The organism is Bacteroides sp. OF03-11BH, assembly GCF_003604005.1.
GTDB classification, from domain to species: domain Bacteria; phylum Bacteroidota; class Bacteroidia; order Bacteroidales; family Bacteroidaceae; genus Bacteroides; species Bacteroides ovatus.
In genome coordinates this window covers 1-115,343 of record NZ_QTMW01000001.1, presented here as the reverse complement: position 1 = coordinate 115,343, position 115,343 = coordinate 1, and the positions used below count along the sequence as shown (strand labels likewise).

The 115,343-nt window shown below is 42.2% G+C and carries 92 protein-coding genes and 6 tRNA genes (1 of these 98 running past the window's edge); 36 read left to right on the top strand and 62 right to left on the bottom strand.

Translation table 11 applies throughout. The annotated features are described in order from the left end of the window. The 8 genes from DXA54_RS00495 to DXA54_RS00460 all read right to left on the bottom strand — a co-directional run. A protein-coding gene (locus tag DXA54_RS00495; RefSeq protein ID WP_004295805.1) for a glycosyltransferase family 4 protein crosses the window boundary here: on the bottom strand, positions 1-141 show its 5' portion. Its footprint begins 1,077 nt before the window's first position; only the first 141 of its 1,218 coding nucleotides appear in the window; the start codon lies at positions 139-141; its stop codon lies off the left edge, out of view. After that, positions 116-682, bottom strand: coding sequence for a hypothetical protein (locus tag DXA54_RS28430; protein WP_229095204.1), 567 nt, complete (start codon positions 680-682; stop codon positions 116-118). Before DXA54_RS28430 ends, DXA54_RS00495 begins: the two co-directional genes overlap by 26 nt. Positions 683-1,311: 629 nt before the next feature. Further along, positions 1,312-2,394 (bottom strand): polysaccharide pyruvyl transferase family protein, encoded by a 1,083-nt coding sequence (locus DXA54_RS00485; protein WP_008647999.1) that lies wholly within the window; start codon positions 2,392-2,394, stop codon positions 1,312-1,314. Between the two features lies 1 nt (position 2,395). Then, the gene (locus DXA54_RS00480) at positions 2,396-3,544 is read right to left on the bottom strand and encodes a Coenzyme F420 hydrogenase/dehydrogenase, beta subunit C-terminal domain (RefSeq protein ID WP_008648000.1); all 1,149 of its coding nucleotides are present in this window, start codon (positions 3,542-3,544) and stop codon (positions 2,396-2,398) included. Continuing rightward, on the bottom strand, positions 3,541-4,515 hold the full coding sequence (locus DXA54_RS00475) for an acyltransferase family protein (RefSeq protein ID WP_004308884.1): 975 nt from the start codon (positions 4,513-4,515) through the stop codon (positions 3,541-3,543). Before DXA54_RS00475 ends, DXA54_RS00480 begins: the two co-directional genes overlap by 4 nt. Then, entirely contained in the window at positions 4,512-6,047 is a 1,536-nt protein-coding gene (locus DXA54_RS00470; RefSeq protein WP_004295800.1) for an oligosaccharide flippase family protein, read from the bottom strand. The genes DXA54_RS00475 and DXA54_RS00470 overlap by 4 nt, the downstream gene beginning before the upstream one ends. Positions 6,048-6,127: 80 nt before the next feature. Continuing rightward, positions 6,128-6,703, bottom strand: coding sequence for a UpxY family transcription antiterminator (locus DXA54_RS00465; RefSeq protein WP_004295799.1), 576 nt, complete (start codon positions 6,701-6,703; stop codon positions 6,128-6,130). A 354-nt stretch (positions 6,704-7,057) separates the two neighbouring features. Further along, a complete protein-coding gene (locus DXA54_RS00460; RefSeq protein WP_004295797.1) occupies positions 7,058-8,011 on the bottom strand; it encodes a tyrosine-type DNA invertase cluster 3b in 954 nt (317 codons plus the stop codon). Positions 8,012-8,142: 131 nt separating this feature from the next. On the opposite strand from DXA54_RS00460, the gene DXA54_RS00455 reads away from it, so the two are divergent. From DXA54_RS00455 to glyA, 8 genes are all read left to right on the top strand, one after another. Then, a complete protein-coding gene (locus DXA54_RS00455; RefSeq protein ID WP_004295796.1) occupies positions 8,143-8,553 on the top strand; it encodes a DUF4119 family protein in 411 nt (136 codons plus the stop codon). A 228-nt stretch (positions 8,554-8,781) separates the two neighbouring features. Then, positions 8,782-9,126 carry an SH3 beta-barrel fold-containing protein gene (locus tag DXA54_RS00450; protein ID WP_008648001.1) on the top strand — a complete coding sequence of 115 codons (345 nt, stop codon included), beginning with the start codon at positions 8,782-8,784 and terminating at the stop codon, positions 9,124-9,126. Positions 9,127-9,149: 23 nt separating this feature from the next. Beyond that, entirely contained in the window at positions 9,150-9,929 is a 780-nt protein-coding gene (locus DXA54_RS00445; RefSeq protein ID WP_008648002.1) for a DUF4373 domain-containing protein, read from the top strand. Between the two features lie 112 nt (positions 9,930-10,041). Beyond that, positions 10,042-10,983 carry an aspartate carbamoyltransferase gene (gene pyrB, locus DXA54_RS00440; RefSeq protein WP_004315282.1) on the top strand — a complete coding sequence of 314 codons (942 nt, stop codon included), beginning with the start codon at positions 10,042-10,044 and terminating at the stop codon, positions 10,981-10,983. After that, positions 10,980-11,441, top strand: a complete 462-nt coding sequence (gene pyrI / locus DXA54_RS00435; RefSeq protein ID WP_004295791.1) for an aspartate carbamoyltransferase regulatory subunit — start codon at positions 10,980-10,982, stop codon at positions 11,439-11,441. Before pyrB ends, pyrI begins: the two co-directional genes overlap by 4 nt. A 16-nt stretch (positions 11,442-11,457) precedes the next feature. Next, the gene (locus DXA54_RS00430; protein ID WP_004325806.1) at positions 11,458-12,027 is read left to right on the top strand and encodes a flavin reductase family protein; all 570 of its coding nucleotides are present in this window, start codon (positions 11,458-11,460) and stop codon (positions 12,025-12,027) included. A gap of 16 nt (positions 12,028-12,043) precedes the next feature. After that, positions 12,044-12,781: a porin family protein gene (locus DXA54_RS00425; protein ID WP_118023928.1), complete on the top strand. Its 738-nt coding sequence runs from the start codon at positions 12,044-12,046 to the stop codon at positions 12,779-12,781. Positions 12,782-12,915: 134 nt separating this feature from the next. Further along, positions 12,916-14,196 (top strand): serine hydroxymethyltransferase, encoded by a 1,281-nt coding sequence (gene glyA, locus DXA54_RS00420; RefSeq protein ID WP_004308877.1) that lies wholly within the window; start codon positions 12,916-12,918, stop codon positions 14,194-14,196. Positions 14,197-14,534: 338 nt separating this feature from the next. On the opposite strand, the gene DXA54_RS00415 is transcribed toward glyA, so the two are convergent. After that, positions 14,535-16,202, bottom strand: coding sequence for a formate--tetrahydrofolate ligase (locus DXA54_RS00415; RefSeq protein ID WP_118023929.1), 1,668 nt, complete (start codon positions 16,200-16,202; stop codon positions 14,535-14,537). Positions 16,203-16,369: 167 nt separating this feature from the next. Here DXA54_RS00415 and aspT point away from each other — a divergent pair, with 167 nt between their 5' ends. Then, a complete protein-coding gene (aspT, locus tag DXA54_RS00410) occupies positions 16,370-18,064 on the top strand; it encodes an aspartate-alanine antiporter (protein ID WP_004295784.1) in 1,695 nt (564 codons plus the stop codon). A 22-nt stretch (positions 18,065-18,086) separates the two neighbouring features. After that, complete coding sequence (gene aspD, locus DXA54_RS00405; protein ID WP_004295783.1) at positions 18,087-19,730, top strand: aspartate 4-decarboxylase; 1,644 nt, start codon at positions 18,087-18,089, stop codon at positions 19,728-19,730. Positions 19,731-19,905: 175 nt separating this feature from the next. Here aspD and DXA54_RS00400 read toward each other — a convergent pair whose 3' ends face one another. Next, positions 19,906-22,014, bottom strand: a complete 2,109-nt coding sequence (locus DXA54_RS00400; protein WP_004295782.1) for an outer membrane beta-barrel family protein — start codon at positions 22,012-22,014, stop codon at positions 19,906-19,908. Positions 22,015-22,146: 132 nt separating this feature from the next. Between DXA54_RS00400 and DXA54_RS00395 the strand changes: the two genes are divergently transcribed. The 4 genes from DXA54_RS00395 (at position 22,147) to DXA54_RS00380 (ending at position 25,799) form a co-directional block, all read left to right on the top strand. Then, positions 22,147-23,664 carry a sensor histidine kinase gene (locus DXA54_RS00395; RefSeq protein ID WP_004295781.1) on the top strand — a complete coding sequence of 506 codons (1,518 nt, stop codon included), beginning with the start codon at positions 22,147-22,149 and terminating at the stop codon, positions 23,662-23,664. A gap of 12 nt (positions 23,665-23,676) precedes the next feature. Beyond that, positions 23,677-24,372 carry a response regulator transcription factor gene (locus DXA54_RS00390; protein WP_004295780.1) on the top strand — a complete coding sequence of 232 codons (696 nt, stop codon included), beginning with the start codon at positions 23,677-23,679 and terminating at the stop codon, positions 24,370-24,372. Between the two features lie 23 nt (positions 24,373-24,395). Continuing rightward, positions 24,396-25,169 (top strand): hypothetical protein, encoded by a 774-nt coding sequence (locus tag DXA54_RS00385; RefSeq protein WP_004295779.1) that lies wholly within the window; start codon positions 24,396-24,398, stop codon positions 25,167-25,169. A gap of 81 nt (positions 25,170-25,250) precedes the next feature. Beyond that, positions 25,251-25,799 carry a hypothetical protein gene (locus DXA54_RS00380; RefSeq protein WP_004295778.1) on the top strand — a complete coding sequence of 183 codons (549 nt, stop codon included), beginning with the start codon at positions 25,251-25,253 and terminating at the stop codon, positions 25,797-25,799. Positions 25,800-25,938: 139 nt separating this feature from the next. Here the strand turns inward: DXA54_RS00380 and DXA54_RS00375 are convergent, their stop codons facing one another. Next, positions 25,939-26,946 carry an SDR family oxidoreductase gene (locus tag DXA54_RS00375; RefSeq protein WP_004295777.1) on the bottom strand — a complete coding sequence of 336 codons (1,008 nt, stop codon included), beginning with the start codon at positions 26,944-26,946 and terminating at the stop codon, positions 25,939-25,941. A 203-nt stretch (positions 26,947-27,149) separates the two neighbouring features. Between DXA54_RS00375 and DXA54_RS00370 the strand changes: the two genes are divergently transcribed. The 3 genes from DXA54_RS00370 to DXA54_RS00355 all read left to right on the top strand — a co-directional run bounded on the left by DXA54_RS00370 (position 27,150) and on the right by DXA54_RS00355 (position 30,651). Beyond that, positions 27,150-28,052 (top strand): helix-turn-helix domain-containing protein, encoded by a 903-nt coding sequence (locus tag DXA54_RS00370; protein WP_004295775.1) that lies wholly within the window; start codon positions 27,150-27,152, stop codon positions 28,050-28,052. Between the two features lie 30 nt (positions 28,053-28,082). Then, entirely contained in the window at positions 28,083-28,982 is a 900-nt protein-coding gene (locus DXA54_RS00365; protein ID WP_004295774.1) for a helix-turn-helix domain-containing protein, read from the top strand. A 385-nt stretch (positions 28,983-29,367) separates the two neighbouring features. After that, positions 29,368-30,651 carry a clostripain-related cysteine peptidase gene (locus DXA54_RS00355; protein ID WP_008648011.1) on the top strand — a complete coding sequence of 428 codons (1,284 nt, stop codon included), beginning with the start codon at positions 29,368-29,370 and terminating at the stop codon, positions 30,649-30,651. Positions 30,652-30,923: 272 nt separating this feature from the next. Here the strand turns inward: DXA54_RS00355 and DXA54_RS00350 are convergent, their stop codons facing one another. Continuing rightward, entirely contained in the window at positions 30,924-32,093 is a 1,170-nt protein-coding gene (locus DXA54_RS00350; RefSeq protein ID WP_120078812.1) for an RtcB family protein, read from the bottom strand. A 139-nt stretch (positions 32,094-32,232) separates the two neighbouring features. Between DXA54_RS00350 and DXA54_RS00345 the strand changes: the two genes are divergently transcribed. The 3 genes from DXA54_RS00345 to DXA54_RS00335 all read left to right on the top strand — a co-directional run bounded on the left by DXA54_RS00345 (position 32,233) and on the right by DXA54_RS00335 (position 34,442). Then, entirely contained in the window at positions 32,233-33,144 is a 912-nt protein-coding gene (locus DXA54_RS00345; RefSeq protein WP_120078811.1) for an SDR family oxidoreductase, read from the top strand. Between the two features lie 402 nt (positions 33,145-33,546). Then, positions 33,547-33,825 (top strand): LysO family transporter, encoded by a 279-nt coding sequence (locus tag DXA54_RS00340; protein WP_004303461.1) that lies wholly within the window; start codon positions 33,547-33,549, stop codon positions 33,823-33,825. Further along, the gene (locus DXA54_RS00335) at positions 33,822-34,442 is read left to right on the top strand and encodes a lysine exporter LysO family protein (protein ID WP_120078810.1); all 621 of its coding nucleotides are present in this window, start codon (positions 33,822-33,824) and stop codon (positions 34,440-34,442) included. The genes DXA54_RS00340 and DXA54_RS00335 overlap by 4 nt, the downstream gene beginning before the upstream one ends. Positions 34,443-34,470: 28 nt before the next feature. On the opposite strand, the gene DXA54_RS00330 is transcribed toward DXA54_RS00335, so the two are convergent. The 10 genes from DXA54_RS00330 to atpD form a co-directional block, all read right to left on the bottom strand. Further along, positions 34,471-37,068 carry a helix-turn-helix domain-containing protein gene (locus tag DXA54_RS00330; RefSeq protein ID WP_120078855.1) on the bottom strand — a complete coding sequence of 866 codons (2,598 nt, stop codon included), beginning with the start codon at positions 37,066-37,068 and terminating at the stop codon, positions 34,471-34,473. 697 nt (positions 37,069-37,765) lie between these two features. Next, positions 37,766-38,662, bottom strand: coding sequence for a F0F1 ATP synthase subunit gamma (locus DXA54_RS00325; RefSeq protein WP_120078809.1), 897 nt, complete (start codon positions 38,660-38,662; stop codon positions 37,766-37,768). A gap of 81 nt (positions 38,663-38,743) precedes the next feature. Further along, positions 38,744-40,327: a F0F1 ATP synthase subunit alpha gene (gene atpA / locus DXA54_RS00320; protein WP_004295761.1), complete on the bottom strand. Its 1,584-nt coding sequence runs from the start codon at positions 40,325-40,327 to the stop codon at positions 38,744-38,746. Further along, on the bottom strand, positions 40,327-40,887 hold the full coding sequence (locus DXA54_RS00315) for a F0F1 ATP synthase subunit delta (RefSeq protein ID WP_004295760.1): 561 nt from the start codon (positions 40,885-40,887) through the stop codon (positions 40,327-40,329). The genes atpA and DXA54_RS00315 overlap by 1 nt, the downstream gene beginning before the upstream one ends. 5 nt (positions 40,888-40,892) lie before the next feature. After that, positions 40,893-41,396 (bottom strand): F0F1 ATP synthase subunit B, encoded by a 504-nt coding sequence (atpF, locus tag DXA54_RS00310; protein ID WP_004295759.1) that lies wholly within the window; start codon positions 41,394-41,396, stop codon positions 40,893-40,895. 56 nt (positions 41,397-41,452) lie between these two features. After that, entirely contained in the window at positions 41,453-41,710 is a 258-nt protein-coding gene (gene atpE / locus DXA54_RS00305) for an ATP synthase F0 subunit C (protein WP_004308863.1), read from the bottom strand. A 108-nt stretch (positions 41,711-41,818) separates the two neighbouring features. Next, entirely contained in the window at positions 41,819-42,961 is a 1,143-nt protein-coding gene (gene atpB / locus DXA54_RS00300; RefSeq protein ID WP_004303465.1) for a F0F1 ATP synthase subunit A, read from the bottom strand. Continuing rightward, positions 42,945-43,379 carry a hypothetical protein gene (locus DXA54_RS00295; protein WP_004303466.1) on the bottom strand — a complete coding sequence of 145 codons (435 nt, stop codon included), beginning with the start codon at positions 43,377-43,379 and terminating at the stop codon, positions 42,945-42,947. The genes atpB and DXA54_RS00295 overlap by 17 nt, the downstream gene beginning before the upstream one ends. Before the next feature lie 83 nt (positions 43,380-43,462). Continuing rightward, on the bottom strand, positions 43,463-43,708 hold the full coding sequence (gene atpC / locus DXA54_RS00290; RefSeq protein ID WP_004303467.1) for an ATP synthase F1 subunit epsilon: 246 nt from the start codon (positions 43,706-43,708) through the stop codon (positions 43,463-43,465). Between the two features lie 12 nt (positions 43,709-43,720). Continuing rightward, positions 43,721-45,241, bottom strand: coding sequence for a F0F1 ATP synthase subunit beta (atpD, locus tag DXA54_RS00285; protein ID WP_004295754.1), 1,521 nt, complete (start codon positions 45,239-45,241; stop codon positions 43,721-43,723). Between the two features lie 678 nt (positions 45,242-45,919). Between atpD and purT the strand changes: the two genes are divergently transcribed. Then, positions 45,920-47,086, top strand: a complete 1,167-nt coding sequence (gene purT, locus DXA54_RS00280; RefSeq protein ID WP_004303468.1) for a formate-dependent phosphoribosylglycinamide formyltransferase — start codon at positions 45,920-45,922, stop codon at positions 47,084-47,086. A gap of 21 nt (positions 47,087-47,107) precedes the next feature. After that, on the top strand, positions 47,108-47,578 hold the full coding sequence (locus DXA54_RS00275) for a GNAT family N-acetyltransferase (protein WP_004308860.1): 471 nt from the start codon (positions 47,108-47,110) through the stop codon (positions 47,576-47,578). Positions 47,579-47,730: 152 nt separating this feature from the next. Here DXA54_RS00275 and DXA54_RS00270 read toward each other — a convergent pair whose 3' ends face one another. The 5 genes from DXA54_RS00270 to DXA54_RS00250 form a co-directional block, all read right to left on the bottom strand. Next, positions 47,731-48,882 (bottom strand): acyltransferase family protein, encoded by a 1,152-nt coding sequence (locus DXA54_RS00270; RefSeq protein ID WP_004308859.1) that lies wholly within the window; start codon positions 48,880-48,882, stop codon positions 47,731-47,733. Positions 48,883-48,979: 97 nt separating this feature from the next. Further along, on the bottom strand, positions 48,980-49,543 hold the full coding sequence (locus DXA54_RS00265; protein WP_004308858.1) for a Crp/Fnr family transcriptional regulator: 564 nt from the start codon (positions 49,541-49,543) through the stop codon (positions 48,980-48,982). Between the two features lie 24 nt (positions 49,544-49,567). Beyond that, the gene (locus tag DXA54_RS00260; protein WP_120078808.1) at positions 49,568-50,962 is read right to left on the bottom strand and encodes an acyloxyacyl hydrolase; all 1,395 of its coding nucleotides are present in this window, start codon (positions 50,960-50,962) and stop codon (positions 49,568-49,570) included. 33 nt (positions 50,963-50,995) lie between these two features. Then, complete coding sequence (locus DXA54_RS00255; RefSeq protein WP_004303471.1) at positions 50,996-51,619, bottom strand: chloramphenicol acetyltransferase; 624 nt, start codon at positions 51,617-51,619, stop codon at positions 50,996-50,998. Positions 51,620-51,706: 87 nt separating this feature from the next. Then, on the bottom strand, positions 51,707-53,224 hold the full coding sequence (locus tag DXA54_RS00250) for a DUF4301 family protein (RefSeq protein ID WP_120078807.1): 1,518 nt from the start codon (positions 53,222-53,224) through the stop codon (positions 51,707-51,709). Between the two features lie 106 nt (positions 53,225-53,330). Here DXA54_RS00250 and DXA54_RS00245 point away from each other — a divergent pair, with 106 nt between their 5' ends. Further along, positions 53,331-55,550 (top strand): RelA/SpoT family protein, encoded by a 2,220-nt coding sequence (locus DXA54_RS00245; protein ID WP_004308819.1) that lies wholly within the window; start codon positions 53,331-53,333, stop codon positions 55,548-55,550. A 14-nt stretch (positions 55,551-55,564) separates the two neighbouring features. Here DXA54_RS00245 and DXA54_RS00240 read toward each other — a convergent pair whose 3' ends face one another. The 3 genes from DXA54_RS00240 to DXA54_RS00230 all read right to left on the bottom strand — a co-directional run bounded on the left by DXA54_RS00240 (position 55,565) and on the right by DXA54_RS00230 (position 58,446). Beyond that, a complete protein-coding gene (locus DXA54_RS00240) occupies positions 55,565-56,722 on the bottom strand; it encodes an MFS transporter (protein ID WP_008648068.1) in 1,158 nt (385 codons plus the stop codon). A 9-nt stretch (positions 56,723-56,731) separates the two neighbouring features. Then, entirely contained in the window at positions 56,732-57,553 is an 822-nt protein-coding gene (gene panB / locus DXA54_RS00235) for a 3-methyl-2-oxobutanoate hydroxymethyltransferase (RefSeq protein WP_004295743.1), read from the bottom strand. 245 nt (positions 57,554-57,798) lie between these two features. Then, complete coding sequence (locus tag DXA54_RS00230; protein WP_004325784.1) at positions 57,799-58,446, bottom strand: HAD family hydrolase; 648 nt, start codon at positions 58,444-58,446, stop codon at positions 57,799-57,801. Between the two features lie 150 nt (positions 58,447-58,596). Between DXA54_RS00230 and DXA54_RS00225 the strand changes: the two genes are divergently transcribed. Then, complete coding sequence (locus tag DXA54_RS00225; protein ID WP_004295740.1) at positions 58,597-59,961, top strand: MATE family efflux transporter; 1,365 nt, start codon at positions 58,597-58,599, stop codon at positions 59,959-59,961. Positions 59,962-60,000: 39 nt separating this feature from the next. On the opposite strand, the gene DXA54_RS00220 is transcribed toward DXA54_RS00225, so the two are convergent. The 3 genes from DXA54_RS00220 to DXA54_RS00210 are packed head-to-tail and all read right to left on the bottom strand — an operon-like array spanning position 60,001 to position 65,345. After that, positions 60,001-62,319, bottom strand: coding sequence for an ABC transporter permease (locus tag DXA54_RS00220; protein WP_004295739.1), 2,319 nt, complete (start codon positions 62,317-62,319; stop codon positions 60,001-60,003). An 18-nt stretch (positions 62,320-62,337) separates the two neighbouring features. Further along, positions 62,338-63,012, bottom strand: a complete 675-nt coding sequence (locus DXA54_RS00215; RefSeq protein WP_004295738.1) for an ABC transporter ATP-binding protein — start codon at positions 63,010-63,012, stop codon at positions 62,338-62,340. A 23-nt stretch (positions 63,013-63,035) separates the two neighbouring features. Next, positions 63,036-65,345, bottom strand: a complete 2,310-nt coding sequence (locus DXA54_RS00210) for an ABC transporter permease (RefSeq protein ID WP_022199593.1) — start codon at positions 65,343-65,345, stop codon at positions 63,036-63,038. Positions 65,346-65,613: 268 nt separating this feature from the next. On the opposite strand from DXA54_RS00210, the gene DXA54_RS00205 reads away from it, so the two are divergent. The 6 genes from DXA54_RS00205 to hcp all read left to right on the top strand — a co-directional run bounded on the left by DXA54_RS00205 (position 65,614) and on the right by hcp (position 72,413). Continuing rightward, positions 65,614-66,417 (top strand): metallophosphoesterase family protein, encoded by an 804-nt coding sequence (locus tag DXA54_RS00205; RefSeq protein WP_032848902.1) that lies wholly within the window; start codon positions 65,614-65,616, stop codon positions 66,415-66,417. Then, complete coding sequence (locus tag DXA54_RS00200) at positions 66,398-67,201, top strand: hypothetical protein (protein ID WP_120078806.1); 804 nt, start codon at positions 66,398-66,400, stop codon at positions 67,199-67,201. The genes DXA54_RS00205 and DXA54_RS00200 overlap by 20 nt, the downstream gene beginning before the upstream one ends. 97 nt (positions 67,202-67,298) lie before the next feature. Beyond that, on the top strand, positions 67,299-68,639 hold the full coding sequence (locus tag DXA54_RS00195) for a sigma-54-dependent transcriptional regulator (RefSeq protein ID WP_120078805.1): 1,341 nt from the start codon (positions 67,299-67,301) through the stop codon (positions 68,637-68,639). Then, entirely contained in the window at positions 68,636-69,949 is a 1,314-nt protein-coding gene (locus tag DXA54_RS00190; protein ID WP_004308812.1) for a sensor histidine kinase, read from the top strand. Before DXA54_RS00195 ends, DXA54_RS00190 begins: the two co-directional genes overlap by 4 nt. A gap of 10 nt (positions 69,950-69,959) precedes the next feature. Continuing rightward, positions 69,960-70,628 carry a Crp/Fnr family transcriptional regulator gene (locus tag DXA54_RS00185; RefSeq protein WP_004308811.1) on the top strand — a complete coding sequence of 223 codons (669 nt, stop codon included), beginning with the start codon at positions 69,960-69,962 and terminating at the stop codon, positions 70,626-70,628. A 153-nt stretch (positions 70,629-70,781) separates the two neighbouring features. Continuing rightward, the gene (hcp, locus tag DXA54_RS00180; protein WP_004308810.1) at positions 70,782-72,413 is read left to right on the top strand and encodes a hydroxylamine reductase; all 1,632 of its coding nucleotides are present in this window, start codon (positions 70,782-70,784) and stop codon (positions 72,411-72,413) included. Between the two features lie 213 nt (positions 72,414-72,626). Here the strand turns inward: hcp and DXA54_RS00175 are convergent, their stop codons facing one another. Then, positions 72,627-73,811 (bottom strand): uracil-xanthine permease family protein, encoded by a 1,185-nt coding sequence (locus DXA54_RS00175; protein WP_008777334.1) that lies wholly within the window; start codon positions 73,809-73,811, stop codon positions 72,627-72,629. 166 nt (positions 73,812-73,977) lie between these two features. Here DXA54_RS00175 and DXA54_RS00170 point away from each other — a divergent pair, with 166 nt between their 5' ends. Together DXA54_RS00170 and DXA54_RS00165 are read left to right on the top strand one after the other, a co-directional pair. Beyond that, positions 73,978-75,444: a potassium/proton antiporter gene (locus DXA54_RS00170; RefSeq protein ID WP_004295729.1), complete on the top strand. Its 1,467-nt coding sequence runs from the start codon at positions 73,978-73,980 to the stop codon at positions 75,442-75,444. A gap of 281 nt (positions 75,445-75,725) precedes the next feature. Then, on the top strand, positions 75,726-77,390 hold the full coding sequence (locus tag DXA54_RS00165; protein WP_004295728.1) for a long-chain fatty acid--CoA ligase: 1,665 nt from the start codon (positions 75,726-75,728) through the stop codon (positions 77,388-77,390). A gap of 240 nt (positions 77,391-77,630) precedes the next feature. Here DXA54_RS00165 and DXA54_RS00160 read toward each other — a convergent pair whose 3' ends face one another. Beyond that, positions 77,631-79,640: a glycoside hydrolase family 97 protein gene (locus tag DXA54_RS00160; RefSeq protein ID WP_004308808.1), complete on the bottom strand. Its 2,010-nt coding sequence runs from the start codon at positions 79,638-79,640 to the stop codon at positions 77,631-77,633. 118 nt (positions 79,641-79,758) lie between these two features. Here DXA54_RS00160 and DXA54_RS00155 point away from each other — a divergent pair, with 118 nt between their 5' ends. Then, the gene (locus DXA54_RS00155; protein ID WP_004303523.1) at positions 79,759-80,433 is read left to right on the top strand and encodes a response regulator transcription factor; all 675 of its coding nucleotides are present in this window, start codon (positions 79,759-79,761) and stop codon (positions 80,431-80,433) included. 23 nt (positions 80,434-80,456) lie between these two features. Beyond that, positions 80,457-81,788, top strand: a complete 1,332-nt coding sequence (locus tag DXA54_RS00150; protein ID WP_008777336.1) for a sensor histidine kinase — start codon at positions 80,457-80,459, stop codon at positions 81,786-81,788. Between the two features lie 89 nt (positions 81,789-81,877). On the opposite strand, the gene DXA54_RS00145 is transcribed toward DXA54_RS00150, so the two are convergent. Genes DXA54_RS00145 through DXA54_RS00135 form a run of 3 tightly spaced genes read right to left on the bottom strand, consistent with a single transcriptional unit; the run spans position 81,878 to position 87,400 of the window. Beyond that, a complete protein-coding gene (locus DXA54_RS00145; protein WP_004310040.1) occupies positions 81,878-85,003 on the bottom strand; it encodes an efflux RND transporter permease subunit in 3,126 nt (1,041 codons plus the stop codon). Between the two features lie 14 nt (positions 85,004-85,017). Then, positions 85,018-86,112 (bottom strand): efflux RND transporter periplasmic adaptor subunit, encoded by a 1,095-nt coding sequence (locus tag DXA54_RS00140; RefSeq protein ID WP_004310041.1) that lies wholly within the window; start codon positions 86,110-86,112, stop codon positions 85,018-85,020. Between the two features lie 22 nt (positions 86,113-86,134). Continuing rightward, positions 86,135-87,400: a TolC family protein gene (locus tag DXA54_RS00135; RefSeq protein ID WP_120078804.1), complete on the bottom strand. Its 1,266-nt coding sequence runs from the start codon at positions 87,398-87,400 to the stop codon at positions 86,135-86,137. A 236-nt stretch (positions 87,401-87,636) separates the two neighbouring features. Between DXA54_RS00135 and DXA54_RS00130 the strand changes: the two genes are divergently transcribed. After that, positions 87,637-87,999: a thioredoxin family protein gene (locus DXA54_RS00130; protein WP_120078803.1), complete on the top strand. Its 363-nt coding sequence runs from the start codon at positions 87,637-87,639 to the stop codon at positions 87,997-87,999. Between the two features lie 241 nt (positions 88,000-88,240). Here DXA54_RS00130 and nagA (DXA54_RS00125) read toward each other — a convergent pair whose 3' ends face one another. From nagA (DXA54_RS00125) to nspC, 9 genes are all read right to left on the bottom strand, one after another. Continuing rightward, a complete protein-coding gene (gene nagA, locus DXA54_RS00125; protein ID WP_004303528.1) occupies positions 88,241-89,416 on the bottom strand; it encodes an N-acetylglucosamine-6-phosphate deacetylase in 1,176 nt (391 codons plus the stop codon). Positions 89,417-89,437: 21 nt separating this feature from the next. After that, positions 89,438-90,604 carry an N-acetylglucosamine-6-phosphate deacetylase gene (gene nagA, locus DXA54_RS00120; protein ID WP_004295719.1) on the bottom strand — a complete coding sequence of 389 codons (1,167 nt, stop codon included), beginning with the start codon at positions 90,602-90,604 and terminating at the stop codon, positions 89,438-89,440. Positions 90,605-90,794: 190 nt separating this feature from the next. Continuing rightward, positions 90,795-90,870 (bottom strand) — tRNA-Gly (locus tag DXA54_RS00115). A gap of 34 nt (positions 90,871-90,904) precedes the next feature. Continuing rightward, a tRNA-OTHER gene (locus DXA54_RS00110) sits at positions 90,905-90,989 on the bottom strand. Between the two features lie 32 nt (positions 90,990-91,021). Beyond that, positions 91,022-91,094: transfer RNA gene (locus DXA54_RS00105), tRNA-Gly, on the bottom strand. Positions 91,095-91,113: 19 nt separating this feature from the next. Beyond that, positions 91,114-91,197, bottom strand: a tRNA-Leu gene (locus DXA54_RS00100). A 23-nt stretch (positions 91,198-91,220) separates the two neighbouring features. Continuing rightward, positions 91,221-91,302 (bottom strand) — tRNA-Leu (locus tag DXA54_RS00095). A 34-nt stretch (positions 91,303-91,336) separates the two neighbouring features. After that, a tRNA-Gly gene (locus DXA54_RS00090) sits at positions 91,337-91,409 on the bottom strand. A 118-nt stretch (positions 91,410-91,527) separates the two neighbouring features. Further along, positions 91,528-92,667 (bottom strand): carboxynorspermidine decarboxylase, encoded by a 1,140-nt coding sequence (nspC, locus tag DXA54_RS00085; RefSeq protein WP_004295718.1) that lies wholly within the window; start codon positions 92,665-92,667, stop codon positions 91,528-91,530. Between the two features lie 177 nt (positions 92,668-92,844). On the opposite strand from nspC, the gene DXA54_RS00080 reads away from it, so the two are divergent. Further along, positions 92,845-93,402, top strand: coding sequence for an NAD(P)H-dependent oxidoreductase (locus DXA54_RS00080; protein ID WP_004312279.1), 558 nt, complete (start codon positions 92,845-92,847; stop codon positions 93,400-93,402). Between the two features lie 49 nt (positions 93,403-93,451). Here DXA54_RS00080 and DXA54_RS00075 read toward each other — a convergent pair whose 3' ends face one another. The 15 genes from DXA54_RS00075 to DXA54_RS00005 form a co-directional block, all read right to left on the bottom strand. Beyond that, positions 93,452-96,697, bottom strand: coding sequence for an efflux RND transporter permease subunit (locus DXA54_RS00075; protein WP_120078854.1), 3,246 nt, complete (start codon positions 96,695-96,697; stop codon positions 93,452-93,454). Between the two features lie 5 nt (positions 96,698-96,702). Continuing rightward, complete coding sequence (locus DXA54_RS00070) at positions 96,703-98,211, bottom strand: TolC family protein (RefSeq protein ID WP_004312281.1); 1,509 nt, start codon at positions 98,209-98,211, stop codon at positions 96,703-96,705. A 16-nt stretch (positions 98,212-98,227) separates the two neighbouring features. After that, on the bottom strand, positions 98,228-101,314 hold the full coding sequence (locus DXA54_RS00065; protein ID WP_120078802.1) for an efflux RND transporter permease subunit: 3,087 nt from the start codon (positions 101,312-101,314) through the stop codon (positions 98,228-98,230). Between the two features lie 48 nt (positions 101,315-101,362). Further along, positions 101,363-102,457, bottom strand: coding sequence for an efflux RND transporter periplasmic adaptor subunit (locus DXA54_RS00060; protein ID WP_004312283.1), 1,095 nt, complete (start codon positions 102,455-102,457; stop codon positions 101,363-101,365). Between the two features lie 34 nt (positions 102,458-102,491). Further along, positions 102,492-103,640, bottom strand: coding sequence for a hypothetical protein (locus tag DXA54_RS00055; RefSeq protein ID WP_004312284.1), 1,149 nt, complete (start codon positions 103,638-103,640; stop codon positions 102,492-102,494). 140 nt (positions 103,641-103,780) lie between these two features. Continuing rightward, a complete protein-coding gene (locus DXA54_RS00050; protein WP_004312285.1) occupies positions 103,781-105,436 on the bottom strand; it encodes an O-antigen ligase family protein in 1,656 nt (551 codons plus the stop codon). Positions 105,437-105,445: 9 nt separating this feature from the next. Next, positions 105,446-106,603, bottom strand: coding sequence for a 6-bladed beta-propeller (locus DXA54_RS00045; protein ID WP_008648100.1), 1,158 nt, complete (start codon positions 106,601-106,603; stop codon positions 105,446-105,448). A gap of 7 nt (positions 106,604-106,610) precedes the next feature. Then, positions 106,611-106,895 (bottom strand): NVEALA domain-containing protein, encoded by a 285-nt coding sequence (locus DXA54_RS00040; protein WP_008648102.1) that lies wholly within the window; start codon positions 106,893-106,895, stop codon positions 106,611-106,613. Positions 106,896-106,936: 41 nt separating this feature from the next. Next, complete coding sequence (gene lepB, locus DXA54_RS00035) at positions 106,937-107,812, bottom strand: signal peptidase I (RefSeq protein WP_004312287.1); 876 nt, start codon at positions 107,810-107,812, stop codon at positions 106,937-106,939. Beyond that, positions 107,809-109,689: a DUF5127 domain-containing protein gene (locus DXA54_RS00030; RefSeq protein WP_049702656.1), complete on the bottom strand. Its 1,881-nt coding sequence runs from the start codon at positions 109,687-109,689 to the stop codon at positions 107,809-107,811. Before DXA54_RS00030 ends, lepB begins: the two co-directional genes overlap by 4 nt. Beyond that, a complete protein-coding gene (locus DXA54_RS00025) occupies positions 109,680-111,590 on the bottom strand; it encodes a transglutaminase domain-containing protein (RefSeq protein ID WP_243647622.1) in 1,911 nt (636 codons plus the stop codon). Before DXA54_RS00025 ends, DXA54_RS00030 begins: the two co-directional genes overlap by 10 nt. 198 nt (positions 111,591-111,788) lie before the next feature. Beyond that, the gene (locus DXA54_RS00020) at positions 111,789-112,913 is read right to left on the bottom strand and encodes a 6-bladed beta-propeller (RefSeq protein WP_004312290.1); all 1,125 of its coding nucleotides are present in this window, start codon (positions 112,911-112,913) and stop codon (positions 111,789-111,791) included. A gap of 128 nt (positions 112,914-113,041) precedes the next feature. Further along, positions 113,042-113,362, bottom strand: coding sequence for a hypothetical protein (locus tag DXA54_RS00015; RefSeq protein WP_008648115.1), 321 nt, complete (start codon positions 113,360-113,362; stop codon positions 113,042-113,044). A 96-nt stretch (positions 113,363-113,458) separates the two neighbouring features. Continuing rightward, the gene (locus DXA54_RS00010; RefSeq protein ID WP_004312291.1) at positions 113,459-114,361 is read right to left on the bottom strand and encodes a DUF1573 domain-containing protein; all 903 of its coding nucleotides are present in this window, start codon (positions 114,359-114,361) and stop codon (positions 113,459-113,461) included. A gap of 69 nt (positions 114,362-114,430) precedes the next feature. Beyond that, on the bottom strand, positions 114,431-115,343 hold a 913-nt coding region (locus tag DXA54_RS00005; protein ID WP_120078800.1), incomplete at its 5' end, for a BF3164 family lipoprotein.

Genomic DNA, 115,343 nt, shown 5'->3' with positions numbered 1-115,343 from the left:
ATCAATAGAAAGAATTTCAAGCTGCATTTGCTTTTCTTTTTCATTGGTATCAACCAGAAGCTGAACCAATGTTTCTACTGCACCTCCCAAAACTGACGGTATGGGTAATGTCCCATTATTCATTATAGCGATTCTTTTCATACAAGGATATTTTATAAATGAGATATAAACATATTGCTTGTATCAGAAAACATCCTTGACGGACAAATTCAGCAGACGTAAATGCACAAGTCAGAATGTATCCGAACCATACAGAAAGATATAAATATTTCTTGGGAAGTTTTGCAAATGCCGCTTTTAGTGACCACCATAACATTCCAATCAGGCTAAGTACTCCGGTCATCCAACTAATTCCCAACAATCCCCAATCGTAATAATGCAAGCCGTATGATTCATTTCTCACAATTTCTAAAGAATAAGATGTTCTCAATGCCCGGTTACATAATCCAGAACCCAAAAACATCTCTACCGCACTCTTATAATGATTACCATAATAATGGAACAAAGTTGCATATCTAATATAATCTTTATTACCAAAAGTCTGGTCGGATTCTTGCCTCTCCATCATTCTTTCAAAAACCGTTTGGAAGATGGGAGTAAGATAAAGCAGATAAGCACCTAATCCCCCTAATGCACACCAGAAGACAAGTTTCTTTGAAAAGCCGTTAAATCTTATAATCATTATTATAGAAAATACAGCAGAAAAGAACAGTAAAGTTCTAAATCCAAATAACAACATACACACCAATGAAAGCAACATGGGAAGTGTATAGTTCATTTTCTTCTCCAAGATTTTATTCAAACTATAAAAATATCCCAATGAATTAATGGACATTCCCACCATTCGAATTCGTCGGTTCAACACATCTATAGTTTCATTGTACTGATTGTTTTTATCTAGAAATACAAGTTTGGGATAGACTGAAACTTGATATAAGTAACAAAAGCAGAATATGATAAAAGCCCAGAACAATACCTTTTCAAGAACTTCAATACTTACATTGTATTTGCACAAGACAAAATAAAATACAATCATAAGATATATATTATATTCGCCCATAATACTGACAGGACTTTCATTCCTAAAATACATACACGACAAGATGCTTAGAAAGCAGCTAACTACAAAGATGGAAATGGGCTTACTGTAAGATGTTCCTTTTTTATAATAAAAGAAGAAAACACCCACCAACACGATAAATAAGTATCTAGGTATTGGAAGAAGACCGTAACCTTGTTCCAATATCAGACAAACTATTAATAATATCGGAAAGGAGTTTGCCAATGGATATCTTTTGACTATTGCATTATTCATCGTTGTATGGCCTGCTTTATAAATGTTTCCGAAGTCCGGACTATAATATCTAAATTAGGGGTGTTAAGAGACATTTCCTGAATATCCCCGCTATCTACATTAACTGTCGAATTTTCTATGCCGAAAGTATTCATTACATCCAGAGCCCGTCCATCGCCGGGCGCATTGAACAATACGGTTTTAAAAGGCTTGTTGAATATTATAGAAAATGCGGTTCCATGAAATGATGTTGTAACGACACATGAGGCATTGGCAAACAATCCCACAAATTCAAAAGGAGATGCTGTCAATATTCGATTCTTCATTTTTTTATATTCAGCCTCTGCTGTTACTTCAACAACACTCATGTGGTGTAATGCAGCATATTTATTTGCCATATCCAGTACCCTATCGTCTCTCTTTACCTGATATACAAGAAGGTATGGTTTGTCGGTAAAAGTTGGTTTGATAGCTACCTTTTGCCATTCATTGGCAGATAATAAAAACACAGGGTCTATAACTTTCGTTATTTCTTTATTTATGAGTGGTTGCAAAATATTTTTAAGCTCTGACTCTCTAACTGAAATATTCTCAAAATTGGAGAGTACTTCTTTATATTTTTTATAGTCATCGGAGATGATTCGTTTGGCTTCAGTACTAGCTGCATAGGATATAAATTTGCCTTTATGACTGACACTTCCACAAAAGAATTTATCAAAGCCATTGGTAATGCTAGGATTCCAAACTTGGTCACTGCCACAAATTATTATATCATAGCCTGTGACTTCACTGTCTGTTTCCGTATATTTCCGAGTTGAAAGAGGTAAGCTATCTATAAATGATTGAAATTTGTCAGAACGTTCTTTTCTTACCGTTAAGAACGGTAATATTCTAAGAACAAAGATAACTTTTCGTATTATATTAAGTCGGGAAATTCTACGCCAAGGCATAATACCATGGGACATAGTTAACGATTTGGGTCTATAATCTATTATCTCCGCATCATAGTTATTCTTCCGCAAATACGTTACTAAAGCATAGGTCTGCAACACGGCCCCATAATTGTGAGCACAATGAAATGTCAATATTCCTATCTTCATATTAAATGGATAATTTCCGCTTAATTTTGTCCATAAACATTCTTAGTTGGTAACGATAACCTACATTTCCATATTTCCTGGCAACATACAAAAATCCTCTTTTTTGATAATCCTTTGCAAATTGATGCCAACGAGGATCTACAGACGAAGGATGTTGCAGATTGGGTTGCAATGAATTCATCAAGTCTACATGCTTTGTATGCAGCATATAAGAACATTCCCTAAAAAAACTACACCCCTTATCCGTGTTACAAATAACGAGCGAGATTCCTTTATTGTCTGTATTCATTTTCGGTACGACTTTTTCATATCCCCAAAAGTCTCCGATAGTCAAATCAGAAGGTCTGGAAAGATTGCAATATTTACAATGCTCACAAGAGGGCCGGGAAATTAATCCTGAATAAAAAAGATACCTTAACAGAAAGTCTTTATGAATAGAGTTATCTGTAAAAGTAAAACTTTCCATGGGTGGTTGGTTCCACCCAATGGATTTTTCTCGAAATTCTAATTTGATAACGTTTGATTTGAATTTTGATTCTGTATAGCCAAGATAATCTTTCCATATAGAAGGACTGGGCACTGCATGACAAATAATGTCTATAAGAATGAGATTTTTTCTTTGAGCTTTTCCTATATAACTATTCAAACCTGCTGTTTGACATGGAGTACCAGAGAATAAAACAACCAAACCTGCCTTCAAATCTTGCTTCACTTGGCGGAACACCGTATTCATATCGCTCTGTACATACTTACTTCCCTTGAATTCGCTACATTCTTCTTTTGTAGTTGCTCGTTTATGGACGACTCTAAAATGGTCAGCATATCCTGCACCATACACAACGCCACCATGTTCCAGAATATAATCAGACATAGCAACAAATACGGCTCCAGAACGGCTATATCTTAATTCTTCCTCATTTTTATGCCTTGCCGCATAAGCTAAAGGGTTATCTATATTTAAGCTTTTATCGTAATCGTCATTAAAAGCACACACCTTCTCACACAGACCGCAATCAACACACTTGCTTCGATCCACTTCCGGATAGAGAAATCCAAGCGCATCTGGTTTCATCGTGATAGCATCATGAGCGCAAATACTGGCACATGCAGTACATCCGCAACAATCTGCCTGATTATTGATATTTATCATTGTATCAACCGGATTTTTCTTATTACTATTATAAAGACCATCGTCGATAAGAACACTACAAATGGCGCAGTAAATGAGTATATATTTACTATAGAATTTGATGCTATCTTACCAACTATCATACCGATGATTGATATAAAGAGAGGATGAAAGATGTATATGTAAAGCGAATCTTTATTTCCAATAGTCGAATATATAGTTGGTTCTTTCTTCTTGAATGATAATACTAACAAGAATAGACATAGCGCAAGCAACGTGCTACTAAAATAATGTTCACGTCCGGGATTCTTGTCTAAATATAGCAATACCCATTTTTCCATTAGAGACGTCAATGAGAATAAAATGCCCCCAATAAGCCAATAATAGTATTTAATTTTACTAATCTTGTCACTATACTTCTTCAGACATGCCCCCAATGCAAAATATGGTAGACCGACAAACAAAAAGTTCCGTACATAGATAACTGGAAACTCTCTATCGAGAAAAAGTAAACTATACTTACCCAATATTAAGTCTGTCAGCAATAATATAGGAATGGCATAGAACATATATTTCCAAATCTTATACTTGCTTATAATCATTGCTATCAATAGTACATATAAATATGCCCCCAAATACCAAAGATGACCGCCAAAAGGATTTTCATTAAGAACTATAAAATTAAATAATTCACGAAGTGATGGTATGTAAACACTCCCTTGATGTATTGCCACAGCTTCTTTATAACAAGCAAACAACAACGTAGACCATACGATGATGTGCAAAATATTCCTAGTACTGCGTTTTAATCTCGATATTTCTATATCGCCATCGTTGAATAACAAATAACCACTAATCATAAAAAAGCAAGGCACTGCGCAACGTGTGAGTGGCAAGATGTAATCATGATATACACAATCAGTGTGAAGGAATACCACAAGGATTGCACATATAAACTTAAGAATATCTATTGAATAATTACGTTCTATCATCTTCTGATTTTTGCACATAAAGCACTGACCTTTGCCCAGACAAAAACTCTTTCTTCTTTACTACATCCTATATAAAATATCGAAATTGATGTGGTAAGTATTGACACTACAGATATAACTAAAAAGGATAAAAAGGTTTCATTTATGTTCTTTAATAATAATATTGGTAGAATCGCTGATGTTGACATTACCATCAAGACTTTTAAATACACATGTTTCAAATACTTGACAGAAGACAATCCAATCATTCCTCTGAGCATATAAAGACGTGCAACTAAACAGCATTGAGATATAAATATTGCAACAAACAATACAGACTCCGGTACACACCCCAAACGAAGAAAGATATATGATATAGGGAGATTCAGCATCTGCAGACCACCTACCATAATCTGATAGTTCCGAATTCTACCCGTGGCAAGCATGGCCGTAATCAATGGATTTGAAATAGATTCACTCATGGCAAAAAGCAACGTTAGCCGCACAAACAGAACTGCATGTTCCGGCACCAATTTCAGCCATAGCCCAAGAATATAGTGAGTATTGATAATCACCGGCAATGAGAGCAACAACAACATATAAAATGAGAACTTCGCTCCTTGAAAGATAAGTGCCATCATATAGTCTTGATTGCCAGAAGCATAAGATTTTGTAATTTGCGGATTTAATGCTGTCATAAAATTACTAACAAATCCTGAAATTGCTGAATTTACTTGCATAGCAATACCTTTAGCTGCATTTACAGACGGACCGAAAAACAAATTAATGACAACATTTCCACCTTGATCTCTTAACACGGATGAAGCAGCTCCAATGAAATTCCATCCTGCAAACCCAAACATATTCTTTAGAAGTTTTTTATCCCAACAAAAATGATAAGTACACTCTTTGAAATGCCTTTTACAATAATAGCCATAAGTAAAACGAATAATTATTGCTACAGAACACATCAAAATTGAATAAAACACCAATTTATCCATAGGAGCTATAACGATCAAATATGCAATAATAAGTTTGCCTATAGCTTCCAATATACTGATATAAGCAAAGGCCGACATTTTTTCATGTGCTATTATAGATGCGTTATATGGAACACTTATAAGATTTATGACAAAAGTGACAACAGAAAATTGGAGTACCCAATTAGCTGCCAGTATTCTATCTGCTGGAATAATCATCTTAGAATTAAGAAACCATACACCAACAATCTCTATTAATATGACTACGATTAAAGACAACAATATTTGGATAGTAACCGATGCTGAAAATATCTTATTCAGCTTACTTTGATCACCTTTCCCCAATTCAAAGGTAATAAATCTACTGATAGAAGCAGATAATGACCCCGATATTACCGAAAACATAGCTACAACGCCACCTACGACATTATATATACCAAAATCTTCAACTCCTAGAGCATCTAGTATGACACGTGAAGTATATAAACTCACGATCATCATAAAAAGCATACGAATATAGAGAAGTAAGGTATTCTTCGCTATTCGTTTATTGTTGTCTGTCGCTTGAGACATGTAAATATTTACTATATGCCTATAATACCTTTAAAGGTTATTCGGCACCTCCTATGTCATACTTTTGATTAATAATTTGATTATTGCCTCTCACCTATCGGCTCTACATACCCGACCGGCATATCCGCACAAGCACACCCCAGCATATTCAACCGGACAGCAATCTTACTTCTACCATCTACTGTAACAAGCTCTCCTACAAGCCCCGTCAAAGGACCTTTAATAACACGTACTTTCTCACCACGTGCCAAAGGAGCACTATTCATACAGATTGCCTCTTCGGAATAGTCGAGCATAAAACGGAAACGGGCCATTTGTTCATCAGGAATGATAGTCGGACTGCTCTCACCGCGCATTACCATATACCGACTAACTGTAGAAAAAGAAAGAACCTCTTTACGTTCTTTAGGATCAGCATGTACAAAGACCATCATGGGAAGCAGCACGGATTCAACCACTTTACGGCGGTCGCTCCATTGATGTACTTCTTGCTGGACCGGTACAAAATTTTCAATCCCCATTTTGTCTAAACGTTCGGCTACCTTCTTCTCATGATGCATACGAACCAGAGCGACATACCAGCGTTTAGAGTGTGCTACGCCTTCCCCTGTCCCAATTTTAGGCCCAGCACTTAAAGTTTCTTTCGTTAGAATCATACTTTTTTACCCCTTATGTGTCCGTTACTTCTTAGGTAACGGATAAGGTATTTATTCACAGGAAAACAGATGAAAACAGAAAAACATGGACAAGAACCGCCTACAGCAATGTTTTTCTAACCTACGCGAAGGGAAAAGCATCTTTGAAAACAGAATATAGGAATATCGGGCATGATCAAACAGAATCATCATGTCCTGATATATTTTTGTTGCATATTTCAACAAATCAGAAAAAAAAGAAGATTTTACTTGTTTACTATTTGTATTTTTGCATATCTTTGCACCGAATAATTATCCGTTACCTAAGAAGTAACAGAAACATTTCGCCCTTGATTTCTAACACTTTACCGTTAATTACCTACCTAAACGATAGTTCCTAATGTAAGATAAATTCCCTTTATTTACCTCTGTACGTTCTCTTAGCTCAAAACCCTTTAAATAGATTTGTGTGGTTTTTATTGATTTGTGTCCCAATGATTCACTGATCATTTCAATTGGCACTCCACGATACTTGGCTGTCGTTGCCCAGGAATGACGAAGTGTGTAAGAAGAAACGGGAGAATTCAAACGTAGAGCTCTCGCCAAATCCTTCAAACAATTATTGAATCTCCGAAGAGCAGACTGATATTCACGGTATGCCCTTTCATCCTTCCGTTTTTTATTACCGCAAAGTATGTCGAACAGATAGTCCGGACAATCAGGAATGGGTTCCTGATTACTTCGGAGTTGATTAATCATTCCTCTGGCAGTATCAAGCACTTCCACGCTCATGGGAGTTTTCGTCTTGATTCGATTATAGCGTAATACACTCTGATCTAAAGCCGATTTTTCCAGATGAGCTAAATCAGCGAATGACATTCCACAAAACTGGAACATCAGAGCAGCAATAGTTTGTGTACGACGTAAACGCTCCGATTTGGGATCCTCATACAAAAGTCTGTGCAACTCACCGGCAGGCAAAGCTTTCTTTTGTCGGACATCCACACCTGTATAGACATCATGAAATAATCGGGGAACATAAGGGGCACTCCCTGCTTCCACTCCCCGATTGTAAATGCTACGAAGCATACGCATATACGTAGAAATCGTATTAGGCTTCAAACCACACTCATAAAGATACTGACCATAACGTCGTAAACGTTCTTTGGTGACCTGCCTGAACGACATATTCAACGTACCACAAAACTTACTGAAAGAATAAAGGGCATTCTTATAGACATGCGCTGTAGAATAGCGCCCCTCCTTTCGTAAACGATTGATGTAGTTCTCCCCACATCGACTGAATCCATTTTTATTCATCATTTGCATCACTAGTTATTTTATATATATACTATTTGGCAAGCGACAAAAGAACAAATCTTTTTGCTGGTTCAATTTCACTTTCCAGATATTATTTTTAGAATTAACACATGTTTAACCAACGTTAAAATTAGTAGATTATGAAAAGTAAAAATGCCAAAAAAGGTAGTAAAAACGACAAGGTAAAAAGAAATGTCCAAACAATGAAAAAAGCTCCAGGGAAGCATTCAAAGGAAGAAATCATCAGTGAAGAAGAGCTGGATAACAGAATAGCAATCGACGGAGATATCCGCCTTTATTTCACCATGTATTTAAAAATCTTTATTGATGGACATTTCCGCCATCCTAAGAAGAAAAAGCTGATAAATCTAGCCCAATATATCTATGACCAAAAAGTATTATACATCCACAAACATGGCGGCTATAAGTTAATGGAACTTAGCAGTATACATGCTGAATTGGGTGCATTGAAAAAACCTGTTGAGGAAGAGTACATGAAAGAAAAAAAGGAAAAAAGAGAACAGGCTGAAAAGGTCAAAAGCAAGTACTAAGAAAAAATAATGGGACAGTTGGAATATAAAGCTTACCTTCGCCGCCGTTTTCAACCGGTCGAAAACTAACAGATTTTCTCTTAAAAAAATAGTGACGGTATGCTATCGTTATAGCGTCACTATAATGAAAGGATAGTGACGCTATGACAACAACATACCGTCACTATCTATAAGGGAAGATTTACGCTCAAACAGAAATTTATTTTTCAAAATTAAAAACAGAAGAAAATGAGACAAAAAATCAGGAAAGGCAAGTTAGAAGCTTGCAAATTAGTATGGAAAAAACGTATTACTGCTGAAAAGGGGATTTCGGATAAATGTGCGGAGAGAATTGTACAAGAGTGCATTAAACTAATAGATCGCATGTTGTATGGGAATGTAGTGATAGCTTTTTACAAGCAGGATGGCACGTTTTGTCTGGAAAGAGGAACACTGGTAGGATATGAAAAATTCTTCCATAGAGAATTCAATATCACAGCAAAACAAGAGTCTATTCTCTATTGGAGTGAAGAACAAAAAGGATGGAGAAGATTTATGATCGGGAACCTGATGGAGTGGAGAGCTATTGTATAAGTTAGATTAAAATATATTGAACAATGAATATGATTAATAAAGGGATACCTTATTTTCCGACACCGGCAAACTTCTTTGACGAAGAAGTGATGGAACTATTAGAAGCTAAGTTTGGAGTATTAGCTTCTTACATTGTCATGCGATTGCTTTGTAAAATATATAAAGAGGGATATTATATCTCTTGGGGAAAGGAACAAAACCTGATTTTCGTCCGTAAAGTGGGCGGCGGGATCAAAGAGGACATGATGGAAAAGATTGTCGACCTATTATTGGAAAAAGGATTTTTCCATAAGGAAACCTACGAAAAATACGGCATACTCACTTCGGAACAGATTCAAAGGGTGTGGTTTGAAGCTACTACACGAAGGAAAATAGATTTCTCCCAACTACCTTATTTATTAGAGACCAAGAAGAAAAAAGGGATGCAAAAAGAAGAGTTGAACGCGGAAAATGCAGACATTTTTGAAACTCAAGAGGAGGTGAGTCAAGAAAATGCAGACATTTCCCGACAAACTAAACTAAAGGAAACTAAACTAAATTCTGAAGAAGAAGAAATTAACGATGCTTCGATTGAAATTCCGGGGTATGCCTACAATCTGGCTACACACAACATAGCAGGATTGATGGAGAGTCTGGACAACCATAAAGTGACTGACCCAAAAGAGAAACAGACGATTCTCCGGCTATCGGACTATGGCAGGAAAGGCACCCAGGTGTGGAAACTGCTCTCCAATACGGCCTGGAGTAAAATCGGAGCACCGGGGAAATATATCATTGCAGCGTTAGCTAGCGGACGGAAATAAACCGACTGATTAAAAGCTGATAAAAAAGGTACGAAAAATCTGTGCTTTTCACAAATTCTTCGTACCTTTACGCTCCGGTAAAACAAGTTCTATCCACATAAAAGATAACAAAATGGAAAACAGAAGTTTAGTAACCATTGCCGAACATTCTAAAGAAAAAATCCTCTACATGCTCGAAATGGCGAAGCAGTTTGAAATGAACCCCAATCGCCGGTTATTACAAGGAAAGGTTGTAGCAACCCTGTTCTTTGAACCTTCCACCCGTACCCGCTTGAGTTTTGAAACAGCTGCCAACCGTCTCGGTGCACGAGTAATCGGATTCTCTGACCCCAAAGCTACCAGCTCTTCCAAAGGGGAAACACTTAAAGACACGATCATGATGGTGAGCAACTATGCAGATATTATCGTCATGCGACACTATCTCGAAGGAGCTGCACGGTATGCCAGCGAAGTAGCCCCGGTGCCCATTGTCAACGCAGGTGACGGAGCCAACCAGCACCCGTCGCAGACGATGCTCGATCTCTACTCTATCTACAAGACACAAGGAACGCTGGAAAATCTGAACATTTTCCTGGTGGGTGATTTGAAATACGGCCGCACCGTACATTCATTGCTGATGGCGATGCGACACTTTAATCCGACTTTCCATTTTATCGCTCCCGAAGAGCTGAAAATGCCGGAAGAATACAAACTTTACTGCAAAACGCACCAAATAAAATACGTTGAACATACAGACTTTTCCGAAGAGATTATCGCCGACGCCGATATTCTGTACATGACCCGTGTACAACGCGAACGTTTCACCGACCTGATGGAATATGAACGGGTGAAGAATGTATATATTCTCCGTAACAAAATGCTGGAGAACACACGTCCGAACCTGCGTATCCTGCACCCGCTTCCCCGTGTCAACGAAATTGCTTACGATGTGGATGACAATCCGAAAGCATACTATTTCCAACAGGCACAAAACGGTCTGTATGCCCGCGAAGCGATCCTTTGCGATGTATTAGGTATCACATTAGATGACGTTAAAAACGATATTTTATTATGAGCGAAAATAAACAAGCATTGCAAGTAGCTGCCCTGAAAAACGGGACAGTGATTGACCATATCCCATCCGAAAAGCTCTTTACCGTAGTGCAACTGCTCGGTGTGGAACAGATGACTAGCAATATCACTATCGGATTCAACCTCGACAGCAAGAAGCTGGGTAAAAAAGGGATCATCAAGATTGCAGATAAATTCTTCTGCGACGAAGAGATTAACCGTATTTCAGTAGTTGCCCCGCACGTCAAGCTGAATATCATCCGCGATTACGAAGTAGTGGAAAAGAAAGAGGTGAAAATGCCGGATGAACTTCGGGGCATCGTGAAATGTGCCAATCCGAAATGTATCACCAACAACGAACCGATGGCCACTATCTTTCATGTGATAGACAAGGATAATTGTATCGTAAAGTGCCATTATTGCGAGAAAGAGCAGAAACGTGAAGAGATTACAATCCTCTGAATAAACGTATAGCCCTATGAAACAGGACTGGAAACCAGGAACGATGATCTATCCGCTGCCGGCTGTACTAGTCAGCTGCGGAAAGGAAGAAAGCGAATATAATATGTTCACAGTAGCATGGACGGGTACGATTTGTACAAACCCGCCCATGTGTTATATATCCGTACGTCCGGAACGCCATTCTTATGACATTATCAAAAAAAACATGGAGTTTGTCATCAACCTGACAACGAAAGATATGGCTTTTGCCACTGACTGGTGCGGAGTTCGTTCGGGACGTGATTATCATAAATTTGATGAGATGAAGCTGACACCCGGACAGTGTACGGTGGTTAGTGCTCCGTTGATTGAAGAATCTCCTCTCTGCATTGAATGCCGTGTGAAAGAAATCATCTCTCTCGGCTCACACGATATGTTTATCGCTGACGTAGTAAATGTGCGTGCGGACGACCGGAACCTGAATCCTGAAACCGGAAAGCTGGAACTGGCCGAAGCCAATCCGCTGGTATATGTGCACGGAGGATATTATAATCTGGGAGAGAAAATCGGTAAGTTCGGTTGGAGTGTAGAAAAGAAGAAATCATAAAAAGTGCGATATTGCCATGAATATGCTGCGTAAATTCATCCTTCCCGGTTTGTTAGCTATAGCCTGCACGGCTGTCGGCCAGAGCTATAACGCAGAAAAAGTGGACCGCCCCAATACAAAAAAAATAAATATCGGTATCAAGGCGGGATTCAACTCTTCCATGTTCATGGTATCTGAACTGAAAATTAAGGATGTGACTATCGATGAGGTGCAGAATAACTACAAGATAGGTTATTTTGGCGCCCTCTTTATGCGCATCAACATGAAGAAGCATTTCATTCAGCCGGAAGTGTCCTATAATGTAAGCAAATGTGAGATCACTTTCGATAAGCTCGGTTCACAGCATCCTGCCATCGAGCCTGATTATGCTTCGGTGCAATCGGTGTTGCACAGTGTGGATTTCCCTATTTTATACGGCTATAATGTGGTGAAAAAAGGGCCTTACGGAATGTCTATCTTCGCAGGCCCCAAACTTCGCTACTTATGGGGAAAACACAATGAAATCACTTTTAAGAATTTTGACCAAAAAGGGATTCACGAAAGGCTGTATCCGTTCAATGTCAGTGCAGTGATCGGTGTAGGCGTCAACATCTCCCGTATCTTTTTCGATTTCCGCTACGAGCAAAGCATCGGAAATATCTCCAAGTCCATCATTTACGACAATATCAATTCCGACGGCAGCACGGGAGTGAGCAACATTATTTTCCGTCGCCGTGACAGCGCGTTAAGTTTTTCGCTGGGATTCATCCTTTAAGAATAAAATATCATTAAATCCGGCTTTTTACTAACATTTTTCTTGTACTTCCTTCATTCTTTATTTATTTTCATTAACTTTGTGCGCTTAAAATAGGTATCTCGAATTAGAAATTTAATCTTACTTATAAAAGAATGAAAAGAGACGACATCATTTTCGACATCATCGAAAAAGAGCATCAACGTCAGTTGAAAGGAATCGAGCTTATTGCATCAGAAAATTTTGTGAGTGACCAGGTTATGCAGGCAATGGGTTCTTGCCTGACTAACAAGTACGCAGAAGGTTATCCCGGCAAACGTTATTACGGAGGTTGCGAAGTAGTAGACCAAAGCGAACAAATCGCTATCGACCGCCTGAAAGAAATTTTTGGCGCTGAATGGGCAAACGTACAACCACACTCGGGAGCACAAGCTAATGCTGCTGTTTTCCTCGCAGTTCTGAATCCGGGCGACAAATTCATGGGATTAAATCTTGCACACGGCGGACACCTTTCTCATGGCTCACTGGTAAACACTTCCGGTATCATCTATACTCCTTGCGAATATAACCTGAATCAGGAAACTGGACGCGTTGACTACGACCAGATGGAAGAAGTCGCTCTACGTGAGAAACCGAAAATGATTATCGGTGGTGGTTCTGCATACTCTCGTGAATGGGATTACAAACGTATGCGTGAAATCGCTGACAAAGTAGGCGCTATCCTGATGATCGACATGGCTCACCCTGCCGGTCTGATCGCTGCCGGAGTGCTCGAAAATCCGGTTAAATATGCACATATCGTCACTTCTACTACACATAAAACACTTCGCGGACCTCGTGGTGGTGTCATCATGATGGGTAAGGATTTCCCCAATCCGTGGGGAAAGACCACTCCGAAAGGTGAGATCAAGATGATGTCTCAATTACTGGATTCTGCCGTATTCCCGGGAATCCAAGGCGGACCGTTGGAACATGTAATTGCTGCTAAAGCAGTTGCTTTCGGTGAAATCCTGCAACCTGAATTTAAGGAATATGCTAAACAAGTACAAAAGAACGCTGCTGTACTTGCACAGGCTTTAATCGACCGTGGTTTTACCATCGTTTCCGGTGGTACAGACAACCACTCTATGTTGGTCGACCTGCGTAGCAAATATCCTGAACTGACAGGTAAAGTGGCAGAAAAAGCATTGGTTTCTGCCGATATTACTGTTAACAAGAACATGGTTCCGTTCGACAGCCGTTCAGCTTTCCAGACTTCCGGTATCCGTTTGGGTACTCCTGCTATCACAACTCGTGGTGCAAAAGAAGATTTGATGCTCGAAATTGCTGAAATGATCGAGACTGTATTGTCTAACGTAGAAAATGAGGAAGTTATTGCACAAGTACGTGCACGTGTCAATGAGACAATGAAGAAATATCCTCTTTTTGCTTATTAAAAAACGATTTCAAAGCTAATAGCTTCACTGTTATCAGCTTTATTTCTTATTTATAAGGTCTGCTCTTTGTGAAAGGAGTAGGCTTTTTTTATTTATTAACGGTCCCGCCCGAACCATCTGTCCATATTTTCGTTTTTCTTACTATAAAAGAAATATATGATGTCATATATCACTCATAGCAAGGACGAATTCAACCGTACAGTGTGCAAGAAGAGAAAACAGAAGCGCACTGGACTCTATATACAGTCATCCCCGTCTTTCCACATTTTATTTCATAGGGAAAGACGGGGATTTATTTTACCGGCATCATACCGGAATATTTTTTTGAGGTATATATTTTAGCTCAATCCTTCTATTTCTCCATCCACAATATCGATGTGCAATGCCTGCGGCTCCTTGGGTAATCCCGGCATACGAAGAATTTCTCCGGCAATGGCTACAATCATTTCAGCTCCGTTATTGATAACAATATCTTTAATATGGAACTCGAAGTTGTTTACCGCACCATAAATCTTTGGATCGGCAGAGAATGAATATTGTGTTTTAGCAATACAAACCGGATAATGAGTGATTCCCATTTTCTCGATCAGTTTGATACGGTTGCGTGCAATACTACTATAGGTAATAACGCTGGCTCCGTAAATATTAGTGGCTACCTTTTCGATCTTCTGCTGTATGCTATCTTCTTCTTTATAAGTGTAGCGTAAAGATTCGGACGGATTGTTCTCTATGGTATCTACTACCAGACAGGCCATATCTACTGCTCCCTCTCCTCCTTCACTGAACGCATTGTTAATGGCGAAACCCACTCCCAACTGTTCGCAATGTTCGCGCAGTAATTCCATTTCTTCATCCGTATCGGATGCAAACTTATTGAAAGCTACGATGATGGTCTGACCGAATGAGCGAAGGTTACGAACGTGTTTGTCGAGATTACGCAATCCTTCTTTCAAGCCTTCCATATTCGGCTCTTTGATACGGTCGAGACTGACACCTCCGTGCATCTTTAATCCTTGTGCCGTAGCGACAATCACCGTGAGACGTGGTTGGAGTCCGCTCTTGCGGCATTTGATATTATAGAATTTTTCTGCACCGAGATCGGCACCGAATCCGGCTTCTGTTATTACATAATCACCGAAAGACATTGCCAATTTAGTGGCCAGAATAGAGTTACAACCATGTGCGATATTAGCAAACGGACCACCATGTACAAAAGCAGCGGTTCCTTCGGTAGTCTGCACTAAATTAGGATGGATAGCATCTTTCAACAACACAGTGATGGCTCCTGCCACTCCCAAATCTTTCACAGTAAAAGGTTGGTCGTCATACGTGAAGCCCAACAGGATATTTTCAATACGGCGACGCAGATCACTCACATCTTTGGAAAGGCAAAGAATTGCCATAATCTCCGAAGCAGGAGTAATATCGAAACCGGACTCTTGGGTAATCCCGTTCGATTTAGGTCCGAGGCCGACAACGATGCTGCGCAACGAACGGTCGTTCACGTCAAGCACTCTCCGCCAAAGAATTTCTTTCAATCCGAAACCTTTTGCCTGGTTCTGATAGAGATAATTATCGAGCAGGGCGGAAATCATGTTATGGGCAGAAGTGATGGCATGAAAATCTCCGGTAAAATGGAGGTTAATTTTGTCCATCGGAAGCACTTGTGCATATCCCCCACCGGCTGCTCCTCCCTTCATTCCGAAACATGGACCGAGAGACGGCTCGCGAAGAGCGACAATCGCATTCTTTCCAATTTTATTCAATCCCAAAGCGAGACCGATAGATACTGTAGTTTTGCCAATGCCCGCTTTGGTTGCTGTGATAGCAGTTACCAGAATGAGATTGCTTTTCTTCACTTTCTCTTCATCAATCAGTTGTTCGGGGATCTTTGCTATGTAGCGGCCATAATTCTCCACTTCCTCACGAGGGATTCCGATACCTTCGGCAACTTGCTTAATCTTCTTCAGCTCAATACTGCGAGCTATTTCTATGTCTGATTTCATACAGAATATGATTAGTTTTATTTTTGAAGGAACAAAAGTATAACAAAAAAGCGAAATAGAGAAATTTAAAGTTCGACGGATATTATATCTCTATTTTTCATAACACAACAAACTCTTTTTACGCTATAACTGTTGTAAATGACATAACCTAAAACAACAACTTAATTATGGAATGGATTATTAATCAACTAAGGGTACATCCTGAACTTGCTATTTTCCTGACGCTCTTTGCCGGGTTCTGGCTTGGCAGACTCAAAATAGGGAAATTCTCCTTGGGGACAGTCACCAGCGTTCTTCTGGTCGGAGTATTGGTCGGACAACTGAATATCACTGTAGATGGTCCGATGAAAGCTGTGTTCTTTCTGCTTTTCTTATTTGCCGTTGGCTATAAGGTAGGTCCGCAGTTTTTCCGCGGATTGAAGAAAGACGGCCTGCCACAAGTGGGATTTGCCGTACTGATGTGTATTGTCAGTCTGGTAGCCCCGTGGATACTGGCCAAAATCATGGGATATCATGTAGGAGAAGCTGCCGGACTGTTGGCAGGCTCACAAACAATATCCGCCGTTATCGGCGTGGCAAGCGATACGATCAACCAGCTGGGAATCAGCGATGCACAGAAAGCCACGTTCATCAATGCAATTCCGGTAGCGTATGCCGTAACTTATATTTTCGGAACGGCCGGTTCGGCGTGGATTCTGGCTTCTCTCGGCCCTAAAATGCTGGGTGGACTGGATAAGGTGAAGGCCGACTGCAAGGAATTGGAGGCTCAAATGGGAACATCGGAAGCTGACGAACCCGGATTTTCCCCGGCTCTTCGTCCGGTTGTGTTCCGTGCTTATAAAATCACCAATGAATGGTTTGACAAAGGAAAGAAAGTCAGTGAACTCGAAGCTTATCTATGTAAAAATGATAAACGGCTGTTTGTAGAACGGATTCGTCAAAAAAGAGTGGTGAAGGAAGTAGATCCGAACCTGATTCTTCATAAGAATGACGAAGTGGTACTTAGCGGACGCCGTGAATTTGTGATTGGAGAAGAAGACTGGATCGGTCCGGAAGTGATTGATGCACAATTACTCGACTTCCCTGCAGAAACTCTTCCTGTAATGGTGACCCACCGGACTTTTGCCGGAGAAACGGTTTCCAAAATCAGGGCGCAGAAGTTTATGCACGGGGTTAGTATCCGGAATATCAAACGTGCCGGAATCAATGTTCCGGTATTGCCTAAAACGATTGTAGATTCGGGAGATATTCTCGAACTTACCGGTCTTAAACATGAAGTGGAAAGTGCTGCCAAACAAATGGGCTATATTGACCGGCCTACCAACCAGACGGATATGATCTTCGTTGGATTGGGTATTTTGCTCGGTGGTCTTTTCGGTGCACTGGCTATTCATCTGGGAGGTGTTCCTATCAGTCTTTCTACCAGTGGCGGCGCATTGATAGCCGGACTTCTGTTCGGTTGGCTACGCAGCAAGCATCCTACTTTCGGAGGTATCCCCGAACCTTCTTTATGGGTATTGAATAATGTAGGACTGAATATGTTTATCGCAGTGGTCGGTATCGCCGCAGGTCCCAGTTTCATTGCCGGATTCAAGGAAGTAGGCGTCAGTCTGTTTATCGTCGGCGCATTGGCAACGGCCATTCCTCTCCTCGCCGGATTGCTGATGGCGAGATACTTGTTCAAATTCCACCCTGCCCTGTCATTGGGATGTACGGCAGGAGCACGTACTACAACAGCTGCATTGGGAGCTATTCAGGATGCAGTGGAAAGCGACACACCGGCATTAGGATATACGGTGACGTATGCAGTCGGCAATACGCTCCTGATTATCTGGGGAGTTGTCATCGTACTACTTATGTAAAACTATATAAATAAATATCATTATGGAAAAGAAAACAAATAACCCTGCCATTACCAAAAGTTATGCCAAGAAAATGGAAACGATCAGCCCGTTCGAGCTGAAAAACAAACTGATCAATATGGCAGATGAAAGTATCAAGAAGATAGCACATACCATGTTGAATGCCGGAAGAGGTAACCCGAACTGGATTGCTACCGAACCACGCGAAGCCTTTTTTCTGCTGGGACAATTCGGCCTTTGCGAATGTCGTCATGCGTTTTCACTGGAAGAAGGAATAGCAGGTATTCCGCAAAAGGCGGGAATTGCTGCCCGTTTCGAGGCTTTCCTGAAAGAAAACGAGAAAGCTCCCGGTGCTAACCTGTTGAAAGAGGGCTATAATTATATGCTGATGGAACATGCTGCCGATCCGGATACGCTTATTCACGAATGGGCGGAATCGGTGATTGGCGACCAGTATCCTGTGCCCGACCGTATTTTACATTTTACGGAGTTAATCGTACAGGATTACCTGGCGCAAGAGATGTGTGACCGCCGTCCGCCGAAAGGAACTTTTGACCTTTTCGCGACTGAAGGAGGTACAGCAGCCATGTGTTATCTGTTCGATTCTTTGCAAGAGAATTTCCTGTTGAACCAGGGGGATGCTATTGCTTTGATGGTTCCTGTGTTCACTCCTTATATAGAAATCCCGGAACTGCGACGCTATCAGTTCGACGTTACCGAAATTTCTGCCGACCAGATGACTCCTGACGGTTTACATACCTGGCAGTATAAGGATGAAGATATAGACAAGCTGAAAGATCCGCGGATCAAAGCGTTGTTTATCACCAATCCGAGCAACCCGCCCAGCTATGCACTTAGCAAAGAGACTACCGAACGTATCATCAACATTGTGAAGAATGATAATCCGAACCTGATGATTATCACGGATGATGTGTACGGAACGTTTATTCCTCATTTCCGTTCATTGATGGCAGAGTTGCCGCACAATACGCTTTGCGTTTATTCGTTCTCCAAATATTTCGGAGCTACAGGATGGAGAACCGCTGTGATCGCTCTACACGAAGACAACATCTACGACAAAATGATTGCCCGCCTGTCGGAGGAGCAGAAATCAATATTAAACAAACGTTATTCCAGCCTTAGCCTGCAACCGGAAAAGATGAAATTTATTGACCGCATGGTGGCTGACAGCCGACAAATTGCGCTGAATCATACTGCAGGGCTTTCCCTGCCCCAACAGATACAGATGAGTTTGTTTGCCCTCTTCTCGCTTTTGGATAAAGAGGACAGTTATAAAGCCAAGATGCAGGAAATTATTCATCGCCGCCTGCATGCATTGTGGGATAATACAGGTTTCACACTGGTAGAAGATCCGCTGCGTGCCGGATATTATTCGGAGATTGATATGCTGGTATGGGCGAAGAAATTCTATGGGGATGACTTCGTTACTTATCTGCAAAAGACCTACAATCCATTGGATGTGGTTTTCCGCCTGGCAAACGAAACTTCACTCGTTCTGTTGAATGGTGGTGGCTTTGCCGGACCGAAATGGAGTGTGCGTGTGTCACTAGCCAATTTGAATGAGGCCGATTATGTGAAAATCGGACAAAGCATCAAGTGTGTGTTGGAAGAATATGCCCAAACATGGAAAGCATCAAAAGAATGAACTAAGTAGTTCATTTTATAAATGAGAATTTAATTCAGACAGAAGAACATAAGAACAAAAAATAAAATAGCAGTTAAATAAACAACAGAAATAATTTTCAAAGCGCAGCATTTATGTTCTTTTGTTCTTATGTCTGAAATTTTTCTCGCTCTTATGTCTAAAAATTAATTAGCGTTTATTTAAAACGGGAGGTATCTACTTCTTCCCTTTTCTTCTCTTTGTATCCCCCAAACTTATAGTTAAACGAAACGCCGAATGTACGGGTGGTCCGCATATAATGGTTCTTTACATTCTGCAATCCGTAGCGAACTTGTGTCGAAACGGTAGAAGTGTTGAATATATCATCACACTTCAAGGTTAGTTGTGCTTTTCCTTTTGCAAAGGTGTAACGAAGTGCCGCATCCAGGTTTCCCGAACGGGGAAGATCGAAAATACCCTGGATGGCTCTATTTTGATAGAATCCGGTCAAAGTGAATTTTAAGTCGGGTTTTGTGGAAAGGGTAAAGGTGTTGTTCATCGTCAACACAAATGTATATAGTTTACGGTCAAACGGGATATCCCAAAAATCACTGTCTTTTTGGCGATAGCGAAAGCCGATGGCTGTAATACGGGAGTCCAGCCATTTTTTTACCTTGAAGGGAACTGTCATCATTAATCCGGCCTGCGATGAAAAATCAAAGTTGAAGAGCTTGTAAATCTCCACCAAACGTTCAGGTGACTGGTAAAGGGTTTGCATTTCGTTGTTTTTTGTATAGCTATAAAAGGCAGAAAAGACGTACTTGCTTTTCAATATATAAGTGAAACTCGTTTCATAGTTCGTTGCAGGTTTAAGATAGGGATTACCTTGAATTTCAGAATAGGCTCCCATGTAAGAAATAGAGTTCTGCACGCTCCAGTATTCAGGATATTCCTTATCACTACTCAATGAGAGTTGCAGGACATGTCCGGCGGCAGGCATATAAGTCAGATTAGCTACCGGATAGAGGCTCCATCCATTCCAGATATCTGTATGATATTGCTCTGCTGCCAGGGAAACATCGGCCGAGAGTTTATCGCCAAAGCTCTTATTCAGTCCTGCATAAACATTCAGGGTTTGTTCGCGACGGCGGGAGGCCATATTATTATCCGGCAGTAAGTGGTCTGTTTCAGGATCGTAATATTTCTGGTAACTATGGTCTAAGGCGGTCGTGTAAGCCATACCATAATTCAATCCCCACCCTTTGCCTAAGGTATGTTCTTGCCCGGCATAAAAACGCCATTGATTGATTTGTTGTTTATCGCGGCTTAAGAAATTCATTGTCTCTGTTCCCATCGTGCTATATAATAATTGGCTGCCGGGAGAATGATAGGATGTAAATGCCACTCCAGCTTTCAGCCCGAAAGGGGTTTGATAATCTAACTTTGCGTTATGGAGCTGGCTGTCTCCCTGTGAATCGGTAACAGAGTTTTGCGCACCGGTAGCTATGGAATAATGTTTGGAATCGGTAAAAGCTGTTGTGTAGACCAGGCTTAACAGATGATCTTCTGCTAGAGAGTAATCCATTCCGAGACGTATCTGATGACTGTTGGTACGGGAAGTCATTATTTCATCCATATCCATCTGATGCGCTGAACCATCGGCTAATGTGTGAAGTGCTTCTTTCTCCGTAATCCTTCGGTCACGATCATAAGAGTAAGAGTAAAGAAGATCTGCAGAGAATTTACGTCCGGAGTACAGAAGACTTCCACGTTCTGCCAAAGATTCGTAGTGATGTTGGTTAAAAGCTGTATAGAGTTCTCCTTGAAGGGAAGATGCTTGTCCTGTGCCGGGTGCTAATATCAGGTTAATCATCGGTCCGCGTACCTGATAGCGTGCCGGAGCGGAATACATCACTTCCGCCTTTTCAATCCGGCTGACAGGAATCGATTTTAATAAAGCATCCAATTGTTCGGCAGACAGAGTGGTCACTTTTCCGTTGATGACAACAGTTACCTCCTGTCCTCCCAACATCAGACTATTATTCATATTTACTATACCCGGAAGATTTTTCACAACATCATAGGCATTATCCACAGGCAGGTTGCCCACCAGTCTCGGCACGTCATACACGAGTTTGCCTTGTTCGGCTTTCACGATAGGGCGTTCACCTATAATCATCACTTCGGGCAGTTCCTGAAACAAACTATCCATATAACCTATATTCTTGATACTGTCGACAGGTTCCTGTGACTGTTGTCCGACTTGTGCTGTAGCGGATATCCACACACATAGAAGAGACATAAATAGTAAATTAATCCGTTTCATTTCGTCTTTATTTTTGGAATACGACAAAATACGGTAGAAAAAATGGAAATTTGCGTTATCACTGGCTTATCTAGTGTTATTTAGTCTTATCAAAGAGAAGAATAAGAATAGTTTCCTATTATCTTTGTCAGTATGAAATTACCACTAAAACATATTGTCATACTGGTTATCTGCTCATTAATCGGAATCTTTGTTTATCAAGCTTATTGGTTGACAGGGCTTTACCGGTCTATGAAGATGGAAATGGAGAGCAATATCAGAGATGCGATGCGGACGAGTGACTTTAACGAGGTCGTGCTCCGGGTAAATGATTTGCAAAAAGATAATGTGGAACACGGTTCGCTGACGGTATCAGCCGGATATGATGCGGACGGCAATTCATTAGTGACTAAACAAACGATTTCTTATACGGATAGTAGCCGTCAGGATACGATACACTCCCGGACAGAAACTACTACGGATACGGTAAAGGCCGTTGGTAACGCTCCGGAAGATTCTACACCTGTTGCAAGTAGCGAGAACGGGCTGGATGTGTTATTGAAAAAGCAAGATTCGCTAAAGGAGCTGTTAATGAGTATTCAGCAGGGTATTCATTCGGGTGTGGACACTTATATAGATGTCAACCTGCAGCGATATGACAGTTTGCTCACCCATGTGATGAAAGAGCATAATCTCTCTATTCCTCATCACACTCTTTTGATTTATACCGGAATCAGTGCCGATTCTTCCATTGTATATACCGATACATTAGGTATTGCGGGAGATAGCAGTTATATTCCCAGTCCCAAGGCAATCCGCTATGACTATGAATTTAATATGCATCACAGCCAACGCTACCAACTGGTGTTCGAGCCGATCAATTCATTGGTGTTAAAGCAGATGACAGGTATTCTGGTCACTTCATTTGTAATTCTTCTGATTCTCGGATTCTCTTTCTGGTTCCTTATCCGGACGCTTCTGAAACAGAAAACGCTGGATGAAATGAAAAGTGATTTTACCAATAATATCACGCACGAATTAAAGACTCCCATTGCCGTAGCCTATGCGGCTAATGACGCATTACTGAACTTTAACCAGGCGGAAGAGAAAAGCAAGCGCGACCAGTATCTACGCATCAGTCAGGAGCAGTTGCAAAGGCTTAGCGGGCTGGTGGAACAGATTTTATCCATGGGAATGGAGCGTCGCAAAACGTTTCGTTTGCATCCGGAGGAAATCAACCTGAAGGAGTTGATTACTCCGCTCATGGAGCAGCACCAGCTAAAAGCGGACAAGCCTGTACATATCGAATTGGATATTCAACCGGAAACGCTTGTCATTGTAGCCGACCGTACGCATTTCAGCAACATCATCAGTAACCTGATAGATAATGCAGTGAAATACTCGAAAGAGGAAGCCGAATTGTCTATTTCCTGCCGACAGACTGGGGGGACAGTAACCGTCAGCGTTACCGACCGGGGAATCGGGATTCCACTTGATAAACAAAAGCACATATTTGATAAATTCTACCGGGTCCCGACGGGTAATCTTCATAATATAAAAGGTTACGGACTAGGACTGTTCTATGTCAAGAGTATGGTCGAAAAACATGGAGGAACTATCACCGTAAAAAGTGAACCGGACAAAGGAAGCACTTTTACCATTACTTTATAAACCCATAAAATCATGAGTAAAAACAAAATTACCGTATTACTGGTAGAAGACGAACAGACGCTCGCCATGATTATCAAGGATACACTTGAAGAAAATGATTTTATCATTCATACGGCGAATGACGGTGAGGAAGGACTAAGCCTTTTCTTCGAACTTCATCCGGATGTACTTGTAGCCGATGTGATGATGCCGAAAATGGATGGCTTTGAAATGGTACGTCGCATCCGCCAGACGGATAAACAGACTCCTGTCTTATTCCTGACTGCCCGTTCGGCCATCAATGATGTGGTGGAGGGGTTTGAACTCGGAGCGAATGATTACCTGAAAAAACCTTTCGGTATACAAGAGCTGATTATCCGAATCAAAGCACTGATGGGAAAGGCTTTTCTCTTCACAGAGAATAAGGTTGCCAATCATTTTGAGATAGGAAGCTATCTGTTTGATCCTGTTGCACAAACTTTATTACACGCAGGAACGAGACAGGAACTCTCTCATCGTGAATCGGAAATCTTGAAACGGCTTTGCGAAAACCGGAATCAGGTGGTCAACACGCAGGATGTCTTGCTCGAACTTTGGGGAGACGACAGTTTTTTCAATTCCCGAAGCTTGCATGTGTTCATTACCAAATTGCGGCATAAACTCTCGCAAGATGAACAGATACGTATTGTCAATGTACGGGGAATCGGTTATAAACTGATTGTCAACTAAACTCTTTAACACCGCAAAGTGCCATGAATAAAAGACAGTTCACAGGATTTATGTTTTTACTTTGTACCTGTACCGCATTTGCGCAACAGGTGGAAGTAAAAAAGGATAGCATCGGCCGTGCGGTTCTTCTGCCACCGGAGCAAAAGCAGCCATTAAATATGGATAAGGAGGGCTTCATCTTACCCGATATGAATATAACGCCGAACGACAGGAAGCCAACCATTCAAACGGATAGCATGACGCTTCATATATCTCCTCCCGAATTTATGGATACTCCCTGGCCTACTCCCAGACTGGGTACTTCTTTCGATCCCTTCAGCCGTGACTATAATCGGTCGGATATTTTCGGGATCAATGCTAACAGCTATTTAAGTACGTATAGTTTGCATAATACGTATCCTACCATGGGGACGCATATTCAGGTAGGTGCCATTTATACGTATGCCCCTAATGAACGATGGGAGCTTTCAGGTGGGCTGTTCAGTGCCAAGTACACAATGCCTTCTTTCCAACATGGTGCCAGAAATGATTTTGGTTTTAGCGGTTCGGCTGCTTACCGGATTAATAAATTTCTGCGTATACGGGCTTTCGGCGAATATTCTGTGAATGGCGAACGAAATGCTTCGCAGGGATATCTCACTCCTATCTATCCGCAAAGCGGTTATGGCATGATGCTTGAAATCAAATTCAACGATTATATCGAACTCCATGGAGGTATGGAACGCTCATACAACCCGATGAAAAGGAAATGGGAGACGGCTCCTGTCGTTTATCCGGTGATTAAATTGAAAAGATAAGTTTTTTTCTAAGAAAACATAACGGAAGCGGATAGTCAGGTGGAAATTATCTATCTTTGTGGTAAATCAACCTTTACGAAGATGAAAAAACTGATTCTATTTCTTTCGCTGATATTATCGGTCGGTTTTGCATCCGCACAGTCGGAAATTCCTTCCGATAGTATTCGTCGTGCTCCATCTACCAATATCAAAGAGTTTGGTGGTTTTCTGCTGGATATGGGGTTAATGAACGTAGCAACTCCCGAACTTCCCAAGTTTAATTTAGATATGCCTAATATGACGAAAGATTATAATCAGCTCTTTCGTTTAAACACGGATATTACCTATTCTCAAGGATTCACCGACTCTTTTTCTTCGTCTTCTTACTCCGGGTTTGCCGGTTTTGGATACGGATATGGTTGGGGATTGTCTTCTTCTCCACAGTTTATGCAGATGGGATCTTTCAAACTGAAAAACGGAATGAGAATCAATACTTACGGAGATTACAACAAGGATGGCTGGCGGGTGCCTAACCGTAGCGCTATGCCTTGGGAAAGGAATAATTTCCGGGGAGCGTTCGAACTGAAATCTGCCAATGGTAATTTCGGAATACGAATTGAGGTGCAGCAAGGAAGAAATGTTCCTTATTAAATAATAATTAGGCACGGATTACACGTATGTCACGGTCTTTAGGGTTATCATTGCTGAAAAATAACCGCGTTAATCCGTGTAATCCGTGCCTAAAAAATAGCGATTAATTAGTGGCAGGTACTTATTAAAATCAGGAAAATCAGAAGGCTTTGTCTGCCGCACTGATTGCATTGGCTATACGGTCACACCACGAATCAAATTCCGGATCGGGTGTTTGAGTTTCCGGATGAGAAAGCATATAATGTACAGCTTGCCGCAATCCGTCCGCCATAGAGATATGGCATATAAAATCTGGGACGAGCCGCTTTATCTTCGAATTATCGAAAACAACCGTAGCTGCTTTATCTCCTAAGAGTTCCCCCCTGAAATCATAATGATCGCTATGTTTGGCAAGGAAATCGGATGCTACGTGCAATGCGTTCAGAGGTTTGCCTAACGCATCGGCGATTGTCTGGTAAATCTGATTCCAAGTCATACTTTCATCGGTAGTGATATGAAAAGCGTTCCCAATGGCATGTGGATTCGCCATCAGTCCAACATAGCCTTTGGCAAAATCTTTGGAGTGAGTCAGTGTCCACAAAGAGGAGCCATCGCCGGGAATAATGACAGGTTTGCCGTCAAGAATCCGTTTGAGAATCTGCCAGTTTCCCTTATCTCCATGTACGGCTACGGGAGGTTTGGTTCCGTTATAGGTATGGCTGGGACGAACGATGGTCACCGGAAAACCACTTGTCCGGTAGGCTGACATCAATACCTCTTCCGCTTCTATCTTGTTTCTGGAATACTGCCAGTAGGGATTGACCAGAGGAGTGCTTTCGGTAATGCGATAATCGGTTAATGGCTTTTGATAGGCAGAGGCACTGCTGATAAAGATGTATTGCCGCGTTTTATTCTGAAACAGGCGGATATCACGCTTTACGTCTTCTGCCGTATAACCGATGAATTGCGCAACCACATCGTAATGTTCAAGTGCGATGGCTTTTGCCACAGCTTCTTCATCATTAATATCCGCAATGATACTGTGAATTCCTTCCGGCATTTTTTTTGAGCCGCGGTTAAGGAGAGTAATCTCCCACCCTCTCTGTTGCGCCAATGCAACTACATCTGTACTGATAGTACCCGTTCCTCCAATGAATAATGCTTTCATAAAACCTGTTTTTTATATTCTCCGGAGCAAATATATCAATTCCATGACTTACTTCCAGCAATCATTGCCATTTATTTTTCCGCCCGCAAGTTTATGTAGTATACAGATTACTGATTCTTGTACCCTTATTACTGATTTGAGGTATGAAATAAAAAAGATACCTCCAAATGTTTTATCTTTGTATCAGATTAATAACAAAGCATATGGATGAAATAACAAAAATTGAAACCGTCGATCAGTATGACCAGTTGTTTGGACTGGAGACATTGCACCCTTTAGTTAATGTAATCGACTTCTCAAAAGCTACCAAGTCGGTTGAGTATATCCGTATGAACATCGGATTCTATTGTCTGTTCCTGAAAGATGCCAAATGCGGGGATCTCACATACGGACGTAAGAATTACGATTATCAGGAAGGAACGGTTGTCTGTATGGCACCGGGACAAGTGAGCGGAATAGACAACCGTAACCGAACGGCTCCCCGTACCAAGTCGATTGGGGTTTTATTCCACCCCGATTTAATCCGTGGAACTTCATTAGGACAGAATATCAAAAACTATACTTTTTTCTCTTACGAGGTAAATGAGGCATTGCATCTTTCAGATCAGGAAAGAGAAATCGTAACCGATTGCATACATAAAATCCGGCTCGAACTGGAGCATACTATCGACAAGCATAGCAAGCAACTTATCGTACGGAATATCGAACTGCTATTGGATTACTGTATGCGTTTCTACGAACGGCAGTTCATTACACGCAATCAGGCGAATAAAGATATAGTCGTTAAATTCGAGCAATTACTGGACGAATATTTCCAAAATCAGGTGGCAATGACCGAAGGACTGCCATCCGTGAAATACTTTGCAGACAAGGCATGCCTCTCTCCTAATTATTTCGGGGACCTGATAAAGAAGGAAACCGGAAAAACTGCACAGGAATATATCCAGTGCCGAATTATCGAACTGGCCAAAGAAAGAATACTGGAAGGTGTTCAAACTGTCAGCCAGGTAGCTTATGAACTGGGATTTCAATATCCACAGCACTTCAGCCGGTTATTTAAAAAGCATGTCGGCTGCACCCCGAACGAATATAAACAAAAAAACTAGACGTATTTTAGATACAGGAGTCTCAACATCATGGGAGATAAAGTACTCAAAATAGGAACCGTGCATCAATGCAATTGTTGCCTGGGGAGTAAGACACTACACCCGCTGGTAAGTGTCATCGATCTCTCAAAGGCTGACTTGTCAGCTCATACGGGCATCAAGTTCGACTTTTATACGATTCTATTGAGTGAGTGTAAATGTGAAGCGTATATGTATGGTCACCAGTATTATGATTTTTCGGATGGTACTTTGCTCTTCCTTAGTCCCGGAGAGTCTATCAATATGAAGGAAAACAGTAAGAATTTTCCTTCCAAAGGATGGATATTGGCTTTTCATCCCGATCTGATTTGTGGCACTCCGCTCGGACTTAATATACATAACTATACTTTCTTCTCTTATCTGCCTGAAGAAGCATTACATATATCTTTGCGCGAGAAGCAAATCATTCTGGAGTTTATGGATAAAATAAACCAGGAACTCGAACGTTGCATTGACCGACATAGCAAGAAGATAGTTTCCAAGTATATAGAACTATTGCTGGATTACTGTATCCGTTTCTACGAACGCCAATTCATTACACGTAATGAAGCGAATAAAACGATTATCAAACAATTCGATAAAATCATAAATAACCATTTTGAAACGAAACAGGTACCGACTGTCGATATACTTTCACATAAGTATTGTGCGAACCTGCTTCATTTGTCTCCTGAATATTTCAACGACTTACTGAAGTATGAAACGGGGAAATCATTTAAAGAGTATATCGAGTTCAAACGCTTCGAGATTGCCAAAGATTGGTTGGTGAATACTGATAAAACAATCAATCAGATAACGCAAGAGCTGGGTTTTCAGAATCCACAGTATTTCAGCCGGTTATTTAAGAAAATCACAGGTTGTTCTCCGAATGATTTCAGGATACCTAATTGAAAGTATATGTCAAAGGGATTAGAGGAAGATAAAGCAATCAAAAAGTCTTAATAAAATTTGAATTGGAATATCAAATTCTTAATCTATGTTATGAAACATACTTTTTTTCTTGGAATATTTGCTAATTTCGCAATAGTCCGTATCTTTGCAATGTGTTTTTCATAGTATTAGATTTAAGGTTAACAAAGGTTGGAGCAAGGCGTTGCTCCTTTTTTTATGTCTATACGTAAGCTCTCTCCTTTTTCTTATTCATGATAATATAGGAATTACGCTATTTTTCAATAACTTTGCAAAAAGAGAGATGTCAATAATGTCTCGATAAGACAGATCAAAAGGTTCTCTTTTTACGTTACATATAAAAAGATTATTTAATCCTTGTAGAATAATGGAAACAATGCAACCATATTATCGTCTGATGAAATCAATCCTCTTTGTATTATTTCTTTCTTTTGGCATGATTTCATGTGAGAAAGAGGATCCTGTTTCTACCTCTCCAACTACAAGGCAAACGGATGACTCAACTACTGATCCGACAGATCCCGATCCGACTGATCCTGTTGTTCGTTCGAATAATGAACAGACGGTGTTCATGTATCTACCCTGGTCGAACAATCTCACTTCTTTTTTCTATCAGAACATTGCCGATTTGAAAAGTATCATCGGAAACAATATATTGAAGAATGAACGGGTGATCGTATTTATATGTACATCGGCCACCAAAGCCACTCTCTCCGAACTTGTCTATGAGAATGGCAAAGGTGTACAGAAGACTTTAAAAAACTACGATTATCCGGATCCTACCTATACAACTGCAGAGGGCATCACTTCTATTTTGAACGATGTACAAACCTATGCTCCCGCCAAACGATATGCAATGATTATCGGATGCCACGGAATGGGATGGATACCTGTATCGAGAGCAGTTTCACGCAGCAGCTTGCAGATTAGTAAAAAGCACTGGGAGTATGAACATGCACCGATGACACGTTTTTTTGGAGGAACACAAACGAAATATCAAACTGATATTACTACGCTTGCCGGAGGTATTTCGAACGCGGGCCTAAAGATGGAATATATACTTTTCGATGACTGCTATATGTCTACGGTAGAGGTTGCCTATGACCTTAAAAACGTAACAAGCCACTTGATAGCTTCTACAAGTGAAATAATGGCCTATGGGATGCCATACGACAAGATAGGCCAGTACTTAATCGGAAATATAGATTACGAAAAGGTCTGTGACGGTTTCTATTCTTTTTATTCAAATTATGTGACTCCCTGCGGAACAATCGGTGTTACTGATTGCTCGGAATTGGACAACCTGGCGGCTATTATGAAAGAAATAAATCAGCGTTATACGTTTAACGAAGAATTAACGGGCGAATTACAAAGATTAGACGGATATACGCCTACCATATTCTTTGATTACGGTGATTACGTTTCCAAACTATGTTCCGATCCGGATCTATTAGAACAATTCAACGAGCAGCTGAAACGCGCTGTACCCTTTAAAAGGAATACCGAACAGTATTTTACAGCAATCTCTTCCTCCTACTATGGAGAAAAAATTGATATCAATACTTTCTCCGGAATCACGATTTCCGACCCAAGCACTAATCCGGGTGCTTCAAAAAAGAACGAAACAGCGTGGTATATTGCCACTCATTAAATCTACTCTAAGAAGCATACGGTGGTAGAGAGTTGATTCTTCACATGTGGTCTGTCAAATCTCTTAATAAAAATTGAATTGAGAAAACCAATTCTTAATCAATGTTATAAAACATACTTTTTTTCTTGGATTATTTGCTAATTTCGCAATAGTCTGTATCTTTGCATTGTGTTTTTCATAGTATTAGATTTAAGGTTAACAAAGGTTGGAGCAAGGCGTTGCTCCTTTTTTTATGTCCATACGCTAGATACTCCTTTAAACATGGCATGACATTATCCCTTAATCACCGCCATTGGAGCCAGCTCCATCAACGGTTTCACCAAGTCCCGCTCATTCGCTATCACTTGCGCAATATCTTTATAAGCTCCCGGTGCTTCATCCAGTTCGTTCTGCGAACGAAGTCCGTGAATGATACCTTGCTGATCCATTCTCTCCTTCTCTTCATCCAGTGACAAACGGCGACAGGCATCCTTTCTTCCCATTAATCGACCTGCACCATGCGAACAGCTTTTGAAACTCTCCGGATTACCCAGTCCCTCAACAATATAAGACTTGGTACCCATAGATCCGGGGATAATACCGATCTCGCCCTCATAGGCACGCGTAGCACCTTTTCGGTGTACAATCACATCCTGATCGAAGTGATTCTCCCAAGCTGCATAGTTGTGGGCAATATTAATCATAGGATCAAAGTCCGTTTCAGGTTTCACTGCCTGGATGGCTTCACAAATACGAGTCATCATCAACTGACGGTTGGCAAAGGCAAAGGCCACACAGTAATTCATTTCACGGAAATAATCCTTTGCCATCTGTGTCTCCATTGGCAGGTAAGCTAGTCCCGATACCATTTCAGAATACCATTTCTCATTCCAATATTGCGCAATCTTATTATAGTGATTGGCAACCTTCAAACCAATGTTACGGCTTCCGGAGTGAATCATCACCCAAACATCAGACGTTGCGGTATCTTTTTGAATCTCAATAAAGTGATTTCCACCTCCCAGAGTTCCTATCTGCTTCAAACAAGCCTCGTACTGATTCTTCAAAACAGGCATCTCTTCAAAGTCGAATCCTTGCGGAAGCAATTCCTGACCCTGCTTTTTATTCTGATGATCGAATCCCAAAGGAACAACTGCACGAATCTTCGACATAATGGAAGTCAAATCCGTATAACTAAAATCTTCCGCTTTTAGATTCGTCTTAATCGCACACATACCACAACCGATATCCACTCCCACAGCATTGGGAACAATCACGCCATTGGTAGCCAACACACCGCCAATAGGCATTCCTTTTCCCGCATGCGCATCAGGCATGATGGCAATATGTTTAAATGCAAAAGGCAGTGAAGTCAAATCCATAATCTGCGACATACAAGAGTCCTCTACTTCATCCAACCAAAGTTTAGCGGGTAAACGTGTTCCCATAATTACTTTTTCCATACATCTTTTCTTTTATCAATTCATATAAATCTCGTTATCGGGAGCAAAGTAAGAAGGGAAGTACGAAATCTATTTGCGTAGTTGATATTATTTTTTATTTTTGTAGAAATAATCTATAACATCTATAATATAGAACCTAATGAAGAAGATATTAATTATCGGCGCCAACGGATTCACCGGACGCCAGATTGTAAATGATTTATCTGCTTGTAGACAATACAAGCTGACGGGCTGCTCCCTGCATCCGGATATTCTTCCCAATAACGCGGAGGATTATCGTTTCATCGAAACAGATATACGGAATGAAGCGGACGTTAGGCATCTCTTCAAAGAGGTTCAACCCGATGTAGTCATTAATTGCTCCGCTCTGTCCGTGCCGGACTATTGCGAAACGCATCATGAAGAAGCCTATCTTACCAATGTTACCGCAGTAGGCCAACTGGCCGATTTATGCGAAGAATACAAAAGCCGGTTCATTCATTTATCTACGGACTTTGTTTTTGATGGAAAGATAAACGAAGCTGCCGGGCTGTTATATACAGAAAAAGACCTCCCTGCCCCGGTCAACTACTACGGATATACCAAATGGAAAGGAGAAGAGAGGGTGGCAGAAACTTGCAGCAGTTATGCCATTGTCCGTGTAGAAATCGTTTATGGCAAGGCACTACCGGGACAACATGGTAATATTGTACAGCTAGTAATGAACCGTCTGAAAGCCGGACAAGAAATACGTGTCGTATCCGATCAATGGCGGACACCAACCTATGTTGGAGACGTTTCGGATGGAGTGCTACGTTTAATAGAACATACGGCGAATGGCATCTTCCACATCTGTGGCGATGAATGTATGACCATTGCAGAGATTGCCTACCAGGTAGCAGATTATATGAAACTCGACCGTTCTCTTATCCATCCTGCCACCACAGAAAAAATGAATGAAAGCACTCCCCGTCCCCGCTTCAGTGGGATGAGTATTGATAAAGCCCGGACAATGCTCGGATACAGGCCCCAAAAGTTAAAAGAAATTCTTGCGAACTGGGATAAATTATAAGGGAAAGAGCACATAACCAACTTTTTACAACCATCTATCTCGTTCCGGATATTCCTTTCTCTTTATTTATTGCATATTTATTTTGAAAATATGCAATAAATAACTATCTTTGCACCAAATTCAAAAAAGACCAATGATGAATCAAACATTACAATTACATAACGCTACTCTTTTTCTTGCAGGAATACCTATTTTCTGTAAGTCTTGTTGCGTGCATGTGCATTGGTTCAGTGGATTCATCTAAATTTCCCAACTATTTCTTTACAGGAACTACCTGCTGACTTGTTTTATTAGCCATAGCAGTATTCCTTTCTGATTTTCAAGCAGATGTAACATCTTCTTTGAAAATTCTTTTGTGTGTTGTCAATCATCAGTTTAACCTAACCCAAAATATATACAATTATGTTCTCTATTATATCTACCATGTTTTTAGGAATCGGCATCGGCTATGTATTGCGTAACTGGAGTATTCTACAGAAGACAGAAAAGACAATTTCTCTTACAATATTCCTGTTGCTCTTTATTCTCGGTGTATCTATCGGTTCTAATAGCCTGATTGTGAACAATCTTGGTAAGTTCGGATGGCAAGCCATTGTTCTTGCTGTGTCCGGTGTATTGGGAAGCCTGATTGCTGCCCGTTTGGTACTACAATTATTTTTCAGGAAAGGAGGCGAACAATGAAAGGAAGTCTGATCGTTATAGTATTCTTTTGTGTAGGCTGTATCATGGGAGCTTTCAATAAGTTCGAGTTCGATACGCACACAGTTTCCATGTACATACTTTATGTATTAATGCTACAAGTAGGAATCAGCATCGGTTCCAATAAGAACCTGAAAGCCATTGTTTCACATTTGCACCCTAAAATGTTGCTGATTCCATTGGGAACAATTATCGGTACGCTGTTATTCTCCGCCCTGGCAAGTTTGCTATTGCGTCAATGGAGCGTGTTCGACTGTATGGCAGTGGGAAGTGGATTTGCCTACTATTCACTCTCTTCCATCCTTATCACCCAGTTCAAAGAACCCTCCATCGGACTGCAACTGGCTACGGAACTGGGAACCATTGCCCTACTGACTAATATTTTCCGTGAGATGATGGCACTTCTTGGTACTCCAATCATCAAGAAGTACTTCGGGAAACTCGCTCCTATTTCAGCAGCAGGAGTCAACTCGATGGATGTACTGCTGCCTTCCATCACCAGATATTCAGGAAAAGAAATGATTCCCATCGCCATCCTGCACGGCATTCTGATTGACATCAGCGTTCCCGTTTTCGTTTCTTTCTTCTGTAATCTTTAACCCTGTCCGGGAATAATAACCTTATTTATTAATGCCCGGAAACAGCCAATACAAACTTGATATCAGCATAGGAGACAGCGTCTCCTAATGCTACCTTTATAGCGAATATTCCCATGTATTCATGTTCATCCAAATACTTGCGAATCTTCGCTATATTTTCAGCTTTCACCACCTGCTCCACTTTGATCTTTCCCGAACGGACATAATGCTCCAGATGTCCGGCAATGGTTCCGGATACCAAATCACGAGCCTTGGCTATTTCATCTATATTCATTCCCTGACGGAACATTTCATAGCTAACCAACTTCGTATCTTTCTTCGCCTCCTTCTTTTTCTCCTTCTCCGCCTCTTTCTCCTGTTTCTCTGCCTCTTTCTGCAGCTTCGTCTTTCGTTGCCTTGCAGTATCATCACTATTACCGGAGGAGATTAACAGATCCGTCATCTCCGGTCTTTCCAATTGATTCTCCGCCACATACTTGCGGATAATACCCAGAATCTCAAGCCCGTATTTCTCTACTCCTTTCGCTCCAAAATAAGGTATTGCCTCCAAAGCTCTTGGACTATCCGGTAGCAGATTCACAATTCCCATCAATGCTTTCTGTTGCATAATCACATAAGCAGGGACATTCATCTCCCTTGTTTTGGCTGTTCTCCATTCAGACAGGGCACGATAAAGCTCCGGATACAGAATGTCCGTAGGAACTTCCACCTTTACCTTTTCAGCACTGCGTGTACGCTCTTTCCGTTCCTTACGTTCTTTCTTCTCTTTCAAAGCCTTCGAAGAACCGGAGGACGTAGAATCATCTTCAAGGCTCAACATTACTTTAGCCTTCAACTTCAAATAATCCGTAATGGCAAACCTCCCTCTTGTAGACACAGCTTCCAACAGAGACTCCTTAATCCACAACGCATCATCCAGTGCCTGCATACGCTCTGCTAACAGCTTTCTCAACTCTTTATTATCAAGAGGCATATTAGTCTTATTATACAAAGCCCGAACCGGTTCCAACTCCTTATGAAAATATCCGGCACCGGAACGAATCCGTTCCTGCAACTCCTCATTCACCGCATAATCCTCACTCTCATGTATCAACCGGGTATACTGATTGCGGAAACGTTGAGACACCTCCACAACCTTCTCTTTAACATGGGGAGCCAACGCCTTATATTCAGCCAACTGCTTCGGAAAGAGCTTGTACAAATCCTCATCCATAAGACGCAGCAACCGTTTATAAGCCTGATCGATCGAATAGAAATTAAACAAATCACTCAACAAATCAAAGAAATACGCCTTTTGCATATCATTCAACTGCTGGCTGCCCGGCTTATTCTGCTCCACCGCTTTGGTGAAATTATCCACCGTAGCATCACTTATTATGGCTTCCCTGCGCAAAGGAGACTCCAACACCATACCCTCCAGCGTCTTGCAACGACTCAAAGCCACGTAAGTTTGTCCATGTGCAAAGGAATTCCGTGCATCAATAATAGCACGTTCAAACGTCAAACCCTGACTCTTATGTATCGTAATAGCCCACGCCAAACGAATAGGATACTGGCGGAACGTCCCCTCTATCACTTCAGTGATTTCCTTCGTCTCCTCATTCAACACATACTTATAATTCCCCCACTCTTCCGGCAACAACTGAAATTCGGATCGATCCCCTTTACCACGCACCACAATACCCGTTTCATTAACCGCTACCACCTCACCAATCATACCGTTATAATACCGTTTCTCGGACGATGGATCATTCTTCAGGAACATAATCTGTGCTCCCTCCTTAATTGTCAGAAGTTTATCCGCAGGATACGAATATTCTGGAAAATCCCCCTCTATCTCGGCACTAAAATGATACGCCTTGCCGGGCAACGATGCCAGTTCGCGATCATTAACCCTCTGCGCCTGATTATTATGTGTCGTCAGACGAATATATCCCTCTTCTTTCTGCGGCTGAAAGCCGGGCTGATAACGACGGTTCAGTTCATTCAACACTTCATCATCCGCCTTATTCTCCCGAATTTTATTTAATAAAGAAAGGAAGAACGTATCACTCTGACGATATACTTTCTTGAGTTCAATCGTCATATATGCCGTTTCTTTCAATGCATGACTTGCAAAGAAATAAGGAGTCTCATAATGCTTTCTCAACAACTCCCACTCATTGTCTTTCACGACAGGCGCCAACTGTTGCAAATCTCCAATCATCAACAGCTGCACCCCGCCAAAAGGTTTCTCCCTATCGCGATACCTCCGCAGAGTTGCATCCACCGCATCCAGCAAATCAGCACGCACCATACTGATCTCATCAATAACCAGCAAATCCATACTACGGATGATATTCCGCTTTTCTTTACTATAACGATAATGCGTCTGGGAAGAATTAAAGGTTGTTTCGGGCACAAAAGGAGCGAAAGACAACTGAAAGAAAGAATGAATCGTTACGCCTCCCGCATTGATAGCTGCAATCCCTGTCGGAGCCAATATGACCATGCGTTTGGGCGTATGTTCTTTCAATCGTCTAAGAAATGTCGTTTTCCCGGTTCCAGCTTTTCCGGTAAGAAATAAATGGGTGCCTGTATTTTCAATGAACTGCCAAGCAAGCTGCAGTTCCGGATTATTTTCCATGCTTTTCCAATTTTCGGTAAAGTTACTGAATATTCTTTTTCTTTCGTCTTGATACGAAAGAAAAAGAACCAAAAAGAAAGAATCAAGGCTGCGTTTTTCCGGCTACTCCGGTGCTTCCTCCGGTGCTTGACGCCGGAAAAACGAGGCCGGAAGACCTGCGGGTGGAAGCCTTACAATGTGGGAAGCTTTATTATTAAAAAACTCACCATATAAAAAGAGGACATAGAATAAAAGGCTAATAGAATGATAACCGATGTAGCCTATGTAGTATAAAGAGACTTATGAAAGGTTTATACCCCTTATAAAAAAGCTTTGCTATATAAAAGCCGCAGACGTTATACGACTCAATATAGCAAAGCAGAACAATATATAATAAAACTATAAACGATATAACAGCGACTCACCAAAGCAATATCAGACATATCGCACGGCTCCCCCGCAACCCCATCCAGAACAGCTTCCCCACAAACCTACCCTACAACATTCAAGCAGCAACACCCACCCCGCCAGGTTCCCCGGCCTACTTTTCTCTCCGTCAGGCGAGCGCCCGTAACGGAGCGTTAAGAAGGGCAAACTGTTTGAGCGTAGCGAGTTTCTGCCCTTTAGCGAAGTGAAGGAAGCGAGTAGGAGAAAAAAGTCAGCCTTGAATTTTTCTTTGCTTCTTTCTTTTGTTTCAAGACAAAAGAAAGATGATTAATTACTTCATGGATCCCCCTACAATATCCAGCAATTCGTTTGTAATCGCCTGCTGACGACTCTTATTGTACTGCTTCGTCAAATCCTGGATCAGCTCGTTTGCGTTGTCCGTAGCCACTTGCATAGCCAACGTACGTGCAGCATGTTCCGAAGCATTGGAGTCAACAGCGGCAGTAAAAATCTTCTGGCTCAATACAGTGGGGATTAAGCTCTCGATTAATTCCTCTGCGTTCGGTTCGATGATATAATCATTGGCAATCTCGTTCTCCTGTACCTCCTCTTCATTCTCTCTGTCCTCTTCACTTACGACGTTCGTCAGATTAATGGGGAGATACGTCTCACGAAGAAGAATCTGTACCCCCATTGATTTGAAGTGATGATAGATTATTTCCACCCGGTCCACTTCGCCTGCTACATACAGATCCATCAGTCGGTGAGCCAGTTCGGCAGCCTCCTGATACGTTGGTTTGTCGGAGAGCGTTGGAGAAACCTCCTGCGGTTTGAAACCCATCCGTTTGGCCGCTTCATCCACCTTCTTGCCTACCGGGAATATCAAGATATTATCCTGTCCTAAAGTACGGAATTCCCCGATAGTCTGCATCATCATTTTGATGACATTGGCGTTGAAAGCACCACAAAGAGAAGTGTTCGAAGAAAAAACAACGATTGCTACACGCTTCACTTCACGCTCCTGCACATAAGGAGATTCGATAGGCAGGTCCGCGCTTAGGAAGTTAGTCAGAATCTTGTTCAACTTCTTCTGATAAGGCAGCATATTCTCAATGGCTCCTTGTGCCTTGTGTAATTTGGCAGAAGCCACCATTTTCATTGCTGAAGTGATTTTTCGGGTACTCTTGACCGAATTTATTCTGGTTTTTACTTCTTTCAGTGAAGCCATAGTGATAATTAAAAATTAATAATTAAAAATTAAAGGGCGATCTGATTTATAAAAAAGCCAATCAGATAAATCAATGACCGATTAGATAAATTGTTTAGTGACCATGGCGGCAGTCTCTTCGATAGCCTTAATCACATTATCATCAATCACACCCGTTTTCAATACATCCAATACATCCTCCTGATGATTCAGTTGCAGCGATTCGATGAAGCTACGTTCAAAGTCCTGCACCTTATCCAGAGGAACATCGTGGAGCAGTCCGTGTGTACCACAGTAGAGAATAGCAATCTGCTGTTCTACGGGCATCGGGCTGTATTGAGGCTGAATCAACAGCTGGCCGTTCTTACGTCCCTTGTCAATCGTCAATGCGGTAATCGGGTCCATGTCGCTACTGAACTTGGAGAACGCTTCCAGTTCACGATACTGTGCCTGGTCGATCTTCAATGTTCCCGCCACTTTCTTCATAGCCTTAATCTGCGCGTTACCACCTACACGGGATACAGAGATACCGACGTTGATAGCCGGACGCGTACCCTGGTTGAACAAGTCAGTTTCAAGGAATATCTGTCCGTCGGTGATAGAAATCACGTTCGTCGGGATATAAGCCGATACGTCACCAGCCTGCGTTTCGATGATAGGCAATGCCGTGAGCGAACCACCGCCTTTGACAATTCCCTTCAGACTTTCCGGAAGATCGTTCATTTCGCGAGCCACTTCCTCCTGACTGATAATCTTGGCAGCACGTTCCAACAGACGGGAGTGCAGATAGAAGATATCACCCGGATAAGCCTCACGACCTGATGGACGGCGAAGAATCAGAGAAACCTCACGATAAGCTACCGCCTGCTTGGAAAGGTCATCATAAACCACCAACGCATGACGACCGGTATCACGGAAATACTCGCCAATGGCAGCACCCGCAAAAGGAGCGTAATACTGCAATGCAGCCGGATCACCAGCCGTAGCAGCCACCACAATCGTGTAGTCCAGTGCTCCGTACTCACGAAGCGTATTAACGATAGAAGCAACGGTAGAACCCTTCTGACCGATAGCCACATAAATACAATATACAGGATCACCTGCCAGGAAGTTACTGCGCTGGTTGATAATCGTATCAATAGCGATGGCAGTCTTTCCCGTCTGGCGGTCGCCGATAATCAACTCACGCTGTCCGCGACCGATAGGAATCATGGCGTCTACCGCCTTCAATCCCGTCTGCAACGGTTGGTTCACAGGCTGACGGTAGATTACCCCCGGAGCTTTCCGTTCCAATGGCATATCATACAGTTCGCCACCAACCAGCCCCTTGCCGTCGAGCGGTTCGCCCAGCGGGTCGATCACACGTCCCAGCATGCCCTCTCCTACACGGATGGAGGCGATACGTTTGGTACGCTTCACGACGAATCCCTCTTTGATCTTGTCCGTCGGACCCAACAGCACAGCACCCACGTTGTCCTCTTCGAGGTTCATCACGATTGCTTTGATACCATTGTCAAACTCCAGCAATTCATTGGCTTCGGCATTTCGCAATCCATAGATACGCACTACGCCGTCGCTCACCTGGAGCACCGTACCGATTTCGTCAAGTTGCACATTGGCGTTGATTCCTTCGAGCTGCTTGCGCAATATATCAGATACTTCGCTTACTTTTATATTTTCAGACATTATACAATTCTCCTATTCTTATCAATAAATTGTTGTTTCACTCGCTTCAACTGCGTGGCAACGCTTGCATCCAGTCGGTAGTCGTTGACATCGAAGATAAATCCGCCTTCGATCGAAGGATCTATCACCGTTTCGAGTTCCATCTGGGCGTGCAAGATATGCTCTGCTGCGGAACGAATCCGGTTTTCCGTTTCCTTATTGACGGGAACGGCTGTAATGAGCTTACCCACTCCGATATGCTTCAGCTTCCGGTAGAGATCCAGATACATCAGGCTGATAAATTGCAGATAGCCTTCACGCCTGTTTCGCAGTACCAAAGTGATAAAACGGACAAACTCTCTGGTCGATTTTCCGTCACCGTCGGCAGCCGTGCAGACTAACGCCAACTTTTCCTTCGTTGTGATGACCGGATTATCAAGTGCTTCGCGCAAACCGGGTTGTTCACAAAAACTGTGCGACAGCGTCAGGAACTCCTGATATAACCTGTCCTCCAGACCTTTTTCCTGTGCATATTCAATGATGGCTTTTGCATAACGCATTGAGAGTATTCCGACTTCCATCTTCCTTAGTTCTTATTCGGGGTTAGTACTTCATCCAGCATACGGTCGATCATGCCCATCTGTGCTTCCTTGTCCTCAAGACTCTTGCGGAGCACTTTCTCGGCGATGTCCACAGAAAGCACGGCTACCTGGCGACGGATGTCGCGGATGGCTTCGTCTTTCTCTATCTGGATTTGTTGTTTCACCGCATCCAGTTCTTTTTGTGCGGCAATTTCGGCTTGTTTACGGGCCTCGTGAACAATCTTGTCACGTTCTTCCATTGCTTCCCTCAAGATGCGTCCTTGTTCTTTGTTGGCGGCAGCCACCAATGCGTCGCCTTCCTCTTTCAGTTTAGACAACTGGGCATTAGCCTCTCTCGCCACCTCCAAAGACTGGTCGATATAGGTCTTACGACCCTCCACCATCTTGATGATGACGGGAAAGCCGTATTTCGCCAATATCACGAACACAATCCCGAATGAGAGAAACATCCAGAACAGCAGGCCACTATCAGGTAATAGTAATGACATATCTTTTAATTAGAAATTAAAGACTATAAATTAAAAGCTGGGGTGGGTTCTCCCTTTTAGAGGAAGAACACCAACAGACAAACTACTACCGCCAACAGAGCCACACCTTCAATCAAGGCGGCGGCGATAATCATGTTCATACGGATGTCCCCTGATGCTTCCGGCTGGCGTGCGATTGCCTCCATTGCCGAACTACCAATCTTACCAATACCCAAACCAGCTCCGATTACTGCAAGACCTGCACCGATAGCTGCACCTAATTTACTAACTCCTACTGCTGCTGCAGTGGCTTGTAACAATACTGATAGTAACATAATTTTCAGTTTTAAAATGGTTTATATTTTCTCTTGTTTATTATTTAATCATTCATTCCGCGCGTTTATTCCGTATTCTTTTTATCAACGTTTTCACCGCGTTTCATTTCAATTTTCTTCAGCTTTCACTTTGGCACCTTCCTGTGCCAGACCGATAAACACTGCCGACAACATCGTAAATACGTAAGCCTGGATGAAAGCAACCAACAACTCAAGCGCATTCATAAAGATGTTGAACAATACAGAAGCCACCGTCAGCGTGCCGTTCAGTGCAGGCCCCATGCTTGCCGAGATAAAGATCAGGCAGGTAAGCACCAGCATCGCCATGTGTCCCGCCAGCATATTGGCAAAAAGACGAATCATCAAAGCAAACGGTTTCGTAAAGATTCCGAAGAACTCGATGAATGGCATCATCGGTATAGGCACTTTCAGCCACCAAGGTACATCAGGCCAGAAAATATCCTTCCAGTAATGTTTCGAACCGAAGATATTCACTGCCAGGAACGTGCAGACTGCAAGCACCATAGTGATAGCGATATTTCCCGTCACGTTCGCACCTCCGGGGAAGAACGGAATCAATCCCATCATGTTATTGATAAAGATGAAAAAGAACGCTGTCAGCAGATACGGTGCAAACTTCCGGTAGTTGGGTCCTACACAACTCTTGATAATATCGTCGTTCACCATCATGATGAACATCTCCATGAATCCGATAAATCCTCCCGGCGCTTTCGCTCCTTGCGGACGTTTTCTGTACCAGTGTGACACGCTCAATACGATGATGAGCAACAACACGCTGTTGAACAGCAAAGCAAATGTCACTTTCGTGATGGAAATATCCCACGGGCGGACCTGTTCGCCTGCCGCATTATACTCTACCAGTTTGCCCTCGTACTTACTTCCTTCGGGAGCGATGGAAAGTCCTTCATAAGTCCCTCCATTCTCTTCGAGACGGGAAGAAAGGAACGTGTGCCAACCTGTAGTGCTACTATAAACAATAATAGGTAATGGTATAGTAATGTGCGTGTTACCCCACGTCGTAATATGCCATTCGTAGGAGTCGCCGATATGACCGAACACAATTTCTTTCACATCCACCGTGTTCTCCTGTTCCTCTTTCGGAGTAATCTCGTCCTGCGTCTGTTGTGACACCGCTTCCCCCTCCTGTTCCTGTGCAAGAACCGGCAAGCTGACTGCCGCCATGAGGCAGAACAGAATCAACGGAGCTACTATGTTATGCAACTGTTTCATTTTTCTTCTTATTTTTCTTTTTCCGTTTCTGATTCAACTCAAAAGAGAAGAAGAACCAGGTTTCGAATACCAGATATATCAAATAGAACAAGATAAACGTCAGCAGAAAGGCTCTGGCTTCTTCGCGAACGGCAAGACAATAAATCAATACCAGAATCAGCGAAAGAATCATTTTTATCATCTTCGTTGCCAGATACAACAGTAACATTCTCTGTGGAGCATGCCGACGGCAAGCGTCGAAAGCATAAATGCTAAACAGCCCGAAGAAGTAAAAATAGATCGGAATAAACGGATACCCTCCGAAATAATGCCCCGGCAAAGCGAAGTGTAGAATGACAGCTCCGAGTGCCCCGCTAATTACCGCAAATAAGGTATGCCACCAAATAAAATTCCGTTTAGTTTTACTAATATTCACCATGTTACTGTGTTTTTCTGTAAGATTATAACCTCGTTTTTTTCAATTTTTTAATGCTTAGTCTTTGTGCCGGTGAGGAGTTTCCGTCAGGAAACACAGGCAGAAACCGTACCGTCACTCATTTCGACAAAACCGCCCTGAATATCCATCGTGTGCTCTTCTCCGTCCATCGTCGTGTAACTCAACGTTCCCGCTTTCAACGACGAAACAATGGGCGCATGCCCGGGGAGAATAGAAAACGAACCGATCATTCCCGGCAATGTGACAATCTTCACATTTCCGTCGAATATGCTCTTTTCGGGCGATACTATACTCAAATGCAGTTCTTTCATCATGCTATCTTTTTATTTTTTTGCTGCCTGTTCCAGCAATTTCTTACCTTTCTCTATTGCCTCCTCAATGGTTCCGACATTCAAGAAAGCCTGTTCGGGAAGATAATCCACTTCTCCTTCCAGAATCATCTTGAATCCCTTGATGGTGTCTTCAATACCCACCATCACACCCGGAACGCCTGTAAACTGTTCAGCCACGGCAAACGGTTGTGAAAGGAAACGCTGCACACGGCGGGCGCGGTTCACTACCATCTTGTCTTCTTCCGAGAGTTCTTCCATACCGAGGATGGAGATAATATCTTGTAATTCCTTGTTACGTTGCAGAATTTGTTTCACTTGCTGCGCTACGTCGTAGTGTTCCTGGCCAACAATGTGCGGGTCGAGGATACGTGACGTAGAAGCCAACGGGTCTACCGCCGGATAAATACCCAGCTCCGTAATCTTACGGTCGAGCACGGTAGTTGCGTCCAAGTGGCTGAAAGTTGTTGCAGGAGCCGGGTCGGTCAAGTCATCGGCAGGCACATACACCGCCTGTACGGAGGTGATAGAACCTTTGCGGGTAGACGTGATACGTTCCTGCATCGCACCCATTTCCGTAGCCAACGTGGGCTGGTAACCAACAGCGGAGGGCATACGTCCCAAAAGGGCGGACACTTCCGAACCTGCTTGCGTGAAACGGAAGATATTATCAATAAAGAACAGAATATCGCGTTTCTCACCTTCTTTTCCTGCGTCGCGGAAAGATTCCGCCACCGTCAGTCCGGACAATGCCACAGAGGCACGTGCGCCCGGAGGCTCGTTCATCTGACCGAAAATCAGAGACACTTGCGATTTCTCCAGTTCGTTATAATCCACTTTCGAAAGATCCCAGTGACCTTTCTCCATTCCTTCTTTGAATGCTTCGCCGTAACGGATTACACCGGATTCAATCATTTCGCGCAGCAAGTCGTTACCTTCACGGGTACGTTCACCTACTCCGGCAAATACAGAGAATCCATTATGTTTCTTGGCGATATTATTGATAAGTTCCTGAATCAATACAGTCTTTCCTACACCGGCACCGCCGAACAAACCGATTTTACCACCTTTGGCATACGGTTCGAGCAGGTCGATCACTTTGATACCTGTGAAGAGCACCTCTTGCACAGTAGTCAAATCCTCAAACTTAGGGGGGTCGCGATGAATGGAATATGCACCTTTGCGGTCGAGTCCTTTCATACCGTCGATCGAATCACCGACTACGTTCATCAGTCGTCCTTTAATCTGTTCGCCAATCGGCATCGTGATCGGGCCTCCGGTGGGATACACTTTCATGCCTCTCTGAAGTCCGTCAGTACTGTCCATCGCTACGGTACGCACCGTATTTTCGCCGATATGTTGCTGAACTTCTACAACCAGTATTTTGCCGTTTGGCCTCTTTATCTCCAGTGCGTCGTGGATGCTTGGCAGCACCAATTCTGCATCCGTACCCTCAAAGTACACATCGACCACAGGGCCGATCACCTGCGAGATATGTCCGATAATCTGTGACATAAGCAATCTCTAATTTATTTATATTATTCTTTTCTCTCCTTTTTGACTTTATAATATGAAAGGAATGCACATTTTTCGCGTTTTACCTATTTCATTATTATAATAAACAGTTGAGTTCAGTTTTTGTTCAACTATTTTCTATATCCCATAAACTTCTGTCCTTAGAAATAGTTAAAGAAACAACTGCGCAAATGTAGAAACAATTCCGTGTCGTTGTGCTTCCTTTTTCATAATTTGTCGTTCGATAACACTTATTAGACCTACAATGACTACAGATTGACCAATTCAGGCAAATTTCTGCTACAAATCAATAGCAAAACAAGTTTGGGGGCAATAATCTATCAATAAACTAAATTAACCCATCGAGTTTCCTATCTCTTTGTTAAAAATCAATGGATTAGCAAAAACAAGAAATAGTGGCAAAAACAACTAGTTTTGTGCTCGAACACAGAAAAGTCCGTATTTTCATGTTTTCCTTAAGAAAGTTTAAAGCCATATTTCCTGTTTTTCTCCTATCTATTCTATTCCTTATATATTCCGCATTTTTGCATTAAGATTCACATCCATCTTTATAAAGTTCCCAATTTGCATAAAAGAGCAATATAATAACGCCACATACAATTATTATCTCATTTTTTTGCTGTAATTTTGCACCACTAATATAAAACACTCAAAATGATGAAGAAAATACTGTTACTCGGTTCTGGCGAACTAGGAAAAGAATTTGTAATTTCAGCTCAACGTAAAGGCCAGCACATCATTGCTTGCGACTCCTATGCAGGAGCACCGGCTATGCAAGTGGCCGATGAATTTGAAGTATTCGACATGCTGAACGGTGAAGAGCTGGAACGCGTGGTGAAGAAACACCGCCCGGACATCATCGTTCCGGAGATTGAAGCCATCCGTACAGAACGCTTATACGACTTCGAGAAAGAAGGTATCCAGGTAGTTCCCAGCGCTCGTGCCGTGAACTTCACGATGAACCGCAAAGCCATTCGCGACCTTGCCGCCCAAGAACTCGGACTGAAAACAGCCAAATACTTCTATGCCAAAACTCTGGAAGAACTGAAAGAAGCTGCCGATAAAATCGGTTTCCCTTGTGTCGTTAAACCATTGATGTCTTCTTCCGGCAAAGGACAATCGCTCGTGAAGAGTGCCGACGAACTCGAACATGCCTGGGAATACGGATGCAGCGGCAGTCGTGGCGATATTCGCGAACTTATCATTGAAGAATTTATCAAGTTCGACAGCGAAATCACCCTGCTCACCGTTACCCAAAAGAACGGCCCTACCCTCTTCTGCCCTCCTATCGGACACGTGCAGAAAGGTGGCGACTACCGCGAAAGTTTCCAGCCTGCACACATTGATCCCGCCCATTTGAAAGAAGCGGAAGAGATGGCGGAGAAAGTAACCCGTGCCCTCACAGGTGCAGGACTTTGGGGAGTTGAGTTCTTCCTAAGCCATGATAATGGAGTCTATTTCTCCGAACTCTCTCCTCGTCCGCATGACACAGGTATGGTGACACTGGCGGGCACACAAAACCTGAATGAATTTGAATTGCATCTGCGTGCCGTACTCGGCCTGCCCATTCCCGGCATCAAACAAGAACGGATAGGCGCAAGCGCTGTGATCCTTTCCCCGATTGCCAGCCAGGAACGTCCTCAATATCGCGGACTAGAAGAAGTGACCAAAGAAGAAGATACTTATCTCCGCATTTTCGGCAAACCGTTTACACGTGTCAACCGCCGTATGGGTGTGGTACTTTGTTATGCTCCGCTTGATTCTGATTTGGATGCGTTGCGCGACAAGGCTAAGAGAATTGCAGAGAAAGTAGAAGTTCATTAATACAAGAAATTCAGAGATAAGATGAATAAAATCCGCCAAGTAAACCTGTCTGATATTCCAGCACTGCAAGAGCTATATCAGCATACAGTTCTGACTGTGAACCGAAAAGATTATACAGCCGAAGAAGTAGCAGATTGGGCTTCGTGCGGAGACGATACGTCACACTGGAATGAGCTTTTCGAAGAACAACATTATGTGGTTGCAGAAAACGAAGAAGGCGTGATTGTAGGCTTTGGCTCTGTAAACGATGACGGATATATGCACACGCTGTTCGTTCACAAGGACTTTCAGCATCAAGGTGTCGCAACATCTTTGTATAAGCATCTCGAAGCATATGCACGAGAAAGAGGTGCGAAAAGATTAACATCGGAAGTTAGCATCACGGCAAAACCATTTTTTGAAAAACAAGGTTTTCAGGTCGATGAAGAGCAAAAGCGGAAAGCTAATCAAATGTGTCTCACCAATTATAAGATGAGCAAGCAGTTCTGTTAATCACATCTAATCATTTCTAAGATGAAAACATAGAAGAAAGCTCATTTGCAGATAAAGAAAGTCTTATTTTATATAAGAAAAACTCCAGCTATGGTGACGGATAAAGTTACATTAGCTGGAGTTTTTCTTTTTAACTTCATGAAATGAAAACGTCATTTCTTACTCAATAAACGTTTAGCCAAATATTTACGTATTGGTTCATCATACAGCTTCAAACACAGATAAGCAAGAATAATACTCAAAATAAAGACACACAAAGCTACGTGCCAGGTTTCACCTAACGTGTAGAGTTGATTCTCAATCAGCCATGCATAGAACAGATACATCAACGGATAATGTATCACATAAACCGGATAAGATATATCTCCCAAAAACTTACATATCTTTGTCGATTGCTTGTCCGTGGTGGTACCCGACGCTCCTATCCACAGAATGATAGGGAAAGCCACAATCACGCAAAACGCTTCATAAACACCATTCATGCAAAGCGGCTCCAACCCTTCCAGATAAGGAACAGAGAACAGGGCAATCAGCGCAATAGCACATATCCAAAATGCACCTTTCACCTTCATAGGCTTGAAATTGCGCGACATAAGCATACCCAACGAAAAAGGGAAAAGCATACGCAAGGAACCGCCCAAAAAGTTAACCCCATCCAGCGTCCAGCCCACTCCTATGTTTCCATAAGTGGAGACATTAAAAACAGCAAACGCCGCCAACGCTACGCCCAGCAACACCACAAACACCGTCAGTGCCTTGTTGGACAAGCGGCGAATGAACAACGCATACAGGATATTGCCGATATACTCAAAAAACAATGACCAGCAAGGACCATTCAACGGAAACATCTCACCGTTGCCACGAACTTCGTACCCAACACCCGGCATGGCAGGAATGAAGAAGATCGTACAAAGCAGAGACAACATTATCATGGAGATAGCTACGTGCGTCCCGTCCCATTGCACACTCCCCTGAATACAGAACGTGATAGCACCGAGAACGGCACCCATAATGACCATCGGATGAAGACGTATCAATCGGCGTTTAAAGAAATCTTTCATGGTGAGACTTTTACCCCAACGGTCGTCGTAAGCATAACCGATCACAAAACCCGAAAGGATAAAAAAGAAATCCACGGCTAAATATCCGTGATTCAGAGTTTCAATAGCGCTATTACTGGCAAAAGCGAAGCCCTCGAATACGTGATACCATATCACCATAAGAGCCGCCACACCGCGAAGTCCGTCAAGAAGATCATAATGCGCCTTGGTGTCTGAAAAAGCTGAAGCAGAAATGTTCGACATTTGTTTTTCTATTAGTAAGTTAGTATTTTCAGAAGGCAAAGATACGGTTTGCGCTACGAAGTTTCTTTGCTCTAAAGCAAAAAAGCCCTGCTAATCGCTATTTTTTAGCACGTACCCGACTAAGGGTATAGATGGAAATGCCCAGAAAAGCAGCCACATATTTCAGCTTCACTCGGTTTATTAATCCGGGATAGCGACGGTTGAACTGTTCGTAGCGTTCTTTGGGCGAAAGTTGGAGGCGCTCCACAAACATGTGGCTAAGCTCCTTATTCACATTCTGATGCAGGATTCTTCCCCAGTTGGCTATGTCGATATATGTTTCGTAGAGGGCATTCAGCTTGTCGATGTGGATGACGTAGATTTTGCAATCGGAAAGCGTTTCAACGCTTTCTACCGATGGTTGCTGATAGTAGAGCGAATCCATGCCGAACGTGACGTCGCCCTCCTGACTGAACCACGTAGTGGTGTCCTCTCCGTTGTGGTGGAATACGGAACGGGCGATGCCCTCTTCAATGAAATATACCAGGCGGTCTGTGACGCCTGCCTGAACGATACGGGTATCTTTGGGATAATACCTTAATTCCATATTCGCCTGAAGCGCTTGAAGTGCTTCGTCGGAAACCGGATAGATTTGCCTGATTTTACGAATGATATGTTCCATTTGGGGGTAATGGCGTATTGGGGGTTAATGACGTACTTTAGGATATTTATTATTAAAACGGAAACCAAGACCGAGCATCAGATAATTAGGGGTCTGGAAATCCTGAAGATTGTAGCCGATGTGAAGGAATGAACTCCGGGTGACGTTGATCTTCAACGCAAAGACCTGATACAGTCCGCGCAAATCGCCACGCCCCAGCACATTCGTTCCCAAGCCGACACCGATGGTAAAAAACGGCATCACGTATTCTGCCCGTCCGGAAAGTCCGAGCGCAAGCTGATTCTGAATGCCCGGCACGAGAAATTTACGACGGGAGGAACCACTGCCTGCATCGTACTCCACCAGCGCATCTTCAGTGTACACATTAGCACTACCGTCATAAACACCGTCCAGCGAAACTCCGAAACGCAGCTTATAGTTGAGATTGTACATCGGAGCAAAGTTGAATCCCGCTACGGGATAGCTGCCCGGTGATGCAATCTGCTTCTCGCCTACATAGACGCCTTTGCGACGCCACGAGCCGAACAACACAAGGTCATAACTGACGTGTCGCGGAAAACGGGGAACGTAGGGATGAACCAATGATTTAGTGAGGTCGGCTTCTTCCCGGTTGAAGTTGTATACCAGTCCGATTTTCGCTCCGGTGGTGTTGACACCTGCATTGGGAAACTTGGTGTTGCCGTTGGAGAAATGCGTGAAGTCTCCACCGATGATAAAGTCGAAATAACGAGAAAGCGACCAGTTAAGGTAAATACCCGCATTGAGATAGGCATTCACCCGTGAGCCTACGGCTCCGTTGTAGGAGTTGTAATCGTTGTCATAAGGTTTCCATCCGGCAGAAATACCGAAATTCCACTCGTAATTGAGCGAAAGGCGGGGATTGAAACGGGCAATGCGTGCACCTTGAAAGACATAGAACGTCATCGGATCACCCAGTTGCTTTTTGTCGCCAAAGGTGGTGAAAGCCAAGCCGAAACCTTGATAAGCTCCGCCATAGATGCGGTCGGCACAGGTGTTGGGACGAAACTTGAAAGAGTATTTCAGATGAGCGGCAAATGAACTCTGGATGGGTTTCCACCGTTCGTTCTCGCCTTGCAGGAAAGGATTGGTGGGGAACACGTATTGCGGCCGCGCCTCTATCCCCAACCGGTGAATGAAATGGTGGGGAACGTAGGGAGCTACGGTGTCGGCTCCGCATTGCGGGAAGCTGTTGTGCCGGAAGCCATGAATTTCTTCCTGCAATCTCCGCACTTCTTCACGAAGTTGGCGGACGTCCTGCTGGAGCTGTTCTACGTCTTGCCGCATTTCCTTCACCTCTTTCTCTTCCTGCCCTACCTCCTGCGCACTAAGCGAAGTGTCGGGGAAAAGCAAAGCGGAACAGATTACGGCGATTTCCCATCTGGGTATCTTTACTCTCATATAATAGTCTGGTTTGTCTTTTCAGAACGGAAGTTACAAATGGAGCTTCTCAATAAACTGTGCCACATGATAGCCATCCATCAATCCATGATGGCAGGTTACGGAAACGGGCATCATCAGTCTTTCTCCGTCGCGGAAGTACTTTCCGGTGGAGATTTTGGGAACGCTGTCGCCCGAACGCATATTGGTGGGGTGCTTCATGTCGGTGAATGAGAGCCACGGCACTGCCGAATAATGAATGGCATTGGGATGGAAAGTGCCTCCTTTGTTGAGTCCCGTAGTGGCTTGCAAACGTTCCATTTCGGCTTTTGCCCGGCGGATAAAGACAAGTTCGTCCGGATCATATTCAAAGGCGGCAAAAGAAAAGGTATGGTCGTCACGGCCTACGGTGGCTTCGGGCAGAAGGCTGTCATAGCACACCACCTTATCGCCTTCGATGCGATAACGGAATTCTTCTACCGCAGCAGCGGCAGTCGTTATCCGGTGGAGGACTAACAGGGAAAAGGATATGCCTTTGGTTTTGGCTTCCTGATACGCGCGCGTACAGTCTACCTGAACGGTCACTCCGAAAAACGGATCGTCAAAAGCACTGAAATGTTCGTAATGTTCTCTTCTGTTCCAAGTAGCAATATCGATGATCTTCTCTATCTGATTCATTCTAAACACTCTTTTTTAAATTTCACCACAGATTACACAACTGTCTCTACAGGTAAAATCGGGGTAATCTGTGGTGAATATATTCAATTACTGATGTTGCTCACGCAACAGGTCGTTCACTGTTTTTACCGGATTGAAAGTGGAAAGTGGCACTTCTACAAAGACGGTATTCCAGTCACTCATCGCTCCGTTCCACAAGCCGGGAAGTTCGAGAGCTTTCAGGTCTTTGCCGTTCTTCGATTTGTAGGAGATGAAGCCTGTTGCTTTATCTACATACTTCACCAGGTCGAACTTATGTCCTTTATAATCGCGCACGGCGCATACGAGGTCTACCGGATTGAAGTGTGTGCCTTTCTCGAACATTTCTTTCTTCTCCGGATCGTCCATGTCGATCTGTGAGCTTTCGAGGATTTGCAGTGAGATGGTTCCGTCGCTGTTGTAAGCAAGGAACGGGCCGCCACCGGGTTCGCCTACGTTCTTCACCATTCCGCAGATGCGCATCGGGCGGTTGAACTTGTTTTTCAGGTAGATGGCGAGTACGGAATCTTCGAGGTCTTTCGTCTCCGGATTCTTGCAGAAGAGTTTCTTTTGCAGGAATTGAAGCATTTCCATCATCTGGTCGTGGGTGTATTTACCGCTGTCGAGCAGGGTAAGGTATTCGAATACTTGTTTTTGCAAAGTCACGAGCACTCCGGCAATCAGTTTCTTATAAGTAACGGTGTCGGCTTTCAGTCTGTCGGGCACTACGTTGTCGATGTTCTTGATGAAGATAATGTCTGCATCGAGGTCGTTCAGGTTCTCGATCAGTGCGCCGTGGCCACCGGGACGGAACAGCAGTTTGCCGTTGTCACGGAAAGGTTGGTTGTCCATGTCGGCGGCAATCGTGTCGGTACTCGGCTTTTGTTCGGAGAAGGTGATGTAATAGTCTACTCCATAGCGTTTGGAAAATTCGTCTACCTTTTCGGCTACCAGCTTCTTGAAGAGTTCACGGTGTTCGGTAGATACCGTGAAGTGCACGTTTACTTTACCGCTCTTTCCGGCAGCATACAAGGCTCCTTCGGCGAGATGTTCTTCCATCGGCGTGCGTGAACCTTCGGGATACTTATGGAATTTGAGCAGACCTTTCGGTAGTGCGCCGTAATTCAGTCCGGCTGTTTCGAGCAGGGCGGATACCACTGCTTTATAGTTGCCGTCTTCGATCAGTCCGGGAATATCTTTTCCGTCGATACGCTGGCAGGCTACATTCAGGTCATCATAGAAAGCAAAATTCTTGATTCCGTCGAAGAATGCCTGTTCGAACTTGGTAGTCGGCCGGTCATAGTCGGCAGACAGGAACTCGAACAGGTTCTTGAACATACGACTCGCTGCACCGGAGGCGGGCACGAACTTCACAACAGTCTTATCTGTGTTGGTATATGCATCCCAGGCGGCCAGATAAGCCTTCTGTTCTTCTGCATCGGGAGCTAATATTCCCTTTTCGATGGAGGCTGCCGCATCCAGCTTCAAAAAGGGGAAACCCGTCTGGAAGCATGCTAATTGTTCTACAATTTGCTCTTCCGTGATGCCTTTCTTGGCAAGCAACTCTTTGTCCTGTGTCGTTATCATAATATCTAATTTTATTAATTGATGCCCAAAAATACAAAATGTTATTTACTTCTTGCCGAATAACCGGGAAAAAAACTAATTTTACATCGAATTAACAAGATTGAATATGGACGACTTTTTTACATCAGAGGAAAAAAAGGAGCTTTTTTCACTCTACCGGCATTTGTTACAATCTGCAGGAGATAGCATTTCCTGGAAGGATTGCCTAAAGTTAAAGAGACATCTTATCAAAGCGGCCCAGTGTAACGGTCTGCAACGCAATAACTTCGGGATGAATCCCGTCATCAGAGATTTACAAACGGCAGTGATCGTTGCCGAGGAAATCGGTATGAAAGGTTCGTGCCTGATCGGTATCATGTTGCACGAAATCGTGAAGGGGCATGTATTGTCTATCGACGAGGTGAACGCCGAATATGGGGATGACGTAGCAAGTATCATCAAGGGATTGGTGAAAACGAACGAGCTGTATGCGAAGAGTCCGGCTATCGAGTCGGAAAACTTCCGTAATCTGCTGCTTTCTTTTGCGGAGGATATGCGTGTAATCCTGATTATGATTGCGGATCGTGTGAATGTGATGCGCCAAATCAAGGACACGGGCAACGAGGAGGACCGGCTCAAAGTGGCGAACGAGGCTGCTTACCTGTATGCTCCGCTGGCACATAAGCTGGGATTGTACAAGCTGAAATCGGAACTGGAAGATTTGTCTCTCAAATATACGCAGAAGGAAACGTATTATTTTATCAAGGATAAGCTGAACGAGACGAAGGCGTCCCGCGACAAGTATATCGCTGCTTTTATCGAACCGATCCAGAGGAAGGTGTCGGAAGCAGGATTGAAGTTTGACATCAAGGGGCGTACCAAGTCGATTCATTCGATATGGAACAAGATTCAGAAGCAGAAAACGTCTTTTGAGGGGATTTATGACTTGTTCGCCATCCGTATCATCCTCGATTCGGAGCCGGACCCGGCTAAGGAGAAGCAGGAATGCTGGCAGGTTTATTCGATTGTTACGGATATGTACCAGCCGAACCCGAAGCGTCTGCGCGACTGGCTCTCTATCCCGAAAAGCAATGGTTACGAGTCGTTGCACATCACTGTGATGGGCCCGGAAGGGAAATGGGTGGAAGTGCAGATACGTACCCGCCGCATGGACGAGATCGCGGAACGCGGATTGGCTGCTCACTGGAGATATAAAGGTATCAAGGGTGAAACGGGTCTGGACGAGTGGTTGACTTCTGTGCGGGAGGCGTTGGAGAATGCAGACAACGATTCACTGAAAGTGATGGATCAGTTTAAGATGGATCTCTACGAGGATGAAGTGTTTGTCTTCACGCCCAAGGGGGATTTGTTCAAGCTCGCCAAAGGGGCTACGGTATTGGATTTTGCTTTCCATATCCATAGTAAGTTGGGATGCAAGTGTATCGGCGCGAAAGTGAACGGCAAGAATGTGCAGCTCAAACAGAAACTGAACAGCGGCGACCAAGTGGAGATCATGACTTCAAACACCCAGACGCCGAAGCAGGACTGGCTGAACATCGTGACGACTTCCAAAGCGCGCACCAAGATAAGGCAGGCTCTCAAAGAGATGGTGGCACGCCAGCACGCTTTTGCCAAGGAGACGCTGGAACGGAAATTCAAGAATCGTAAGTTGGAATATGATGAAGCGACCATGATGCGCCTCATCAAGCGTTTGGGCTTCAAGAATGTGACGGAGTTTTATCAGCGGATTGCCGACGGTGGACTGGACGTTAACGAGATTCTGGATAAGTATGTGGAGCAACAGAAGCGGGACAGTGATACGCACGATGAAATTGTGTATCGCAGTGCCGAAGGGTATAACTTGCAGGCTGCGCAACAAGAGGAAACGACGTCTAAGGAAGATGTTCTGGTAATCGATCAGAATCTGAAAGGGTTGGAATTCAAGTTGGCTAAATGTTGTAATCCGATTTACGGGGATGATGTGTTTGGTTTCGTTACGGTAAGCGGTGGTATCAAGATACACCGGGCGGACTGTCCGAATGCCAATCAGATGCGCGAACGTTTCGGTTATCGTATTGTGAAGGCTCGTTGGGCGGGGAAATCGGTAGGTACGCAATATCCTATCACGCTGCGGGTTGTAGGGCATGATGATATTGGCATCGTGACTAATATCACTTCTATTATATCCAAAGAGAATGGTATCACGCTGCGCTCCATCGGTATTGACTCGAACGACGGTTTGTTCTCCGGAACACTGACGGTCATGGTGGGTGATACGGGACGTTTGGAGGCTCTTATCAAGAAATTACGTACTATAAAGGGAGTAAAACAAGTTAGCCGGAATTAATTCCGGCTACTCTCCTATCTTACTTTCTTCTTTATATAATAAGGATAGGTAATCAATACAAAGAAGAGTAAAGCAATGGATGCTACTATCTGTCCGGTATGTAGCATCTTATCTGTATCCAATTCCATGTAGCAGGCGGTAACGATTCCCAGGGAAATGCCGATTTCGGTTGCCAGCAGATGGGTGGTGTTGGCTGTTCCGCGTTGGCAATGGTGGGATAGCTTTACGAACATCACCAGAAATTCCGGCAGGATAAAGCCTAAGCCCAGTCCTAAGAGTACGGAGGAAATGCCTATGGAGATGTCTGTATTCAGTAGGGACATGGCTACGATTTCCAATCCGAGTCCTATAATGACCAGTCGCAGTGTTTTCTCTTTCAGGAAAAACAGACGTGCAAAGAACAGGGAAACGATGTATCCGAGGGCTGTTCCTACAAAGAACGGTACGGGGATTCCTGTGTTTCCGAGTACGAAATCGTTTAGGAAAGGGTGTACCATGGGAACCAGCAGTCCCGGAATGAAGGTTATCAGGATCAGATTGATGGCAGGAACCCATCCACGAAGCAATAGGAAGCGGTCGAAGGAATAGAGTTTGGTGACAATCGGCGCACGGAAAGGTACGTAGACTCCTGATAACATGAGGATTCCGACAGCTCCGGTTATGACAGATACAGTGAGCAGGGTTTGGAAGGATTGGCTTTGATAAAGCCATACTCCGAGGATAATGCCTGCGATCATTCCCATACGTGCCATCCAGGAGAAACTGACGTTTCCCGCACTGCGCAGTGTGGAGTTGGTGATGTCAATGGCCAATGTGATGCCGGCTGTTGTGCCTATGCCAAAGGCAAGCCCTTGCACGGTGCCCAACAGAATCAGTTCTGTGAGGTTGGTGACAAAGGCGTATCCGATGGTCGCCACTACCATCAGGACAGCAGCAAACATACAGACGTACTTACGCTTGTATGCATCTACCAGATAGGCATGGAAAGGACCGATGAGGAACATCCCCAAGGTGAAAAAGAGAAAGATTACTCCTGTCTGTGCAGCCGGCACTCCGAGACGGTCGGCCATCTCTACGGAAAGCACCGGAAATAACACATACAAGGATATAAACAACAGCAAATTAGCTACACATATCCGCATAAAATGAACTGTCCACAATTTAACTGCCATATACTATATTTAATATTGTTCCTTCTCGTTGGGGAAGTAGCAATTCTTCACGTCAGAAACGTAACGGCTGATGGCATCGGTCATCACCGTGTACAAGTCAGCATAACGACGCAAGAAACGCGGACGGAATCCGTTGTTCATGCCAAGCATATCCTGAATCACCAATACCTGACCGTCTACGTGTCCACCGGCACCGATACCGATAATAGGTATGGTCAGTTCGGATGCTACGCGTTCGGCAAGGGTTGCGGGAATCTTTTCGAGTACAATGGCAAAACAGCCTGCTTCTTCTAATAGATGGGCGTCGCGAATCAGTTTTTCGGCTTCGGCGTCGTCTTTGGCACGCACGGTATAGGTGCCGTATTTATTGATGGATTGAGGCATGAGTCCCAGATGTCCCATTACCGGAATGCCAGCGCATACGATGCGTCTCACCGTGTCTATGATTTCTTCACCACCTTCGAGCTTCAAAGCGTCAGCGTGGCTTTCTTTCATGATACGGATGGCAGAAGCAAGTCCTTCCATCTCGTTGCCCTGATAGGATCCGAAAGGCATATCAACCACTACCATCGCACGTTTCACGCCGCGTACCACGGATTTGGCATGATAGATCATTTGGTCGAGTGTGATAGGAAGTGTTGTCACATTACCTGCCATTACATTGGAAGCGGAGTCGCCTACCAGGATTACGTCCATTCCCGCACCGTCTACAATCTGTGCCATTGTGTAATCATAAGCAGTCAGCATAGATATTTTTTCACCTCTCTGTTTCATTTCAACCAGGCGATGAGTAGTCACCTTTCTTGAGTCATCTGATATATAACCAGCCATGTCTTTTTAAATTAAAAATTAATGATTAAAAATTAAAACGACGTCAAGCGCCTTCAAAAATCGCGGCAAAGTTATAACATTTAATTCATAACAGAGAAGGAAATGCAAAAAATCCTTTCAAACACCTCGCTTGGATAGCTGGGGAGGCGGTTGGAAGGATTCTGTGAGGTATAATAAAAGCTCCTTAACAATATAAGGAAGCGATTTATCAAGTGCAATAATGCGTTTCGGATTTATTCTTTCTCTTAACGATGCAGGGTCAGGAGCTTGTCGTAGGTCATGCCGGTGAAGTCGTCTATTATATAATGTGCTTTGCCAGTGATAGCTTCACGTGTATTGGTGGTGGCAAGTCCGATCACTGTTGCCCCGGAAGTCATTCCGGCTTGCAGGCCGTGGAAAGAATCTTCAAAGACGTAGGTGTTTTCGGGGGTGGCTTCAAAGATTTCCATCCCGAGCAGGAAGCAGTCGGGAGCCGGTTTGGAACGGGCAAACATCTCTCCGGTCAGGATGCGGTCTACCATTCCTTTAAATTCGGGGTGGGCATTGTAGACGTTAGCCATCTTCTCTTCGTTGGAGCTGGTGACTACGGCTATCTTTGCACCGTTACGGCGAAGATCGGCTATAAAGGCTTCTACTCCGGGGATGTATTCGTAGGACATCTTTTGCTCGTAAACGTAGAGTTCGGCGCTTATTTCAAGCTGGGCTTCGGGTTGGTCCGAGAAATACTTTTCATAGATTTGCAATAATGTCTGTCCCTTAATACGGCGGCCGAAATCTTCTTCATTCAGATATTTCCGTCCCTGCTCGTCCCAGAAGACTGTGTACTGCGTTTCTGTATCCATAATGACACCATCAAAATCGAAGAGTGCCGCAATCGTTTTCGTTGTATTCATATATAAACTTTCTTTTTACCTAAACGTTAAACCTTGTGTATCCGTCGTTGCAAAGTTCCGAATAATCATCGAATCAGGCAAATAATTCGTACCTTTGCAAAGCTAAAAAAAACGTAACATACGTTTTTATCCAACAAAATCTATTAGCGCATGAGCAAGAACGACCCACATATCTTAGGCAAAGAAAGTATCGGCAAATTGCTGTTACAATATTCCATTCCTGCAATTATCGGAATGACGATTACTTCTATCTATAATATTATTGATAGTATCTTCATCGGACATGGTGTAGGCCCAATGGCGATTGCCGGACTAGCCATCAGCTTTCCGCTGATGAATCTGGTGGTGGCTTTCTGTACATTGGTATCGGCGGGCGGTTCTACGCTGGCGTCTATCCGTCTGGGGCAAAAGGACATGAAGGGGGCTACGGAAATCTTGTCACACACGTTGATGCTCTGTATCACTAATTCGTTCTTCTTTGGTATTTTGTCTTTCATCTTCCTGGATGATATATTGGTTTTCTTCGGGGCCAGTAGCGAGACGCTTCCTTATGCGCGGAGCTTTATGCAGGTGATCTTATTGGGTACTCCTATCACTTATACGATGATTGGGTTGAACAACGTGATGCGTGCTACCGGATACCCGAAAAAGGCGATGTTGACTTCGATGGTGACGGTGGTAGCGAACATTATCCTCGCTCCTATCTTTATTTTCCACTTTGAATGGGGAATGAGGGGAGCTGCTACGGCAACGGTGATTTCACAGTTGATCGGTATGGTGTGGGTGGTGAGCCATTTTGTCAAGAAAGACAGTACGGTGCATTTTGAGGGGAATATCTGGAAGATGAAACGGAGGATTGTGGAGAGTATCTTCGCCATCGGTATGTCTCCTTTCCTGATGAATGTGTGTGCGTGTGCCATTGTGATTATCATCAATAACAGTCTGCAAAATTACGGGGGCGATATGGCGATTGGTGCTTATGGGATTATTAACCGTTTGCTGACGCTTTATGTGATGATTGTGTTAGGTCTGACGATGGGTATGCAGCCTATTGTGGGGTATAACTTCGGAGCACAGAAGATAGACCGTGTGAAACAGACATTGCGACTGGGGATTATCTCCGGGGTCGTGATTACCAGTAGCGGGTTTATTATCTGCGAGTTCTTCCCTCATGCCGTATCGGCTCTTTTCACGGATAGCGATGAATTGATTGATTTGGCCGTAGACGGTATCCGGCTGGCTGTATTGATGTTCCCGTTTGTAGGGGCGCAGATTGTGATTGGTAACTTCTTCCAAAGTATCGGGAAGGCTAAAATAAGTATTTTCCTTTCGCTGACGCGACAGTTGCTTTATCTTTTGCCTTGCTTGCTGCTCTTTCCCAACTGGTGGGGATTGGAAGGTATCTGGATTAGTATGCCGGTATCGGATGCATTGGCGTTTATTACGGCGGTTGTCAGTCTGATGATTTACATTAAGAAAGTGTCTAAACAACATCCGGAAACGGTAGCGGAATAAAGCATTAACTGCTTTACTCCGCCTGTTGGTTTTTATTCTTTATTCTGCTTTGATGCTCTTTACGGGGTTTTCATTGGCAACGTGCCAGGCTTTCACTACCACGCAAGCCACGATAACCAATAGTACCAGCAGGGCTATTCCTATAAAAAGTAACAGATCCATATCAATTCGTTCGCTAAACTGTTCCAACCATATTTGGCCTGTAAAATAGGAAGCGGCAGTACCTATCAGCACAGAGATTACGGAGATATTCAGAATGTCGTATATCAATAGTTTCAGGATGCCGGAGGCCTCTGCCCCATTCACTTTGCGTATGGCTATTTCCTTGCTGCGGCGTTGAGTTTCTCCATTCACATAGCCAATCAATCCCGTGATGACAATAAGCAGGATGAAGCAGGACGAAATCCAGACTGCGTTACGGAAACGGTATACGCTCTTATAGCCTTCGCGAATCATGCTGTCTACTGAATTGAAGTTCAGGGCTACATTCGGGAATGTTTTTGCCACACATTCGTTCAAGCGTTTCAGGTTCTCGTCATAGGGTTCTTTTAGACGAACATTGATGGTGTGATTGGCCGATTCTTTATCGGCAATCAATACGATAGGAGACTGACTGGAATAGAAACTTCTATTACGAATATCATCAAACACTCCCACGATGGTACCTTCTACCCCACTCACTGATTTTCCTACGGCACCATCGGTCCATTTCATCAAACGAACGAGTTCTTTATTTACCAATAGATCGCCTTTTTTCTTGATGGTAGTGCCTTCTGTTATTCTGATTCCCATCACATTCGGATAATCATAGTCGCACATATTGAAATTAAGGGTGGCAATGCGTTTGCCGTCGTTACCAATCAATCCACGTGTCCAATATTCTCCCAGTACGCTGTGTGTGGATGCCGATACCCCGTCCACCATCGGTTGGCGGAGCAACTCGTCTTTTACATGTTCTACTGTTTCGCCGGACATCCAGGTTTCGGCTTCTACCAGTCCCGGAATCTTGATTCCCATATCTCCATTCATCAGGTGAGAATATTGTAACAGGGTAACCAGCAATAATCCGAGTACAAAGGAGGTACCCGTGAACTGGACAAATAGTAATGAACGTTTCCATCCTCTTTTTCCATCCGTATAGTGCCGGAATACCTGCGTGACGGGAATACGTGAGAACAGTTTTCCCGGTATGCCTCCTGCCAGGAGGAAAAGGACTACTACAGTGAGCAAGGGTATCCAAATGATGTCCCAGGCAAACAGTGAGGCAAGGCTGGTTCCCAACAGGTCTTCGATCAATTCGCCCATGTTGATTATCAACAGGAAGCTAAACAGGACGGATAGTAGAACCAATACTCCGGTTTCTGCCAGAAACATGCCAAAGATGTTTCCGGAACTGGCTCCACTGCATTTATGCACTCCTACGCTTTTTGCACGACGACTGATAGTGGCTATTGAAATCAACATATAATTCATGATGGCTACAAAAAACACTGAAAAGCCGAGGAAGCCGAATATCATCAAACGTTTCTGGGTATCGGCAGAATCCAGATGGCGTTTCGAAAGAGGAACAACGCTGTATTCCAACTTCCAGTCATCCCATTGCAAGGGGCTGTATTTTGCCATTACTTGTTGAATTTTGCTGTTCACCTTGTCTATATCCGACGCATGACGCAAGCGTGCAAAGGCATAAAAGATATCATTCCCATTCCAACCGTTACCACTCGCATAGCGACCATCGCGGTGGATGGTAATCACAAAGTCACGGGAGAGCATCGAATTTTCGGGTATGTCTTTATAGACGCCGCGAATTGTGAGCTCCAACTGCTTGTCGGCCGAAAGGGTTTTCCCAATAGGGTCTGCGCTACCGAATGTTTCACGGGCAAAATGTTCTGATACAAATATGCTATTCGAGATGATGAGATCTTTCGCGTTCCCTTTTAGTACGGGTATACCCATCGTTTCAAAGAAACAGGTGTCGACCATCATGTAATTTGCTTTTGACAGCAGTTTGTCTTCCTTATAAATATGATAAAACTGGGAAGGAAGTACACAGGTGGCTGATTCTATTTCTTCAGGCATATCCTGCGCCAAGGTAAAAGCTACCGGATCACAGACGGTATAGTCATAATTCATTCCGTCATCACCCTGCACTTCGCCGGTCGTCATATTCTGTGCCGCTATTCTCGCCATTATCAGATTCTCCGCTTCCGGGTAACATTTCTCATAGCTCATCTCAAAAGCTATTTGCGAGAAAAGCAAGATGCCAACTGTTAGTCCTAAAGAAAGGGAGAGCACTCTTACGATATTCAAAGTACGCTCATGCAGTAATGTACGTATGCTATAATAGATTTGTCTCATACTTGCTTCTGATCTGGTTTATGCTATCACACTGGCTACCAGGCTGCCGTCGAACAAATGAACTGTACGATGGGCAAAGGATGCGTCGTGTTGTGAGTGTGTCACCATGATGATGGTTGTTCCTTCTTTATTCAGTTCGGTCAACAGGTTCATCACTTCTGCCCCATTCTTTGAGTCGAGGTTACCGGTCGGCTCATCGGCGAGAATCAGTTTCGGGTTGGTCACTACGGCACGGGCAATGGCGACACGTTGTTGCTGACCACCGGAAAGTTGTTGCGGAAAGTGTTTGGCACGATGGCTGATGTTCATCCGTTTCAGAATGTCTTCTACCATGCGGCGGCGTTCGGATGCTTTAAAGCCCAGGTATGTCAGAGGAAGTTCTACATTCTCGTAAACATTCAGCTCGTCGATCAGGTTAAAGCTCTGGAATACGAATCCGAGTTTGCCCTTACGCACATGGGTACGTTCTTTCTCTTTCAATCCGCCCACTTCTTCACCCATCAAGCGGTAGGAACCTTCGGTGGGGTTATCGAGCAAACCCAGAATATTCAACAAAGTGGATTTACCACAACCGGAGGGGCCCATAATGGCTACAAACTCTCCCTCTTTTACTTCAAGGTTTACGTGATTCAAGGCAACTGTCTCTACTTCGGAAGTACGGAATACTTTACTGATGTTGTTTATTTCAATCATACTCTTTTTATTTATGTTTTTAATTATTCACTTTTAAGGCTATTCACCGGATTTTCATTGGCAATCCGCCACGATTTCCAAAGTACGCAGGCTACGATAACGAGAAGATTTACAATCGCTATCAGTACATACGCCGCCCAACTGACAGGCACGTGCTCGGCAAACATATCCATCCACATATCATTGACGTACCATGATGCCGCTACACCGATCACAACGGCTGCAACGGCTACATAGAGCACATCTTTCACCAACATTTCCAGAATGCCGGAGGCTTCGGCACCATTGACTTTACGTATGGCAATCTCTTTGGAACGGTGGCGGACTTCATCGGTTGTGTAGCCTATCAATCCCATCATCATCACAAAGAACATGGTAACCGCCGCCAGTATGGTAGCATTGCTGAAGACGCGGATGGAGTTATAACTCTCTTTTATCATCTGCTCCATCGAACGGAAATCGACCGTTTTATCGGGGAAAGCGTCTGCCGATACTTTATTCAGTTTCTGAAGATTCTCTGCAAAAGGTTCTTTCAGCCGGACATGAACACAGTTTCCGAAATTCTTGGTACTCATCAGGATGAAGGGTGCTTGCGGGTTGGTGAAATTACCGATCCGGAAGTCTTTAATCACTCCCACTACTTTACATACGTAGCCTGAATTATAGACAGTACGGTTCAATAGCTCTGTTCCCCAATGCATCCATTCGCCGTATGTTTCATTGATGGCTACTTCGTTTTCATTCCGTGGCATACGCCCCTCCTTCATCACCATACCCATCATCTTTGGATAGTCTTCCATCATTTCGCAAAAACGGGAGGAGAAAAGTGATTGTCCACTTTCATCCTGAATCATCGTTCCACTATAACTATAGACGGGATGGGAATCGGCACTGGACACGGACTCTACATAAGGCAGGCCACGGAAGAAAGTCAGGGCATAGTCCTGGTTTTCTTTATTGCCGAAATCAGTATTGGCTACGACAACGCGCTTCGGATTGTATCCCAGGTCTTTGTTCAAGACATAGTAGTATTGCAGCATCACCACATACATCAATCCGCAGATGAAAGCTACGCCGGCAAACTGCACGAATAATAGCGGGCGTTTCCATCCTTTTTTTCCTTCTGTGTAGCGGCGGAAGACTTGTGAAACGGGGATTCTGGCAAAGATGCGTCCGGGCAGTGCTCCTCCTATGAGGAACAGGATAGCTACCGTCAGCAGGGGTACCCAAAGACGGTCTAAAGAGAACAGGGCTCCGAGTTCAACGGCGGTTGTGTCTTCTATAAAGTCGCGGAAGTTCAGTAAGATTAATCCCATCAATAGCAAGGCGAAGAGAATAATGATAGCTGTTTCCAATAGGAACATTCCCAGGATTTTGCCGCTGCCTGCACCGCTACACTTATGTACGCCGATGGCTTTGGCACGGTATGAGAGTGAAGAGATGGAGATCAGTACGTAGTTCAAGGTAGCGATAAAAAGGATGATTATTCCCAAGATAGACATGATGTTCCGCATCCGCTTCACGTCCGGTTCTTCCCTGTATACATCACGGATCGGCTTTACAAAAGCGGTATAACCTACCACTTTCTGGTCTTCCGCAGGACGATATTTCTTTATCAGGTCATTCAACCGTGCATTCACCACGGATTTGTCTGCTCCGGGACGAAAACGGATAAATGCGATCCAGCTATCGCCTCCCCTCCAGGAGTAATTTCCCCATCCACGGCTCCATACGGTAGGCAGAGAAATCACTGCATCCGGTCTGACGGTAGCATTTTCGGGTATGTCGGCGTACGTGCCTTTCACTGTCAGTTCTATTTCTTTATTATAGGAGATTACTTTGCCTATCGGGTTTTCTTGGTCGAACATCTTACGCGCCAACCGGTCACTAAGAAAGACAACATCTTTCTGCATCAGTTCTTTTTCCGGAACACCGCTCAAAACATCGATACCCATAGTTTGAAAGAATAGTGAATCGGCTGTCACTTTGTTAGCTTCAAAACGGACACTTCCATAATAAAGAGGGGCACTCATCCAGACACAATAGCTGGTGGCTGCTTCCACTTCTTTAGGAAAGTTCTCCTGTATGGCACCCGCCACCGGTCCGCAGTTCATTTCCTGCGGCTCAAAGGTTTGGCCATTGGCGGAAAAGACGGAGAAGATCTGATACAGGTTATCATAATCTTTGAAGCATTTGTCAAAGCTCTGTTCGAAAGCCACGCGGGCAAACAACAGGATGCTCATCGTCAGCCCCAACGCCAAAGAGAGGATTTTGATAACGTTGGAACCATGCCCCCGCAATAAAGTACGGATCACATAATAGATTTGTTTCATATTATATTTTATTTCTGTTTTTTCTATTTTCAAGAATGCAGAAAGCATGCCAAAAAAGAATAACAATTCATTATCAAGTGTTTATCATTTCAACCTTTCTGAATATTGTCTAAAAATTAGACAGTACCGTCTAATTTTTAGACAACCGGGAGACTATTCCATTTCTCCTTTAAATTGTTCCAACAGTCTCTATTATCCATGGGGAGATTGTCCATCCCGATAGAAAACTTTATCTTTGCATCTAGTTTTCTAAACTATTAAAGTAATGATGAAGAGGAAGAATTTATATGCACTGTTTTCGTGCCTGTTCCTTTCGGGATGCGGTATGATAGACTATCATCCGTATGACGTCCGCATCAGCGGAGAAACAGAGGTCAACGCCCACAATATGGAAAGAATAGAAGCAAATTGCCAGGGTAAAACTACGATACGGTTCGTGACAATGGGCGACTCACAACGATGGTATGACGAAACGGAAGATTTTGTAAAAGCAATCAATCAACGAAATGATATTGACTTCGTTATCCACGGAGGGGATATGAGTGACTTCGGACTGACTAAGGAATTTCTTTGGCAAAGGGATATCATGAACGGACTTCATGTGCCTTATGTGGCTCTGATCGGAAATCATGACTGTCTGGGAACGGGAGCGGAAACCTACAAGGCTGTATTCGGCCCCACAAACTTCTCTTTCATCGCAGGAGATGTGAAGTTTGTCTGCCTGAATACCAACGCTTTGGAGTATGATTACTCCGAACCTGTACCGGACTTTACCTTTATGGAAAATGAGATAACGAACAGGCGGGATGAGTTTGAAAAAACGGTCATTTGTATGCACGCGCGTCCCTATACGGATGTGTTCAATGATAATGTGGCAAAAGTATTCCAACACTATGTCAAACAGTATGCAGGAATACAGTTCTGCACGGCCGCCCATACCCATCACCATCAGGACGATGTGATTTTTGATGATGGAATACATTATGTTACCAGTGATTGTATGGATTACCGTACTTATCTGGTATTTACAATAACTCCGGAAAAATACGAATATGAGCTGGTTAAATACTAATTATATCTTACGCGCGGGAGTACTGTCCGTGCTTCTCCTGCTTCCCGGTCTGATGTCTGCTACCTGCAAGAGGGATACAATCATCAACAACTACAAGGATGATTCGCTCCGTTTTATCATCAAGGATGATTCAATTATCACCTTTCGTAACGGGGAGTCTTCATTCACCATTATCAAAGCGGACTCCGTGTTGCCTGCCACACCGAAGCACACCAAACATACCCGCTACGATAATCGGGTTCACCGTTTCCGCAGAAACTGGGAACGGATTATCCCGACTCATTCCAAAATACAATATGCCGGAAATATGGGATTGCTCTCTTTCGGTACAGGATGGGATTATGGAAAACGTAATCAGTGGGAAACGGATGTATTGCTCGGATTCATTCCGAAATATTCTTCGAAGAAAGCAAAAGTGACCATGGCGCTCAAGCAGAACTATATGCCCTGGAGCATTAATATTGGAAAAGGATTCTCGACAGAGCCTCTTGCCTGTGGTCTTTATGTGAATACCGTATTTGGAAATCAGTTCTGGGTGAACGAACCGGAACGTTATCCGAAAGGGTATTATGGTTTCTCAAGCAAAGTGCGTTTCCATGTCTTTATGGGACAACGCCTGACCTATGACATTGACCCGCAACGTAGATTTATGGCCAAGTCTGTAACCTTTTTCTATGAAATAAGTACGTGTGACCTTTATGTGATTAGTGCGGTAAACAATAGTTATCTCCGTCCACGTGACTACCTTAGTTTATCATTCGGATTGAAGTTCCAGTGGTTATGATTGGAGACACAAGGGGGATAAAATCAATTTTGAATTACGATTCTTGAATTATCACATCCTTTTTTCGTAAGTTTGCGCTTTACAAACTTGAACGAAAATGAGTAAATCTGGAACAATCATCATTGTAGACGACAATAAAGGGGTGCTGACTGCCATACAAATCCTTTTAAAAAGTTATTTTTCAAAGGTCGTTGCACTCTCCTCGCCTGTCACCCTGACGAGCGTCCTGCGGGAGGAAATGCCGGAAGTGGTATTGCTGGACATGAATTTCACATCGGGCATCAATACCGGCAATGAGGGATTATTCTGGTTACATGAAATAAAAAAAGTACGTCCGGATCTTCCGGTCGTACTTTTTACGGCTTATGCCGATATTGAACTGGCTATCCGGGGTATTAAAGAAGGAGCAACGGACTTTATCGTCAAACCCTGGGACAACCAGAAACTGGTGGAAACGCTGCAAACTGCAGCAACCTCTACGCACAACGATAGGAAAACGGCAAGTAAAGAAAAGCCTGTTCACTCGCCTATGTACTGGGGAGAAAGCAAGGTTATGCAACAACTACGGGCTTTGATTAAAAAGGTTGCCGTCACCGATGCCAACCTCTTGATAACGGGTGAAAACGGAACGGGAAAAGAGATGCTGGCACGGGAAATCCATGCGCTTTCCAACCGCAAATATAAAGAAATGATTGCTGTGGATATGGGAACCATCACCGAATCTTTATTCGAGAGTGAGCTTTTCGGACATATAAAAGGGTCGTTCACTGATGCACACGCCGACCGGACAGGTAAGTTCGAGGCTGCCGAAAAGAGTATGCTGTTTCTCGACGAAATAGGAAACTTGCCCTACCATCTGCAAGCAAAGCTACTAACCGCCATCCAACGGCGAAGCATTGTGAAAGTGGGAAGTAACACGCCAATTCCTATTGATATCCGACTGATATGTGCCACGAACCGGAACCTGCAGGAGATGGTAGCGAAAGGCGAATTCCGGGAAGACTTGCTCTACCGCATCAATACCATTCATGTGGAAATTCCTCCCCTGCGCGAACGGAAAGAGGATATTATCCCATTGGCCGAACGATTTATGGTTCACTTCTGCAAGCAATATGACAAGTCGTTGATGAAGTTCACTCCCGAAGCAAAGGATAAATTGACTGCGCATCCCTGGTATGGTAATATCCGCGAATTGGAGCACGTCATCGAAAAGGCGGTTATCATCAATGACAGTCCGCTGATTCCTGCTGAATTATTCCAATTATCCGTACCACGGATAGCCATTCAGGAACAGAGTATCTCCACCCTGGAAGAAATGGAAGTGCAGATGATACGGAAAGCGCTCGATGCCTGTGCGGGAAATCTATCGGCAGTGGCCGCTCAACTGGGAATAACCCGGCAGACGCTCTATAACAAGATGAAAAAATTCGGATTATGAGCTCACTGATCCAACAACTGGGGATTCGGTACTGGTTCAGAGTTTTGCTGACTGTACTTTTCTGTATATCGACCGTCTGGTTCGGTATTCATCAATCATACGGTTGGCTGGGCGTCAGTCTTTGTCTGCTGGTACTTAGCATCATCTGGCAAATCCGCCTGTACCAGCTTCACACCAAGCAGGTGCTTTTCATGATTAACGCGCTTGAAAATAATGATAACACTTTTCATTTTCCCGAAGAAAACGGTACTCCCGAAAGCCAAAAGATCAACCGGGCACTCAACCGGGTGGGACATATCTTATATAATGTAAAAGCGGAAACCGCACAACAAGAGAAATATTACGAGCTGATTCTGGATTTTGTCAGTACAGGATTGCTGGTACTCAATGACAATGGGGCTGTTTATCAGAAGAACAAGGAGGCACTCCGTCTTTTGGGGCTGAATATATTCACGCATATCCATCAGTTGAGTAAAGTAGACACTACGCTCATGGAGAAAATAGAGAACTGCCGTCCCGGAGACAAACTGCAAGTGATATTTCACAACGAACGGGGAACCGTTAATCTATCCATACGTGTATCGGAAATCAATGTGCGCAAAGAGCATCTGCGTATTCTGGCTCTGAACGACATCAATACCGAACTCGATGAAAAGGAAATAGATTCATGGATTCGCCTGACACGGGTTCTGACGCATGAAATCATGAATTCGGTCACTCCTATCACTTCTCTTTGTGACACTCTTCTTTCCATGTCCGAGGATAAAGACGAAGAGATCAGTCACGGGTTGCAGACCATCAGCACCACAGGAAAAGGGTTGCTCTCTTTTGTAGAATCTTACCGGCAGTTTACACGCATACCTGCACCGGAACCGTCATTGTTCTACGTGAAAGCGTTCATAGAAAGGATGATTGAACTTGCCCGCCATCAGAATCCGTGTGACACCATTTGTTTCCACACGGAGATTTCTCCTGCGGACTTAATTCTGTATGCGGATGAAAACCTCATCGCCCAGGTGGTTATCAATCTTCTGAAGAATGCCATCCAGGCAATCGGCAGCCAGCCGGATGGTAGAATCGAGCTTCGGGCTTATTGCAATGATATGGAAGAAATATGGATCGAGATCAAAAACAACGGTCCTGAAATCCCGTCGGAAATAGCAGAGCATATCTTTATTCCTTTCTTCACCACCAAAGAAAATGGTAGCGGAATCGGACTTAGTATTTCACGACAGATCATGCGTCTTTCGGGCGGGAGTCTCACTCTGCTGCGGGAGAAAGAAACAACGTTTATTTTAAAATTCAAATAACTATTGATATATGATACCTGTACTCGTCAACAATCCCTTATTTCGAGGGATCACTCCGGAAAGACTTTTTGCCGATCTGGAAGAGATCAGTTTCCATACACGTTCTTATAAGAAAGGAGAAATCCTGGCTCAACAGGGAGCTGTGTGTAATCGCCTCGTCATCCTGACCAAAGGAAGCGTGCGTGGAGAGATGATTGATTATTCGGGGCGTCTTATCAAAGTGGAGGACATCGCTGCTCCAAGAGCGATTGCCCCTCTGTTTCTGTTCGGTGAGGAGAACCGCTATCCGGTGGAAGTGACTGCCAACGAACCGACAGAGGTTATCGAACTTCCTAAATCAAGTGTATTGAGTTTATTCCGTAAGAACGAGCAGTTTTTGGAAAACTATATGAATCTTTCTGCCAATTATGCACGGACTTTATCGGATAAGCTTTTCTTTATGTCGTTTAAAACGATTCGTCAGAAACTTGCTTCGTACTTGCTCCGATTATACAAACAGCAACAACAGACGCATATCACCCTCGACCGTTCACAACAGGAATTGAGTGATTATTTCGGAGTATCCCGTCCTTCCCTCGCCCGTGAACTGGCGCACATGCAGGAAGATGGATTATTGATAGCCGATCGCAAGCATATCACTATTTTACAGAAAGAACAACTGGTACGGCTTATTCAATAATAGGAGCAGTTTAAAGATTTATGAATCGAATAATGAGTGTTTTAGATAAAAAATATTCATTGTTGTAACATTGGTTACAGAATCACCTGAAACTTTTCCTCTACTTTTGCGTTCAATAAATAAAATATTGGACTAATTAAAAACGTAAAAGTTATGAGTATGTTCTGTTATCAATGTCAAGAAACCGCAATGGGTACCGGCTGTACCTTGAAAGGTGTGTGCGGTAAAACGTCTGAAGTGGCTAACCTGCAAGATTTACTACTCTTCGTAGTACGTGGAATTGCTGTCTACAACGAACATCTGCGTAAAGATGGACATCCTTCCGAACAAGCAGACAAATTTATCTATGATGCTTTGTTCATTACCATCACCAACGCCAATTTTGATAAAGTGGCTATCACTGAAAAAATCAAAGAAGGACTGAAACTGAAAAATGAACTTGCCAACAAGGTAAAGATCGAAAATGCTCCCGACGAATGTCTTTGGAATGGAAGCGAAGATGAGTTTGAAGAGAAATCAAAAACTGTCGGTGTGCTTCGCACTCCCAACGAGGATATCCGCTCACTGAAAGAACTTGTACACTATGGCCTGAAAGGAATGGCTGCCTACGTAGAGCATGCGCATAACCTGGGCTACGAGTCACCGGAAATATTTGCTTTCATGCAACATGCCTTGTCTGAACTGACCCGCAATGATATTACAGTGGAAGAACTGGTTCAGCTGACTTTGGAAACAGGAAAGTATGGAGTATCGGCAATGGCACAGCTGGATAAAGCGAATACCAGCAGCTACGGAAATCCGGAAATCTCACAAGTGAGTCTCGGTGTACGCAATAATCCGGGTATATTAATCAGCGGACATGACTTGAAAGACCTGGAAGAGTTATTGGAACAAACAGAGGGTACAGGAGTAGATGTATATACTCACAGCGAAATGTTGCCTGCACATTATTATCCTCAACTAAAGAAGTACAAGCATCTGGCAGGAAACTACGGAAACGCCTGGTGGAAGCAGAAAGAGGAATTTGAAAGTTTCAACGGTCCTATCTTGTTCACAAGTAACTGTATCGTTCCGCCACGTGCAAATGCCAGCTACAAGGATCGTATTTACATCACAGGAGCCTGCGGCTTGGACGGGGCACATTACATCCCCGAACGTAAAGACGGAAAACCGAAAGATTTTTCTGCACTGATTGCTCATGCTAAACAATGTCAGCCACCGGTAGCCATTGAAAACGGAACGATTATCGGAGGATTCGCTCATGCACAGGTGACAGCCCTGGCAGATAAAGTGGTGGACGCCGTGAAAAGCGGAGCTATCCGTAAATTCTTTGTAATGGCAGGATGCGACGGACGTATGAAGAGCCGTGAATACTATACGGAATTTGCTCAAAAATTACCTGGTGACACCGTGATTCTTACTGCCGGTTGTGCCAAGTACAGATATAATAAACTGGCTTTAGGTGATATCAACGGCATTCCGAGAGTGTTGGATGCAGGACAATGTAACGACAGTTACTCATTGGCCGTCATCGCTTTAAAACTGAAAGAAATCTTCGGATTGGATGATGTGAATCAGTTGCCTATCGTATACAACATCGCTTGGTACGAACAAAAGGCGGTCATTGTTTTATTGGCATTACTGGCTTTGGGAGTGAAACACATTCATTTGGGTCCTACACTTCCCGCTTTCCTTTCACCGAATGTCAGGAACGTATTGATCGAACAATTCGGGATCGGAGGTATCAGTACAGTGGATGAAGATATTGTGAAGTTTCTATCATAAATGATAAGGAAACAGAAGGGTATTTTACAAGCAGATTCTCTTCTACAAAATAGTGACGGTATTTGATAAGGATAGTGACGGTATACAACAACCATACCGTCACTATTTCCATCATATACCGTCACTATCTTTTTTTCTATATTAGGAGGACTCCTGCTTAATCAGGAGTCCTGCATTTACTCCCGCATAGTGGATGTTTTTTTGAATAGAATTTCAATCCTCTCTGGGTAATATTAAATTGAGAACTACTCCCACCAAAGCTGCCAGTCCAATGCCGGACAATGAAAAATCGCCCCAATTAAAAGCAGCGCCACCAATGCCGACAGTCAGTGTCAAAGATACAATGATTATATTTCTGGTACGGCTCAAATCAATGCAATTATTCACAAGATTACCAATACCCGCACAAGCAATCGTTCCGAAAAGCAATAACATGATGCCGCCCAGTACCGCACTTGGAATGGATCTTAATAATGCACTGATTTTACCGATAACGGAGAATAAGATAGCGGAAATGGCAGCTATTCGGATCACTTGCGGATTAGTAATCTTTGTCAGTGACATGGCTCCTGTCACTTCCGAATAGGTAGTCACAGGAGGCCCACCCAGCAATCCGGCACAGAAACAGGCCAGACCATCACCCAATAAGGTGCGGTGCAACCCCGGATCTTTCACGAAATCTTTTCCGGTGACCGTATTAACGACATAAATATCACCAATATGTTCTATCACCGGAGCAATGGCTACCGGAATCATAAACAACACAGGTTCCCATGAGAATTTAGGAAAGACAAACTGCGGCAATCCAATCCAGGCAGCATCCCTGACACCGGACAAATCCAAATCGTAGAAAAGCCATGCAGCCAGATACCCTACTACAATTCCACAGAAGATAGGAATCAGTTTCAAAAGCCCTTTGGCTTTCATTGAAACAACGACTGCGGTAACCAACGAAAGCAGTGCCAGTACCCAGTTCTCTTTTGCCATATTCACTCCTGTTCCCGCCAGTGACAAACCGATCAGAATGATGACAGGTCCTATGACAACAGGAGGAAACAGCCGCTCGATCACCCTCACTCCCTGCCATTTGACAAGCGCACTCATCACAAAGTAAACTAATGCTACTCCAACCATGCCGGATAAGGTGCCGGGCAACCCATAAAGTTCTGTCGCTTTAATGATAGGCGCAATAAATGCGAAACTACTCCCCAGAAAGACAGGAACCTTTCCACGCGTAACCGCATGAAAGATAAGCGTACCAATACCTGCTGTAAACAGAGCTGTAGAAGGGTCAAGCCCTACCAATAACGGTACGAGTACCGTAGCACCGAAAGCTACAAACAAGAATTGTACCCCCACCACCCCTTTCCTCAAAGGTGTAAGATTATTTGAATCCATAAGTATAATGTAGATTATTCTTTGCAAAATTAGTCTTTTTAGACAATTTAACTCCCTTTTTTCACAAAAATACATCCAAAAAGAGTTTTTATTTGTTGTTAATAATGTGTAACTTCGCACGGTGAGAATTAATACGACAATTTTATAACTTTATAATATATTGCCTATGATATTTACAGCAGAAAACACCCTACTTATCGGTTCTATCTTACTTTTCGTCAGCATCGTTGTTGGAAAAACCGGATACCGCTTTGGAGTACCTACCTTATTATTGTTCCTCGTAGTAGGAATGTTGTTTGGAAGTGACGGCCTCGGCCTGCAGTTCCACGACGCGAAAGACGCCCAATTTATCGGTATGGTGGCCCTTAGTATTATCCTTTTCTCGGGAGGTATGGATACGAAATTCAGAGAAATCAAACCTATTCTAGGTCCCGGTATCGTGCTTTCCACTGTCGGAGTACTACTTACAGCTCTTTTCACCGGACTCTTTATCTGGTGGATATCAGGTATGAGCTGGTCAAATATTTATTTACCTATCACTACTTCCCTGCTTTTGGCCTCCACCATGTCATCTACGGATTCGGCTTCGGTGTTCGCCATTCTCCGTTCACAGAAGATGAACTTGAAACACAACCTTCGTCCCATGCTGGAACTGGAGAGCGGAAGTAATGACCCGATGGCCTATATGCTTACCATTGTCCTGATACAGTTTATTCAATCGTCAGGTATGGGAGTCGGAGCTATCGTAGGCTCTTTCGTCATCCAGTTTATCGTCGGCGCGGCTGCCGGATATGTACTTGGAAAGCTAGCTATCCGGATGTTAAATAAGCTCAATATTGATAATCAAGCCTTGTATCCCATCTTATTACTGGCATTTGTGTTTTTCACTTTCTCCATCACCGACTTACTGAAAGGTAACGGATACCTTGCCGTATATATCGCCGGTATCATGGTGGGAAACAATAAAATCATGCACCGTAAGGATATCTACACCTTTATGGACGGACTGACCTGGTTGTCGCAAATCATCATGTTCCTTTGCCTGGGATTGCTTGTCAACCCGCACGAAATGCTCGAAGTAGCTGCCGTGGCATTGTTGATTGGTGTTTTCATGATTATTATCGGGCGCCCGTTAAGCGTGTTCCTTTGTCTGCTTCCATTCCGGAAAATCACGATGAAATCACGTATTTTCGTATCTTGGGTAGGATTACGCGGTGCAGTTCCTATCATCTTTGCTACCTATCCGGTAGTGGCGGGCGTAGAAGGTTCGAACCTCATTTTCAACATTGTATTCTTTATTACCATTGTCTCATTGGTCGTACAGGGAACAACCATTTCTTTCGTCGCCCGGATTTTGAATCTTTCCAAACCGCTGGAAAAAACCGGTAACGACTTCGGAGTGGAACTTCCGGAAGAAATAGACTCTGATCTTAGTGACATGACTATCACCAAAAGTATGCTGGAAGAAGCAGACACATTGAAAGATATGAATCTTCCGAAAGGCACGCTGGTAATGATCGTGAAGCGCGGAGATGAGTTCCTGATTCCCAACGGAACACTGAAACTGCACGAAGGAGATAAACTATTACTTATTTCCGAAAAATCCAAAGAAGAAGATACTGATTCAGAATAACATCTGAAAAGAGTTATTCAGTACACTATAACTGATTCGTCTCCACGCATGGAACCTCTTGCCTTGGCAAGACATTCGTTTCATCTTCATGCGTGGAGACGAAATGTTTTATATAGGCCAATGAACTAGTTCTAAGGAAGAAACACGAATGACCTTTATCCGGCTGATAAAATTGTTCGCTCCCCCTCCGTTAATTAACCGTAAAACTTGAATTTAAAATTCGGTTTACATCTACGAAGTATTAATTTTGCGCAGTTTTAAACTAAATGTGCAAAAATCGAATGGAACAAGAACATCAGTTCATTGATTATATTGAGCAAAGCATCATCAAAAACTGGGACAAAGATGCCTTAACTGACTATAAAGGAATTACCCTCCAATATAAGGATGTAGCGCGTAAAATCGCTAAATTTCACATCGTCTTGGAGAGTGCCGGCATCCAGCCGGGAGATAAAATAGCCGTTTGCGGACGTAACAGTGCTCACTGGGCAGTTACTTTCCTGGCGACTATCACTTACGGAGCTGTTATTGTTCCCATTTTGCATGAATTCAAGGCAGATAATATTCATAATATCGTCAACCATTCCGAAGCCAAATTACTTTTCGTCGGCGACCAGGCATGGGAGAACCTGAATGAAGATGCCATGCCTTTGTTAGAGGGCATCGCTTCGCTGGCTGATTTCTCGGCATTAGTGTCCCGGAACGAAAAACTCACTTACGCTTTTGAACACCGGAACGCTATTTACGGTCAACAGTATCCCAAGAACTTTCGACCGGAACATATTTGTTACCGGAAAGATCGTCCGGAAGAACTGGCTATCATCAACTATACTTCCGGTACCACGGGTTACTCTAAAGGAGTGATGCTCCCCTATCGCAGTCTTTGGTCAAACGTGGCTTATTGCTTCGAAATGCTTCCCGTTAAACCGGGAGATCATATCGTTTCCATGTTGCCTATGGGACACGTGTTCGGTATGGTATATGATTTCCTTTACGGATTCTCTGCAGGTGCACACATCTATTTCCTGACGCGTATGCCGTCTCCAAAAATCATTTCCCAATCTTTCTCCGAAATCAAACCCAAAGTGATTTCTTGTGTACCGTTGATTGTGGAAAAGATTATCAAGAAAGATATTCTTCCTAAAGTAGACAGCAAAATCGGCAAGTTATTGCTGAAAGTGCCTATTGTGAACGATAAAATCAAATCGCTGGCACGACAGGCTGCCATGGAAATCTTCGGTGGAAACTTTGACGAGATTATTATCGGAGGTGCTCCTTTCAATGCGGAAGTAGAGGCTTTCCTTAAAAAGATAGGGTTCCCCTACACCATCGCTTACGGTATGACGGAATGTGGTCCGATTATTTGTTCCAGCCGTTGGGAAACACTGAAACTTGCTTCCTGCGGAAAGGCAACCAGCCGAATGGAAGTCCGTATTGACTCACCGGACCCGAAAACACATGCCGGAGAAATCGTATGCAGAGGAATGAATATGATGCTGGGATATTATAAAAATCCGGAAGCTACGGCGCAAATTATTGATGCTAACGGTTGGCTGCATACCGGTGACCTCGGTACGTTGGATGAAGAGGGTTATGTGACAGTCCGCGGACGTAGTAAGAACCTGCTTCTCACCTCTAGCGGACAGAATATCTATCCCGAAGAAATTGAAAGCAAGCTGAACAACATGCCGTATGTTTCGGAGTCACTGATCGTCTTACAGCACGAAAAACTGGTAGCCCTGATCTACCCGGATTTCGACGATGCTTTCGCTCATGGATTGCAGCAGACGGATATTCAGAAAGTAATGGAGCAAAACCGTATCGAATTGAATCAACAGCTTCCTAACTATTCTCAAATAAGCAAGATTAAAATCCATTTTGAAGAATTTGAAAAGACTGCGAAAAAGTCAATCAAGCGCTTTATGTATCAGGAAGCAAAGGGATAATTATCCCGGATAACACAATGAGTATCCTTGCAATAATTCTCATAGTATTAGGCACGGATTATATAAACTGATAATGAGAACATGCTTAATAATAAAAACGGTGAACAGCCTCAACACTGTCCACCGTTTTTTCTAACCTCTAACTAACTTTATTTATACTACCTATTTTTCTATCTTCCTACCTAAAAACGAATCCTATTTCCATTATTAACAGTCTAACTTTATAATCAATCGATCTTTTTAAAGTGCCATAAATGAAATAGCCTGTCCGCCTCCGGCAGCCATTCGTATGTTCAACGTATTTTCAGAAGTAACCGTTTGTTCCGTTATCCGGTAATCCGTAGGATTTGATTTCCAATCCGCATTCTCTCCATCCGCATAGATGACAGCTTTATACTGTTTGCCCGGTTCCAGGAAATCCAGTTTTATTTCCAGTGTACGGGGTTTCTCGTTCGTTGCCGCTCCCAAGAAATAGTTGCCTTTTGCTTTACGCACGATGGCTACAAATTCCCCCGGTTCTCCTGCCAATGCTTTCGATTCGTCACAATCCGGATCGAAATCGCGGAAGAACTGGAAAGCCGGATGGCCTTCATAATTTTCAATCATATCAGATGCCATCTGCAAGGGAGAATACAAAATCACCCAGTTAGCAAGCTGTTTCGCCAATGTTGTATTCACACGGCTGTTTCCTTTATCCTGATCGTTCCATTTCTGGCGACGGGGAGAATCTTTGGTGTTCAGAAACAAAATATCAAACGTACCCGGTGTATAATCCAGCGGACCGGACAGCATACGGGTGAACGGCAACATGACATGATGAGACGGAGGATTTCCTTCGCTCCATGCATTCCATTCCATCCCTCTCACTCCTTCACGTGTCATCATATTAGGCCATGTACGACGGATACCGGTATCTTTAATAGGTTCGTGCGCATCCAGCGTCATTTTGTGACGGGCAGCTGTTTCCACCACTTTCTGATAGTGGTTGACCCCATATTGGCTGTGATGAAGATAACCATTCGGGAAAGCTCCCGCATATCCTGTCTTAAGGACATGGATACCGTGGTCTGTGTACCATTGCATAGCATGATCCATCTGGCGCTCATAGTTGGGAATATTCCCTCCGGTCTCGTGATGGCCGATAACTTCAACTCCTTTTTCCTTTGCATAACGAACCACTTCATCAATGTCAAAGTCAGCATACGGTTTCGTAAAGTCAAAGTTTTGCATACCACCCCAGCTTTCCCAGCCTTCATTCCAACCTTCAAACAAAACGCCTTCAATCTGATTGGTAGCGGCAAAATCAATGTATTTCTTGGCATTGACAGTAGTGGCTCCATGACGTTCATCCATCTTCCAGGTTTCTACGCCGAGATGCATCCCCCACCATACACCTACATATTTCATCGGACGAATCCAATCGGTCGTTTCTATTTTACTTGGTTCATTCAGATTTAAAATCATAGCCGAATTAATCAGACTAACGGCATCCGGAACAATCTGAATAGTACGCCAGGAAGTAGTGAAATGATTACCTTTACGCACTTTCACACCATCAGGCCATGGAGCAAGTTCAGCTTTCAACGTATAGTTTCCTGCCTGCTTCAAAGTCATTTCCGAGAAATCGTACAATGCCGCTTCATGAATACTTCCGTAGACGCCATCGGCAGTTTTAAAGGTGAAAGGAGTATTGGCTGTCTCCACCTCGGAAATGGGACGTTGCGCATAAAGCAATTCATAAGTTTCGGCACTGGCAGGAATAGACCATGATGTACCGTCTTGGCGAAAACGGAAAGTTGTCAGTTCATCCGTAATCAATAGGGAATCCGCTGCGGGCACATTATATTCATAACGGAACCCTACCCCATCATCAAACACACGGAAACGGAGAGTTAACTCCACCTGATCTTTATTGACCAAATTTACCGCCATCTCATTATAATGATTCCTATTGGTTTTATTTTCACCCCATGGTTGCGTCCATGTTTCATCTTTACTGTCGAAAGTCGTGTTTTTTATCTGAAATCCTCCGCCCAGGTTGATACCGTTTTTCTCCGTAAATCCCAATGTCGAATTTTCAATCAACAATGAGTCATCTACTAAAATGTTATACAACGGTTTACCGTTGTCATCTACTGTTAAAGCCATTTTGATATGACCGTCCGGCGATTTCACTTCCGTTTTCGGACTGCTACACCCGTAACATCCCAGCACACACAGAAAAGCTCCAATGACATAATTTATTTTCATAGCATATCTATTGTTTGTATATAGTACAACTCAAAAAGGAGAAACACTTAAATGTAGGGCGGATTTCTTTCTCCGGATGCCAGGAAAAAAGTATCTTTGCACATAAACAATCTGAATTATGGCAAAGATACTATTGGTTGAAGATGAAATTAATATCGCCTCTTTCATCGAACGGGGATTAAAAGAATTCGGGCATTCGGTAACCGTCTGCCATGACGGGGATACGGGTTGGAAAATCCTTCAGGACGAACCTTTCGACCTTTTAATACTGGACATTATCATGCCTAAAATAAATGGTTTGGAGCTTTGCCGCCTTTATCGCCAAATGTTCGGGTATCAAATCCCGGTAATCATGCTGACAGCTTTAGGAACAACCGAAGACATCGTCAAAGGACTGGATGCGGGAGCAGATGATTATCTCGTCAAACCTTTTAGTTTCCAGGAACTGGAAGCACGCATCAAAGCCCTGTTGAGACGCAACAAAGAAGTCCCTTCCAATCTATTGACTTGCGATAACCTGGTATTGGACTGCAATACCCGAAAAGCCAAAAGGGGTGACATAGACATCGACCTTACTGTTAAAGAATACCGCCTGCTCGAATATTTCATGACTCATCAAGGGGTTGCCCTCTCACGTATCACTCTGCTCAAAGATGTATGGGACAAGAATTTTGATACCAATACCAATATCGTAGATGTTTACGTAAACTATCTCCGGGTAAAGATTGATCGTGACTTTGATAAAAAGCTGATCCATACAGTCGTAGGATTAGGATATATCATGAATACTTAAACTCACCAACACTAATCCCGGCTATGAAAATAGGTTCCAAAATAGCTCTTTTCTATACGTTAATCAGTGTGTTGACTACTGTCATTATCATTGCTGTATTTTATATTTTCAGTACGCAGTACATCAATAAGCTCTATGCTTCTTACCTGCGTGAAAAAGCCTACCTGACCGCACAGAAGCATTGGGAAAAAGATGAAGTAGACGAACAGAGCTACCAGATTATCCAGCGCAAATATGACGAACTCCTGCCTGAAGCCCATGAGATTCTTTTAAATATGGACAGTCTTTCCGAAGTACGTGATACACTGAATAAATACCTCACGCAACACCAGCAGGCTCTTCTGCTGGCAGGACAGGACAGCATCCCTTTCTCCTTCAAATATAAGGATCAACTGGGAGCCGCCCTTTATTATCCGGATAATGAAGGCAACTTTATCGTACTCGTCATGTCCCGGAATGCCTACGGAACAGAAATCAAGGAACACTTATTGTTGCTTTCCATATTTCTCATCTTAGCCAGTTCCGTCCTGATCTTTTTTATCGGAAAAATATATTCCGGCCGTATTCTGGTTCCCCTGCAACACATACTAAAGGAATTGAAAAGAATACGTGCCAACAGTCTGAACCGCCGATTAAAGACTACTGGCAATAATGACGAACTGGAGGACATGATAAAGACATTAAATAGTATGCTCGACCGTTTGGACAGTGCATTCAAGGCAGAAAAGTCCTTTGTCAGTCATGCTTCACATGAGTTGAACAATCCGATTACTGCCATTCAGGGAGAATGTGAAATCAGTCTGCTGAAAGAAAGAAGCACGGGAGAATACATTGAATCCCTTCAACGAATTTCTTCAGAAAGCAAACGGTTATCCAGTCTGATCCGGCATCTTCTTTTTCTTTCACGACAAGAAGAAGAACTCCTGAAAAACAATATTGAAGAGATTATTCTGGCCGATATATTAAAAGAGTTGACAGCTTCCGATGAGAGAATCCATCTTCATTTGGAAGAGACAGACCCGCAGATGACTGTAAAAGCCAATCCATATCTGTTGAAGATAGCATTAAAAAATATAATAGATAACGCCTGCAAATATTCTGATAAAGAAGTAAATGTGACTCTCTACCGGGAGCAACAACAAGTCATTCTTGATATAGAAGACCGGGGAATCGGTATTCCGCAAGAAGAAATAGAACATATATTCCAATCTTTCTATCGGGGCAGTAATACCCGGGACTATGCCGGACAAGGCATCGGACTTAGCCTGACCCTGAAAATCATTTCTGCTTATCATGCAAAGCTGGATATATCTTCAGAAATAGAAAAAGGAACAAAAGTACGGGTGATTTTTTAATCACCCTTCTTTTATCCCTTTCTCTCTCTCTACCTACTGAAAACTACAAATTTAATCTATGAACGTTTTTTCCACAGAATAGAAATGAACTAAATACGTCTTTGCAATAACTTTCCATTTTTATCATATAACATTCGTTCATATACCACTTCCACAATAAGAGGAAAGACAAACAAAGCAAAGAAAGTCGCTCCTATCAATCCACCGATAATGACAATCGCCAACGGACGCTGTGATTCCGAACCAATTCCATGACTCATGGCAGCGGGCATCAAACCGATAGCTGCCATTGCCGCTGTCATAATCACAGGGCGGATACGCGAGCGCACTCCTTCCTTAGTGGCTTTCTCCAAAGGCGAGCCGAGTTTTAGATTCGCCTTTATATCGGAAATCATAATCACCCCGTTCTGAATACAAATACCAAACAAGGCAATAAAACCGATACCGGCAGAAATGGAGAAGTTGAACTGCGTTATCAGAAGAGCCACAATACCACCCACGGCAGCGAACGGTACATTCAGCAATACCAGTCCCGCATCCCGCGCATTAGAGAATAGAATAAACAAGATGATAAAAATGATAGCAATACTGATAGGGACAACCTGTGCCAGACGTTTTGTGGCACGTTGCTGGTTCTCAAAATCGCCCGTCCATTTCAGCGAATAGCCTGCCGGCAGATGTACGGAAGCATTCACCTTTTTCTGCGCCTCGGCAACTGCCGTACCCATATCACGACCTCTCACCGAGAATTTCACTGCACAGAAACGAGCGTGATTATCACGGAATATCAATAACGGTCCCGTAATCGTCGTTATATCTGCCAATTCTTTGATAGGTACCATCGTTCCATCCATCGCCGGAACCAATATCTTACCTATCTCCTCTTCATTCTGACGGAATTGTTCGCTGTATCTTACCATGATATTAAACTTCCGCTCATCCTCATACAACAGTGAAGCCGATTTTCCGCCAATAGCCATTTCGATAATTGATTGCACATCTTCCTTAGCAACTCCATAACGCGCCAACTGGCGTTCATTCAACTCTATACGAAGCTCCGGCTGACCGATGTTCCGAATCACACCCAAGTCTTCAATTCCCTGAACCGTACTAAGGATCTTATCTATCTGAACCGCATATTTCTCCGACTCATACAAGTCTTTACCAAACACTTTCACCGCAATAGATCCTTTCACACCGGAAGCTGCTTCCTCCACATTATCAGTAATCGGTTGTGAGAAATTGAAGTCAATGCCGGGATAAATGGATAAATCCTCCTGCATCTTATCAATCAGTTCCAGTTTTGTCAACTTACTCTCCCATTCCTTTTCGGGATAAATATCAACGTGGAACTCGATATTATAGAATCCGGTAGCATCTGTACCGTCATTCGGTCGTCCGGTTTGCGACAGCACTTGCCGCACTTCCGGAAACGTTAATAGTTTCTTTCTCATTTTATTGGCAAGAGTCACCGATTCATCAAGCGAAATGCTTTGTGGCAAGGTAGCACGAATATAGATAGATCCCTCATTCAACTGCGGAAGGAACTCCGTACCCAGGAAAGAAAAAAGCCATAATCCGACACCCGCTATTACGGTTGCCATTCCGATGGTCAGTTTTCTGTGCGCATAGAATAAATCAAAAAGAGCCGAACACTTCGCATTGATAAAATGGACAAAACGGTTATTTTTCTCACGAACATTCTTTTTCAGTAACATGGAAGACATCACCGGAACCAATGTCAATGTAAAGATCAAAGCTCCCAACAATGCAAAGCCCAGCGTGTATGCCAAAGGAGAGAACATCTTTCCTTCTACCTTCTGGAAAGAGAAGATAGGAATCAATGCAGTGATGATAATCAATTTGGAGAAGAAAACCGCTTTCGCCTTGTCTTTTGCCGTGTTACGGATCAAGCCCATTTTAGACATCACATTAAAAGCAGGCATCCCCACTTCCCTCGCTTTCTTGTCCAAAGCCACAAACACTCCTTCCACCATCACCACGGCCCCATCAATAATAATACCGAAGTCTATGGCTCCCATAGAAAGCAGATTGGCGGACATTCCCATCACCCGTAAACAGATAAATGCGAACAAAAGGGCTAATGGGATAACGACAGCAACAATCACGGTAGTCCGCCAATCTGCCATAAAGATCAATACAATAAACGTAACCAATAATATTCCTTCAATCAGATTATGCGTCACAGTCTTTACCGCCAGATTCACCAAGTCCTCCCGGTCATAGAATGCCACTATCTTCACATCTTTCGGAAGTACATTCTGATTCAAGTCCTCTATTTTATCTTTCAGGTTGGCAATCACCTCACCCGGATTCTCTCCTTTCCGCATGACTACAATCCCCTGTACAACATCATTTTCATCCATTCGGCCCACTTGTCCCAAACGAGGCAAACAGGATTCGTGTACATCGGCAAGATTCTTCACCAGAATCGGAGTGCCATTGATGTTTTTCACTACGATATTTCTCAATTCATCCAGATCGTTAATCAAACCGATTCCACGAACCACATAAGCTTGCGAACTTTTAGTGATAACATCTCCTCCTACATTGATATTACTTTTAGCTATCGCATCATACAGTTCCAAAGAGGTAATGCCATAATTAATCAACTGGTGAGGATTCACACTTACCTCAAACGTCTTCACCTCCCCGCCGAAGCTCACAATATCCGCTACGCCGGATACCGAACGGAGATTACGTTCGATCACCCAATCCTGAATCGTTTTCAGTTCCCGCACACTGCGCTTGTCACTACGAAGCGTATAACGGAATATTTCTCCCGTCGGTCCATACAGAGGTTGTACTTCCGGAGTTACCCCGTCCGGAAGGTCGGCATCATTCAATAAATTATATACCTGTTGACGTGCTGTGAAATCATCGACACGATCTTCAAACATTACATTGATGACAGAAAGCCCGAAAAGAGTGGTGGAACGAATATCCGTTTTCTTCTGAACGGGATTCATCGCAATCTCAACAGGAATGGTGATAAACTTCTCTACCTCTTCGGCACTACGTCCCGGCCATTGCGTGATAATCGTCACTTTCGTATTCGTCACATCCGGGAAAGCATCTATCGGAGTATGTTTAAAGGAAACAGCTCCGGCTATAACGGCAATCGCTGTACAGAAGAAAATAAAGAATTTATTCTTCAGCGAGAAAGCCACTATATTATCTATGAATTTGTGCATACTATTTTCTGTTTTTAATCTGCATTCAACGCATTATATACCAACAATACATTATTATTCAGCACTCTGTCTCCCTCGGAAAGTCCGGAACGGATATAGCACTCCTTGCTCAACTGCTTGTACACATCCACCTCTTTCACCTGCAAACGCTGATCCGGCTCCACCACGACCACATAATTCTTTCCTCCTTCAAATACCAGTGCATGAGCATCGATACGAGGCATAGAAGTTCCATCCGCTTTACATTTCACACTTACATTCGTAAACATCCCCGGTTTCAACAAATATTCTTCATTCTTCAATTTGATGCGGACATTCATCGTTTTACTTTCACTATTCAACAAATGATACACCTTATCAATCGTACCGACAAACATCTTATCCGGATAAGCCAACGTAGAAATGCGTACGGAGGCATCTTCGGAAACCTTACTGATATCGCTTTCATACACATCCGCCATCACCCATACGTCTGACAACCCCGAAATCGTGAACAGCTCTTCACTCTGATCCGGACGCAACTGCATATCCCTGCTGATTTGTTTCTCCACAATAAACCCCGAAACAGGAGATTTCAGCTGATAATAAGCATTTCCGGAGAAATTATAAATAGAGAAAACATCCTTTATTCTTCTTTCTTCGGCTTCGGCACTTGTCAACTCCTGCTTCGCCTGAAGTACATCTTTATCCGAAGCCATGCCGGAAGCATACATATCCTGCGTAGCATCCATATTTCTGCGTGCCAGCAATAATTGTTGTTCCGCCTCTTTCAATTGCTTTTCATAATCTGCCACTTCTCCACTGCGGATGACTGCCAATACATCTCCCTTACGAACAAAGTCTCCTATTTCAGCCTTCAATTCTGTTACCGTACCTCCAAACATCGGATATACATGTGCCACCTGATTCTCATTAAAAGTGACCCGCCCGTTCAATGTCAGTTCGTCAATCACCTCTTGAACGTGAACCGTATCGACAGATACAATTCTCAACAAGCTATCTGTCAGGCATAAGGCAGCCGGTTCAACATTCGTTTGTTCTCCTTTACCGGAGCATGCTCCCAATACGGTAGTAAGCAATATGCAAGGAAGGAATTTATTCCAGTTCATAGTCTTTGATAATTTATGAATATTAGTAGTTCAATATAGTTTGTCCGATAGTTGTATTCAGGTTTTCCATCGCCAGGAAAACATCTTTCTTTATTTCATGCAACTGAATACAAGTTTCTTTATAGCTGTCATAGTAATCGATAAACTCCAATAAACTGATATTTCGTTTCTTAAAGTTTTCATTCACTCCCGCAATCAATTTTTCAAAGTTACGTTCCAGTTCCATATTGGTAGATTGATAAAGCTGAACTGCTTTATCCAGTGAAGCATAAGCGGTATAAAGCTCCATATCCGCACGGTTAGCCGCATTTTCCTGTTCCGCTCCTGCCTGCTGGATACTAAAACGGGCAGCTTTCACATTTCCCTGGTTGCGGTTGAAAATAGGTACTGACAAGCTCACTCCTATTGCAAAATAGTTATTGATAAAGTTTCCGGCACGGTCATAACTACCATTCACCGAAAATTCCGGAAATGCCATTGATTTCTGCAATTTCAGATTTGCACGGGAAGCACTGACCGTACTCCGGGCAATCTTGAGATCCGGCCGTTCATTCACCATCGCTTTCAAGTCGGCGAACGATAGTTGAGACAAATCCAATTGCTTCAACACCTCTTCATCCAGTGACAACTCAACCATCGTGTCTCCCGGAAGATTTAACAAGACATTAAGTTCTCCTCTAAGGGTCAACAACTCGTTTTCCCGTTCGTTCTTCTCTTTTTTCAAAGAGAACAGCATAGATTCCAGACGGGACATTTCCATCAATGAAATATTTCCTTTCTCCTGTTGCAGTTTCATTCCGGCAAGTAACTCTTGCAGAGAATTCACTTCCTTCTCATAAATGGATATGGATTTCGAGAGAAAATAGATTTGTACAAACTTCTCATTCAGCTCCTGACGAAGTGTCCTCATCACCTCTTCAAACTGATATTCTGCTATTTCCTTGTTGATTTTCTCCAGTTTCACCTGCTTATTCCGTTGTCCGGCAAGACGAATTACCTGTTCAATTCCCACAACCATTTCGCCCTCCTTACCAAAATCAAAATACTTTCCGTTCAGGCGGTTATAAACATTCTGTTCTAACGAGATTACCGGATTCTCAAATAATTTGGCTTGCAGCACTTGTGCCTGTGCCATATCAATGTTATACCGTTCGGCTATCAGTGATAAATTACGTTCCAGAAAACGTTGTTCCGCCTCTTTCAGCGTTAATGTTCCTGTGGTAGCCTGTTGCGCGCATATTCCTCCTGTCAGCAGAAGAAAAAAAGAAATTAGAAATACTCTGTTCATTACTATATTTATCTTTATGACCTTATTGTAGTTGTCGCGGCAAAATTACAATTCTGTAGCCGGAGAGACGGGAAAAAGTCATTATAAGCCTCTCATATCAGATTAGAATTTGATTAGAAAACATCCATAGAAGGAAGAATTGTAAACACAACAGGAAAAATGGCTATCCTTCTTTTATCCCAACTCCCCTATCTTTGCAGTAGAGAAAATGAAATGAACCATTAAAAATAGAATATATGAAAATAATAGATTTAACCAAAGATAGTTTTGTAGAGAAGGTAGCTGATTATCAATCTTATCCTGATAACTGGAACCTCAAAGGGAATAAACCTTGCCTGGTCGATTTTCATGCCCCGTGGTGCGTCTATTGCAAAGCGTTATCGCCTATATTAGACCAACTAGCTAAAGAATACGAAGGGAAATTAGATATTTATAAAGTAGATGTCGATCAGGAACCGGAATTGGAAAGTGCATTTAAAATCCGCACCATTCCCAACCTGTTACTTTGCCCGCTGAACGGCAAACCGACAATGAAATTAGGCACTATGAATAAAAACCAATTGAAAGAACTGATAGAAACCAGTTTACTTTCAGAATAAAAATACATTAAAAGTCCGGGATACTTCTGATGATGATAAACTGCCGGACTTTTGATATCATACAGAACATTGGCTTTTATAATAGGGAGTGTGTCAAAACGCAGATTAACGCAAATTATCGCAGATTATTTCATTTATATTGATATATTAATCAATGACTTATAAAATTATTTCTGCGATAATTTGTGTTAATCTGCGTTTTATTATTCATTATGACCCTCCTCTTTGGAGATTATTTCAACTATTCTTTATGCAACAGAATATCAGTTCCCGGAACAATCTTTCCCATCGACCATACACATCGTACATTCAACTCCTTATCAAGAATCACAATATCGGCATCCTTTCCCTTTGCCAACGCCCCTTTCCGGTCACTCACTCCAATTAAACGGGCAGGAGTTTCAGAAGCCATACGCACAGCATCTTCCAAAGGAATATTGGCTTTCTTCACCATGGTGCGAACCAATACATCCATCGTAGCCAAACTACCGGCCAACGCAGAATGATCCGCCATCTTGCATACGCCATCCTCTATGATATAACGAGGATCAATCGGTTCATTCCCTTCATAAGCGGCATACGCCAAAGCATCGGTAACAAGACAGGTATTCTCCACGCCTTTCAACTTATAAACTAGTTTCAGGATAGTGGCAGGCAAGTGAATACCATCCGCAATCACTTCCACGGTCATTCCATCCGTCAGATACACACTTTCCACTGTACCCTCATATTTATATTCACGGCGTTTATGGAAACCCGGCATCGCATTATAGAAATGAGCGGCGTGAGAAAATCCTACTGCAAATGCAGCTTTAATTTCATCATATTCGGCTTCGGTATGTGTAACAGCAGTCATAATTCCTTTCGAACGGGTATACTTTGCAAAATCATGTGCACCGGGTAGTTCGGGACTAATATCCCAACGTCTGATGCAAGACGTACGCGCCAATAAAGGAATATATTCATTTTCATCCGGAGTTTTCAGAAAACCGTCATACTGTGTTCCCGCCATCTTCGGATTCAAGTAAGGACCTTCGATATGCAGGCCAAGAACAGGAGAATCCTTCTCTTTCATCAGGTTTTCACAGACATCAACTGCCTGGTAGATTCTTTCGAACGAGGTAGATGATAATGTAGGAAATATCCCGGTAGCACCATGTTTCAGATGTGCAGTAGTTGCCGTGCGGAATGCTTCTTCCGTTGCTTCCGTATAATCATGTCCGCCACCTCCATGTGCATGCATACTTACAAATCCGGGCACAATCGTCATCCCTCTGGCATCAATAACCGTTGCACCGATAACCGCCAAATCACTGTTGGTCACCTCTAATATTTTTCCATCACAAATCAATACGGAACCATCTTTCAACCAGCCTTGCGGGGTCAATATTCTTCCATTTATTATTTGAGTCAACATAGTTTTCGTTATTTATTAGATTTAAAACAGTTTATTGGTGCCTTCCACCAGTTCTCCCATCGCCCATACAGCTCTCACATTCAAGTCTCTGTCTAAAGCAATTATATCGGCATCCTTGCCACGCTCCAGCGTTCCTTTACGGTCGAGTACTCCCATAATCCGGGCAGGAGTTTCGGAGGCCATTCTCACGGCATCCTCCAAAGGTATTTCCGCCTTCTGCACCATGGTACGAATCAGTCGATCCATCGTTGCAATACTTCCCGCCAGTGCTGAATGGTCTGCCAGCTTACATACTCCGTCCTCGATAATCACACGCGGATCAAAAGCCACCTGACTATCACTGGCGGCACAAGCCAATGCATCCGTTATCAGACAAGTGCGTTCCACTCCTTTTATCTTGTAAACAAGGCGCAAGATTGTTGGAGGCACATGAATACCGTCTGCCACCACTTCCACTGTCATATCATCAATCAGATAAATACTTTCTACCGTACCTTCATACTTGTACTCTTTCCGTTTATGGAATCCCGGCATTGCATTATAAAAATGAGTGGCATGCGTATATCCCGCCTCATAGGCTGTCTGTATATCCTCAAATTCGGCCTGGGTATGTCCTACCGAAGCCAACACCCCCTTCGCTGTGATATATTTACCAAATTGCATGGCTCCGGGAAGTTCCGGTGCGGCATCCCAACGTTTGATACAATGAGTTTCTTCCAGCAACGGAATATATTCTTCGGGATCGGGATCTTTGATATTTTCGGGAATCTGTCCACCTGCCATCGCCATATTGAAATAATGTCCTTCCAGATGAAGCCCGAGCACAGGGCTATTAGGCTCCGCCATCATTTTCTCTGTAGTTTCCGCGGCTGCACGGATCATTGGAATGGTAGAAGAAGAAAGAGTAGGAAAAATACTGGTAGTGCCATGCTGCATATGAGCTTTGATTGCTGTCCGGAAAGCCTCTTCGGTGCCTTCCATAAAGTCTCTTCCACCGCCACCGTGAACATGGATTTCTACACCTCCCGGAACAATATACATTCCTTTGGCATCAATCAGTTTGGCTCCGATAATTGCAAGGTCACAATTGGTTACTTCCAGAATTTTATTGTCACGAATAAGAACTGACCCATCCTTCAACCAGCCTTGCGGGGTGAGGATGCGTGCATTAATGATCTGTGTTAACATATCACAAATAGTTAAATTAATTAAAGGTCTGTGTGAATCAATGACGCTCTTTTTTGGGGGGAGTACATTGATTTTTTCGTTTGCAAAATTACGCTTTTCCGTTCAATCTATCGATACAATCGTCCGGTAAACTTCCAATATTATACAAAAAAAGGTTGCCAATCTTATCGACTGACAACCTCATCTTATATGGAGCGGAAAACGAGACTCGAACTCGCGACCCTAACCTTGGCAAGGTTATGCTCTACCAACTGAGCTATTTCCGCAAACTAAATTTCGTCATTCAGAAATCTGAAAGATTGGTGCCCAGAACAGGACTCGAACCTGCATGCCTCTCGACACACTCACCTGAAACGTGCGCGTCTACCAATTCCGCCACCTGGGCAAAACTTAGTTCCATTATTTCAAAGAAACAGGAGCGGAAAACGAGACTCGAACTCGCGACCCTAACCTTGGCAAGGTTATGCTCTACCAACTGAGCTATTTCCGCATTTCACTTTCATAAACTGTGAAGAGGAGGAGACTCGAACTCCCACAACATTTCTGTCACTACCACCTCAAAGTAGCGCGTCTACCAATTCCGCCACCTCTCCATAATTTTAAAGTTTAACCTTTGTGCCCAGAACAGGACTCGAACCTGCATGCCTCTCGACACACGCACCTGAAACGTGCGCGTCTACCAATTCCGCCACCTGGGCAAAGATTATTGTTCCAACATTTCAAAGAAACATGAGCGGAAAACGAGACTCGAACTCGCGACCCTAACCTTGGCAAGGTTATGCTCTACCAACTGAGCTATTTCCGCATTTTTTCGTTTGCGGTTGCAAAGGTAGGGATTTTCCGTAAACATGCAAACATTCTGCCTACTTTTTTCACAGAAATCTGTTCACTTTGCACCTACCGCAAAACAATCATTTTGATTATCAACTCATTCGGTCACGATAATCTTCATAAGAAAATTGCTTGTATATTTCAGCTTTCCCCTCTTTTGTCCAAATGGCAATGGCAGGATGATGAATTCCGTTAAACATATTTGTCTTGACCATCGTATAATGAATCATATCTTCGAACACGATACGCTCTCCGATTTGCAACTCGTGATCGAAGCTCCACAGTCCCATATAATCACCGCTCAAACAGGAATTTCCTCCGAGACGATAAATATATTTTCCTTCATTTCCCATCTCTGCACCACGCACGGCAGGTTGATATGGCATCTCCAGACAATCCGGCATGTGGCAAGTGAAACTAACATTCAAAATAGCCGTCTTGATACCACGACTTTCCACAATATCCACCACTTCGGAAGTCAGCACTCCCGTCTGCCAGGTAAAGGCCGAACCGGGCTCCAGGATAATGCGCAAATGAGGATAGCGTGCTTTTAATCCTTGCAACAGTCTTATCAAATGTTCGGTATCATAATCCTTACGAGTCATCAGGTGTCCACCACCCAGATTCAACCATTTAATCTGTGGAAACCAATGGGCAAATTTAGCTTCAAGATGTTCCAATGTACGTTCCAGCTCATAAGAAGAAGATTCACAGTGACAATGACAATGAAAGCCTTCAATACCTTGCGGTAATGCTTCGGGCAACAAATCGGCTGTTATCCCAAAACGTGTGCCGGGTGCACATGGATTATAAAGTTCGGTTTCCACTTCCGAATATTCAGGATTTACGCGGATACCACAAGAGATGCCACTTCCTTCTGCAACCACCATCGGATAGAAGCGTTCAAACTGCTGCATTGAGTTGAATGTGATATGACTGCTGCAACGCATGATTTCCGGGAAATCCTGTTCCGTATAAGCAGGAGAATATGTATGCGCCTTGCTGCCGAACTCTTCCAATGCCAAACGGGCTTCATACACCGAACTTGCCGTAGAATGATCTATATATTCACGGAATATGGGGAAAGAGCGCCACATGGCAAATGACTTAAAAGCAAGAATGATCTCCACTCCCGCCCTGTCGGCCACGCTTTTTATCAAACACAGGTTCTTTCTTAAAAGCTCTTCTTCCATGATGTAACAAGGAGAAGGGAACTGATTAAAATCTATCATATATAAATTATTATCTAAAATAACGCCTTACGAACGTGGATGCAAAAATACAAATTCAAAAGCAAAGAGGGATTGTTTTATTTTTAATTAAGATATTGGTTTTCGCGAACTTTTTCTTATTTTTACACCTTATATATTATAGTTAAGTATTATATCATCCTAAATACCTGATTAAAAATGAATAAAGATTTAAGAAAAGTAGTGATTCTGCTGGCACATCCTAACATCAAGGAATCACAAGCAAACAAAGCATTAGTTGATGCTGTCAGTGACATGGAAGGAGTAGCAGTTTTCAATCTTTACGAGCTGTCGCAAGAAATCGCTTTCAATGTAGATGAATGGAGTAAAATCATTTCCGATGCCTCGGCTGTCATCTATCAATTTCCTTTCTATTGGATGTCTGCGCCGTCATTACTAAAGAAATGGCAAGATGAAGTCTTTACTTTTCTATCCAAGACTCCGGCTGTCGCCGGCAAATCGTTGACAGTGGTAACGACCACGGGATCCGAATACGAAGCGTATCGCAGTGGCGGCAGAAACCGCTTCACGATGGACGAGTTATTACGTCCTTATCAGGTAAGTGCCATTCATTCGGGAATGTCATGGCAAACCCCTATTGTAGTCTACGGAATGGGAACAGCAGATGCGGGAAAGAATATTGCTGAAGGAGCTAATTTGTATAAACAACGTGTGGAGATGCTTATCGGTAGCAGTAATGCAGGGAACAATTGGTAAGATTTATAAAGCGTAGCTTTAGATAGGATAAAGCTACGCTTTACAGTTGCTAAAGCATAGCTTTAGGTTTCACCAAACACTTCTTTTTCAATGTAAACACTGGCAGGAAAATAAACACTCCGATTACAGACATTATTAATCCTCCGATAGTGCCTGCTGCCAATGGAAACCAGAAGCCTTCTTTTTCCATGCCTGCCATAAAAGGGACAAATCCCAAGATGGTAGAAGTCACCGTCAGAAAGATAGGAATCACTTTAGTATTCCAGGCTTTCACATAAGCCCGAAGCGGTGAAAGACGCGGGAAGCGTTTACGAACGGAATTATATTCATTCAAGATATAAATGCTCGCATTAACCGTAATACCACAAAGCAAAACAAAAGAAGCAAATCCTCCCTGGTCAAAATTCAATTTGAACCAATAGAATGTCAGAAACATGCCGATATAAGATACCGGAATCACAAAAATTATTGCCAATGGCTGTTTCAAAGAATTGAACAGTATACTCGTAATAAAAAAAATAATAGCAATCACAATCAAAAGCAAACGATATTGCTTGTTGTCCTTTCCACCCCAAGACCAGTTATTATCCTCCGATTTTGCAGTATATCCCATCGGGAGAATCTCGTTAAACTCTTCCAGATCTTTTTTCAATAGTTTATTTCCCTGTTCCGAAGAACCGATATACTCATATTGCAAACACAGCCGATACTGTTGATTCTCCTTAGCCACTTCCTGTGGCATCTGTCCTTTTTCCACAGTTGCCAATTCAGAAAGCTTATATTCCCTCTCTCCTATTTGAAAAGGATAAAACTGCATTGCCCACACATCCCTATCTTCCGACTGACACGAAGAAAGTTTTATCTTTTCCGTCCCCTCTTCCGCCATTACCGAACCTATTTCCATATTTCGCCCATATATCGGGTGAATAGCAGAAAATAACCTTCCGGCTCCAATCCCCTCCTCTGCCATCCGCTGTTTATTCAGATTAAAGTAGAATTCCATATAATCATCTTTCCACCAGGAGAAATCAGATCCGATCGTCACTTCCCGAATCCGGCGGTGAGACAATAACTTTGCTTTTAATTTTTCAACCCAATCATACAGTGCATCGTAATTATATCCATACATTTTCACCCGGAAAGAACCCGCATTCTCACGTACATCATTACTGAACCCCTGATCTTGTAAACCATATATACTCCAATTTCCACCTCCCAGTTGAAGCGCCTTGCTAATCATATTCGCTTTCAACGTATAGGGAAAACCGCTTTTCTGGTGTTCTTTCGAAAAATAGATGTGGATAGATGACCTGCGAGCACTTTCTACAGATGTCTGGAATTGCTTAATCTCTTTAAATTCGCTCAAATAAGTTTCCATCCTCTTCATCAGTGTATTCATCTGCTCAAGTGTATTTCCATTCGGCAAATTAGCATTGGCGTGAAGCACTACCTCTTCATTACGTGAAAAGTAACTCCCTTCATATACCTTTTGCACAAATAACCTTAAAGTACCTCCCAACACCTTATCTACTATCGGTTTCACCTTTTCTTTATAAGTGGTGGTCCCCAACGTTTGATTATAAGTTCTCGCCCATCTATCATCACCTTTCATCTTTTCCGGCAATCGAAATACCGGTAGTCCGAATACCAACAATAACAAAATACATACCGCCACCCTCCAACGGCAAAGTATTTGTATCAGCCACCTGTAACAACGACTGAAATAAACCGGAAGCCGACGTATTCTTGAACGTATCCACACAAAGCAACGCACCTCCCCAATTTTCCATTTAACTATTGAAAGAGAAGGTTTCTTTCTTCGTTTCAATCCTATTTTATCAATTAGAGAAGGAACAAAAAATAAAGCAACCAGCAGTGATACTCCCAGATTTATAATCACTACCGCAGCAAAATCCTGTAAATTAAGACGTATCTTCTCATCCAGAAAAAAGATGATAACCAAAGCTCCCATCGTGGTCAACGTGGCTGCAAGAATGGACATAAACGCTTTCCGATCTCTACGCCGCAAATAATGATCGCTCATTACAATTGTATTATCTATCACCAAATTTAATGAAACCGTAATACCCGCCAAAGAATACAATTGCATTTCCAATCCGAACGCATAATAAAGAATGACAGCTATTGCCATATTAACAGCCAGACTGATTACAATCAAAAAAAGATATTTAGGACTAAAGGTGATCAACAATACAAACAGGAGCAAAATCGCTACAGTCATTCCCGTACGCAAATAAATTTTCCCCAGTTCTTCCTGAATAAATTCCGTTGCGTCGTAACTGGTGTGAATCTCATATCCTGCCGGAAGTAATAGCTGGTTATCATCCATAAATGCTTTTACCTTTTCACTCAATGCCAATTGATTTGCTGTTTCCTCTGCAACAATCGACAGATAAATTGAATTCAGCCCATTAATCCGATAATAATTTTGTGGCTGCTCCTCCATACGGGAAACCTTCACCAGCTCATTCAGACCTATGATTTTACCATCTTTCATTTTTACCTTTATCCGCTCCGCATTAAACTCTCTGCCCTCCTGCTCGGGAACCAATGCCAAACGTATCCACTGTCTGCCCGAAGCACCCTGTTCTACATCATAAGTACCCAAAAATTCTTTTTGATAATGCAACCGGACAGCTTGACGAATATCATCCGTATTTATTCCAAGCGCACGCAATTGTTCCGAATCATACTCCAATCGCCATTCCATCGGAGTAGCTCCGCTAAGGTTGATTTTATAAATTCCCGGAATCTGTGCAAGACGCGTTTTTATATGTTCTTCCGCATACTGCTGAATTAAGAAAGGAGTAGCGGGTGCATTGATCGTAAATGCCATAAAAGGCCCCTGATTACTCTGCCCCGGCCTGTGCATCTGAATATACGGATAGCTCACCCCATCCGGTAATTCCGGCCACGTCTGACGAATAATAGTAGAAGCTTCAAAGCGGGCAACCGCTGCATCCACATGTTTATCCAAATTCACACTGACACTTCCCCATCCGTTTCCTGAAGTGGAAGAAATCCCTCGAATACCCTTCACACGGGCAAGCATTGCCTCTAACTTACTGGTAGCCGTCATTTCCACCACACGTGCTGAAGTACCGGGCATACTGAATCTCACCGTGAAGCCGGGTAAGGTCCGCGACGGATTCAATTTGACAGACAGCAATGGAATGAGTGCTAACCCAACCAATGCCACACAGACAAAAGCCACAATCAATGTGAAAGCGGAAGCCTTAGGAGATTTTACTATTTCAGAATCTATATTTTGCATTTTCGTCATTTAACCAACTTTCCTCCATTAAAATCAAACCTGTCCGAAAGTGAAAGTTTCGCAGCAAAATCAAATAACGTAAGTCTCCGTATCTTATAATAATTCAGCCAGTAGTTCTGCAAGGCAGAGATAAAATTACGTTGTGCCTGCTGCTGCCTGTTGAGTGAAAGTGTCAGGCTGTTTATATCCGCTTTGCCGATGATAAAACGCTGTTTAGTCTCATTATAAGCAAGTATAGACAGATCCAACGCTTCTTCCGCACTGGCTATCAATTGCTGCTGGATATTAAAATCACTTACCGTCATAATCACTTCCTCCTCGATGCTAATCTCATCCTGACGTGCCGAGATCTTCACTACATTCAGATTATTTCTTGCCATATTATACTTACCCTTACGAACACCCCAGTCCAATAACGGAATAGAAACACTGACTGCCACCAAATCCTGCTGCATCGGTTTATGATACACATCTCCAAAATTATCTGCTACCTGATTAAAACCGATACTGGCATTCACACTTGCGTTAAAGCGAGATTCTTTCTTCGTCTTATCCACATTCCGTTCCGCTTCAAGTACATTCTGTTTCAGTTCCAACAATTGCGGGTTATTATTCCTGCCCCACCTCAAAGCCTCATCTACCGGAATATCCACCATCTCCGGACGGGAAGGAAGTTCCAGTTTGATTTGCGTATTCTTATCCAGATTGAGAAAAGAAGCCAGTGAAAACATAGCCCGTTTCAGGTCACTTGCTTTATTCTGCAATGTATTCTGCGCATTCACACGATCCAGTTTCAATGTCAACAAATCAGCCTGTGAGATAGCTGCAATTCGGTGACGCTGTTGCCCAATACGATACAATGTATCCGTAGAAGCCAAGTTTTCTTTAGCAAGATTATATTCTGCCTGCGCCATAGCCAGAGAGAAGAAATAATTCGTAGCCGTTTCCGACACCTTTTCCACATTATAGAGAAATTCCTTTTTCACACGCTCATACTTCAACGGTTCTATCCTCCGTTCCCATTTGAAGGAGTTATATCCTACCAGACTTTGCGAATATCCGATTCGTATAGGAACACTCGTAAGTTGCGTAGCACTGTTACTTCCGAAGTTACGCATATAGGCAAGATTCGATTCCAGATAAAAAGTACCTCCGGTTAAATCAAAATTCTGTTTTACACTCAATCCTCCATAAGCATAGTAAGACTGTTGCGTACGGTATACATCCAAATCCTGTCCCGAATCGTATCGTTTCGTTATATCCCGGTTATATTGTGCCGGAGTAACATCCAGTGTCAGACTAGGCAACCGATTTGCCCGAAAAGTCCTATACTCCCAATAACCGGATAAATACATATTCTGCGTACGGAATGATTCCAGCGAACTGTCGTTAGCTAGAGAAATTGTCCTGTTCAAATCCAATACCAGGTGTTTCTGCGCTCGAAGCTGGGATTCACCACAGAGGACACAGAGGACACAAAGGAAAACAGGAATTCTTTTCTTTAATCTATTCATAACTCTCATTTTTGGACTAATACTTAATACTTATTTTCTTGTTACGGTAAATAAACCAGTAAAGTAACGGTATGATAAATAAGCTCACCGTCGTACCAATCGACATTGTTCCTATCATAGCTATAGACAACGGTTTTTGTAACTCCGAACCCATATCTGAAGAAAAAAGCAGTGGCACCATTGCGAAGATGGTAGTCAGTGAAGTCATGATAATCGGTCGCAAACGCCTGCGGCCAGCTTCATGTATCGCTTCTAATAACGGAACACCCGCTTTACGCAATTCATTGATAGCATCCAGCTTCAGAATAGAGTCATTGATTACAATACCGCAGGTAACGATCAACCCGATAGCAGACATCAAATTCAGCGTATGTCCGCAAATCCAGAGTAAAAGCAGTGCAAATGCGAGGTCAATCGGTATCTCCGCCAAAACAAGCAAAGGCTGCAAAAAGCTTTCAAACTGTGCGGCAAGAATAAAATACATCAATAACAGCGAAATAAATAAAATCACCACCAGTTCATCCAACATCTCACTGTTAGAAAAGAAACTGCCGGAGAATCCAGTATCCCAGTCTTTCATATCTTCTGCCGTTTGTTTCACCTCCTTTATCAGTTTGTTTCCGTCCTGTACGCCATAAAAATCAAAAGGAACATATTCCCCGTTACGTCCGGCAGTAATACTCTTCAAGTCCTCGGCAGGAGTAACCGTCACCAGTTCCCGGAGTGGAATGTACTCTCTGTTTCCTCTATTGTCCGGTTCAGTCTGTATTAGTGCTTCCTGTAATATTTCATTCACCGTCTTCTCACTGCCCGCAACGTTGATCGGAAGATATTGCTGGTAAGAATGCAACATAGTCACACTATTTTCTCGGAAAGCTGTTTTCAAGACTCTATAAAGTTCATTGTAAGCAACACGGTAAAGCAATAGTTTCTCCTTATTGATACTTAGGTTCAGTTGGTTCTCAAAGGCAATGCCTGTAGGAGCAATTCCCGTCCTACGGGCTAACTCCAGCTCCACATTCCGGATCGTTTCCGCTTCCGGTGCTTTTGCCTTATTACGGGTGTAAAATTCAGCTATGATATCCGGTTCTCCCGTGACAAAGAGTTTCTCAAATATAGTCTCCGGTGGAGAGAAAGAAATAACGGAAAGTGGATAACGTTCTTTCAGTTTATGGTATATCTCCTGCTGCAAAGGAATGATTGTTTCTGATGTTTCCGTTCGGAAATAAAGTTCTGCTTCGGAAGAAGAAAGTTCCCTTTCACGATTCAGAAGAAAATCCTGCCTGCCAACAGATGCCGTGTGCTCCAATACCTGTTCTTTTAAATCCCTAAAAAGCTCATCCACACGCCGCCTGTTTTCATCCACATGAATATTCTCATTCCACTCGATTCGGGCAATCAATTCATTCTCTTCTATATCAGGCATCCGCTGCTTGTCGATAAAGAAAAAGAAAAATATACAAAGCGGGATGGAGACAACACAAAACAATACACTAAACGTTTTGTGACGGAACACCCAATCTACACCGGCATCATAAAAACGGTCCAATGTGTGATCCTTTATCGGGTTATTGAATTTAAAAGAAAGCCATTTCCATTTCCGGGTATGAATACCTGTCCGATAGACCAGCAGATAAAGCACCGGAAGAAGCATAATACCAGTAAAATACGAAACCATCAATCCCACTGTAACCGAAAAAGCCTGATCATAGAAGATAGCTCCGGCAATACCACTCATAAAAATCAATGGAGCAAACACGGCAATGGTAGTCAGGGAAGAACTTAACATAGGAGTCACCACTTCACTAGTTCCTGTTATACAGGCACGACGCAATGAATAGCCCCGCTCCCGGTATTGGGATATATTTTCTGTCACAATAATCGAACTGTCAATCATCATACCCAATGCCAGAATTAATCCGGCAAGCGAAATGATATTCAGGGACATATTACACAGATAGAAGAAAACAAAACTAATCACGATAGAGACTACCATACTAAGTCCGATCACCAACGGAGATTTCACATCTCCCAAAAACAGGACAGCTACCAGACAGATAAAAAGGAAACCTAAAGTTAGATTCTGTTGCAGATTTGAGATCGTGTAATCCAACAATTCTGTCTGGTTGCGGCTAATACTAAAATCAATATCAGGATACACCTGTCTAAAATGCTCCATCGTCCTTACCAGAGACTGCTTCATCTTATCCATATTCTCGTCCGCCTGCTTGATAACAGCCAGCGTCACCGCCCTTTTCCCATTCGACACAGATACGCCTTTTTCTTTTACGGGCACGATAGTAACTTTGCAGAAGTCCTTTAGTTGGACAATGCGGTCTCCCTTACGCAGGTATATATTTTTCACATCTTCTGCGGTACGCAACAGAGTGGAGAATTTTATATTATATTCATAGTATCCGTCGCGTACTGTCATACTACCCGGCTCCACATTATTGGCAGCCAAAGCCGATTCAATATCTTCAATGGAAAACCCCATCATAGCCAGCTTATCCTCATCGGGTACAATCTGTACCTGACGCTCCACCAATCCGGTCACGTCTACCATAGCCACTTCTTCGAGCTGCTCTATCCTTCGCTTGATCACCGATTCGGCAAATTCACACAAATCAAGGAAAGACTGCTGTCCTATCGTACTATAAGCACTATCATTCTTTAAGGTCAGATTCAGGTAAAACACGGGTATATCCGTTGCGCTTGCCTTAATAACTTTCGGGCGTTCAGTATCCTTGGGAAGATAATTCATTGCAGCGTCTATTTTTTCATTGACCTCTATAAAGGCAAGATCCGTATTAGTACCGAAATCAAAAGACAGATGGATCATACCTGCTCCGTCTCTCGATTCACTATGAATATCTTTCAATGTAGACACCTGAATCAGTTGTCCCCGTAAAGGTTTCACAATCGTGTTTTCCAGTTCACGGGCAGAGGTATTGGCGGCAGACACCTGTATTGTTATCTCCGGAATGGCAATATCCGGAAGCAATGATATAGGCAAAGTATTATATGTCACTAGCCCGATTATGAAACAGGCAGTAAAAGCCATCAATACGGCAATAGGACGCTGGATTAAAAATTTTATCATGTTTTTCTATCTATCAATTAACTCCACTAATCACTCATCACTGACCCGTTAATCACTGACCTTTACTGCCGCTTCATGTGCCAGATTCAGATTTCCGGTCACAATAATCGTATCTCCTTCCAGTAACCCCTCTTCAATCCCTTTCTGTGATTTATCCGAAACAACATATTCCGTTGCATTTTCCAATCCCGTATGTACATAATTCCACATAGCCTTACCTTCTTGTAAAGTAAATACCACTTGCTTACCGGAGCGTAACACAACAGCCGTTTTAGGAATGACCAATTGTTGCCCTAAACTTCTTCTGACACTTACTCTTACATTCATACCACTGAACAGTTTTCCTTGTCCGTTTACTACAGCCTTCACCTTTACCATTCCGTTCGAATCTACCAATGGATTGATTTCAGATACGCTGCCTTCAAACGAATCTCCTCCGGCATAAGGAGTAATCATCACCTTATCACCTGTTTTAATAAAAGCCAACTCATTCTCCAACACTGTAAAATCAGCTTCCATCCCACGGGTATCAATAACCGTACAAAACACCTCGGAAGTATTAGCTAAATTATATGGTTTAGAAAACAGATTAGCCACTATCCCATCGAAAGGAGCAACCAATGTAGCATGTTCTGTTTCCCTTTTCACCAATTCATATTGAGATCTCGACTGCTCATATCCGCTCTTCACTTTCGCAAGTTTCATTGTTTCCACAGGAACTTTGCTAAAATCTTCGGAGGTATATCCCTGTCCGATCAATACATCTTTCAGTTCCAACTCGGCTTTCAACAAAGCATCTTCCGCTTGGGAAAGCTTTTGCTCCAAGCGAAATTTATCAAGTTCAGCTAAGTTCTGTCCTTTATGTACGCGGTCACCATTCTTCACATAAATACGAGCAATAACTTCACTTGTCTCAAAACGAAGATCAGCCTGTCCGAGAGCACTTACTTTACCGTTACTGACCAATTCGTGATGAAAATCACGTCTCTTTAGTATTTGAGTAGTGACTTCATTCTTAGCATCAGGAAGAACAGTGGAAACACCTTGTTCCTGTTTGTCGGCACTATTTTTTTTGTCAGAGCAAGAGGACGTTCCAGTCCAAACCAAACATAGCATCAACCATATACAATCATATTTTCTCATAATAATATCTTTATTGCTATCAATTACACATCATCTATTTAGGATAAACAAAGTCTATAGTCAAATCATCCGTATTATTTTCTGTATCCAGCATATTATCTACAAAAAGAACAATACCACTATAAGAGACACACCAACCTGTAAAATAATTATATCTATGTTTTGCCAACTTTACTTCATATACTTTTTTCATCTCATCATCAAACAACATTAAATATAAATCACGATCATTGATCAATTTCTCAATCCCCATATCAGCATCAAACTCTACTTTATCAATATGCAAACGGGCATACATTTTATATTGAGGAATATACATTACATCATAAAAATAAGGATTCTCCAACCTATGCCTTTCCAATGCAGCATAATCTTTTCCGGAAGTACATTCTGCCACAATATTAGAAGTATAGTTACTTTCTGCCATAACAGAGTTTCGTTCATTAGTAACTATATTCAAAGTATAAATGGAAGATTCAGCCGGATAATTATAGATAATATTTTCACCTACATAATTGACATTAGGAAAAGACATATAAGAATACCCTGCGCTCATATCAGGAATAATATTTGATGGCGACAAATAATAGATAGCAACATCTTTCTCTTTATTAATAAAGACTTCCTTGACCGCAAAGACCTTAGAAGACAAGTTTTGTGTTAAAAACATCAAAGATTGACGGTTCTTATTATAATATAAACGGGAAGTATGGATGGCATAATTAGTATTTATCAATAATTGCTCCTTATCATCCAGATACTCTCTCAAATCCACTATATTTTTTACAGTTCCTCTGCTGTCAACGAGAAAAACATGTTCAGAATCATCAGATACCCACACTGAATCTAATGAATGTACATATATGCCTGACAAACGAGATATAGCATGAGGACCTTTGGCGGGCAACGTTACTTGAGTTACCTGTTTTGATTCCAAATCCAGGTAATCTAATGAATGTAATCTATAATTATATCCGATAAGGATATTCACAGAATCTCCATGAACAGGAGAAGACAAATAATAAGACTTTAGCTGCAGCACATCTTGTTGAGGAAAATGTATTTCTTCCGTTTGCAGTGCAACTTCATTATTTACTATTGTTCCATCTGATCTCTTACCAGTACAGGATATCAATAGCATACAAGATAGGAAAAGCAACAAACTATTTTCTACTGTTCTCATTGTGTTCTATTTTTACGTTTTATACAACTACAAAAATAACATAACTAAAATACGATATCCTGATTATCAATAATAAATCTTCGTATAAGAATAAGATATAACCATTGTTAACTGTGCTCATTCATATTTCATCATATTTATCAGTTTATTTGTTTCAATAATTTCTTTACTTCCGCTCTCATCTCTTTTACCGCTGTCGATTGAACCTTTGGTTCTTTTGTCAGTACAACCTCAACCATACGCTTTAATTTCTCAGGTTGTTGGTTTTCCGGCTCCGCATACAGCTTTGCCAGAAGATAATACGGATAAATTCGTCCCGGAAGTCGATGCGTAGACCGAATCAGACTCTCTTCCGCTTTCTCATACTTTCCTACTGCCTGATAGTTCTTACCTATAATATTCAGAATCATTGGGTCATTACTATACTCCATGGCTTCTTTCAACACTTTTGTAGAGCTATCATATTGTTTCAATTTATGCAAACAATACCCGTATTCAAAAAGAAAGGCTCCCCGATTCTTCAATTCGGGATACAACGTCTCATATTCTTCTTTAGCTGATTGATATGCTCCGATATTATAGAGCATTTTACTACGATACCAGTTCTTACATGCATCATATTGATTGTTTTTCCAATAATATGCCCCTAATAGAATTATTATCGAAATAAAAAATAATAGCATTATCTTCGAGCGTCCAATAACACAAGCAGCCAGCAGAAAATAGAAGGTCACTGCAAATCCGGGAATCTGCATCGGATAAGAAGAAAAAGCAAATACCAACACTGCAATTATACCTCCACAAAGACCTATTCGTCCTTCCCTACTCCCCTTCCAAAGACAAAACGCAATTATTAATAAAACGACAAATAAAAAAGGAATCCCATATTCTGTTGCTACTTGAAGATATTCATTAAAAGCACATTCCGGACTACCCGCCACCAATTCTTCCGTTTCCGAATACTCTTCGTTTGCAAAATAACTCTCCTGTGCCCTGCCATAAGCTGAAACAAAATTCCCAGTTCCATGTCCTATAAGAGGACTTTCAGCAATAGCAAGAGTACTAATTTTCCACATGAACAGGCGCCCATTGGCGGAAGTTGCTTTTAACTGAAAAAGTGAGTAACCAATCACTATGAATATAATGCTTCCTGCAATACAGGCCAACACAACTTTTCTCTTATATATCTTTCTAATCTCCTTTAGTTTACTTCCCCATGAAATGTGCATTCCATACACCCATGCGCCCGATACGGCGGCGGCAATCCAAGCCGAACGACTCATTCCGGCAGGTAGCACACAAAGAATCAACAGCATCACTCCTAATGCCATGTAATACTTTCCCTGTTCTATCCATGTACGTTCCGTCTTTTCTTTCAAATTTAGCCATTCATGCAGGCAAAGCGGAAATATCATTGCCAAATATCCCGAGTAAGGTCCCGGATTATAGAAAGACCCTGTAAGTGCATATAAGGAATGATTAGAAACAGCGAAACCATATATTTGCCTCAAGCCCCATATAGCTTCAATCCCTCCCAATATAATCAATACCCACGTCACTATTGACGGAAAAGACAGATATTGTTTCTTATTCAAGCAAAGAAAAGGCAAACAACACACAGCAAAAACAACAGTCATGCGTCCCAACCATAGTTTTTGATAGGCCATTTCACCAACAGATATGTCGTTCGGAGTAGGAAAAGCTACTACACACAGGATTAACGCAACTCCTAAGAGTGCTATCAAACCCGCCATACCTTTCCTTTCAATTTTTATCAACTTTAATTTGACTTTCATGTTCTTCAATTATCTGACTACTGCCCGATAAAAAGCAATAACCGGATTATCTCCCTCTACATCATACGTTTTAAATAAATCCGGATAATCCTCAAGAGGATTTTCAGAAAAAGCATAATCGAGATACTCTGGTGTCAATATGCTGTAAAAGCAATCCTTATAAATACCGTCAATCGTATCAATTAAAGATGAATCCAGAAATTTAATCCTTTTGGCACAGTATACTTGTTTACTCTCTTCTACATTATATAAACAAGACCAAATATATCCATCCTTCACAAAACGAAAAAACAATAATCCGCCATACTCATATATATCAGTTATACCTAAGGAGTATCCTGAACGCAACAAACTCATTTCATTAGGTCTCTCTTCTATCATCGATGCTGGCAAGGGGTTCGGCAAATTAATCCGAAAACGCGGAACAACACTATCTTCATGAATCTGATAAACAATATTATCAAAATCCCTACAATAATACAACTTCGAATTATTATCATACAAATTGTGTCCTGAAGGCGAAAATGGATAGTCTTCTTTATTATTTTCATGTTTAAAGTATCGTTTCCCTATGGTAATGCCATCCTTTGACGCTAACAGGTAATAATGCAAAGAAATATCATCTTGATAGTTTCGATGTAAACGGTTATGATAAAAGAAGTATCCTCCCCAATAGGCTATTTCAGCCGGTGTAGGTTTATTAAACTTCTCACTTTTGACAAACCTACCATCCTCGGTCGAATAAAACATCAACGACTGTTTCATATTATCATAAATCACCAGTTGATGCAAACTAGCATTTACTGCAAAAGCATTTATATCCGTATATTCTCCGGGACCCTGCCCTCTAGCATTCAATTGAAATAACAATTCACCGGACATATCATAACATACAATGCCTACTACAAGATCCCATAAATAAATTCGTTCATCCGCAATCTGGATCTTTTTAATACGGCTTAACAAAGGAATCGCCGATAGTTTAACGTAAGATACCTGTTGCAATATAGTTTCCAGCTTATCATAAGTTTCTCCTGTCATTTCAACGATAACGTCCTGTGGACTAGACAGAGAGACAACTCCGGGGCCGATACTTAAAGACGTTTTATTATGAGTACACGACACAGTAAGACAAACTACCATTATTATAATAATACACTTATTCATTTTTTAATTACATTCCACAAGCTCTGGGTGTACAAGAATTAGGAGTTACACAAAATTCGCATATTCTTTCTATGCTGGCAGTATGCCACGGACCTTGCTGATAATCACATGCAATTGTCCTAGGAGCTGTCCAAGTCTTATCGCCATTCTCACGACTATTTGCCAACGCTTCAACATTAGACAGAACCAAATCAGATAATGTCTCTTTTTTAAACGAATTACAAATATTAGTACCAATCATCACTAGTAATGTAATTCCTAAAGCCATTTTTAAATAAATTTTCTTTTTCATACGTAACTAATTTTATATTAAATCTGATAGTCAATATGCCTTTATTTGATTTTCTTCATCATCCTATCCCAACGAGGTTTCTCCGTAAATTTGTCTTCTGAATACCAGATACGGGTAGCCTTGCCTACAATATATTCTTCCGGCAGCATCCCCCAATACCTTGAATCCTGCGAATTAGCCATATTATCACCAGATACAAAATAATAATTCTTTTCAAAACGATATCGAGAAATCAGACTGTCTCCCAATAACACCTGTCCGTCTTTCAGACGCAATTTCTTCTTTTGTTCCCAACCTATCAATTGCTTATACAAATGATAAGTAGTGCGGTCCATTTCTACCACATGTCCTTTCTGTGGAACAGGCAATGGTCCGAATTCACGAATATTCCACTTAAGTTGTTTGTTATATGGAAATGTACCAAAGACAATCCCGTGCTGCTTCGGATGCTGCAAATTTGCAATATACTGTTGAGCCTGATAATTCCCCACCTGTTCATTGCAACCACGTATCTTATAAAATCCTCCTCTGATTTCCAATGTGTCTCCGGGCAGAGCGATACACCGCTTCACATAATACTGCATCACGTCCATTCGAATACTATCCCAACGATTTTGCTGATAAGGAAAATTAAAAACCAATATATCATTTCTCTTAAAGTTTCCCCATCCGGGCATCCGATGAATAGTGAAGTCTTCATTATCTAAAGCAGCAAACACATTAAATAACCTAGCTCCCTTTATCATCTTATTAACCAGTATCCGATCTCCATCCTTTAGTACCGGTTCCATAGAATCCGAAGGTATTTTAAACGAGGTAAAACAAAATAGTTGTACCAAGAAGAGAATGAGCACCATGCAGAATACGAAAAATGCCAGATTCTCTAATATTGCCAAAATTTTCCTCACTTTGCTCATACGCTTTCTTTCAGTTGAATTAGTTTACGATAAGCCATAAGCCCCAACACGCATTTCACACGTTCATCATCCTCATTTAATAATCCTTCGCAAGGATAAACGTCTTTTTCCATCTTCTCTCGCAAATAATCCGCCCATAAACACAATAGATTCCAATGTGCATCAGCATAACTGAAATCCTGTTCCACTTCTACAATCACAGCCATCATCATCAACATGTCAGCAGCTACCGCCACTGCATTATCATCCAATTTTACCTGCTTATTAATAATAGGGTACAAACCTATATCATAAGGCGGATATCTCTTTACCCAATGATTATCTTCACAATATTCAAATATAGGATCCAATAGGCTTTTCATCCAGTCGATACGATTAAAATAGAGCAAAGTAGAAAAACTCTCATAAGCCTCCCTGATATTACCTAAAGTATCTCCAAAGCAAAATATTTTATTCTCTGATGATAACACAAATCTATGGGAAGATATAAAATTACGATAAGAAGGAAGCATCTGCCCTGCAAATGTTTCACCACCTACTTGAAAAGCTCTGGCACTCCACTGACAATCCTGTTTATCGCATTCTTCTTTAAGTTCCTGCCATCTATCTCCAACAGATTTCATTAATTCTTTTATTTCGCCTGTTCTATTTTTCTTCCAAAGAGGGGACAAACTTTCACCCCCATATTGTAAAGTCTGCCCTTCCTCATACCCTATTAGCAATGCACCTTTATCCTCATTCTTTGCGCTTAACTTTTGAGATAAAATAACATGACCATCCTCACTAGAGAAAGTTGATTCATTCGCCTCCATAGCTAAATATAAACTGTCGGACTTGGCAAAACGCCAATTCTGTTCACACCAACTATCCACCTTGCTCCTACCCAATAACCACTCCATATCTACATCAAACAGAATTTCCACTGTATGCTCCTTTTCATCTTTTGCATGAATCTGATAAGAAAGAAAACCTACAGGCCATCCTGTCATATCCCATTTCTCCGACAAGGAAGGTGAAACAAAATCAATCAGAAGCTCCACATCTCCACATTGAAAAACATAATGAGTCTGTGTAGCCTGCATATTCATTTGTTTCAATATTGCAGGTTTCACATCAACATAAGTCTTATTTTCCACATATAAACCAAAATCCAAAAAAGCAGTACCTTCCGCATTACCCCCATAAGCTGCTATAACATTATCACCATTAATAATTTGAGCTACTGTTTCATCCGTTAAACGATAGCATCCCGTTTGAGGAAGAAATGCTTCTTCTCCTAACAAATATTCTCCATTACAATAAAGCTTTATCTGATCATCATAAATATAACGGAGATAGACTTTGCGTTCTTTTAAAGTATCTTTGTTAGCAATGGTAATGTGCCTGCGAACATATATATTTTTCGCTCCCCATACTGTATGGGCTTGAAACTTCCCATTTTCCGAACCGAAGGCACCTTTACCCTTATTCCACAAAGAATCATTATACTCCCTTTGTTCCCATCCTCTGCCCGGAAATAAATAAGAATATTTTCCCTGCCATCCCAGGTTCTCGTTTGAAAGAGGGGCTAGAGAGGATATACGTAACGAATCTCCTCCTAAAAAACGGTAAGATTTACCATCCACCTTTAAAATACCCGTCAACGGAAACATTTTCCCCGATCTTAAGCACGGATAGGTTTTATTTAAAGTATCTTCTGTTGCCTTTATGGTAAAACCGGGAGCTATAGCCAACAACGTATGTCCGGAGAAAGAAATATCAAAAGGAGGACACACCTTCTTACCGGAATAAGAACAAGCACATATCAAGGAGATAATTCCTGAAAATAAAACTATCCTCCACATTACAACTTGTCTGATATTAAACCTTACCTCCATTGTTGTTCTCCATTTTCATAAACAAAAATTCTTTCATCCTTTCCACGAGTATGGTTTCGTAAAAGTAATAATGCATTTTCCGGAATATTCCGAAACACCAGTGAATCGGCAGTCGCCTTGATTGTCCCGGCAGATTGCCAGTCTCTTTCACAGTAGAATAATTCATATACATCACCAGGTCGAACATAATTATCCCTGTTCCGCGGAGTATAAACTATACGATCGACTTTTACTTCTTTTCCTAAATCCAATCCCGCCCATCCACCGGTGGGTTTGGAATAATCAAAAGAAGTCCATGTTTTCCCGTCAAAGACATTGGTATAGTCATGATCCCCATTCTGTTTTTCGTGTTCGGGAGTTCCTATTATCTTTCCCGTTAAAGCAACAGTATCATTTTTCTCATAAAAGGCGACTGCTGAAACATTACAATGAGCTTTAGGTCGACCGATATATCTAAGATAACGGTATTCTTTATCAGACCAGCATTTTACAGTAGTATTCAAACGATCAGGTTTACTTTGTATAATAAACAGTGTATCTTCATCCGAAAAATCCGAATGATTGCTTCCGGTAAAAACACCCCCTATCATTCTGTTTCTAAAACTACTTTCTTCTTTAAGATTAAACTTAGCATACAAAACCATATCTTGCGTCTTTTCCCCGACGGAATAATAGTGAGGGGCATTAGTTTCTTTATCCAGATAAAAAGGATCAGTCAAGAAATGTAATGATCCTTTTTCATAAGTGGCAACTCTTAAAACTGCCCCTTTACGAACATATCGAAAAGCCAAATGACCGGCATCGTATTCTGTCCAATCAACCGGAATCCAACGATCTCTATTACTGGCACATAAATAAGCAATCCTCCCACTCCTTTTCTCTTTATACTGCTTTTCCAAAGGAATGACCAGATTCTTTTGGTATGAATACGCATAATCAAAAGTTACATCCTTAAACTTAGGAATATGCCAAAATGGATGTACCTTCTCTCCATATTGTGACATCTGTTCATGTAACTCTCTGTTTACACTAAATGTATATCTATATATCTTGGCAGTTCCTCCCTGCCGATACAAAGCACATTTGCGAACACGTGTCAAAAATGTCATAAAGTCGGACATATATCCTTCTCCGTTTTTATCCCATACTATTGTCCAAAGATGCCCGAAATTCGTATCATTACGTGCAGGTAAGTAGTCGATTGCACAAGGAATACCTAAAGCACGAAATAAGTAAATCTCAAAATCTGCCAATTCTCTACAACTACCGACTTTATATTGTACAAATTCAGGTCCGATATGTCCGAAAGAAAAGGGAGTTATAGAAGTAAAGAATGTCTTTTTATCCGGCAATCTCGCCATTAAATATCTGGCTGCCACTAATGGATCTTCTTTATCCAAGGTGTCAGACATCCGCAATGAATCTAACAATGAATTGTATTTCTTATAATATATCTCACGCCAATAAGTTAACGGTTCATCCCCTATTCGGTAAGGCAATAAGTACTCACAAAATGTTTCAAACGAAATATTCTTTCCCCACGGTTGCTCCTGCCAAACTTTAAATGCCCAATCAATATTATGGCACAAATATGCAGAATCCATTTCCATAATATCGCGTTTCTTTTTAGGTTCTTTCATTGCACCAAAGACTTTCTTGACTGAATCCGAAACTTGTTGCGCAGTTTTACCCTTACGTACTTTTAGCCAAGCATAATAAGACTTATAATTCTCTAATTGTTCTCCACTAGAATAAATGTAAAAAGGCATATTCTCTATTAAAAAACAAGCTGCTTTATATTTTAGACTATCAATAGGATTCTTCTTATAATAGTGAAGTACTTTTTGAAGTTCTTTTTTATTTCCACCTGCCGCCTGTAAAGCAACTTCTAAAGGGAGCATAGTTTTTTTTTCGTAGAATAAATACTTTCTTGCATATTGCCATTCTAACACAAATAACAAAACAAGGATAGATGGAATATATATACAAAGCTTCTTAAGCATAAATTAATCCTCATTTACTTAGTATTTCCTGTTCATGTTCTCTACTGACCTTTCTCATTTATCATAGGTCAAAACAACGCTAAAAAATGTATTTTTTTATTTCACATATATATTCATTAATACCGGATTACTATCATCAACCAAATTATATTTACGAGTAACAGTCTCCTCATAATTATTCAAAAAAGACTGAGCATTAATATAACTTATATAAAAATCAGAAGAAACTGCTGCAATCTTCGTAAATGCTTTTATTTGAGGGTCCAAAAGAGGGCAAAATAAATAACCTTCTTTCTCTTTTGCTTCATATTCCAAAAGTAAAGGTGCTCCATGGTTTCTCCATATTTCGGCCAGAAAATGTCCCTTACATTGATAGAATGAATTAACACCTGAAATTAGGCACTCATTAGTAGAATATTGTTCTCTTACCCCTCTTTCCTTTTTAAAGTCCTTTTCTAATTCAAGATCTGAATTATCTACAAAATCATCCGATATTATTTTCATATATTTGCTTACTTCATCATTATCTATCATATAAATATATGGAGAATATCTAGGATTAAAAAATAAATGATTCCCTGATTTATAAAAACTTTGGGCTTTAAATGGAGTATTAGCATTATCTGCAATACCTCTAGATGCTATTACCGGAACAAATTTCTCATTCGAATAAAATCCTAAACAAATACCGTCTTCAGTCTGAAATATATTGGTTCCCCATATCTTTCCCGTTTTTTCATCAACAGCTATTTCCATTACAGTTGCATTAGTTTTATATTCTGTAAACAGCTTGTAATCAGGATATTTATATTTTATTATTTTTCGTCCTACAATAGATGATATGTATATATTTAAATCTGCATCTATATCAAAGTCTGATATATCAGCATATTCTCCTGGTCCACTCCCTATATTATGAATTTTAGTAATATATGAACCATTATCGTCAAATAAAAAGATCATAGCTTGGACTTTATCAAAAATATAATATGTCTCATTCTTATACAATATCTTAGTTATACTAGATATTAATGATCTCTCATTTGTTTCTAATGGAACAAAAGTTACAGAATCAAATTCATGCAAATGATTCTTCTTACTACAATAGTCATATTCCAACAAAGTAAGATTCCTATCTTCTATTTCTTTTAAAGAATTATTACGAGGATTATTGCATGAAACCAACAATAATAAAAAAATATATACAATTATCTTTTTCATAAACGAGCTATAATTATGTTTCTTTTATTAAAAAGAACGTATTATTAGAAAGTAACAAGACGACCAATCGCCACATATTAATTAAACATCAGATACCTAGTAATAGATATCTGATGTTTAAAACCTAGTTAATTTGGACAATCTCTATTCCTCATCGTAGTAACACCCGAATAACATCTGTCACTATTAATACTAAGACAACCGATATGGCTATTATAGGTTGTAACAAGACACCCATCCTCCCAATGAGTTTCTTCATCACTAGTCCAACTATAGTCAGGAGTTCTACTACCTGACACATCAGTTTCACCTCCAGCTAGTGCATCTATATTAGCCAAGCTAAACAATGATAACGTTGAAGATTGAGAACCTAAATCTATTTTGATATTCAATACCGCCACAGTTACTATGGCTAAAACACATATTCCACTAAACAAAAATTTCTTCATTATCTATTTTTTTTAAGATTAAAACCTAATATAAAAATCATTATTCATTTCTTTGTTTTTCACATAAATAACACCTCCTTACTTAATATATAGCTTTTATTTACTTTGATTATTTACCTTACCTTGTATTACAAGTTTAACATATCTTCTTTCTATATTACAATATATTGTAACATTTTTCTTAAAATATCCTTCTTTATTAGGAGTAACTTGCACTACAATATCGGTTGTTTTATTAGGTAAAACCGGTTGTTTTGACCAGTTAGGTACTGTACAACCACATGTAGTAGTTACATTATTCACCACCAAAGGGTTAGGTCCAATATTTTTAAGACTAAACTTTGCAGTAGTAGTCTTATTTATTTCCAGATTTTTAAGTTCCAAAATAGTTGTATCAACTGTCAATGATGTTATCAAAGACTTATCATATAAGTCTGTTTTTTCTACTCTTTTATTTTCATTTATTATTTGCTTATACAAACTCCATATTTGAGGATTCTCTGTAGGATTACCAATGCAAACGACCTTATTATATTTATCCAACAAAAAAGTCTGATATCTACTGTCTTTGGGAAATGTATTGAGTTTATCAAGTTGATTACATATATCCATATAGCAAGGATATTTAAATGAGTCCTTTCTAAATAAAAAGAATATTTCTTCGATATTTTTAGGATGAAAATAAAATTGAAAATTAACAAAACCTGCCATTTCGTCATTAACTTCCTTAATAATAGCATTCCATTTATACAAATGTAATTTACAACTAGTGCATCCTATTGAATCTGTGTATACTAGTATTTTATAAGGCGTAGAATTGGGAGAAATACACAAAGTATCCCTATCAATCGATTTACAAAAAACATCTTGAGGAAATATAATTTTCTTTCCTGTCCATTCTTTTACTATCTTTTCAATTTCCGTTGATAGTTGATCATTTTTACATCCACAAAATGTAAAACAAACTACTCCCAATATTAGAACTACACCCTTAACCATAATACAAAATAGTTATAACTAACATAATTTCTCATTTATAATAATATTGCAGCAAAATTGCTACCTTACCTATTTAATACTAAACATTACAATCGGCTGATCATCATTAACATCTGTCGCTATTATCGTTTTAGTATCTTCATCCACCCAAATACCATATATATAATGGTCGAGCACATATTTGCATAACGGTTCTCCTTCCAAACTAAATACATAAATATATTTTCCTCCATCAGGAAGCCTTCCGCTTTGTCTTGCGATCTCCTTAAAAGACGTTCCATGAAATACAGTATAAATGGCACTATCTGTTACTTGTACATCACTAAAACCCATAATACCTGTTGGCATACCATATCCATCTGATACTTTGAATTCAGGTTCACCATGCTCACCGATACGAATAATATGAGTACTATCTTTCAAATTATAAACTTCAACGACTTCTCCCAATTGGGTTACTGCCGCCAATATTCCATTGTTAGGATTGTAGTCAAGGAAGCTCCTCCATGCTTGAGCCAATGCCGGACGAGCATTTTCCAATGCTTTTTCATCAATAGTCGGAATAATCCCTATCTTATCTATAAGCCTCCCATTACGGTTAACTCGACATAAACGATTTTCACCGGAATAGTCAGGAATAATAAACATTGAATCATTATATATAGCAAAATCAAGTGGTCGAAGTATATCTTCATCCAATGTTACCGTTTCGTCACGAAGCAGTGAATCACCGGATGAAGAAAAGTCTAACCTAGTTAATTCACTTTTATTGGCATCCAATGTCCAGACTACATGATTCTGTAAACGAAAGTTCTCCATTGATAACATTTCTGTAGGTGAATCACCACGCTTCCCAAAAGAAGATAAATACTGGAAACCAGGATATTGGAATAAGTGTCCATAATGATCAAGACCATGTAAATCCATCACAATGGCTCTATCTCCTTCGATTCGTATCCTAAACGGATAACGAAGCAAGGCT

Excerpts from the sequence above, each read along its gene's own strand:
- DXA54_RS28430 (WP_229095204.1), bottom strand. The coding sequence starts at position 682 with ATGATTATAAGATTTAACGGCTTTTCAAAGAAACTTGTCTTCTGGTGT.
- DXA54_RS00485 (WP_008647999.1), bottom strand. The coding sequence starts at position 2,394 with ATGAAGATAGGAATATTGACATTTCATTGTGCTCACAATTATGGGGCC.
- DXA54_RS00480 (WP_008648000.1), bottom strand. The coding sequence starts at position 3,544 with ATGATAAATATCAATAATCAGGCAGATTGTTGCGGATGTACTGCATGT.
- DXA54_RS00475 (WP_004308884.1), bottom strand. The coding sequence starts at position 4,515 with ATGATAGAACGTAATTATTCAATAGATATTCTTAAGTTTATATGTGCA.
- DXA54_RS00470 (WP_004295800.1), bottom strand. The coding sequence starts at position 6,047 with ATGTCTCAAGCGACAGACAACAATAAACGAATAGCGAAGAATACCTTA.
- DXA54_RS00465 (WP_004295799.1), bottom strand. The coding sequence starts at position 6,703 with ATGATTCTAACGAAAGAAACTTTAAGTGCTGGGCCTAAAATTGGGACA.
- DXA54_RS00460 (WP_004295797.1), bottom strand. The coding sequence starts at position 8,011 with ATGCAAATGATGAATAAAAATGGATTCAGTCGATGTGGGGAGAACTAC.
- DXA54_RS00455 (WP_004295796.1), top strand. The coding sequence starts at position 8,143 with ATGAAAAGTAAAAATGCCAAAAAAGGTAGTAAAAACGACAAGGTAAAA.
- DXA54_RS00450 (WP_008648001.1), top strand. The coding sequence starts at position 8,782 with ATGAGACAAAAAATCAGGAAAGGCAAGTTAGAAGCTTGCAAATTAGTA.
- DXA54_RS00445 (WP_008648002.1), top strand. The coding sequence starts at position 9,150 with ATGAATATGATTAATAAAGGGATACCTTATTTTCCGACACCGGCAAAC.
- pyrB (WP_004315282.1), top strand. The coding sequence starts at position 10,042 with ATGGAAAACAGAAGTTTAGTAACCATTGCCGAACATTCTAAAGAAAAA.
- pyrI (WP_004295791.1), top strand. The coding sequence starts at position 10,980 with ATGAGCGAAAATAAACAAGCATTGCAAGTAGCTGCCCTGAAAAACGGG.
- DXA54_RS00430 (WP_004325806.1), top strand. The coding sequence starts at position 11,458 with ATGAAACAGGACTGGAAACCAGGAACGATGATCTATCCGCTGCCGGCT.
- DXA54_RS00425 (WP_118023928.1), top strand. The coding sequence starts at position 12,044 with ATGAATATGCTGCGTAAATTCATCCTTCCCGGTTTGTTAGCTATAGCC.
- glyA (WP_004308877.1), top strand. The coding sequence starts at position 12,916 with ATGAAAAGAGACGACATCATTTTCGACATCATCGAAAAAGAGCATCAA.
- DXA54_RS00415 (WP_118023929.1), bottom strand. The coding sequence starts at position 16,202 with ATGAAATCAGACATAGAAATAGCTCGCAGTATTGAGCTGAAGAAGATT.
- aspT (WP_004295784.1), top strand. The coding sequence starts at position 16,370 with ATGGAATGGATTATTAATCAACTAAGGGTACATCCTGAACTTGCTATT.
- aspD (WP_004295783.1), top strand. The coding sequence starts at position 18,087 with ATGGAAAAGAAAACAAATAACCCTGCCATTACCAAAAGTTATGCCAAG.
- DXA54_RS00400 (WP_004295782.1), bottom strand. The coding sequence starts at position 22,014 with ATGAAACGGATTAATTTACTATTTATGTCTCTTCTATGTGTGTGGATA.
- DXA54_RS00395 (WP_004295781.1), top strand. The coding sequence starts at position 22,147 with ATGAAATTACCACTAAAACATATTGTCATACTGGTTATCTGCTCATTA.
- DXA54_RS00390 (WP_004295780.1), top strand. The coding sequence starts at position 23,677 with ATGAGTAAAAACAAAATTACCGTATTACTGGTAGAAGACGAACAGACG.
- DXA54_RS00385 (WP_004295779.1), top strand. The coding sequence starts at position 24,396 with ATGAATAAAAGACAGTTCACAGGATTTATGTTTTTACTTTGTACCTGT.
- DXA54_RS00380 (WP_004295778.1), top strand. The coding sequence starts at position 25,251 with ATGAAAAAACTGATTCTATTTCTTTCGCTGATATTATCGGTCGGTTTT.
- DXA54_RS00375 (WP_004295777.1), bottom strand. The coding sequence starts at position 26,946 with ATGAAAGCATTATTCATTGGAGGAACGGGTACTATCAGTACAGATGTA.
- DXA54_RS00370 (WP_004295775.1), top strand. The coding sequence starts at position 27,150 with ATGGATGAAATAACAAAAATTGAAACCGTCGATCAGTATGACCAGTTG.
- DXA54_RS00365 (WP_004295774.1), top strand. The coding sequence starts at position 28,083 with ATGGGAGATAAAGTACTCAAAATAGGAACCGTGCATCAATGCAATTGT.
- DXA54_RS00355 (WP_008648011.1), top strand. The coding sequence starts at position 29,368 with ATGGAAACAATGCAACCATATTATCGTCTGATGAAATCAATCCTCTTT.
- DXA54_RS00350 (WP_120078812.1), bottom strand. The coding sequence starts at position 32,093 with ATGGAAAAAGTAATTATGGGAACACGTTTACCCGCTAAACTTTGGTTG.
- DXA54_RS00345 (WP_120078811.1), top strand. The coding sequence starts at position 32,233 with ATGAAGAAGATATTAATTATCGGCGCCAACGGATTCACCGGACGCCAG.
- DXA54_RS00340 (WP_004303461.1), top strand. The coding sequence starts at position 33,547 with ATGTTCTCTATTATATCTACCATGTTTTTAGGAATCGGCATCGGCTAT.
- DXA54_RS00335 (WP_120078810.1), top strand. The coding sequence starts at position 33,822 with ATGAAAGGAAGTCTGATCGTTATAGTATTCTTTTGTGTAGGCTGTATC.
- DXA54_RS00330 (WP_120078855.1), bottom strand. The coding sequence starts at position 37,068 with ATGGAAAATAATCCGGAACTGCAGCTTGCTTGGCAGTTCATTGAAAAT.
- DXA54_RS00325 (WP_120078809.1), bottom strand. The coding sequence starts at position 38,662 with ATGGCTTCACTGAAAGAAGTAAAAACCAGAATAAATTCGGTCAAGAGT.
- atpA (WP_004295761.1), bottom strand. The coding sequence starts at position 40,327 with ATGTCTGAAAATATAAAAGTAAGCGAAGTATCTGATATATTGCGCAAG.
- DXA54_RS00315 (WP_004295760.1), bottom strand. The coding sequence starts at position 40,887 with ATGGAAGTCGGAATACTCTCAATGCGTTATGCAAAAGCCATCATTGAA.
- atpF (WP_004295759.1), bottom strand. The coding sequence starts at position 41,396 with ATGTCATTACTATTACCTGATAGTGGCCTGCTGTTCTGGATGTTTCTC.
- atpE (WP_004308863.1), bottom strand. The coding sequence starts at position 41,710 with ATGTTACTATCAGTATTGTTACAAGCCACTGCAGCAGCAGTAGGAGTT.
- atpB (WP_004303465.1), bottom strand. The coding sequence starts at position 42,961 with ATGAAACAGTTGCATAACATAGTAGCTCCGTTGATTCTGTTCTGCCTC.
- DXA54_RS00295 (WP_004303466.1), bottom strand. The coding sequence starts at position 43,379 with ATGGTGAATATTAGTAAAACTAAACGGAATTTTATTTGGTGGCATACC.
- atpC (WP_004303467.1), bottom strand. The coding sequence starts at position 43,708 with ATGAAAGAACTGCATTTGAGTATAGTATCGCCCGAAAAGAGCATATTC.
- atpD (WP_004295754.1), bottom strand. The coding sequence starts at position 45,241 with ATGTCACAGATTATCGGACATATCTCGCAGGTGATCGGCCCTGTGGTC.
- purT (WP_004303468.1), top strand. The coding sequence starts at position 45,920 with ATGAAGAAAATACTGTTACTCGGTTCTGGCGAACTAGGAAAAGAATTT.
- DXA54_RS00275 (WP_004308860.1), top strand. The coding sequence starts at position 47,108 with ATGAATAAAATCCGCCAAGTAAACCTGTCTGATATTCCAGCACTGCAA.
- DXA54_RS00270 (WP_004308859.1), bottom strand. The coding sequence starts at position 48,882 with ATGTCGAACATTTCTGCTTCAGCTTTTTCAGACACCAAGGCGCATTAT.
- DXA54_RS00265 (WP_004308858.1), bottom strand. The coding sequence starts at position 49,543 with ATGGAACATATCATTCGTAAAATCAGGCAAATCTATCCGGTTTCCGAC.
- DXA54_RS00260 (WP_120078808.1), bottom strand. The coding sequence starts at position 50,962 with ATGAGAGTAAAGATACCCAGATGGGAAATCGCCGTAATCTGTTCCGCT.
- DXA54_RS00255 (WP_004303471.1), bottom strand. The coding sequence starts at position 51,619 with ATGAATCAGATAGAGAAGATCATCGATATTGCTACTTGGAACAGAAGA.
- DXA54_RS00250 (WP_120078807.1), bottom strand. The coding sequence starts at position 53,224 with ATGATAACGACACAGGACAAAGAGTTGCTTGCCAAGAAAGGCATCACG.
- DXA54_RS00245 (WP_004308819.1), top strand. The coding sequence starts at position 53,331 with ATGGACGACTTTTTTACATCAGAGGAAAAAAAGGAGCTTTTTTCACTC.
- DXA54_RS00240 (WP_008648068.1), bottom strand. The coding sequence starts at position 56,722 with ATGGCAGTTAAATTGTGGACAGTTCATTTTATGCGGATATGTGTAGCT.
- panB (WP_004295743.1), bottom strand. The coding sequence starts at position 57,553 with ATGGCTGGTTATATATCAGATGACTCAAGAAAGGTGACTACTCATCGC.
- DXA54_RS00230 (WP_004325784.1), bottom strand. The coding sequence starts at position 58,446 with ATGAATACAACGAAAACGATTGCGGCACTCTTCGATTTTGATGGTGTC.
- DXA54_RS00225 (WP_004295740.1), top strand. The coding sequence starts at position 58,597 with ATGAGCAAGAACGACCCACATATCTTAGGCAAAGAAAGTATCGGCAAA.
- DXA54_RS00220 (WP_004295739.1), bottom strand. The coding sequence starts at position 62,319 with ATGAGACAAATCTATTATAGCATACGTACATTACTGCATGAGCGTACT.
- DXA54_RS00215 (WP_004295738.1), bottom strand. The coding sequence starts at position 63,012 with ATGATTGAAATAAACAACATCAGTAAAGTATTCCGTACTTCCGAAGTA.
- DXA54_RS00210 (WP_022199593.1), bottom strand. The coding sequence starts at position 65,345 with ATGAAACAAATCTATTATGTGATCCGTACTTTATTGCGGGGGCATGGT.
- DXA54_RS00205 (WP_032848902.1), top strand. The coding sequence starts at position 65,614 with ATGAAGAGGAAGAATTTATATGCACTGTTTTCGTGCCTGTTCCTTTCG.
- DXA54_RS00200 (WP_120078806.1), top strand. The coding sequence starts at position 66,398 with ATGAGCTGGTTAAATACTAATTATATCTTACGCGCGGGAGTACTGTCC.
- DXA54_RS00195 (WP_120078805.1), top strand. The coding sequence starts at position 67,299 with ATGAGTAAATCTGGAACAATCATCATTGTAGACGACAATAAAGGGGTG.
- DXA54_RS00190 (WP_004308812.1), top strand. The coding sequence starts at position 68,636 with ATGAGCTCACTGATCCAACAACTGGGGATTCGGTACTGGTTCAGAGTT.
- DXA54_RS00185 (WP_004308811.1), top strand. The coding sequence starts at position 69,960 with ATGATACCTGTACTCGTCAACAATCCCTTATTTCGAGGGATCACTCCG.
- hcp (WP_004308810.1), top strand. The coding sequence starts at position 70,782 with ATGAGTATGTTCTGTTATCAATGTCAAGAAACCGCAATGGGTACCGGC.
- DXA54_RS00175 (WP_008777334.1), bottom strand. The coding sequence starts at position 73,811 with ATGGATTCAAATAATCTTACACCTTTGAGGAAAGGGGTGGTGGGGGTA.
- DXA54_RS00170 (WP_004295729.1), top strand. The coding sequence starts at position 73,978 with ATGATATTTACAGCAGAAAACACCCTACTTATCGGTTCTATCTTACTT.
- DXA54_RS00165 (WP_004295728.1), top strand. The coding sequence starts at position 75,726 with ATGGAACAAGAACATCAGTTCATTGATTATATTGAGCAAAGCATCATC.
- DXA54_RS00160 (WP_004308808.1), bottom strand. The coding sequence starts at position 79,640 with ATGAAAATAAATTATGTCATTGGAGCTTTTCTGTGTGTGCTGGGATGT.
- DXA54_RS00155 (WP_004303523.1), top strand. The coding sequence starts at position 79,759 with ATGGCAAAGATACTATTGGTTGAAGATGAAATTAATATCGCCTCTTTC.
- DXA54_RS00150 (WP_008777336.1), top strand. The coding sequence starts at position 80,457 with ATGAAAATAGGTTCCAAAATAGCTCTTTTCTATACGTTAATCAGTGTG.
- DXA54_RS00145 (WP_004310040.1), bottom strand. The coding sequence starts at position 85,003 with ATGCACAAATTCATAGATAATATAGTGGCTTTCTCGCTGAAGAATAAA.
- DXA54_RS00140 (WP_004310041.1), bottom strand. The coding sequence starts at position 86,112 with ATGAACTGGAATAAATTCCTTCCTTGCATATTGCTTACTACCGTATTG.
- DXA54_RS00135 (WP_120078804.1), bottom strand. The coding sequence starts at position 87,400 with ATGAACAGAGTATTTCTAATTTCTTTTTTTCTTCTGCTGACAGGAGGA.
- DXA54_RS00130 (WP_120078803.1), top strand. The coding sequence starts at position 87,637 with ATGAAAATAATAGATTTAACCAAAGATAGTTTTGTAGAGAAGGTAGCT.
- nagA (WP_004303528.1), bottom strand. The coding sequence starts at position 89,416 with ATGTTGACTCAAATAATAAATGGAAGAATATTGACCCCGCAAGGCTGG.
- nagA (WP_004295719.1), bottom strand. The coding sequence starts at position 90,604 with ATGTTAACACAGATCATTAATGCACGCATCCTCACCCCGCAAGGCTGG.
- nspC (WP_004295718.1), bottom strand. The coding sequence starts at position 92,667 with ATGATAGATTTTAATCAGTTCCCTTCTCCTTGTTACATCATGGAAGAA.
- DXA54_RS00080 (WP_004312279.1), top strand. The coding sequence starts at position 92,845 with ATGAATAAAGATTTAAGAAAAGTAGTGATTCTGCTGGCACATCCTAAC.
- DXA54_RS00075 (WP_120078854.1), bottom strand. The coding sequence starts at position 96,697 with ATGCAAAATATAGATTCTGAAATAGTAAAATCTCCTAAGGCTTCCGCT.
- DXA54_RS00070 (WP_004312281.1), bottom strand. The coding sequence starts at position 98,211 with ATGAATAGATTAAAGAAAAGAATTCCTGTTTTCCTTTGTGTCCTCTGT.
- DXA54_RS00065 (WP_120078802.1), bottom strand. The coding sequence starts at position 101,314 with ATGATAAAATTTTTAATCCAGCGTCCTATTGCCGTATTGATGGCTTTT.
- DXA54_RS00060 (WP_004312283.1), bottom strand. The coding sequence starts at position 102,457 with ATGAGAAAATATGATTGTATATGGTTGATGCTATGTTTGGTTTGGACT.
- DXA54_RS00055 (WP_004312284.1), bottom strand. The coding sequence starts at position 103,640 with ATGAGAACAGTAGAAAATAGTTTGTTGCTTTTCCTATCTTGTATGCTA.
- DXA54_RS00050 (WP_004312285.1), bottom strand. The coding sequence starts at position 105,436 with ATGAAAGTCAAATTAAAGTTGATAAAAATTGAAAGGAAAGGTATGGCG.
- DXA54_RS00045 (WP_008648100.1), bottom strand. The coding sequence starts at position 106,603 with ATGAATAAGTGTATTATTATAATAATGGTAGTTTGTCTTACTGTGTCG.
- DXA54_RS00040 (WP_008648102.1), bottom strand. The coding sequence starts at position 106,895 with ATGAAAAAGAAAATTTATTTAAAAATGGCTTTAGGAATTACATTACTA.
- lepB (WP_004312287.1), bottom strand. The coding sequence starts at position 107,812 with ATGAGCAAAGTGAGGAAAATTTTGGCAATATTAGAGAATCTGGCATTT.
- DXA54_RS00030 (WP_049702656.1), bottom strand. The coding sequence starts at position 109,689 with ATGGAGGTAAGGTTTAATATCAGACAAGTTGTAATGTGGAGGATAGTT.
- DXA54_RS00025 (WP_243647622.1), bottom strand. The coding sequence starts at position 111,590 with ATGCTCCCTTTAGAAGTTGCTTTACAGGCGGCAGGTGGAAATAAAAAA.
- DXA54_RS00020 (WP_004312290.1), bottom strand. The coding sequence starts at position 112,913 with ATGAAAAAGATAATTGTATATATTTTTTTATTATTGTTGGTTTCATGC.
- DXA54_RS00015 (WP_008648115.1), bottom strand. The coding sequence starts at position 113,362 with ATGAAGAAATTTTTGTTTAGTGGAATATGTGTTTTAGCCATAGTAACT.
- DXA54_RS00010 (WP_004312291.1), bottom strand. The coding sequence starts at position 114,361 with ATGGTTAAGGGTGTAGTTCTAATATTGGGAGTAGTTTGTTTTACATTT.